The 107,391-nt window shown below is 68.4% G+C and carries 108 protein-coding genes, 1 tRNA gene, 3 pseudogenes and 1 riboswitch; of the genes and pseudogenes, 52 read left to right on the top strand and 60 right to left on the bottom strand.

All coding sequences use genetic code 11. The features are described from left to right. The first annotated feature begins 29 nt into the window (after positions 1-29). Entirely contained in the window at positions 30-1,355 is a 1,326-nt protein-coding gene (locus tag GLP40_RS12925; protein WP_407671584.1) for an MFS transporter, read from the top strand. Here GLP40_RS12925 and GLP40_RS12930 read toward each other — a convergent pair. Beyond that, entirely contained in the window at positions 1,326-1,766 is a 441-nt protein-coding gene (locus GLP40_RS12930; RefSeq protein WP_154788096.1) for a DUF3099 domain-containing protein, read from the bottom strand. The genes GLP40_RS12925 and GLP40_RS12930 overlap by 30 nt on opposite strands. A 48-nt stretch (positions 1,767-1,814) precedes the next feature. Here GLP40_RS12930 and GLP40_RS12935 point away from each other — a divergent pair, with 48 nt between their 5' ends. Then, complete coding sequence (locus GLP40_RS12935) at positions 1,815-2,057, top strand: DUF3039 domain-containing protein (protein WP_154788097.1); 243 nt, start codon at positions 1,815-1,817, stop codon at positions 2,055-2,057. A 352-nt stretch (positions 2,058-2,409) separates the two neighbouring features. Here GLP40_RS12935 and GLP40_RS12940 read toward each other — a convergent pair whose 3' ends face one another. After that, positions 2,410-2,904, bottom strand: coding sequence for a hypothetical protein (locus GLP40_RS12940; RefSeq protein ID WP_154788098.1), 495 nt, complete (start codon positions 2,902-2,904; stop codon positions 2,410-2,412). 136 nt (positions 2,905-3,040) lie between these two features. Between GLP40_RS12940 and GLP40_RS12945 the strand changes: the two genes are divergently transcribed. The 4 genes from GLP40_RS12945 to GLP40_RS12960 are packed head-to-tail and all read left to right on the top strand — an operon-like array spanning position 3,041 to position 7,804. Next, positions 3,041-4,093: a 5'-methylthioadenosine/S-adenosylhomocysteine nucleosidase family protein gene (locus GLP40_RS12945; RefSeq protein ID WP_154788099.1), complete on the top strand. Its 1,053-nt coding sequence runs from the start codon at positions 3,041-3,043 to the stop codon at positions 4,091-4,093. Beyond that, entirely contained in the window at positions 4,090-5,592 is a 1,503-nt protein-coding gene (locus GLP40_RS12950; RefSeq protein WP_154788100.1) for an NB-ARC domain-containing protein, read from the top strand. The genes GLP40_RS12945 and GLP40_RS12950 overlap by 4 nt, the downstream gene beginning before the upstream one ends. Beyond that, complete coding sequence (locus tag GLP40_RS12955; RefSeq protein ID WP_196054643.1) at positions 5,589-6,839, top strand: tetratricopeptide repeat protein; 1,251 nt, start codon at positions 5,589-5,591, stop codon at positions 6,837-6,839. Before GLP40_RS12950 ends, GLP40_RS12955 begins: the two co-directional genes overlap by 4 nt. Further along, positions 6,836-7,804, top strand: a complete 969-nt coding sequence (locus GLP40_RS12960; RefSeq protein ID WP_154788102.1) for a tetratricopeptide repeat protein — start codon at positions 6,836-6,838, stop codon at positions 7,802-7,804. Before GLP40_RS12955 ends, GLP40_RS12960 begins: the two co-directional genes overlap by 4 nt. 708 nt (positions 7,805-8,512) lie before the next feature. On the opposite strand, the gene lysS is transcribed toward GLP40_RS12960, so the two are convergent. From lysS to GLP40_RS12980, 4 genes are all read right to left on the bottom strand, one after another. Then, the gene (lysS, locus tag GLP40_RS12965; protein ID WP_328290069.1) at positions 8,513-10,210 is read right to left on the bottom strand and encodes a lysine--tRNA ligase; all 1,698 of its coding nucleotides are present in this window, start codon (positions 10,208-10,210) and stop codon (positions 8,513-8,515) included. Between the two features lie 93 nt (positions 10,211-10,303). Continuing rightward, the gene (locus GLP40_RS12970) at positions 10,304-11,170 is read right to left on the bottom strand and encodes a universal stress protein (RefSeq protein ID WP_154788103.1); all 867 of its coding nucleotides are present in this window, start codon (positions 11,168-11,170) and stop codon (positions 10,304-10,306) included. Between the two features lie 186 nt (positions 11,171-11,356). Then, positions 11,357-11,509, bottom strand: coding sequence for a hypothetical protein (locus tag GLP40_RS12975; RefSeq protein ID WP_154788104.1), 153 nt, complete (start codon positions 11,507-11,509; stop codon positions 11,357-11,359). A gap of 209 nt (positions 11,510-11,718) precedes the next feature. Then, entirely contained in the window at positions 11,719-12,282 is a 564-nt protein-coding gene (locus tag GLP40_RS12980; protein WP_154788105.1) for a PadR family transcriptional regulator, read from the bottom strand. 111 nt (positions 12,283-12,393) lie between these two features. On the opposite strand from GLP40_RS12980, the gene GLP40_RS12985 reads away from it, so the two are divergent. Together GLP40_RS12985 and GLP40_RS12990 are read left to right on the top strand one after the other, a co-directional pair. Further along, a complete protein-coding gene (locus GLP40_RS12985; RefSeq protein ID WP_154788106.1) occupies positions 12,394-12,720 on the top strand; it encodes an NAD(P)-binding protein in 327 nt (108 codons plus the stop codon). A 54-nt stretch (positions 12,721-12,774) separates the two neighbouring features. Continuing rightward, positions 12,775-13,296, top strand: a complete 522-nt coding sequence (locus GLP40_RS12990) for a hypothetical protein (protein ID WP_154788107.1) — start codon at positions 12,775-12,777, stop codon at positions 13,294-13,296. On the opposite strand, the gene GLP40_RS12995 is transcribed toward GLP40_RS12990, so the two are convergent. After that, complete coding sequence (locus tag GLP40_RS12995) at positions 13,269-14,336, bottom strand: YihY/virulence factor BrkB family protein (RefSeq protein WP_154788108.1); 1,068 nt, start codon at positions 14,334-14,336, stop codon at positions 13,269-13,271. The genes GLP40_RS12990 and GLP40_RS12995 overlap by 28 nt on opposite strands. 122 nt (positions 14,337-14,458) lie before the next feature. On the opposite strand from GLP40_RS12995, the gene GLP40_RS13000 reads away from it, so the two are divergent. Then, positions 14,459-16,171, top strand: coding sequence for a DEAD/DEAH box helicase (locus GLP40_RS13000; protein ID WP_328290070.1), 1,713 nt, complete (start codon positions 14,459-14,461; stop codon positions 16,169-16,171). 158 nt (positions 16,172-16,329) lie between these two features. On the opposite strand, the gene GLP40_RS13005 is transcribed toward GLP40_RS13000, so the two are convergent. The 5 genes and pseudogenes from GLP40_RS13005 to GLP40_RS13025 all read right to left on the bottom strand — a co-directional run. Further along, positions 16,330-16,878 carry an SWIM zinc finger family protein gene (locus tag GLP40_RS13005; protein WP_154788110.1) on the bottom strand — a complete coding sequence of 183 codons (549 nt, stop codon included), beginning with the start codon at positions 16,876-16,878 and terminating at the stop codon, positions 16,330-16,332. Position 16,879: 1 nt separating this feature from the next. Further along, complete coding sequence (locus GLP40_RS13010) at positions 16,880-18,613, bottom strand: DEAD/DEAH box helicase (RefSeq protein WP_154788256.1); 1,734 nt, start codon at positions 18,611-18,613, stop codon at positions 16,880-16,882. A 287-nt stretch (positions 18,614-18,900) separates the two neighbouring features. Further along, a complete protein-coding gene (locus GLP40_RS13015) occupies positions 18,901-19,095 on the bottom strand; it encodes a DUF7455 domain-containing protein (RefSeq protein ID WP_033087939.1) in 195 nt (64 codons plus the stop codon). 460 nt (positions 19,096-19,555) lie between these two features. After that, positions 19,556-21,382 carry an acyl-CoA dehydrogenase gene (locus GLP40_RS13020; protein WP_154788111.1) on the bottom strand — a complete coding sequence of 609 codons (1,827 nt, stop codon included), beginning with the start codon at positions 21,380-21,382 and terminating at the stop codon, positions 19,556-19,558. A 95-nt stretch (positions 21,383-21,477) separates the two neighbouring features. After that, positions 21,478-21,717: pseudogene (locus GLP40_RS13025) on the bottom strand (IS701 family transposase); the annotation flags it as partial. Between the two features lie 346 nt (positions 21,718-22,063). On the opposite strand from GLP40_RS13025, the gene GLP40_RS13030 reads away from it, so the two are divergent. The 4 genes from GLP40_RS13030 (at position 22,064) to GLP40_RS13045 (ending at position 25,208) form a co-directional block, all read left to right on the top strand. Further along, positions 22,064-22,447: a DoxX family protein gene (locus GLP40_RS13030; RefSeq protein WP_154788113.1), complete on the top strand. Its 384-nt coding sequence runs from the start codon at positions 22,064-22,066 to the stop codon at positions 22,445-22,447. 459 nt (positions 22,448-22,906) lie between these two features. Next, on the top strand, positions 22,907-23,281 hold the full coding sequence (locus GLP40_RS13035; protein ID WP_328290071.1) for a DUF952 domain-containing protein: 375 nt from the start codon (positions 22,907-22,909) through the stop codon (positions 23,279-23,281). A gap of 258 nt (positions 23,282-23,539) precedes the next feature. Next, positions 23,540-24,022: a cation:proton antiporter regulatory subunit gene (locus GLP40_RS13040; RefSeq protein ID WP_328290072.1), complete on the top strand. Its 483-nt coding sequence runs from the start codon at positions 23,540-23,542 to the stop codon at positions 24,020-24,022. A 61-nt stretch (positions 24,023-24,083) separates the two neighbouring features. Continuing rightward, a complete protein-coding gene (locus tag GLP40_RS13045) occupies positions 24,084-25,208 on the top strand; it encodes a cation:proton antiporter (protein ID WP_196054652.1) in 1,125 nt (374 codons plus the stop codon). Here GLP40_RS13045 and GLP40_RS13050 read toward each other — a convergent pair. Beyond that, entirely contained in the window at positions 25,113-25,985 is an 873-nt protein-coding gene (locus GLP40_RS13050; protein ID WP_154788115.1) for a rhomboid-like protein, read from the bottom strand. The two genes, GLP40_RS13045 and GLP40_RS13050, sit on opposite strands and share 96 nt — an antisense overlap. Positions 25,986-26,138: 153 nt before the next feature. Here GLP40_RS13050 and GLP40_RS13055 point away from each other — a divergent pair, with 153 nt between their 5' ends. The 3 genes from GLP40_RS13055 (at position 26,139) to GLP40_RS13065 (ending at position 29,345) form a co-directional block, all read left to right on the top strand. Beyond that, positions 26,139-27,557, top strand: a complete 1,419-nt coding sequence (locus GLP40_RS13055) for an ethanolamine ammonia-lyase subunit EutB (protein ID WP_154788259.1) — start codon at positions 26,139-26,141, stop codon at positions 27,555-27,557. Further along, positions 27,554-28,471 (top strand): ethanolamine ammonia-lyase subunit EutC, encoded by a 918-nt coding sequence (locus GLP40_RS13060; protein WP_328290074.1) that lies wholly within the window; start codon positions 27,554-27,556, stop codon positions 28,469-28,471. Before GLP40_RS13055 ends, GLP40_RS13060 begins: the two co-directional genes overlap by 4 nt. A gap of 256 nt (positions 28,472-28,727) precedes the next feature. Next, positions 28,728-29,345: a YdcF family protein gene (locus GLP40_RS13065; RefSeq protein ID WP_154788116.1), complete on the top strand. Its 618-nt coding sequence runs from the start codon at positions 28,728-28,730 to the stop codon at positions 29,343-29,345. A 127-nt stretch (positions 29,346-29,472) separates the two neighbouring features. On the opposite strand, the gene GLP40_RS34810 is transcribed toward GLP40_RS13065, so the two are convergent. The 4 genes from GLP40_RS34810 to GLP40_RS33230 form a co-directional block, all read right to left on the bottom strand. Next, positions 29,473-30,507 (bottom strand): MHYT domain-containing protein, encoded by a 1,035-nt coding sequence (locus tag GLP40_RS34810; protein WP_328290075.1) that lies wholly within the window; start codon positions 30,505-30,507, stop codon positions 29,473-29,475. A gap of 249 nt (positions 30,508-30,756) precedes the next feature. Further along, complete coding sequence (locus GLP40_RS13075; protein WP_154788117.1) at positions 30,757-32,055, bottom strand: FAD-dependent oxidoreductase; 1,299 nt, start codon at positions 32,053-32,055, stop codon at positions 30,757-30,759. A 21-nt stretch (positions 32,056-32,076) separates the two neighbouring features. Further along, positions 32,077-32,499 (bottom strand): MarR family winged helix-turn-helix transcriptional regulator, encoded by a 423-nt coding sequence (locus GLP40_RS13080; RefSeq protein WP_196054644.1) that lies wholly within the window; start codon positions 32,497-32,499, stop codon positions 32,077-32,079. 147 nt (positions 32,500-32,646) lie between these two features. Next, positions 32,647-33,450, bottom strand: coding sequence for an alpha/beta fold hydrolase (locus tag GLP40_RS33230; RefSeq protein WP_196054645.1), 804 nt, complete (start codon positions 33,448-33,450; stop codon positions 32,647-32,649). An 857-nt stretch (positions 33,451-34,307) separates the two neighbouring features. Here GLP40_RS33230 and GLP40_RS13090 point away from each other — a divergent pair. After that, complete coding sequence (locus GLP40_RS13090) at positions 34,308-34,661, top strand: VOC family protein (protein ID WP_154788120.1); 354 nt, start codon at positions 34,308-34,310, stop codon at positions 34,659-34,661. Then, entirely contained in the window at positions 34,658-34,939 is a 282-nt protein-coding gene (locus tag GLP40_RS13095) for a hypothetical protein (protein ID WP_154788121.1), read from the top strand. Before GLP40_RS13090 ends, GLP40_RS13095 begins: the two co-directional genes overlap by 4 nt. A gap of 19 nt (positions 34,940-34,958) precedes the next feature. Here the strand turns inward: GLP40_RS13095 and GLP40_RS13100 are convergent, their stop codons facing one another. Then, the gene (locus GLP40_RS13100; RefSeq protein WP_154788122.1) at positions 34,959-35,738 is read right to left on the bottom strand and encodes a lysophospholipid acyltransferase family protein; all 780 of its coding nucleotides are present in this window, start codon (positions 35,736-35,738) and stop codon (positions 34,959-34,961) included. A gap of 193 nt (positions 35,739-35,931) precedes the next feature. On the opposite strand from GLP40_RS13100, the gene GLP40_RS13105 reads away from it, so the two are divergent. After that, positions 35,932-36,612: a maleylpyruvate isomerase family mycothiol-dependent enzyme gene (locus GLP40_RS13105; protein ID WP_328290076.1), complete on the top strand. Its 681-nt coding sequence runs from the start codon at positions 35,932-35,934 to the stop codon at positions 36,610-36,612. Between the two features lie 28 nt (positions 36,613-36,640). Here GLP40_RS13105 and GLP40_RS13110 read toward each other — a convergent pair whose 3' ends face one another. Beyond that, positions 36,641-37,156, bottom strand: coding sequence for a TetR/AcrR family transcriptional regulator (locus GLP40_RS13110; protein ID WP_154788123.1), 516 nt, complete (start codon positions 37,154-37,156; stop codon positions 36,641-36,643). Between the two features lie 98 nt (positions 37,157-37,254). On the opposite strand from GLP40_RS13110, the gene GLP40_RS13115 reads away from it, so the two are divergent. The 5 genes from GLP40_RS13115 (at position 37,255) to GLP40_RS13135 (ending at position 41,377) form a co-directional block, all read left to right on the top strand. After that, positions 37,255-37,662: a hypothetical protein gene (locus tag GLP40_RS13115; RefSeq protein ID WP_154788124.1), complete on the top strand. Its 408-nt coding sequence runs from the start codon at positions 37,255-37,257 to the stop codon at positions 37,660-37,662. Between the two features lie 119 nt (positions 37,663-37,781). Continuing rightward, the gene (locus tag GLP40_RS13120) at positions 37,782-38,432 is read left to right on the top strand and encodes an ABC transporter permease (RefSeq protein ID WP_154788125.1); all 651 of its coding nucleotides are present in this window, start codon (positions 37,782-37,784) and stop codon (positions 38,430-38,432) included. Continuing rightward, positions 38,425-39,660 (top strand): ABC transporter ATP-binding protein, encoded by a 1,236-nt coding sequence (locus GLP40_RS13125; RefSeq protein WP_328290077.1) that lies wholly within the window; start codon positions 38,425-38,427, stop codon positions 39,658-39,660. The genes GLP40_RS13120 and GLP40_RS13125 overlap by 8 nt, the downstream gene beginning before the upstream one ends. Continuing rightward, positions 39,657-40,409 carry an ABC transporter permease gene (locus GLP40_RS13130; protein WP_154788126.1) on the top strand — a complete coding sequence of 251 codons (753 nt, stop codon included), beginning with the start codon at positions 39,657-39,659 and terminating at the stop codon, positions 40,407-40,409. The genes GLP40_RS13125 and GLP40_RS13130 overlap by 4 nt, the downstream gene beginning before the upstream one ends. Then, complete coding sequence (locus GLP40_RS13135; protein ID WP_154788127.1) at positions 40,406-41,377, top strand: glycine betaine ABC transporter substrate-binding protein; 972 nt, start codon at positions 40,406-40,408, stop codon at positions 41,375-41,377. Before GLP40_RS13130 ends, GLP40_RS13135 begins: the two co-directional genes overlap by 4 nt. Positions 41,378-41,524: 147 nt before the next feature. On the opposite strand, the pseudogene GLP40_RS13140 reads toward GLP40_RS13135, so the two are convergent. Continuing rightward, positions 41,525-42,991: pseudogene (locus GLP40_RS13140) on the bottom strand (RNA polymerase sigma factor); the annotation flags it as partial. Between the two features lie 120 nt (positions 42,992-43,111). Next, positions 43,112-43,870 (bottom strand): polyphosphate--glucose phosphotransferase, encoded by a 759-nt coding sequence (gene ppgK, locus GLP40_RS13145; protein WP_154788128.1) that lies wholly within the window; start codon positions 43,868-43,870, stop codon positions 43,112-43,114. A 127-nt stretch (positions 43,871-43,997) separates the two neighbouring features. Here ppgK and GLP40_RS13150 point away from each other — a divergent pair, with 127 nt between their 5' ends. Continuing rightward, complete coding sequence (locus tag GLP40_RS13150) at positions 43,998-44,936, top strand: inositol monophosphatase family protein (RefSeq protein WP_154788129.1); 939 nt, start codon at positions 43,998-44,000, stop codon at positions 44,934-44,936. Positions 44,937-45,100: 164 nt separating this feature from the next. On the opposite strand, the gene cei is transcribed toward GLP40_RS13150, so the two are convergent. After that, positions 45,101-45,778, bottom strand: a complete 678-nt coding sequence (cei, locus tag GLP40_RS13155; protein ID WP_328290079.1) for an envelope integrity protein Cei — start codon at positions 45,776-45,778, stop codon at positions 45,101-45,103. A gap of 435 nt (positions 45,779-46,213) precedes the next feature. On the opposite strand from cei, the gene GLP40_RS13160 reads away from it, so the two are divergent. Further along, a complete protein-coding gene (locus tag GLP40_RS13160) occupies positions 46,214-46,516 on the top strand; it encodes a DUF4193 domain-containing protein (protein WP_154788130.1) in 303 nt (100 codons plus the stop codon). A gap of 82 nt (positions 46,517-46,598) precedes the next feature. Here GLP40_RS13160 and GLP40_RS13165 read toward each other — a convergent pair whose 3' ends face one another. Further along, a complete protein-coding gene (locus GLP40_RS13165; protein ID WP_154788264.1) occupies positions 46,599-47,093 on the bottom strand; it encodes a DUF3093 domain-containing protein in 495 nt (164 codons plus the stop codon). Positions 47,094-47,172: 79 nt separating this feature from the next. On the opposite strand from GLP40_RS13165, the gene dut reads away from it, so the two are divergent. Next, positions 47,173-47,673, top strand: a complete 501-nt coding sequence (dut, locus tag GLP40_RS13170) for a dUTP diphosphatase (RefSeq protein WP_328290080.1) — start codon at positions 47,173-47,175, stop codon at positions 47,671-47,673. After that, positions 47,670-48,539, top strand: coding sequence for a DUF3710 domain-containing protein (locus GLP40_RS13175; protein WP_230329498.1), 870 nt, complete (start codon positions 47,670-47,672; stop codon positions 48,537-48,539). The genes dut and GLP40_RS13175 overlap by 4 nt, the downstream gene beginning before the upstream one ends. Positions 48,540-48,821: 282 nt before the next feature. On the opposite strand, the gene GLP40_RS13180 is transcribed toward GLP40_RS13175, so the two are convergent. Beyond that, the gene (locus tag GLP40_RS13180) at positions 48,822-49,559 is read right to left on the bottom strand and encodes an alpha/beta hydrolase (protein ID WP_328290081.1); all 738 of its coding nucleotides are present in this window, start codon (positions 49,557-49,559) and stop codon (positions 48,822-48,824) included. Between the two features lie 165 nt (positions 49,560-49,724). Here GLP40_RS13180 and GLP40_RS13185 point away from each other — a divergent pair, with 165 nt between their 5' ends. From GLP40_RS13185 to GLP40_RS13195, 3 genes are all read left to right on the top strand, one after another. After that, positions 49,725-50,117 carry an OB-fold nucleic acid binding domain-containing protein gene (locus GLP40_RS13185; RefSeq protein ID WP_154788131.1) on the top strand — a complete coding sequence of 131 codons (393 nt, stop codon included), beginning with the start codon at positions 49,725-49,727 and terminating at the stop codon, positions 50,115-50,117. 248 nt (positions 50,118-50,365) lie between these two features. Then, positions 50,366-50,962 (top strand): DUF3159 domain-containing protein, encoded by a 597-nt coding sequence (locus GLP40_RS13190; protein ID WP_154788268.1) that lies wholly within the window; start codon positions 50,366-50,368, stop codon positions 50,960-50,962. Positions 50,963-51,258: 296 nt separating this feature from the next. After that, complete coding sequence (locus tag GLP40_RS13195) at positions 51,259-51,840, top strand: sigma-70 family RNA polymerase sigma factor (protein ID WP_328290108.1); 582 nt, start codon at positions 51,259-51,261, stop codon at positions 51,838-51,840. Positions 51,841-51,927: 87 nt separating this feature from the next. Here GLP40_RS13195 and GLP40_RS13200 read toward each other — a convergent pair whose 3' ends face one another. Both GLP40_RS13200 and GLP40_RS13205 read right to left on the bottom strand, forming a co-directional pair. After that, positions 51,928-52,617, bottom strand: coding sequence for a potassium channel family protein (locus GLP40_RS13200; RefSeq protein WP_154788133.1), 690 nt, complete (start codon positions 52,615-52,617; stop codon positions 51,928-51,930). Positions 52,618-52,619: 2 nt separating this feature from the next. After that, a complete protein-coding gene (locus GLP40_RS13205) occupies positions 52,620-53,285 on the bottom strand; it encodes a potassium channel family protein (RefSeq protein ID WP_328290082.1) in 666 nt (221 codons plus the stop codon). 220 nt (positions 53,286-53,505) lie between these two features. On the opposite strand from GLP40_RS13205, the gene GLP40_RS13210 reads away from it, so the two are divergent. Further along, positions 53,506-55,494, top strand: a complete 1,989-nt coding sequence (locus GLP40_RS13210; protein ID WP_328290083.1) for an APC family permease — start codon at positions 53,506-53,508, stop codon at positions 55,492-55,494. Next, complete coding sequence (locus GLP40_RS13215; RefSeq protein WP_328290084.1) at positions 55,491-57,005, top strand: class I SAM-dependent RNA methyltransferase; 1,515 nt, start codon at positions 55,491-55,493, stop codon at positions 57,003-57,005. The genes GLP40_RS13210 and GLP40_RS13215 overlap by 4 nt, the downstream gene beginning before the upstream one ends. A 361-nt stretch (positions 57,006-57,366) precedes the next feature. On the opposite strand, the gene GLP40_RS13220 is transcribed toward GLP40_RS13215, so the two are convergent. After that, a complete protein-coding gene (locus GLP40_RS13220; protein ID WP_328290085.1) occupies positions 57,367-57,963 on the bottom strand; it encodes a winged helix-turn-helix transcriptional regulator in 597 nt (198 codons plus the stop codon). Between the two features lie 94 nt (positions 57,964-58,057). Between GLP40_RS13220 and GLP40_RS13225 the strand changes: the two genes are divergently transcribed. Then, the gene (locus GLP40_RS13225; RefSeq protein ID WP_154788136.1) at positions 58,058-59,269 is read left to right on the top strand and encodes a pyridoxal phosphate-dependent aminotransferase; all 1,212 of its coding nucleotides are present in this window, start codon (positions 58,058-58,060) and stop codon (positions 59,267-59,269) included. A 3-nt stretch (positions 59,270-59,272) separates the two neighbouring features. On the opposite strand, the gene GLP40_RS13230 is transcribed toward GLP40_RS13225, so the two are convergent. From GLP40_RS13230 to GLP40_RS13265, 8 genes are all read right to left on the bottom strand, one after another. Continuing rightward, positions 59,273-60,016: an SDR family oxidoreductase gene (locus tag GLP40_RS13230; RefSeq protein WP_154788137.1), complete on the bottom strand. Its 744-nt coding sequence runs from the start codon at positions 60,014-60,016 to the stop codon at positions 59,273-59,275. Further along, positions 60,013-61,212 carry an NADH:flavin oxidoreductase gene (locus tag GLP40_RS13235; protein ID WP_154788138.1) on the bottom strand — a complete coding sequence of 400 codons (1,200 nt, stop codon included), beginning with the start codon at positions 61,210-61,212 and terminating at the stop codon, positions 60,013-60,015. Before GLP40_RS13235 ends, GLP40_RS13230 begins: the two co-directional genes overlap by 4 nt. Next, positions 61,209-61,808, bottom strand: coding sequence for a TetR/AcrR family transcriptional regulator (locus GLP40_RS13240; protein ID WP_230329499.1), 600 nt, complete (start codon positions 61,806-61,808; stop codon positions 61,209-61,211). Before GLP40_RS13240 ends, GLP40_RS13235 begins: the two co-directional genes overlap by 4 nt. A 57-nt stretch (positions 61,809-61,865) precedes the next feature. Further along, complete coding sequence (locus GLP40_RS13245) at positions 61,866-62,213, bottom strand: hypothetical protein (RefSeq protein ID WP_154788139.1); 348 nt, start codon at positions 62,211-62,213, stop codon at positions 61,866-61,868. A 134-nt stretch (positions 62,214-62,347) separates the two neighbouring features. Further along, complete coding sequence (locus tag GLP40_RS13250; RefSeq protein ID WP_154788140.1) at positions 62,348-63,394, bottom strand: hypothetical protein; 1,047 nt, start codon at positions 63,392-63,394, stop codon at positions 62,348-62,350. 60 nt (positions 63,395-63,454) lie between these two features. Then, positions 63,455-63,640 (bottom strand): hypothetical protein, encoded by a 186-nt coding sequence (locus tag GLP40_RS13255; protein ID WP_154788141.1) that lies wholly within the window; start codon positions 63,638-63,640, stop codon positions 63,455-63,457. 16 nt (positions 63,641-63,656) lie between these two features. Beyond that, a complete protein-coding gene (locus GLP40_RS13260) occupies positions 63,657-64,085 on the bottom strand; it encodes a DUF1707 SHOCT-like domain-containing protein (RefSeq protein WP_154788142.1) in 429 nt (142 codons plus the stop codon). A 93-nt stretch (positions 64,086-64,178) separates the two neighbouring features. Continuing rightward, positions 64,179-65,105, bottom strand: a complete 927-nt coding sequence (locus GLP40_RS13265; RefSeq protein ID WP_154788143.1) for a LysR family transcriptional regulator — start codon at positions 65,103-65,105, stop codon at positions 64,179-64,181. 64 nt (positions 65,106-65,169) lie between these two features. On the opposite strand from GLP40_RS13265, the gene GLP40_RS13270 reads away from it, so the two are divergent. Continuing rightward, the gene (locus GLP40_RS13270; RefSeq protein WP_328290086.1) at positions 65,170-65,736 is read left to right on the top strand and encodes a UbiX family flavin prenyltransferase; all 567 of its coding nucleotides are present in this window, start codon (positions 65,170-65,172) and stop codon (positions 65,734-65,736) included. Between the two features lie 37 nt (positions 65,737-65,773). After that, positions 65,774-67,261: a UbiD family decarboxylase gene (locus GLP40_RS13275; protein ID WP_328290087.1), complete on the top strand. Its 1,488-nt coding sequence runs from the start codon at positions 65,774-65,776 to the stop codon at positions 67,259-67,261. Between the two features lie 286 nt (positions 67,262-67,547). On the opposite strand, the gene GLP40_RS33805 is transcribed toward GLP40_RS13275, so the two are convergent. Beyond that, complete coding sequence (locus tag GLP40_RS33805; RefSeq protein ID WP_328290088.1) at positions 67,548-68,057, bottom strand: glutaminase; 510 nt, start codon at positions 68,055-68,057, stop codon at positions 67,548-67,550. Between GLP40_RS33805 and dxs the strand changes: the two genes are divergently transcribed. After that, positions 67,942-69,888 carry a 1-deoxy-D-xylulose-5-phosphate synthase gene (gene dxs, locus GLP40_RS13285; RefSeq protein ID WP_328290089.1) on the top strand — a complete coding sequence of 649 codons (1,947 nt, stop codon included), beginning with the start codon at positions 67,942-67,944 and terminating at the stop codon, positions 69,886-69,888. The genes GLP40_RS33805 and dxs overlap by 116 nt on opposite strands. 118 nt (positions 69,889-70,006) lie before the next feature. Next, positions 70,007-70,810 carry an enoyl-CoA hydratase gene (locus tag GLP40_RS13290; protein WP_154788146.1) on the top strand — a complete coding sequence of 268 codons (804 nt, stop codon included), beginning with the start codon at positions 70,007-70,009 and terminating at the stop codon, positions 70,808-70,810. Between the two features lie 90 nt (positions 70,811-70,900). On the opposite strand, the gene GLP40_RS13295 is transcribed toward GLP40_RS13290, so the two are convergent. Continuing rightward, positions 70,901-72,145: an HRDC domain-containing protein gene (locus GLP40_RS13295; RefSeq protein ID WP_154788147.1), complete on the bottom strand. Its 1,245-nt coding sequence runs from the start codon at positions 72,143-72,145 to the stop codon at positions 70,901-70,903. A 202-nt stretch (positions 72,146-72,347) separates the two neighbouring features. Further along, complete coding sequence (locus GLP40_RS13300; protein WP_328290090.1) at positions 72,348-72,974, bottom strand: DUF3000 domain-containing protein; 627 nt, start codon at positions 72,972-72,974, stop codon at positions 72,348-72,350. A gap of 73 nt (positions 72,975-73,047) precedes the next feature. Between GLP40_RS13300 and hemE the strand changes: the two genes are divergently transcribed. Together hemE and GLP40_RS13310 are read left to right on the top strand one after the other, a co-directional pair. Continuing rightward, a complete protein-coding gene (gene hemE / locus GLP40_RS13305) occupies positions 73,048-74,115 on the top strand; it encodes a uroporphyrinogen decarboxylase (protein ID WP_154788148.1) in 1,068 nt (355 codons plus the stop codon). A 434-nt stretch (positions 74,116-74,549) separates the two neighbouring features. Beyond that, positions 74,550-75,896: a protoporphyrinogen oxidase gene (locus tag GLP40_RS13310; RefSeq protein ID WP_154788149.1), complete on the top strand. Its 1,347-nt coding sequence runs from the start codon at positions 74,550-74,552 to the stop codon at positions 75,894-75,896. 171 nt (positions 75,897-76,067) lie between these two features. On the opposite strand, the gene GLP40_RS13315 is transcribed toward GLP40_RS13310, so the two are convergent. Beyond that, entirely contained in the window at positions 76,068-77,018 is a 951-nt protein-coding gene (locus GLP40_RS13315; protein WP_328290091.1) for a serine/threonine dehydratase, read from the bottom strand. 232 nt (positions 77,019-77,250) lie between these two features. Here GLP40_RS13315 and hemQ point away from each other — a divergent pair, with 232 nt between their 5' ends. After that, positions 77,251-77,946, top strand: coding sequence for a hydrogen peroxide-dependent heme synthase (gene hemQ / locus GLP40_RS13320; RefSeq protein WP_154788150.1), 696 nt, complete (start codon positions 77,251-77,253; stop codon positions 77,944-77,946). A gap of 142 nt (positions 77,947-78,088) precedes the next feature. On the opposite strand, the gene msrB is transcribed toward hemQ, so the two are convergent. From msrB to GLP40_RS13340, 4 genes are all read right to left on the bottom strand, one after another. After that, entirely contained in the window at positions 78,089-78,550 is a 462-nt protein-coding gene (msrB, locus tag GLP40_RS13325) for a peptide-methionine (R)-S-oxide reductase MsrB (protein WP_154788151.1), read from the bottom strand. Positions 78,551-78,559: 9 nt separating this feature from the next. After that, entirely contained in the window at positions 78,560-79,846 is a 1,287-nt protein-coding gene (locus GLP40_RS13330; RefSeq protein ID WP_328290092.1) for a glycosyltransferase family 87 protein, read from the bottom strand. Between the two features lie 113 nt (positions 79,847-79,959). Beyond that, positions 79,960-81,525 carry an alpha/beta fold hydrolase gene (locus GLP40_RS13335; RefSeq protein WP_154788152.1) on the bottom strand — a complete coding sequence of 522 codons (1,566 nt, stop codon included), beginning with the start codon at positions 81,523-81,525 and terminating at the stop codon, positions 79,960-79,962. 32 nt (positions 81,526-81,557) lie between these two features. Continuing rightward, entirely contained in the window at positions 81,558-82,328 is a 771-nt protein-coding gene (locus GLP40_RS13340) for a pyrimidine reductase family protein (RefSeq protein WP_154788153.1), read from the bottom strand. A 35-nt stretch (positions 82,329-82,363) separates the two neighbouring features. Here GLP40_RS13340 and zapE point away from each other — a divergent pair, with 35 nt between their 5' ends. Together zapE and GLP40_RS13350 are read left to right on the top strand one after the other, a co-directional pair. Beyond that, positions 82,364-83,386: a cell division protein ZapE gene (zapE, locus tag GLP40_RS13345; protein WP_328290093.1), complete on the top strand. Its 1,023-nt coding sequence runs from the start codon at positions 82,364-82,366 to the stop codon at positions 83,384-83,386. Positions 83,387-83,578: 192 nt separating this feature from the next. Further along, on the top strand, positions 83,579-84,385 hold the full coding sequence (locus tag GLP40_RS13350) for a tyrosine-protein phosphatase (protein ID WP_154788154.1): 807 nt from the start codon (positions 83,579-83,581) through the stop codon (positions 84,383-84,385). Positions 84,386-84,449: 64 nt separating this feature from the next. Here the strand turns inward: GLP40_RS13350 and GLP40_RS13355 are convergent, their stop codons facing one another. Then, a complete protein-coding gene (locus GLP40_RS13355) occupies positions 84,450-84,809 on the bottom strand; it encodes an Rv2640c family ArsR-like transcriptional regulator (protein WP_154788155.1) in 360 nt (119 codons plus the stop codon). A gap of 98 nt (positions 84,810-84,907) precedes the next feature. Between GLP40_RS13355 and GLP40_RS13360 the strand changes: the two genes are divergently transcribed. The 5 genes from GLP40_RS13360 to GLP40_RS13385 all read left to right on the top strand — a co-directional run bounded on the left by GLP40_RS13360 (position 84,908) and on the right by GLP40_RS13385 (position 88,124). Next, positions 84,908-85,432: an ArsI/CadI family heavy metal resistance metalloenzyme gene (locus GLP40_RS13360; RefSeq protein ID WP_154788156.1), complete on the top strand. Its 525-nt coding sequence runs from the start codon at positions 84,908-84,910 to the stop codon at positions 85,430-85,432. Between the two features lie 250 nt (positions 85,433-85,682). After that, positions 85,683-86,054, top strand: coding sequence for an ArsR/SmtB family transcription factor (locus GLP40_RS13365; protein ID WP_154788157.1), 372 nt, complete (start codon positions 85,683-85,685; stop codon positions 86,052-86,054). Continuing rightward, positions 86,051-87,142, top strand: coding sequence for an ACR3 family arsenite efflux transporter (gene arsB / locus GLP40_RS13370; protein WP_328290094.1), 1,092 nt, complete (start codon positions 86,051-86,053; stop codon positions 87,140-87,142). Before GLP40_RS13365 ends, arsB begins: the two co-directional genes overlap by 4 nt. Continuing rightward, positions 87,139-87,576 carry an arsenate-mycothiol transferase ArsC gene (locus GLP40_RS13375; RefSeq protein WP_328290095.1) on the top strand — a complete coding sequence of 146 codons (438 nt, stop codon included), beginning with the start codon at positions 87,139-87,141 and terminating at the stop codon, positions 87,574-87,576. The genes arsB and GLP40_RS13375 overlap by 4 nt, the downstream gene beginning before the upstream one ends. A gap of 137 nt (positions 87,577-87,713) precedes the next feature. Beyond that, a complete protein-coding gene (locus GLP40_RS13385) occupies positions 87,714-88,124 on the top strand; it encodes an arsenate reductase ArsC (protein WP_154788159.1) in 411 nt (136 codons plus the stop codon). Positions 88,125-88,295: 171 nt separating this feature from the next. Here the strand turns inward: GLP40_RS13385 and GLP40_RS13390 are convergent, their stop codons facing one another. Then, entirely contained in the window at positions 88,296-89,537 is a 1,242-nt protein-coding gene (locus GLP40_RS13390) for an MFS transporter (protein WP_154788160.1), read from the bottom strand. A gap of 300 nt (positions 89,538-89,837) precedes the next feature. Here GLP40_RS13390 and GLP40_RS13395 point away from each other — a divergent pair, with 300 nt between their 5' ends. Both GLP40_RS13395 and rox read left to right on the top strand, forming a co-directional pair. Beyond that, positions 89,838-90,719, top strand: coding sequence for a hypothetical protein (locus tag GLP40_RS13395; RefSeq protein WP_230329501.1), 882 nt, complete (start codon positions 89,838-89,840; stop codon positions 90,717-90,719). A 213-nt stretch (positions 90,720-90,932) separates the two neighbouring features. After that, complete coding sequence (rox, locus tag GLP40_RS13400) at positions 90,933-92,414, top strand: rifampin monooxygenase (RefSeq protein WP_154788161.1); 1,482 nt, start codon at positions 90,933-90,935, stop codon at positions 92,412-92,414. 640 nt (positions 92,415-93,054) lie between these two features. Here the strand turns inward: rox and GLP40_RS13405 are convergent. From GLP40_RS13405 to GLP40_RS13450, 10 genes are all read right to left on the bottom strand, one after another. Next, complete coding sequence (locus GLP40_RS13405) at positions 93,055-93,411, bottom strand: cold-shock protein (protein ID WP_154788162.1); 357 nt, start codon at positions 93,409-93,411, stop codon at positions 93,055-93,057. Continuing rightward, positions 93,386-93,604 carry a hypothetical protein gene (locus GLP40_RS13410; RefSeq protein ID WP_154788163.1) on the bottom strand — a complete coding sequence of 73 codons (219 nt, stop codon included), beginning with the start codon at positions 93,602-93,604 and terminating at the stop codon, positions 93,386-93,388. The genes GLP40_RS13405 and GLP40_RS13410 overlap by 26 nt, the downstream gene beginning before the upstream one ends. Before the next feature lie 654 nt (positions 93,605-94,258). After that, positions 94,259-94,696: an Hsp20/alpha crystallin family protein gene (locus GLP40_RS13415; RefSeq protein WP_154788164.1), complete on the bottom strand. Its 438-nt coding sequence runs from the start codon at positions 94,694-94,696 to the stop codon at positions 94,259-94,261. A 582-nt stretch (positions 94,697-95,278) separates the two neighbouring features. After that, positions 95,279-96,460 (bottom strand): hypothetical protein, encoded by a 1,182-nt coding sequence (locus tag GLP40_RS13420; RefSeq protein ID WP_154788165.1) that lies wholly within the window; start codon positions 96,458-96,460, stop codon positions 95,279-95,281. An 82-nt stretch (positions 96,461-96,542) separates the two neighbouring features. After that, a complete protein-coding gene (locus GLP40_RS13425) occupies positions 96,543-96,848 on the bottom strand; it encodes a hypothetical protein (protein ID WP_040858953.1) in 306 nt (101 codons plus the stop codon). A gap of 85 nt (positions 96,849-96,933) precedes the next feature. Continuing rightward, a tRNA-Gly gene (locus GLP40_RS13430) sits at positions 96,934-97,009 on the bottom strand. 137 nt (positions 97,010-97,146) lie between these two features. Continuing rightward, a complete protein-coding gene (locus GLP40_RS13435; RefSeq protein ID WP_154788166.1) occupies positions 97,147-98,205 on the bottom strand; it encodes a hypothetical protein in 1,059 nt (352 codons plus the stop codon). After that, positions 98,202-99,815: a cutinase family protein gene (locus tag GLP40_RS13440; RefSeq protein ID WP_230329502.1), complete on the bottom strand. Its 1,614-nt coding sequence runs from the start codon at positions 99,813-99,815 to the stop codon at positions 98,202-98,204. The genes GLP40_RS13435 and GLP40_RS13440 overlap by 4 nt, the downstream gene beginning before the upstream one ends. A gap of 65 nt (positions 99,816-99,880) precedes the next feature. Beyond that, positions 99,881-100,423, bottom strand: coding sequence for a hypothetical protein (locus GLP40_RS13445; protein ID WP_154788167.1), 543 nt, complete (start codon positions 100,421-100,423; stop codon positions 99,881-99,883). Positions 100,424-100,815: 392 nt separating this feature from the next. Then, on the bottom strand, positions 100,816-101,619 hold the full coding sequence (locus tag GLP40_RS13450; protein WP_154788168.1) for a MinD/ParA family ATP-binding protein: 804 nt from the start codon (positions 101,617-101,619) through the stop codon (positions 100,816-100,818). A 99-nt stretch (positions 101,620-101,718) separates the two neighbouring features. Between GLP40_RS13450 and GLP40_RS13455 the strand changes: the two genes are divergently transcribed. Continuing rightward, positions 101,719-101,877: a hypothetical protein gene (locus tag GLP40_RS13455; RefSeq protein ID WP_154788169.1), complete on the top strand. Its 159-nt coding sequence runs from the start codon at positions 101,719-101,721 to the stop codon at positions 101,875-101,877. A gap of 130 nt (positions 101,878-102,007) precedes the next feature. Here GLP40_RS13455 and GLP40_RS13460 read toward each other — a convergent pair whose 3' ends face one another. Beyond that, a complete protein-coding gene (locus tag GLP40_RS13460) occupies positions 102,008-103,537 on the bottom strand; it encodes a hypothetical protein (RefSeq protein WP_154788170.1) in 1,530 nt (509 codons plus the stop codon). Between the two features lie 21 nt (positions 103,538-103,558). Continuing rightward, a complete protein-coding gene (locus tag GLP40_RS13465) occupies positions 103,559-104,779 on the bottom strand; it encodes a hypothetical protein (protein WP_154788171.1) in 1,221 nt (406 codons plus the stop codon). A gap of 345 nt (positions 104,780-105,124) precedes the next feature. Between GLP40_RS13465 and GLP40_RS13470 the strand changes: the two genes are divergently transcribed. Then, positions 105,125-105,781: a hypothetical protein gene (locus GLP40_RS13470; protein WP_154788172.1), complete on the top strand. Its 657-nt coding sequence runs from the start codon at positions 105,125-105,127 to the stop codon at positions 105,779-105,781. A gap of 25 nt (positions 105,782-105,806) precedes the next feature. Here the strand turns inward: GLP40_RS13470 and GLP40_RS13475 are convergent. From GLP40_RS13475 to GLP40_RS33245, 3 genes and pseudogenes are all read right to left on the bottom strand, one after another. Further along, a pseudogene (locus GLP40_RS13475) lies at positions 105,807-106,089 on the bottom strand (QacE family quaternary ammonium compound efflux SMR transporter). A gap of 10 nt (positions 106,090-106,099) precedes the next feature. After that, a riboswitch (guanidine-III (ykkC-III) riboswitch) is annotated at positions 106,100-106,162 on the bottom strand. An 80-nt stretch (positions 106,163-106,242) separates the two neighbouring features. Then, entirely contained in the window at positions 106,243-106,440 is a 198-nt protein-coding gene (locus GLP40_RS13480; protein ID WP_328290096.1) for a DUF397 domain-containing protein, read from the bottom strand. Beyond that, a partial coding sequence (locus tag GLP40_RS33245) for a DUF5753 domain-containing protein (RefSeq protein ID WP_196054648.1) occupies positions 106,437-107,391 on the bottom strand: 955 nt, incomplete at its 5' end. The genes GLP40_RS33245 and GLP40_RS13480, both read right to left, overlap by 4 nt.

Here is a 107,391-nt window from a genome sequence, read left to right on the forward strand (position 1 = left end):
ACCGGGAATCACCGCGCGGCACAACCCCGTTGGACGCCGGGTCGGGCGGTTCGAGCGCGAGTGGCATACCCACGGCGCCGCCGGCGGTCGCGCGGCCGGGACTGCACCCGGCGTGGATCGTGGCCGTGGTGGGCTTCATCGCGCTGCTGGGCGCGGCCGGCTTCCGCTCGGTGCCAGGCGTGCTCATGGACCCGCTGCATGAGGAGTTCGGCTGGTCGCATGGCACCATCGGCGCGGCGGTGTCGGTGAATGTGCTGCTGTACGGCCTGATCTCGCCGTTCGCGGCGGCGCTCATGGATCGCTTCGGCATTCGCCGAGTGGTGGCTTGCGCGCTGGTGCTGATCGCGGCGGGCAGCGGGCTCACGGTGTTCATGACGCGGCCGTGGCAGCTCATGGCCACCTGGGGTCTGCTGGTCGGTGTCGGTGTGGGCTCGATGTCCATGCCGTTCGTCGCCACCATCACCGGGCGCTGGTTCGTGAAGCACCGGGGCCTGGTGACCGGTGTCCTCACCGCCGCGGGCGCGACCGGGCAGCTGGTCTTCCTGCCGCTGATCGCGAGCCTGGCCCGCGATCACGGTTGGCGTACTCCGTCGCTCGTGGTGTCGGCGACGGCCTTGGCGGTGGTGCCGCTGGTGCTGCTGTTCATTCGCGACTTCCCGAGCGATGCCGGGGTGCGGGCCTATGGAGCCGAACCCGGCAGCGACGCCGGGGTGCGCACCGCGGCCCCCGGCGGCGCGGCCCGCGCCGTCACGGTGTTGGCAGCCATCGTCCGCAAGCCCGTGTTCTGGCTGCTGGCAGGCGGTTTCGCCATCTGCGGCGCGTCGACCAACGGCCTGATCGGCACCCATTTCGTCAGCGCCGCCCACGACCACGGCATGCCCGCCACTACCGCGGCCGGACTGCTTGCGCTGGTGGGCATTTTCGACGTCGCCGGCACCATCGCCTCGGGCTGGCTCACCGACCGCCTGGATTCCCGGTACCTGCTGGTCGCCTACTACTCCCTGCGCGGCGTCTCGCTGCTGTTCCTGCCGGTTCTCTTCGGACCCGACGTGCACCCCAGCATGTGGGCCTTCATCATCTTCTATGGTCTGGACTGGATCGCCACCGTCCCGCCCACCGTCACCCTCTGCCGCACCCACTTCGGCGCCGACGGCCCGGTCGCTTTCGGCTGGGTCTTCGCCTCACACCAGATCGGCGCGGCCCTGGCCGCCTTCGGCGCGGGCGTCATCCGCGATATCCAGGGGACTTACACCACCGCCTGGTTCATCGCGGGCGGACTGTGCGGCCTGGCCGCCCTGCTGTCGGCGGGCATCCGCCGCGCGCCGTCAGCTGTCGATGGCCTTGTGCGGGTGTGATTCGAGCGCTGCCCGGTTGCTCCGTCCGTCCCAGCGACTGGGCTCGTCCTTGGTGCGGGGCGGGCGGTCGTTGGCGATGAGGACCGCGATCCACGGGAGCGGGATGGAGACGCCGATGATGAGCAGCGACAACCACCAGCTGTGCCAGGCGCTGTAGGCGACGGCCGCGCCGATCAGGCACGGGATGCGGAACGACATGATGGTGATGTACCGCCGCACCCGATCACGATGCTGCTGCTCGAGCGAGGGCGCGGCCACGGTGATCAGCGCCGGATGCTGTTTCTCCTCGCCCGGGAAGTAGCCCTGCGACGGGCGCGGTGGTTTCGGGATGGAACCGGCCGGATGGAACTCGACGTCCGGGCGATCCTCACCGCTCATGCCGTCGGCTTGGGATTCGCCGTCACGCTGCATACCCCCGAGTCTTCCACTACCGCGCGTCGGATGCACACGCCGCCTGGCATGATTGAACCCGTGAGCGCAGACACCCTGGTACGTCCGGACGAGACCACCGACGAGTCGACCGACAACGACACTCCCAAGGTCTTCCACTACGTCAAGAAGGACAAGATCGCCGAGTCCGCCGTCATGGGCACCCACGTGGTGGCCCTGTGCGGCGAGGTCTTTCCGGTCACCCGTTCCCCCAAGCCCGGCTCCCCGGTCTGCCCGGACTGCAAGCGAATCTACGAGATGATGAAGAAGTGATGCGCTAGCAGGTATTTCGGCAGTTCAGCTGGCTGTTTTTGGCTGAGGAGTGCCATTTTGAATCGGTTCAGGAGCTGTCTGCTGCAGTCGAGTCCTTGCTCATCGAGGGGATGAGGAAGGACTAGCTGTTTCTGCTGGTCAGCGGGCTGTGAACTGCTGAATTGGGCCAGAGAGTGTCATTTTGAATGGATTCAGCAGTTCCGGATTTCCTCGCTGTCGACGGCCGCCATCGGGAGCAAGCAGTTCGCGAGAGACCTTTCCGGTCCCCCAGAAACAGGCTCGCGGGCGAAGCACAGGCAGATGTCGGCCCGGGAGACTTTCGGTTGCCGTCGGATGTGCCGCCAAGCGGATCTCATGCGCGCCGCCGCTGCAGTGCAGAGGCAACGAAGAAGCCAGCCAGGGTGGAGGTCACTGCCGATTCCACGGCCATGATCACATAGCCCACGGTCCGGGGTGACCCGGGCGTCGACACGACAAACAGCGCCAAGGCCACCGGCGTGGGAACGATGTAGGAGAGCAAGAATGTCGCTACATCCGCGATCCAGCGGATTCGCGGCCGCAGCAGTCCCTTGTTGCTGGTTTCCCACGCGCTCGCCACGTCGGCGGGTCTCACCTGCAGCCGAAGATGACGCGCAATGGCGGATACCTTGTCGTCGTTGGACAGGTAGGCCCACCCCAGAATGGCGGTGATCCAGGGCACGACCAGCCATATGCCAGCGGGCCGCTGTCCCGGCAGTGCCACGGCCATCACCACGCCCAGCGCGACGATGTTCAGGTTGAGAAAGGTGTCGCGCTGTTTGATTCGTTCCAGCTGTTCACTCTTGAGTGCGGCACGCTCGTCTGTCACCGCCGACCACTCTCTTCGCGCATACGATCGACTCACAGCTAGGCGCTGTCATCCCTGACAACTATAACCAGTGCGGCGCAATCGATCTCGAAGAAGCAAGGACGGTCGCCCCCGCGTGCCGGGTAAGCTCTGCGCCATGCCGCTGCCTTTCCCCTCGGAATCGGCACCCATCATCGACACCGTCATCCTGGCAGCGCTCGAACTCGAACGTGCCGCTGTCGTTCGCGCATTGGGCGAGTACGTCGAATATCCCTGGCGCGGACGCAAACTCCAGATGGGTACGATAGGCGACCGAAGGATACTGGTCGTCCCGTTGGATGGTATGGGGAATGTGAATTCCGCATACGTCGCTCAGCGCGCGATCGGTATCTGGAACCCTGCCCAGGTTTTGCTGGTCGGCATTGCGGGCGGAGCCCGCGCCGGCGCCGGCGATTTGGCGCTCGGTGATGTGCTGGTCCCCGAACAGGTGGTCGGCTACGAGTTGGCCAAGGTGACCCCGACCGGTGCTGTTCCTCGTTACGAGGTGTACCGGCCGGATCAGGAGTTGCTCGCCGTGGCGCGCGGCGTGGCTGCCGACGACTGGACTACCGGTATCCGCATCGCCCGCCCGGACGATTCACTGGCCGTTCCGTGTGCCCGGTTCGGGCCCGTGCTGTGCGGCGAGAAGGTGGTGGCGGACGAGACGTTCCTCGCGTCGCTGCAGACTTCGTGGCCCAAGGCGATCGGCATCGAAATGGAAGCCTTGGGTGTCGCATTGGCCGCCTATCGCGGTGGTCCGGGGTTCCTCATGGTCAAAGCGGTCTGCGACTTCGCAGGTGAGGACAAAGACGATCTGTGGCAACGGTACGCCGCCGATGCTGCGGCGCGTTTTGCCGTCGCAGTGTTACACGCGTTCTCGGCGCCTGGTGCGGCAGGGCAGCGCGTGCAGGCCAAGCCGCTGGGAGCGGTGAATACCTTCCCGGGAACCGTGAAACTCGTGGTATGCCAACGGCTGCTCGATGACTGGGAGAAGGTCGCCGACTATTTCGACGTCCCTCCCCATAACCGTGCACCGTTTCGGCACGGCAGACAAGCGCGAGACCTGTGGGTATGGCTGGAAATTCGGGACAAGCTGCATGAGCTACCGGATGCACTGACCGTGATCGGGCGTGCTGACTTGGCCGAGATCCTGCGGGATTCCCAGGCATGACCAACCTCGCCAGAGCCCGATTGGAGTTCCAGTGTCGTCTCGGCGCTAGTTGGGAGGACCTGGCTGTCCTCCTCGGCATCAAACCCTACGTATCCGATGGGTTCGCACAGGGCCGTGAAGCCTCCGGCATCTGGCGATGGCTCGAAGAACGTCAGCGCCTGGCCGAACTGCCGGATGCGCTGATTCACATCGACAGAACCGATCTCGCTGCTCTGTTCGCCGAGATGAACCTCGCGGCGGCGACCGACAGCATGGAATCGTCGGTGAGCGTAACCGCCTTCGATCTCGATCCCGACCTCGATCATCCGGTCGTCGAGCCTCGGTCTTCTGTGCCCGCGGCGTTGCTGTCGGATCAGATCGTGGTGGGCGAGATCCCTGGTGCGCCCATGGCATTCGTCGAGCGGGAGACGTTGGACCAGCTGGCACGGGCTCTGGATCGTAATCGGGTTGCGGTGGTGGTCTGCACGCTGACCGGTATGCGTGGCGTGGGCAAGACACAGCTCGCCGCAGCCTATGCTCGATCGAGGATCGCAGACGGCTGCGGCGTCGTCGGGTGGGTCAACGCCGAGACTTCCAGCGAGTTGATCGCTGGACTGACCCGCATCGCCGAGCGGCTGAATGTCGCAGATCCGCAAGGAGATTCGGCTGAGTCGGCGCGGCGGTTGACCGAGCATCTTGCGACGAGGCGCGGTGACGCGGTGATCGTCTTTGACAACGCGACCGATCCCGATGCGTTGAACCAGTACGTCCCCGCATCGGGCGCCAGGGTGATCATCACCAGTACCAACCGTTCCTTCACCGAGCTCGGCACACCGATCGATGTCGGAACCTACACCCGGCAGGAATCCCTCGGCTATCTGGCCGAGCGCACCGGACGCGACGAGGACCCCGGCGCATCCACCATCGCCGAAGAGCTCGGTGATCTACCGCTTGCACTTGCCTCGGCCGCCGCAACGATCAAGGCGCGCCGCCTCGACTACGACGCATACTGCACGCTGTTGCGCGATCAACCTGTCGTCGAGACCATGCGCCGCCGTAAGGGCGACAGCTATCCGGGATCGACGGCCGGTGCGTTGCTGCTGAACGTCGAAACCGTCGCCGCCGGTGACGCTACCGGCCTGTGCGCAACGCTGATCGGCATCATTGCATTGTTGTCACCCGAGGGTGTGCCTCGCGAGCTGCTGCACGGTGTCGCGACGGCTCGCCAGGTCACGACCGAGGCCATCGAGAGCGCGCTGGAGCAGTGTGTCGACGGGTCCGTGTTGACGTGGTCGTTCAGCGGCGACGCGGTGATAATGCATCGGCTGATGGCGCGCGTGCTGTGGGAAAAGTACCGGGCGGACGGGGATTTCGTCGCGATCGCCACCGAGGTGCTCGACCTCATCGAGCCCAGAATGTTCGATTCCTCGCAGGCATGGGACCGCCGGCACGAGGGGTCCTGGCTCATCTCGCACGCCGAAGCCTTGTGGGAGGCGCTGCAGGAAGAAGGGCTCACGTGACCGCGATCGTCGAGCGGGCCCTCGCGACGCGGCAGTGGGCACTACGCCAGCTCATCGGAGCCGTGGACTTGGCGCGCGCCATCGAACTCGGCGAGCATGTCGTCGCCGATGCCGTGCGTATCCTCGGTGCCGATCACCCCGACGCTCTTGCTTCCCGGGGCGATCTCGCCCGCGCTTACGAGTCGGCCGGGCGAGTCGACGAAGCGATCGCCCAGTACGAAGCGGTGCTGCGCGACTACCAACGGACACTGGGCCACGAACATCCCGACACGCTGTCCACCCGTAACAATCTCGCTGATGCTCTGGAGGCTGCCGGGCGGGTCGACGAAGCCATCGAGGTCTATGAAAGTGTTGTCGCCCAACGTGCTCGCATTCTCGGTCCCGAGCATCCCGACACGCTCTCCTCCCTTAACAATCTCGCTGATGCTCTGGAATCCGCCGGGTGCGTCGAGGAGGCGATCGAGATGTACGAAGGTGTTGTCGCCCGACGTGTTCGCGTGTTGGGTGCTGACCATCCCGACACGCTGATCTCTCGCAACAACCTCGCCAGTGCCCACGACACGGCGGGGCGAGTCGAGGAGGCGATGGCGCAGTTCGAAGCGGTTCTCGCCGACCAGCAACGGGTTCTGGGCAGCGATCATCCCGACACGCTCGCCACCCGAAACAATCTCGCCTACGTCTACGAATCCGCCCAGCGCATCGAGGAGGCCGTCGCACTGTATGAGCACGTATTCGCCGATCGCGTCCGAATCCTGGGCGCCGATCATCCCGACACGCTGATCTCTCGAAACAATGTCGCGTTCGGTTATTTGTCGGCGGGACGGCTACCCGAGGCGATCGCTGAACACGAAGCCCTCCTCGACGACCGCATTCGCATTCTCGGGGCCAACCACCCCGATACCTTGACCTCGCGCAACAACCTCGCCATCGCCTACCAGTCGGCCAGACGAATCGACGACGCCATCACGATTCTCGAAGCAGTTGTTCCACTGCGCACCCAAGTCTTGGGCGCGGATCACCCGCACACCCTGCGCAGCCGACACAACATCGCCAACGCCTATCGCTTGGCCGGGCGCACCACCGAAGCCGTCGCATTGTTTGCCTCCGTGCTCGCCGACACAGAGCGAGCACTCGGCACCGAATCCCCGTTGACCCAACTGATCCGCGAAAACCTCGCCGCGGCGCAAACCGCGCCGGTCGAGGAGTCGATGGACGATCCTGGTGGTGATCGGGGCAGGACGGTGTGAGCCTCCGCGACGTCATCGAGCGGGCACTGGCGGCGCGGCAATGGGCGATGCGGCAATTGCTCGAAGTCGAAGACCTCACGCGCGCCATCGAACTCGGCGAACGAGTCGTCGCTGATGCCGAGCGGATGCTCGGTTCACGCCATCCCAACACCCTCGCTTCCCGCAACAGCCTTGCCTACGCCTACGAATCGGCAGGGCGACTCGTCGAGGCGATCCCGCTATTCGAGGCCAACGTCGCCGACCACGTCACCATCTTCGGCGAGAACCATGCCCGGACGTTTGCGGCCCGCAACAACCTGGCCTACGCCTACCAATCGGCCGGTCGAATCGAGGCGGCCATCGGCCTGTTCACTGCGGTTGCCGCGGACCGCGCACAGATCCTCGGTACCGATCACCCCGCCACACTGCGCAGCCGAAACAACCTTGCCGGCGCCTACATGGCAGCCGGTCGCCCCGAGCAGGCGATCCCGCTGCTCAGGGAAATTGCTTCCGACCGCGCGCGAGTCCTTGGCGCGGACGACCCGGCCACTCTGCGTAGTCGTAACAATCTCGCGGGTGCGCTGAGAGAGACCGGGCAATTCGACGACGCGTTGGCACTGATCGAAGCTGTCGTTGTCGATACCGAGCGGGTGCGCGACATCGACCACCCTGATGTCTTCACCGCGCGCAGCAACGTAGCCGCCGTTCACCGCGCGGCAGGCCGCGGCGCCGTGGCAATTCCACTGTTCGAATCGGTTCTTGCCGACCGCACTCGCGTGCTGGGCGCTGATCACCCCGACACCCTCGCGACTCGCCGCAATCTCGCGGACGCCTTCTGCTCGGTGGGACAACTTGAGGAGGCCGTCGAATTGTTCGAAGCTGTTGTGGCAGATCACGTCCGCGTGCTGGGCGAGGACCACCCAGAGACCGCTGCCGCCCGTGACGGCCTTGCCGAGGCACTCACACGGGTGGCCGAACAGATCTAGCCGAGCCGACGGAACGGTGTCGCCGCCTTACTTCGTGCATGCGGTGTCGACTAACGGATTACGAGGCTCGATGGTGTGGGTCGAGGCATCGGCGCCAACGCCGCGATGGAGTCGCCGAGGACTATGCCCGAGCCGGTCTGCCCGGGTGGTGCCCAGAACTCGGCGAGCCGATCGTCCCATACAGACGTCATCGAGTGTGCCTCCAATGCCGGAATCGCCTACATCGGACAGGGTTACAAGAATCGCACTCGGTACTCGGTCTGGTCGCCCACTGGCCTCGTGCCGAAGGGATCGTGGAAATTGTGCGCCTGGATCAGATAGCTGGCCAGAAGGACGTGACATTCTGGCTACTCGTCCCGACCGTCCAGCGCGGCTGCGAGCGATGGCCCGGGTGACTCAACCCAGTGGAGTGCATTCGATGAACATACCTGTTCGCACTCGAGGCATCGATTTCTGCCCGCAGGCCGAATCCTGTTGAGCAACTGCGCAACCCGATTCACCGGTGGTCCGCCTCCATGGATCCGCCGCGGTGGGGCCGCGCACGGTGCGGCGGCGAACCGACCATTGTGCCGCCCGCCGTCGTCGACGCCATGCACACCTTGCGGATCATCGTCGATACGCAGACCTGGAAGGTCGTGGAGCCGCTCGCGTGTGCCGGCAAGTCCGGGGGGTCAGTACAGATGGCCAGGCGTTACGGCTGTTCTCGGGTCAGCTGGGTGTGAGCAAGGTACGGGCGCGGTCGGTGCCGAGCGACAGCAGCAACGTCGGCAGTCGGGGGCCGGTGTCGCGCGATACCAGCAGCTGATAGAGAGCCTTGAAGAAGGCGCGCTGCTGCTTCTTCAGCTCGGGCGTCGGGTCGGCGTCTGCGGGGAGTCCGGCCATCAGCTTGGGCACCGCGTACACGGTGGTCGTCAGGCCGGGCAGTGTCCAGTCGTCGCCCATCCGGTCCACGAGCAGCGCGATACCGTTACGGGTCTCGGCGTCGAGCCCGTTCCACGCTTGCGCGTTGAATTCGGTCCGGACGATCGTGCGGTCGCTCTCCGGCAAGGACTCGGTGTACCGGATTGCGTTGCTCAGGCGGGGCTCCAACTCTGCCAGCAGCGCCTCGTCGGTCTCGGGCAGAGCGCGATCGGTGCCCTCTGCGGCGAGTTGTTCGCGCAGCAGTCGTGCGATCTGGGCGGTGTTTCCGGCGGTGAGGTCGACGAGCGCGGACAACAGGCGGAACGACACGGGGCGGGCGGATTGCTCGACCGCGCCGACATGAGTCCGTACGCACAACTCGTGCAAATGTGCTTCCACCGCAGACGCGTGTCCCCCAGCAACTTTCGCGCTGTAGCGGTCCCACTCGTCATAGAGTCGGACGATGGCCGAGGGGGACAGGTCGATGGTGAATCCGTTGGACGGGAGCCGACGCGCGTACAGCCACCGCACCATCGGAGGTTCGAGAATCTCGAGGATGGCGTCCGGCGTGGCCGCCCCGCCCGCGCTGCTCGACAGCTTCCCCCCGCCTCCGGCGGGCCGAACGAACGAATACACCACGGTCGACGGCGCTTGCGCGTCGTAGAGCGCGCGGATCAGAACCCGACCGGACGCGAATGAGCTGTTCGGTGCGTGGTGGTCCTCGCCCGCCGGCTCGAACTGGACGCCCTCGAACGCCCACCGCATCGGCCAGTCCACCTTCCACACCAGCTTCCCGGAGGGTCGGCTGCCGTCGGCGAGGCTGTGACCGCCTGCGTGCCCGCAGCGGCACGTGTAGGTGATGGTGGTGCCGTCCCACCCGGTCACCTCGGTCGAGTCCTTCCCGCACACCTCGCAGTAGGGCTTGTACGGGTAATAGGCCGCACGTCGTTCCTCGACCGGGGTTTCGTGGCGGCCCTCGGTTTGGAAGGTCTCCAGAATGTCGAAAATCTCGCCGCGCCGATCCAATGCCACTCGGATCTGGGAGTTGTAGGTCCCCGCGGGATAGGCGACGGACTGCCGTACCTCTCGCATGCGGACGCCCAGACGAGCCAGTGCATCGACGAAGCGCGTCATATGCCGCACCGCGTACGACTCGTACTCCCCGCCTGGATCGGGGACGACGGCGAGCGGCTTGCCGACGTGCTCGGCCCACTGTTTCGGCACTCCGGCCGGCACCTTCCGGAACCGGTCATAGTCGTCCCACGAGTGGTGGTGGATCGCGTCGAGGCCCCGGGCGAGGAGCTCCTCAGCGACGAGATGTGCCGTCATCGCCTCACGCAGATTGCCGAGGTGGATGTCGCCGGAGGGACTGATACCCGACGCGCACACCAGCGTGGTCGCGCCCGTCTGTCTCGCGTGCTCGATCACGGCGTCGGCGGTACGGGCGATCCACGATGCCTCATTGGTGGCGTCGGATGTGTTCGAGGGAGCGGGACTGGACAGCACCGGTACACGCTACCAGCGGTGACCAGCCGATATTCGGTGGCGTCCTACTTTGTCCCCACGTCGCTGCGGGCGGCCGAGGCACCGCGCTACCGGTCAGCCGGCTTCCCGCGGTCGAATGATCGCCACCGGGCAGTCGGCGGCGTGCATGACCGCCTCCCCGGTCGATCCGAGTGTCATGCCCGGAAATCCGCCCCTGCCGTGACTGCCGATCACGATGAGCTGTGCCCGGCGCGACTCTTCCAGCAGCTGTCGCAGCGGGCGCCCCTCGGCGACGACGGACCACACCTTCACATTCGGGTACTCGGCGATCGGGGCGGAGAGGCTGCGAGCCAGCAGATCGTGCGCGTCCGATGCCGAGTACACCGGATCCCGGGTGCGATCGCCCCAGGCGTGCACCGCGACCACTTCGACCCCACGCCGCGAGGCCTCATCGAAGGCGACCTCGATGGCATGGGTGCTGAGCGGCGAGCCGTCCACACCGACGACCACGGGTAGGCTCGCGTCGGGCAGTTCTTCCGGAACGATCACGACCGGCCCCAGCGCGTGTCGCGCCAACGCCGTACTGACCGAGCCCAACAGGCTGCGGTGATAGGACGTCAACCCCCGTGCCCCGACCACCACGTATCGCGCGGTCTGCGCGAGTTCACACAGCACCGGAATGGGTTCGGCGTCGACGATGAGGGTCGACACGTCGAGCGATCCGAGGTCCGCGGTGCTCGACTTCGCCAGGTCGGCGGCATCCTCGAGTGTCGTCTGCACGGTGTCGCGGTAGTCGCTGTGGAACAGCTCGACCGGACTGTCGTCGAGGGGCCGGTCCGCGAGCCGCGGTGTGGCACAGACCAATTGCAGCGGCGCGCCCCGTAGTACGGCATCGTGGGCTGCCCAGCGCACCGCCCGTAGCGCGGCCGCGGACATGTCCATACCCACGATGATCGGCTGATCGACATCGTTCGTCGGCATGATCACCTTCCTTCCGCCTCCTACGGTCCCAGGCGCGCACGGGCTGGACAACGGGCCAATGAACGATTCGCGCGGGGCCGAAGGTCCCACCCCGCGGAGAAACCGGCCATCGACAGCGACGCTGTGTGGTGGTCGGTGGCGTCGGCGGCGCGGTCGCCACCGACCGGCGGAAATGATGAAGCGCGACTAGGGGTTTCCGCTGGTCGTCCCCCCGGTTCGCCGACTCTGCTCGGGCCGGTCGGGTTCTTCGCTGCCCAGCAGCTCATCCTGGATCACCTCGAGCATGCAGGTGTTGTTGTCCATCAGCCCGAGGAGTTCGTCCAACCGGTCGTACTTCACACACCGATGGTCGCCCCGTGCCGCCCATGAGGCAAGGTCGGTTCGTCGGCCGGCATCGGTTCTCGCCGAAATAGTTCATTGGACAGGGAATTTCCCGGTATTGGTGCCCCGGGCGCGCGCCATCCACGACGACGCGGCGGGACGGATTCCTCGACGCGTTGCCGAATCGGTGATCGGCGAGATCCTGGACCGGCCGGAGCAGTCCGCTGTCAGACGCCCGCGGCGATGCGGCGATCGATGACCGTGAGGGCGAACTCCGCCCAGCGCTGATTCTCCTGCTCGAACGAGATGCCTCGCAGCAGGGTCAGATAGGGGCCGACCCGTTCGGCCTCTTCCAGGTAGGCCGGCTCGCTGCGACCGGCGAGCAGCCGGGTGCGCAGACGTTCGTAGCGGGCGAGCTTGGCCCTGGACCATTCGAGATGCTCGGCCACCGCGGCGCGTACGGCCGGGGCATCGGCGTCGGTCATGGCCTGGACCTTCACCATCATCTCGTCGCGAATGGCGGTGGGCTTGGCCGGTGCGTCGATGAATTCGTGCAGGGCGGCGCGACCGGCGGGAGTGATGGCGTGCAGGCGCTTGTTGGGTCGGCGCTCCTGCTGCACCACCCGCGTCTGGATGAGGCCCTCGGCGGCCATGCGGTCGAGTTCCTTGTACAGCTGCTGCGGTGTGGCCATCCAGAAGTTGGCCACCGACGCGTCGAATCCCTTCGCCAGGTCGTAGCCCGAGGCCTCACCTTCCAGCAGTGCGGCCAGGACCGCGTTACGAAGCGCCATCGGGCCAGCGTATCACCGGTAGAGATTATTCAATTTATTGTCTGTTTTGATCTGAACAGGAATCGTCATAACGCAAGATGCCTATTCAAATAATTGAGGGGGGTGTAGCCCTTGCGCGCCGCCGGCGGCCGTTCGAGGCGGTGCGCGCGACGGGCCGACATCCTCGGCGCCGGCAACGCCGGGCTGACCGCCGCGGCCGCCCTTGCCACGCTCGGTGCGCGAACCCTGTTGCTGGAGCGGCGAAATCTCCCCGGCGGCTGCCGAAGCTCCTTCCGCCGTGGACCTTTCGATTTCGAGGTGGCGGTGCGCCGGCTGGCTGTCGTCGGAGGCTCGGCTCGGACCTCCCGGTGCGATGCCGTGCTCGGCTCGTCACTCGATGTCGGGTCGGCGCCGGTAAACCCGCACGCGTACCGGACTACTCGTTTCCGCATTTATTGAGTTACAACTCAGTAAACGGCTATCCTGAGTCGGAACTCAGGAAAGGTTGTCCCGATGGCGAATCCGCTACTGCTGGCCACTCACATCACCATTGCGCTCGCGCTGACCATCCTGGTCGGCGTCCAGAGCACCGAACTGGCACGAATCCGACTGCTTCCCAACGAAACTCCCACCGCTGAGGGAGTCGTCCGCACGGTCCGTCTCACCCTGCTGTCGATCCCGGTGTTCACCCTGCTCACCGCGGTCACCGGCGTCGCCGTTCTGGCCGACGGAGCCAAGGGCGGACCGTGGATCGGCGCGGGACTGCTCTCCACCGCTGTCATCGGCGCGAGCTCGGGCTGGACCCGCCGACGTCTGAACAAGCCCGAAGCGCACCGCACGGGCGTTCTGGCCGCCGTCCAATGGGGCGTCCCCGCACAAACATTGGTCGCCGCGTTCCTCATGGCCGACCGCCCGGACAATCCCGCCCTCGCCTTCGCCCCCGTGCTGCTGGCGCTGGCGGTCACCGTGACCGCCTACCTCTCGGCCCGCCGTGTCGCGTCCGGCGTCTACGGCATGGTTCGCACGGACCGCTGATCGGTGGCGGGCGGCGGCGGAGGATCCTCCGGTTTCGGTGACGGGGCTGCCGCGGCCGCCGCCCGGCGGTGCTCGCGGCTACTCCACCACATTCGGAGTTGCTCGAATCGGGTGGCCCGGGAAGGCCAGAATTCCTCGACGCTGGCATTGAATTCGGCGCCGAGGATGATGGCGAAGCCGAGGAAGAAGGTGAACAGGAGAAAGGCGATGGGGGTGGCGAGCGCGCCGTAGGAGATGCCGGTTCTGGTCACCCAGGCCAGATAGCGGCGCAGGCCTTCGCTGGCGGCCATGAAGAAGACGCCGGCGACCAGCGCACCGCCGAACAGTCGGTGCCAGGGCAGGGTGCGGTGCAGAGCCGTCTTGTAGAGGAAGGTCAGGCCGACGATCAAGACGAGGCCGGTGCCCGGGTAATAGAAGGCGTCGATCAGGCGCAGGCCGGGTTCGCGCCAGGCGTGGGGGAGGACCCGGCCGATGAGGGTGGGGCCCAGGGCGATCAGGGGGAGGATCAGAACGGCGACCATGAGGAAGCCGACATAGAGCAGCAGCGCGAAGATGCGTTGCCAGACGGGGTGGCGGGCGGCGGCCTGGCCGTGCGCGGCGGTGATGGCGTCGACGAAGGTGGCCATGGCCGAGGAGCCGGCCCACAGGGACAGCACGAAGCCGCCCGAGACCACTCCGCCGTGGCCGCGTTGCAGGACATCATTGACCGTGGGCTGGACCAGACTGTCGACCACACTGGGGCTGAACGCCTTCCGCGCGAAGCTGACGATCTTCGATTGCACGATGTTCAGCGTGTTCGGCCCGAACCAGTGACCGACGTACCCGAGGCTGCCGAGCAGTCCCAGCAGCAGCGGGGCCAGCGAGAGCGTCTGCCAGAAGGCCGCCGCCGCGGATTTGGCGAAGATGGAGTCGCTCCACGCCTTGGCCGCGACGTGGACGACGAGCTGGCGGACGCGGCCCCAGCGGGTGGCGGCGAGCACAACGGGTGTCGTCGGCGCGGACGCGTCGGCGTGTTGCTGGGATTCGTCGTGCGCGTTCATCGTGGCCTAAGCATCGCCTACCAGCGCTTCGAATGGGACCGGACCCGCAATGTGTCGTGCGGCACTCCACGGGGCTGTGTCGGATTGGAAAGCTGTCGGGATCGATCGCTACTCTCTACCGAGTGACTTCGGGTGGTGGCGGTTCGTTACGTGCATGGCAGCGCAGGGCACTCACCAAATATCTGACGACCAAGCCACGCGACTTCCTTGCCGTCGCCACTCCCGGCGCGGGTAAGACCACGTTCGCGCTGCGCGTGGCCGCTGAGCTGCTCAACGACCGAACGGTCGACCAGGTGACGGTGGTGGCCCCCACCGAGCACCTCAAGCATCAGTGGGCGGCGTCCGCTGCGCGCAACGGGATTGCGCTGGATTCGAACTTCTCCAACTCGACCGGCTCCACGTCGTCGGACTACCACGGTGTGGTCGTCACCTACGCGCAGATCGCGTCGCACCCGTTCAAGCACCGGGTGCGCACCGAGAATCGACGCACGCTGGTGATCATGGATGAGATCCATCACGCCGGTGACGCCAAGAGCTGGGGTGAGGCGGTCGAGGAGGCGTTCGGCGACGCCACCCGCCGGCTGGCGCTGACCGGTACCCCGTTCCGCAGCGACGACTCCAAGATCCCGTTCATCACCTACGAGGCCGATGAGTCCGGTTTCGAGAAGTCGCGCGCCGACCACACCTACGGCTACTCCGAGGCGCTCGCCGACGGCGTCGTCAGACCCGTGGTCTTCCTCGCCTACTCCGGCGAGGCGCATTGGCGCGACAGCGCGGGCGAGGAGTACTCGGCCCGCCTGGGTGAGCCCCTCAATGCCGAGCAGACCGCCCGCGCCTGGCGCACGGCCCTCGACCCGGCGGGCGACTGGATGTCGAAGGTGCTCACCGCCGCCGACACCCGCCTGCGCCAGCTGCGCGCCACCGGCATGCCCGACGCCGGCGGCCTGGTGATCGCCACCGACCAGGAGAAGGCGCGCGACTACGCCGAACTGCTGGAACACATTTCGGGCACCAAACCGACCGTCGTCCTGTCCGACGATCCGGACTCCTCCGACCGCATCGGCCAGTTCAGCGAGAACAACGACCCGTGGATGGTCGCGGTGCGCATGGTGTCCGAGGGCGTCGACGTCCCGCGCCTGGCGGTCGGCGTATACGCCACCAGCGCATCGACCCCGCTGTACTTCGCGCAGGCCATCGGCCGTTTCGTGCGCGCCCGCAAGGCCGGTGAGACCGCCAGCGTCTTCCTGCCCTCGGTGCCGGTGCTGCTGGATCTGGCCGCCCAGCTGGAATTGCAGCGCGACCATGTCATCGGCAAGCCGCACCGCGAGGCGAATTCGCTCGAGGACGAACTGCTCATCGACGCCAATCGGCAGAAGGACGAGCCGGGCGAGGAGGAGAAGAAGTTCATCGCCCTTGCCGCCGACGCCGAGCTCGACCAGGTCATCTACGATGGCGACTCCTTCGGCACCGCGACCTTCTCCGGCAGTGACGAGGAGGCCGACTACCTCGGCATACCCGGCCTGCTCGATGCCGACCAGATGCGCGCCCTCCTGCGCGAACGCCAGTCACGTCAGCTTCAGGAGCGCAGCGCCGCCGCCGAGGCCCGACCATCCGGTCCGTCCGTCGAGGCCGCCGCGGAACGCGCCGCCACCGCGGACCGTCTCTCCGAGCTGCGCCGCGAACTCAACAGCCTGGTCGCCATGCACCACCACCGCACGGGCAGACCGCACGGCGTCATCCACGGCGATCTGCGCCGCGAATGCGGCGGCCCCCCAACCGCTCTCGCCACCGCCGACCAGCTCTCCCAGCGGATCGCGGCGCTGCGTCGCCTCTGACCAGCGCGTCGCGCCGGTTCCGGCCATGCGGTCACACGACGTGTAGCTCGACGTCGACCGGGTCGCCCGGAGGGGGCCAGCCCGCCCCGCTTGCGGGGGCGGTCGCTCGCGTCGACTCGATTGCCGCGCCGGCGAGCGACCGTTCCCGCGTCGTGCCCTCAGCCGAAGTACACCGCGGGATCGAGCGCGTCGATCGGCGTCCAGTGCGGGATCGATACCGGGGCGTCGGTGCGCGTGTCGGGTGGCGCGCTGCGGTAGCCCTGGAGATCCAAGGCCAGCCAGGGGTTTTCGTCGATCAGCCGGACCACCGCGTAGCAGGTGGCCAGCATGTGGAGGCAGCGGGCGCCGCGGGCCCGGCAGGAGCAGTCGGTGCCGGCGAGCACCGGGGTGACCGAGATCCCCGCCCCGATGACCGCGGCGTGCAGTTCATCGCTGAGCGTGAGGGTGTCCGCGGGCACCACCGCGGCGATGGCCTCGATGGTCGCGCGCGGGAGGGACGTCAGCTCCAGATGCGTCACCGAGGCCTCGGACCCGCGATGAATGTGCGCCCGCACCATGGTGCCCTCGATCTCGGTCCGGACCGCGTTGTTGCGGGCGATGCTGCGCGCTCGGGGGAGCAGTGGCTCGGGTTTGATGAGGCTGAGCGGTTCCGCGAGCCGCACCCAGTCCCTGCCCCAGGCCGTGTACCCGAATTCGTCGTCCGCCATGTCAGTTCCCACGCTTCCGGCGCAGCAGTTCCAGCAGTCGTTCGTCGTCGAGCCGAGCGAGCTCCGCGACGCCCGCCGCGTCCGTGAGATCGGAGAGGGCCGACTTGCGGTCGTGCATGCCCGCGATGTGTTCCTCGATGGTCGTGCTCGAGGTCAGCGTGGTGACGGTGACGGTGCGGGTCTGTCCGATGCGGTGCACGCGGTCGGTGGCCTGGGCCTCCACGGCCGGATTCCACCAGCGGTCGAAGTGGATGACGTCGGCGGCCCGGGTCAGCGTCAGTCCGGTGCCGGCCGCCCGGAGGCTCAGTACCACAACCGGTGGGCCGTCCGGGGATTGGAAGTCCGCGACGATTTCCCCGCGCTGCTCGGAGTCGAGTCCGCCGTGGAAGAACGGCACCCGCACTCCGAACTGCTCGGCGCAGTGCCGAACGAGCAGTTCGCCGGTCTTGCGGTACTGGGTGAACACCAGTGTGGGTGCACGCACGTCGAGATTGTTGGCCAGAATATCGGAGCAGACGTCGAATTTCCCGGAGCGCCCGGTCAATTCGTCCAGGTCGCCAGTGATCAGTCCGGGGTGATTGCACACCTGCTTGAGCTCGGTCAGCACCGTCAGCACCCGCGTGTGCCGCTGAGCCCCGGTCCCGAAGCCTTCCGCCTCGGCCTTGTCGAGCAGCCGGTCGTACAGCTGTTCCTGCTCGGAGGTCAGGTCGCACACCACATCGCAGTGGATCTTGGCGGGCAGCGCCGCGGCCACCTGGGACTTGCGGCGGCCCAGCACAATCGGCTCGATCGCATCCCGCAACCGCAGCACCGCGCCGGCCGACCCTTCGCTGATCGGCCGCACGAATCGCCGCCGGAACTGTGCCTTGTGCGTGAACTCCTGCGGCACGACCAGATTCAGCAGTGCCCACAGCTCATCGAGGTGGTTCTCCACCGGCGTACCGGTCAGGGCGATCCGCGCGTTCGCAGAAATCGCCCGCGCCGCCTGGGCGACCTGGGTGCGGGGATTCTTCAGCACCTGCGCCTCATCGAAAACCGCACTGGCCCACCGCTGTCCGGCCAGCGCGGAGCCGTGCCCGCGCAGCGTCGGATACCCCGTCACCACAATGGTCCCCGCCTCTGCCGTCGGCGGCTGCCCGCCCCGCCAGGCCACCGCCCGCAGTCCTGGCGCGAACCGTTCGATCTCATGCGCCCAGTTGCCCACCAGTGAGGTCGGGCATACCACGAGTTGTGGTCCGTCTCCGGCCTTCCCGAGCAGATACCCGATGGCCTGCAGGGTCTTGCCCAGACCCATCTCATCGGCCAGCACCGCACCGCCGTGCGCCGCGGTGGTCTCCCGCAGCCAGGTGATGCCCCGCGCCTGATACGGCCGCAGTTCGGCCTTCAACCCCGAACGCAGCTCGGCGCTGAGCGCGACGGTGTCCCGCAGCGCGCGCACTGCGCGGCCCGCCGATACGACGGCGGTCCCGGTGGCATTCGGTACGGCATGCGCGGCCGCGGGCACACGCCGCACCTCGATGTCCGTCTCGAGCGCCTCGCGCAGTGTGTGCACCGACTCCCCCGGATTGACGATAGCGAGAGTGCATAACCGTTCCGGTTCCACGAGAGCGCATTCCACGTCCGTGACGCCGATGCCGTCACGGCCCGGAATCGCGAGGGCGAGAGTCTCCATCTCGCCCAGGTCTCGAGGTGCGCGCCCGGGGGCGTGGCCGGTCCACGTCCAGAGCGCGACCATATGTCGATCCTGCAGGTAGGTGGCTTGCGAGGTCTGCGGCACCCATCCGTTCTACCCGGCGGATCTCGCCGTGCGTACATGACGATTCTCGCCTTGCGCGCAGTGTGATTCGTGTGTCCTCGACCACATCTGTGACCGTGGCCACAATGGGGAGTCCGAAATGGCAACAGCGGGCGACCGAATGGTCGCCCGCTGTCGGGTTTTCTGTTGGGAAGATTCAATTGTCGAGCGGGCTCCTCGGAGAACGGCGACTCCTGATCGAGTCCCCCTCCGAGGTGGAGGAGCTGTTACAGCGCCGGCGCCGACTCCGTGTCGATCACGGCCTCGAGCTCACGAAGACGGTCCATGTGCTCATTGGCGTGATGCTGGCAGAAGAGCAACTCTCCACCGGCGGGAAGGGTTGCGCGCACGCGCGCAGCCGCTCCGCAGCGGTCGCAACGATCGACCGCGGTCAGTGGGGTGCTTGTCAGGGTTCCTGGCATGACTCCTCCGTCCTGGCTCCGGGCGCTCATGCGCCGTTCGCCTGGTGTGGGGGCCCGCGGTCCATTCCGCGAACCTCGCTACCGCTACTTCCCAGCAGTGGCTGTTGACTACTCTGTCAGACGTTCGGCGCGAGGACTTTGTTCCCGTGCAGTTTCCCGTGTGTTTTCTGTAACACGACCTGGGATTTCGCTCAAAGCGAACAGGTCCCGATGACCACCCGCGGAGACGTCGATACCTCCCGTTCGAACACGCTGATCGAGTTGTCTATCGGGAGACTACCCGGGCGCACTGACACTCACACCACGATTGGTCTCTGTGGCCGGGACGCCAGCAAACCGTCATCGAGGCGGGTGGATCGGAGATCTGATCCCGACCCGTGCGACCTCGATCCATGGTCCCGCGCCGATACTGTCGGGGCGCGGCGTGCCGGACGTTCGCGCAGCGCGATGGACAAACCGCTCAGAACCAGGACTCGTCGAACTCCGAGGTGGTGCGGTCGCCGGAATCGAGCAGGTCGAATTGCGGTGCGGTGCGGGGGAGTTCCCAGCGGAAGAAATACCGGGCGGCCAGTCGCTTGCCCTGGCGGAAAGCCTCCCACTCGGCCGCGTGCGGACGGTCCTGCGCGGGCAGGGCATTCGCGGTGACGGCCTGCGCGAGCCAGATCCAGGCCAGCACCACATGGCCGAATGCCTCCAGGTACACCGCCGAATTGGCCAGGGCCGCCTCGGGATCGCCCGTGCGCCACAGGCCCGCCGTGGTCGCGGCCAGGCGGCCGGTGGCGGCCTCGAGGGCGGCGGCGAACTCGGCCAGCTCGGCGTCGCCGCCGTCGCGGGCGTCGGCGATGGTGGCGGCCATGGTCTCCAGCAGGGCCGCCAGCGCCGCGCCATTGTCGAGGGTGACCTGGCGGCCGAGCAGGTCCATGCTCTGAATGCCGTGGGTGCCTTCGTGAATGGGGTTGAGGCGGTTGTCGCGGTAATGCTGCTCGACGTCGTAGTCGCGGGTGTAGCCGGCGCCGCCGTGGATCTGGATGGCCAGATCGTTGGCGGCCAGGCACCACTGGCTGGGCCAGGACTTGGCGATGGGGGTCAGGATGCGCAGCAGGGTGGCCGCCCGGTCCCGGCCGGGTTCGGTTGTCGCGGTGCGGTGTTCGTCGACCAGCTTGCCGCAGTAGAGCTGCAGCGCCAGCGCGCCTTCGGCGTAGGACTTCTGGGCCAGCAGCATGCGGCGCACGTCGGGGTGTTCGATGATCGGCACCTGCGCGCCGCCGCGAGCGCTGACCGGGCGGCCCTGCGGGCGGGAGCGGGCATACTCCAGCGACTTGAGGTAGCCGGTGTAGCCGAGTGCCGTGGAGGCCAGTCCGACGCCGATACGGGCCTCGTTCATCATCGTGAACATCTGGGCCAGACCGTGATTCGGTTCGCCCACCAGATACCCGATCGCACCGGGCTCCCCGCCGGGGATGAAGTTGCCGCCGCCGAAGACGGGCGCGGTGTTGACGGTGCCGCGCCAGCCCATCTTGTGGTTGATGCCCGACAGCGCGACGTCATTGTGGACGGTCGCGTTGCCGTCCGCGTCGGGCAGGAACTTGGGGACGACGAACAGCGAGATGCCGCGGGTGCCTTCCGGCGCACCCGGGATGCGGGCCAGCACCAGATGCACGATGTTGTCCGAGAGCTCGTGATCGCCGCCGGAGATCCACATCTTGTGCCCGAACACTCGGTAGGAGCCGTCTGCGGCGGGGACGGCGCGGGTGGTGATGTCGGCCAGACTGGAACCCGCCTGCGGCTCCGACAGCGCCATGGTGCCGAAGCTGCGGCCCTCCAGCATGGGCCGCACGTAGGCGTCGATCTGCTCCGGACTACCGTGCGCGGCAAGCAGATTCGCATTGCCGGTGGTGAGCAGAACGTAGGCTGCCGTGCCGACGTTGGCGGCGTGGAACCACGACATGCACGCGGTGTAGACCGCGTGCGGCAGCTGCATGCCGCCGATCTCGTAATCCATTGCCGCGCCGATCATTCCGGCATCGGCGAAGGCACGAAGCGCCTTGCCGACCGCGGGGATGATGTGCACGCGCTCGCCGTCGAAGGTGGGCTCGTGCAGATCGTTCTCGCGATTGTGCGGTGCGAAGTAGGTGGTGGCCAGGTCCTGGCACAGCCGCAGCACTTGGTCGAAGGTGTCGCGGGAGTGGTCGGCGAAGCGGTCCCGGCTCGTCAGCGACACCACGTCCAGCCAGTCGTAGAGCAGGAACTCGAGGTCACGGGCGGACATGATGCTGGACGGATTCATGGTTCCTCGGACGGTCGGGTACGGGGTCGTACCTGCCGGTCTACCAGATGGCGCGCCGCCGTCCGAAGGGGTGGGTGGCGATAGCCCGGTCGAGGCGCGATCTCGGTGGGTTTGGCGATGCTGCGCCGGGCCAGCAGCCAGTGCCCGCGCCCGCTTTTCGAGGTGTCCTCGATCTGGCGGCGCGCCCAGTCGTATTCGAGGGGACCGTGCGCGCCCGCGCCGACCGAGAGCCGCTGCCAGGCGCAGTCGGCGAACTCGGCGACCAGTTCGTCGGCGCGGGCGATGCGGTCGGCGCGGGTGGACACCTGCTGGTCGCAGCGGGTGGCCAGCACATAGTCGTCACACCTCTGTCGAGTCGGACCGTGAACGGAGACCAGGCGGTGGACATATCGCGAGCAAGTCAGCCGCACCGGCGACAGACAGTTGACGAGTCACCCCGCCCGGCCACCTGCGGGACTTAACGGGGTAGCGAACCCCGACCACGAACCGCTGCGAATGGATAAGTCGACAGTTGAATACGCGATCTCACCGGTCGGCGACCCCGAGGAGGCCCGGCAGCGCGAACCTGTCCGTTGCGATGACCTGGCTCACGCGATGTCACAGCCTGTGACCGCGCGGCGTCTCGATGCCGCATGGCCTTCGGAGACGCCGGGGCCACCTGGACGACGCACGGAGCACCCCATGAACATCGCTCTCCGGATCGCCGCAGGACTGCTGGCTCTGGTCGCTTTCGGCAGTGGCATCAGCAAGACCTTCCTACCCAAGGAAAAGCTCGCCGCGCAGCCGGGCGGCGAATGGACCCACAGCGTCAGCGGCGGGTTCCTCGAGGCCCTCGGTTGCCTGGAACTGCTCTCCGTCGTCGGCCTGATCCTGCCCGCAGTGCTCGACATCGCACCGGTCATGGTGCCGGTCACCTCCGTGTGCTGGGTCCTGCTCTTGACCGGCGCGATGATCACACGCGGCCGGCTCGGCCAGGTCAAGCTCATGGCGGGCGATGCCGCGTACTTCGCGATCGCCGTCTTCGTCGCCTACGGCCGCTTCGTCCTCGAGCCGTTCTCCAGCTGACCAGAATGTCCCGCATTCCCGATCAAATCCTCGAAAGGGTCATCCATCATGATCGGCGATACCAGCGTGGTCGTCATCGGCATCGACGACGCCCGCGCCATCGCCGCCGGTGACTGCGTCGCTCCGTCTGACCTGCCGCTCCGGATGTGCAGGGTCCAAGTGAACAACGTTGTCCGCCAACACCGGATGCGCCGAACCACGAGGTAACCGACTCGAGCGTCAACTCAACCCGCGCCATCGGGCCCGCGTGGTTACAGTGAGGATCGACGTTCGGGCGGGGTGGCCGTCTGGTCTGCAGACCGCCCCTGTGGTTTTGGGTTGCCGCTGGCCTGCTCCACGCCTCGCCGTCGGTGGTGGTCGAATGCCGCTGCAGCAGTTGCTCATACAGGGCGACATCGGGCAGTGGCCGGCGGTCGGCAGGTACCTCGAACCGGGCCCGCGCTCAGCTAAATTGGACGGGTGGGAACCGATCAGGACACGACGCCGCCGACCCTGCTGCACATCTGCTCCCGGGACGAATGGGAAACCGCCCGCGCCGCAGGCGAATACCGCGCCCCGTCTCTGGCCGAGGTCGGCTTCATCCACCTCTCCGCCCCCTACCAGGCCCACCTCCCCGCCAACCGCCTCTTCACGGGCCGCACCGATCTCGTGCTGCTGCATCTGGACCCCGCCCGCCTCGGCGCACCGGTACGGTGGGAGCCGGGCGTCCGCACCGACCCCGAATCCATGCTCTTCCCACACCTGTACGGTCCGCTGCCGCTCGGGGCGGTCGTCGAGGTCACCGATTTCCGGCCCGGCTCCGACGGATCGTTCGCGCCGCTCGCGCGCGGGTGACCCGACGCCCGCCGGCGTCCTTCGAATTGCGCTGCCGCACGAGGCTCCTTGCGCCGCAGGTCCCGCGCGATTCCGCGGTCGGCCGTGGCGGACACGGGTATTCGGAATGGTGGATCGGAGGCGGCTCTGTGCCGTCCGGTGTGAACGGTCCTGTCGGCAGATCGGGACAGTGCCGGTGACCGCGACCGCCGCGCTCGGCGCGGATGCGCTCGACCGTAGCTCCGCGGGATTCGGGCGGGTTGTCCTAGTCTGGACGGCGTGAACGTCGATGTGACAGCGCTGCCCGGTATCGGTGTGCGGAAGGATTTCGAGGTCAGATCGGGGCGGCGGATCGGGGTGGTGGCGCACCGGGACGGCGGGATCGATCTCATCGTGTCGCAGCGAGACGATCCGGACGCGTGCCTGGCGCAGGTGCCGTTGACCACCGATGAGGCGGCGGTGCTGGCCAATCTGCTGGGTGCGCCGCAGCTGGTGCAACAGTTGAAGGAAGAGCACTCGGACCTGCCCGGGATCACCACCAGACAGCTCACCATCGGCGGGGATTCGCCGTATCGGGGTCGCATGCTCGGCGAGACCGGCATGCGGACCCGGACCAAGTCCTCCATCGTCGCCATCATGCGGGCGGGGCAACTGCATCCCTCGCCGGGACCCGATCAAGTTCTCGACTCCGGGGACGTGCTCGTCGTCGTCGGCACGCCGCACGGGCTGGACGCAGCCGCCCGCATTCTGGCCGACGGCTGAACCGGTGGACGCCCCCGGCCTAGCCCTGGTCGAACTCGGCGCGATCTTGTTCGCGCTCGGCATGCTGGGGCGACTGGCCGCCCGCTTCGGCATGTCGCCGATCCCCCTCTATCTCCTGGGCGGCCTGGCCTTCGGTGAGGGCGGCATCGTGAAGATGCACGCCGCCACCGAATTCGGGCGGATGGGCGGCGAGATCGGCGTGGTGCTGCTGCTCCTGCTGCTCGGATTGGAGTACACCGCCGCCGAATTGATGACCGGACTGCGGCGGTCGTGGCTGGCAGGGCTGCTCGACATCGTCGCCAATGCCACGCCCGGCGTTGTGGTGGCGCTGATCCTGGACTGGGGTGTGGTCGGCGCGGTCACCATGGGCGGCATCACCTATATCTCGTCCTCCGGCATCGTCGCCAAGGTGCTCAACGACCTGGGCCGACTCGGTAACCGCGAGACACCGGTGGTGCTGTCCATCCTGGTGTTCGAGGACCTGGCCATGGCGGTGTATCTGCCGATCCTCACCATGATGCTGGCAGGGCTGAGCGTCGCCAGCGGGCTGCGGTCGCTGGCCATCGCGCTGGTGGCGATCGCCGTGGTGCTCATCGTGGCGTTGCGCCACGGCCGCTACGTGTCGGCCATCGTGGACAGCAACGACCGGGAAGTGTTCCTGCTGCAGCTGCTCGGCGCGGCGCTGCTGGTGTCGGGCGCGGCCTCGGCGCTGAATGTGTCGGCGGCGGTCGGCGCGTTCCTGCTCGGCATCGCCATCTCCGGGTCGACCGCGCAGGAGGCGGCGAAGCTCCTGGAGCCGCTGCGGGATCTGTTCGCCGCCATCTTCTTCGTGGCCTTCGGGCTCGGCACCGATCCGCGGGCCATCCCGCCGGTAGTGGGCTGGGCGCTGCTGCTGGCGGTCGTGACCACGCTGACCAAACTCTGCACCGGCTGGTGGGCGGCGTCACGGCAGGGCATTCGCCGGATGGGCCGGGCGCGCGCGGGCGCGGCGCTGGTGGCACACGGTGAATTCTCCATCGTCATTGCCGGACTGGCGGTTTCGCTGGGCGGGGTGAGCGGTCGGCTGGCCGCGCTGGCCTCCGCCTATGTGCTAATGATGGCCGTGCTCGGCCCGATCGCGGCGCGCGTGGTGGAGCCGGCCATCCGGTTCCTCCAGCGCGACCGCATCGACCCCGTCCCGGGCTGAACCCGGCCTCGACATCGGATTCGGCTCCGCTCGGACCGGTTTCGCCGCGGTCTTGCGCGCTCGCACCGCGACCAAGCGGTGTGAGAGAGCCACCGCGATCGCGCCCACCGTGAACCCGATGAGCAGCGCGAAGAAATGGCCGTAATCGGTGAAGGTGCGCCCGTGCCAGACCCCGTACGCGTAATAGACCAGCATGCTGAGCGCCCACAACCAGCGGGCCGGGCCGCGCAGTCGGAAGGTCAGGGCGGCCATCATGGCCGAGATGCCGTAGCTGGGGCCGACATCCGAGGCGAACGCCACGCGGGTGGGGATCAGCTGTTTGTCCAGCTTGTGCGCGATCCCGATCACCGTGATCAGGGTCGCCCCGACATGGCCGGTGGCCACCACCAGGATCCAGCGCAGTGACCCCAGCCAGCGTTCGGCCAGCGCCATGAGGGTGATCAGGATGAGGATGTCGGGCCACGGGAAGCCGCCATCGGTCCAGAAGGCCGACGCCACCAGCACCTGGATCGGATCCTTCTGCATGTTCCGCAGATTCGTGGAGGCGGAGAAGATCAGCCGCCGGCCCACGATGTCACTGGCCCCGCGCAGGGTCCACCAGGTGATGAACAGGGTGAAGGCGTAGGCGATGCACGCCGGGGTGACAGCCAGCAGATCGCGGTACGCCTGGACCGCACGCCGCAACCGGTGCGGACACCGCCACCAGCCGCCGAGGGCGCGGATTTGCTCGCCGAGATCGACGGTGCGCAGCCAGGGCGGCTGATAGGTGCCTGCCATTTCGCCATGGTAGCCCGGGTCCAGGGTCGCCCCCGCGCATCACCGCGTGCGTTCGGGCGCGCACCGGTTCGGGCGGTTCGGCACGCGTTACGCGCATTAATGCCGGGGGAAAGCGGCGGTTACGTGCCGGCAACATGGGGCCGGACCATCGGGATGGTGATCTTCCATCAACGCCTGGGCGGCAGCACCTACACCTTCGACGGGCTGGTCGAGTTGCTGGCCAAGGCCACGCCGCGGCGCAGCGGGGACGAACTGGCCGGATGCGCGGCGCATTCCGATGCCGAGCGGGCGGCGGCGCAGTGGGCACTGGCCGAGGTGCCGCTGACCACCTTCCTGCAGGAAATGGTGGTGCCCTACGAGACCGACGAGGTCACCCGACTGATCATCGACGGGCACGATCGCGGTGCGTTCCAGGCGATTTCGCATCTCACCGTGGGCGGGCTGCGGGACTGGCTGCTCACCGTGGCCGCCACGCCCGGGTCCGCGGCCACGCTGGCGGCGGTCGCGCCCGGCCTCACGCCCGAAATGGTCGCGGCCGTCAGCAAACTCATGCGCAATCAGGATCTGATCGCGGTGGCGCGGGCGGCGGAGGTGCGCTCCGGATTTCGCACCAGTATCGGGGTGCCGGGCACGCTGGCCACCCGGTTGCAGCCCAACCATCCCACCGACAATCCGCGGGGGATCGCGGCGGCGGTGCTCGACGGGCTGCTGCTGGGCTGCGGGGACGCGGTCATCGGCATCAATCCGGCCACTGATTCGCCGCGGGCCACGGCGGATCTGCTGTCCCTGCTCGACGAGGTGCGGCAGCGGTTCGAGATTCCGGCGCAGTCGTGTGTGCTCTCGCACGTCACCACCACGCTCGGGCTGATCGAGGCGGGTGCGCCGGTGGATCTGGTGTTCCAGTCCATCGCGGGCACCGAGGGCGCGAATTCCGGTTTCGGCGTGGACATCTCGCTTCTGCGCGAGGCCAACGAGGCGGGCCGGTCGCTGCGCCGGGGCACCGTCGGCGACAATGTCATGTATCTGGAAACCGGTCAGGGCTCGGCACTTTCGGCCGGGGCGCACCTCGGCACCGGCGACAGGCCGGTGGATCAGCAGACTCTCGAGGCCCGCGCCTACGCCATCGCCCGCGACCTGGATCCGCTCCTGATCAACACCGTGGTCGGCTTCATCGGCCCCGAGTACCTCTACGACGGCAAACAGATCATCCGCGCGGGCCTCGAAGACCATTTCTGCGGCAAACTCCTCGGCCTCCCCATGGGCGTCGACGTCTGCTACACCAATCACGCCGAAGCCGACCAGGACGATATGGATACCCTCCTCACCCTGCTCGCCGCGGCGGGCTGCGCCTTCGTCATCGCGGTCCCCGGCGCCGACGACGTCATGCTCGGCTATCAGAGCCTCGCCTACCACGACGCCCTCTACGCCCGCCGAACCCTGAACCTCGGCCCGGCCCCCGAATTCGCCGCCTGGCTCGACGGCCTCGGCATGATCGACCCCCACGGGCGCATCCTCCCCGTCGAACCCCTGTCCTCCCCGCTGCGCGCCCTCGCCGCCAAGGGGGCGGCGTGAGCACCGGCATCACCCGCCGCACCGAGGACGCTGCCGCGCGAGCGTTCTGGGACGGGTTGCGGCGGAGCACGCAGGCGCGCATCGGGCTCGGGCGGACCGGGGACACGCTGTCCATCGCGGAGGTGCTGGAGTTTCGGGCGGCGCATGCGGCGGCCCGAGACGCGGTGCACAGTCCACTCCATGTCGCGGGACTGGCCGCCGAGGTGGCGGCGCTCGGGCTGGGGGAGGCGGTGCATGTGCGCAGTCTGGCGCGCGACCGGTCCGAATATCTGCGCCGACCGGACCTGGGACGTCTACCGGGAAGTGCCGTGGCCGCCCGGGAGGAGGGAATCGGCGCGGCGAATTCAGCTGGGGGACATACTATCTGGTCGGGCGCGGGTGCCCGGGGCGCGATGTCCGCGGTGCCGCACAGCGGAGCCGATGTGGGTTTCGTCCTGGCCGACGGACTTTCGCCGCGGGCACTCGCCGATCACGGCGTTCCCATGCTCGCCGCGCTGATCGAGGCGCTCGGTGATCGGTATACCGTGGCCCCGCCGGTGATCGCCACCCAGGCGCGCGTAGCCCTGGGCGATCACATCGGCGCGGCGCTCGGCGTCGGCATGGTGCTGGTGCTCATCGGTGAGCGGCCCGGCCTTTCCGTGGCCGACAGCCTCGGCATCTACCTGACCCATCGGCCGCGTCCGGGGCGCGCCGACTCCGAGCGCAATTGCGTCTCCAACATCCATCCGCCCGAGGGACTTTCGTACGCGCGTGCGGCGCGGGTCGCCACCGGCCTGGTCGACGGCGCTCGCCGCCTCGGCCGCTCGGGCGTGGACCTGAAGGACACCTCCGGCGGGAAGACGCTCGTGAGCGAGGCTTCGCCGGAGGCGCCCGGCCTCGGGCACGCGCTGGTCTCGGACGCGAAAGGCGACTAGGCGTCTGCCGGTATCGCCGGCCCGGCGTTGGCGCTCGACGCGGTGGATCCCGTGTAACGCGTTGCCGACGTCTCGCCTTGGGGATGAAGACCTCCAGGCGTTCCCGGCCGATGAGCTGCCCTCTGCCGCGGGGTACGTTCACCCCCGTAGGTGCCGGGACGAGTACCGGTGCGACTACGGTCGAGTCCGGGAGCGCTGAAAGCGGTCAGTGCCGAATCCGTGTCCGGGAGGTGCGGCAGAGGTGAGGGTGTCGGGTGTGGCAGTCGTGCCGGCCGGAATGGTCCTGGTGCCGTTGCTGAGTTTCGCCGGGTACACGGTGGGCCGCGCGCGCCGGCCCGCGCGGCCGGGCGCGGACGTGGTGGTCGTTCTCGGTTGCCGACTGCGCCATGATCGGGTCGCTCCGATGCTCGCCAGGCGGCTCGATCGGGCGCTCGAGGTGGTGGCGGACGAACACCGCCGGGGGCGCAGACCGCTGCTGGTGGTCTCCGGCGGGCAGAGCGGTCGTGAGACGGTGACCGAAGCCGAGGCGATGGCGGACTATCTGCTGGCGGAAGGATTTCCGGCCGAATCGATCATCCGGGAGACCCGGTCGCGCAATACCGAGGAGAACCTGCGCTGCACCGAGGAGGTGTTGCGGCGGCGCGGGATCGATCCGGATACGGTGCGGATGACAGTGGTCACCAGTGACTTTCACGTGCTTCGCACGATCCGGCTGACCCGGCGTCTGGGGTTGCGGGCTGAGGTCGCCGGTGCGCGGACCTCCCGCTTGTTGACGCGTAAATCCTTCCTGCGGGAATTCGCCGCCGTGCTGGTGTCAGTCGGCAGGGCCCGACACCGGCGGCCGGTCATCTGCGCAGGTCCGGGCGGCGCATGACACGGCGGTCAGTTTGCGGGCGATGTGCTCGAATGTCGAACACCGAGCGTGGATTCTCAGTGAACCGAGTCGGCGATTTCAGCTGATCCGGCGCGCACCGGAATTACTCACAGCCGGGCGGCCGCGGCTATGAATAGCGGGGACCGCGCTGCGGCGGAACCGGGTTCCGGTCGGGGTAGCTCCCCGGGCTCGCCGTCGCCGGGAAGTATTGGTCGGAGCGTCGGCCGCCGGGCGCGGCCAGCTCGTGGCGGCCGGGCGCCTGATAGTCGGCGGCGGGCGGATACAGGCCCGCCGTCCGGTAGTCCTTGGGGCCGGGTTCGTCCTGGCCCGAGCCGTGCTCGGCGGCCGTGGACGCGACCACGGCGGCTGCCGCGGCCGAGGACGACCGCAGCGACCAGCCCGCGCGCGCCGGTTCGGTCCGCTGCGGTTCGGGCACCATGGCGCGCTCGTCCACCTCGGTGAGGCCGACGTGGATGAGCAGGATCAGCGTCACCATGCTGACGCTGATCATCAACGGCGCCAGCAATTCCATCGGGCCCGCACCGCTCGGGGAGCTCGGGTGATCCATGTGGTGCGCGCTCATCGACGCCATACCGGTGTAGTGCATGCCGGACACCGCCACACCCATGATCAGGGCCGCGCCGATGGTGGCCCAGATGCCGGTGATGATCAGCGTGAACCACAGCGCCACCGTGGCCGCGACCACCGCGATCACCATGGACAGCGTGACCATCGCGGCGTTGTAGCTGATTCCGGCGTCGGACCTCATGGCGTACATGCCCGAGTAGTGCATGGCGCCGACGCCCAGCCCGGTGACCGCGCCGCCGGCGAACAGCGACCAGCGGCCGAAGGGCTCGCGTGCCACCACGAACAGGCCGATCCACACCACGCTGACCGAGATCACGGCGCTGAGCAGGGTGAGCGGCACGTTGTATTTGATCACCGCGCCGCGAATGGTGAAGCCCAGCATGGCGACGAAGTGCATGACCCAGATCCCGGTGCCGCCGATGGCGACCGCCGCCGAGATCAGCCAGCTACTGCCGCCGTCCCCTGTCCGGGCGCGCGCCGTGCATCGCAGACCGAGCAGTGACCCGATGACGGACATGACATAGGCCAGCACGGGGGTGATCCAACCGTAGCTGAAGTGGTGAATTTCCAGCACTCGAACTCCATTGCCAGAACAGGGGTTTCGCAATCGCAGACGCGATGTGGGCACACTACCGGGCAAGGTTCGAATTGGGAAATTGAAAGGGGAAGCTTCATTCAAATTACTTCCGGCTGGGAAGTTTTGACCGGGTCGGCAATCCGCGCGCCTTCTGAATATCATGTCTCCGTTGGAGTTTGGACATCCGAGCATGCCGTTCGCATGTGCCGACCGCTCGCGGCGGCGGTGGCACATGCGCGGCGGCTATCACGCGGCACCCAAGTCGGCGAACATCTTTCGCTTCATGGTCGGAATCGCGTTGGCGGTGCGGAAGAAGAGTCTGCCGGCACTGCGCGCGAACCGGTTGTCGGAGACCGACTGATCGGCCGCGGCCAGTGAGGTGCGTACAGCCGCGAAGCCGTAGTCGATCATGTCGGCCTCGTATGACCGGATGCCCTCGAGCAGGCCGTGTTCCCGGCGGTCGGCGGCCACCAGCGCGCGGCACAGCCCCTGGGCGTCGCGCAGTGCGGTGTTCGCGCCGATGCCGGCGAACGGGGTCATGCTGTGGATGGCATCGCCGAGCAAGGTGACATTGGTGGTCTCCCAGGCGGGGAGCGGCACCGAGGTCTTGATCGGCAGCAGGGTGGCGGTCTCCGGGTCGGAATCGGCGACCAGCGTGCGCAATTCGGGAGCCCACCCCGCGGTCATGCGCACCGCGAGCTCGTGGAGATCCGCGGCCGGCAGCGCTTCGAGTTCGGCGCCGTAGCGTTCGCGCTTGGCGGCGAATGCCCAGAAGACGTAGGGCTGGGTGTTGTCGAGCAGCAGCCCGGCGGGCCGCCCGGGGGAGTTCTCGACGATCTGCTCGGCCCCCGCGGGGATGTCGAATTCGTGCGGGGCGAGGAACATTCCGCAGCCGCTGGGCGGGATGACGCTGAGCGGGTTGCGCAGCAGCCGCGCGTCCAGGCGGGCCCGGGACCGCGGAGTCAGTCCGTATTTGCCGGCGATGGTGACGATTCCGGTGTCCACGCGCTCTGCGTGCGGCAGGTGCTGCGCCCGGACCCGCGAGCTGCCGCCGTCCGCGCCGACCAGTACATCACCGATTTCCGAGGCGCCGTCGGCGAAGTACGCCCGGATCCGGCCGTCGGGCAGGCGCTCATAGCGGTCGAACATGCTGCCATAGCGGACGATATCGCCCAGATCGGCGAGCAGGAGCCGCCGCAGCGTGATCCGGCTGATGCCGAAGTGCCCGCCGGCGGTGTGCTCGCCCTCCTCCGGATCGATCTGGAGGAGCTCGCGCAATTGTTCCGTGACGAAACCGAATCCGTTGCCGCCCTTGCCCGCGCACGCGACGAAGGTCGAATACATCTCGGGTGCGAGCAGTTCGGCGAGAGCATTGCTGCCGTGCGGGTTGATGTGGATGCGGAAACCCTGCAGCCGGTCGGTGCGCTGGGTCTCGCGTTCATGCACGCTCACGCTCACGCCTGCGCGGCGCAGTCCGTTGGCGAGCGCCAGCCCGCCGATGCCGCCGCCGGCGATGATCACGTGCAGAGGTGTGTTGGTGGCCATGGCAATTGTCCTCTCCTGCCGTCAGATCCGGCTCCAGCCGAACCTGCCGGGGCGTTTGCGGTTCGCCCGTTGCTGTTGGTGTGCTCCCGCCGCGGCCCATGCCTCGATCATGCGATCGAGGAGCCGGGTGAGAGTTTCGACATCGTCGGCGGACCAGTCGGCGATCACCTCGCCGAAGACCTGATCGCCGATCTCCAGGAACTGCGCGAGCTCCGTCCGCCCCGCCTCGGTGGCCTCCACCAGCACGGCCCGCCGATCTGCGGGATCGGGGGAGGTGCTGACCAGGCCGGAGTCGATCAGTGCCTGAACATGACGGGTGATGGAAGAGGGCAGCGCGTCGAGGCACTCGGCGATCTCCCCGGCCCGCAGCGGCCCCGACTCGACCGCGCACTGCAGCACGCCGACTCGGACCGGGTCGTAGGCACGAGAGGTGCCCTGCCGCATGGCTTCTGTGAACCGTGCGGTGGCGCGAGCCAGTCGCGATACCTGGTCTTTGTTTGCTTCAATGAAGCAACTATAAAGATTGATTCCATGAAACAAAAGAATGTCGCAAACGGACATCCGGCCGCGGCGGCGCCACGCCCGAGTTGTTCAGCTTTTCAGGAAGTTCCGTACGCTGCTGAGCACATAGGCGGGGTTCTCCTCGAGTACCCAGTGGTTGGCGCCGGGTACTACGTCGGTGGTGACGTGTTCGGCGACGCGGGCGGTGAGGGTGCCGATGGCGGGGCCCATGCTGTGTTCGCCGCCGATGCCCAGTACCGGGATGGTGAGTTTGCCGTCCTTGGCGATGAGCGCGTCGACGGCCTTGTTGCCGGTGTCCTGCTCGCGGAAGTACTCCAGGCCGGCATGAGTGTGGCCGGGTTTGCTGAAAACGGCGATCAGGCCGTCGCTTTCGGCCTTGTCGATGGCGCCGTCGGCCTCCTTGTAGAAGGACCCGTAGAAGGCGGATTCCTTGCCGTCGATGAGCTGTTCGGCCAGGTCATCTTTCGGGCCGTTGGCCAGCCAATCCCACCAGAACGTCCCTGGCCTGGTCTGTACCAGGTTGAGGTAGTCGGTGGTCGGCGGGGCTTCGAGGATCGCCAGATGTCCTAGGTCGGAACGATATTCGGCGGCGTACGCCAGGGCGATCGCCCCGCCCCAGTCGTGGCCGAGGAGATCGAAGCGGCCCAGGTTCAGGCTTCGGGTGACCGCGTGCACATCGGCCGCGACAGCCAGCGCCTGATAGCCATCATCGGTCTTGGGGAAGCCGGAGTCGCCGAAGCCGGGAAGGTCGATGGCGACCACGGTGTGGTCCTTCGCCAGATCGGGGGCGATCTTCTGAAACGCTTGCAGGTCTTCGGGCCAGCCGTGCAGCAGCACGATCGCCGGGCCCTGCCCGCCCTTGACGTAGTGCATTGTCGTCCCGTCCGCGTCGACGGTTCCGTCCTGAAATCCGGGGAATGCCGCGGGTTTCGGTACCGCGGTGTCATGTGATGAGGAGCAGGAGACCGCGATGAGGGCGGCTGTGGCCAGTAGCGCGGCAAACGGGGCGCCCCGCCTTACTGATAGTGCGAATCGCATCGGAGTATCGGAACCTAACGTGTGTGGGAGGGAATTGTTCTGCTGACCCGCGGCAGTCTCGTGGGTCCCGGGCGATGCTCGCGTCATCGGCTTCGCCTCGCGCGAATTTATCAGGGGCACAGTCTGTTTGCCGAGCGCATTGTCGTGGAACCCGGTGTCGAACCCGGATCGGCGACCTCCGTTCGCGCGGCGGTGACGCCGAATCCTCCGAGCCGCCGGTCTTGGACGAGGAGATCCCCGACCCGCCGGCGGCTCCGAACCCACCGGCATCCTGATCGCTCTGCGCGAACACGTCGTAGCCGGTGATGACGGTCTCGAAGGGCCGGCGGTTGGCCGGCATCGCGGCGGTCGAGATGAAGGTGGCGTTCGCGACCTACCGGACGTACCCGAGCTCGCCGGCCCCGAGGAACGTCCCGCCGACTCGCAGCGATCATCCAGCCGCGAACGCCTCGGCCTGACGCGTCCGCTCAGCGGTCATTGCCCGCCTCTTCTGGCAATGGATGTATGACGTCTCGTGCGCTCACCGGACGGGTGGCGGTCGCGCCTACAAATGGACGCGTGACATGTCGCGCGCGGTCAGTGGGCTGTGGCGTGTCGCAGGGGTTGCCCGACGGCGAGGAAGGGCCATCATGGTGAGCGAGTGAAACCCGGTGCATTCCGGCTGTGGAAGCACCCCGGCCAAGGAGTCGACCATGAGCGACCACGAAGTGAAGATGATCATCCTGTCCACCGACGACCTCGATGAGTCCATCAAGTTCTACAGCGAAACCCTCGGCATGCCCCTCAAGTTCCGCGACGGTACCCATTTCGCCGCCCTCGACGGCGGCCCCATCACCCTCGCCCTCGCCACCGCCGTCGACCACCCCATCCACGGCCAGGTAGTCGTAGGCATCAAAACCGCCGACGTAGACGCCGCCGCCAAAGCGATCGAGGCCAGCGGCGGCGGCATCGTGAAGGGCCCCTACGACGACGCCCACGAACGCCGAGCCGTCGTCTACGACAACAAGGGCAACGGCCTCGTCTTCTACAGCCCCCTGTCGCGGTGACCAATCCCCGCATCACCGTCGAGCCCGTCGTCGACCACGAATACCACGTCCAGGTCGACGACGGCACCGACTCCGCCGAATCCCAATTCGTCGTCGCCCCGGACGTTTTGGCGGACCTGGGATTCACCGCCGCCGATGAGCAACGCGTCGTAGAACTCACCGCCGCATTCCTGATCGACCACCAGCCGATCATCGACTATCCCCAGCTCGTCTACCTCGACGAGGTCGCCGCCGCCTACGCCGACTACCGCATCCAGCTCCGCCGCTGGCTCGGCTGACCGCAGCCCCGCACGTCGCTCAGTGGGTGCGATTCGATCGGCGCTGGGCCGCTGCGCGACGGCGCGCCATTTCCTCGCGGTCCAGTACCGCGGCCCGCTCGGGATCGGGTGCGGCGCCGCCGAATCGTGCGGGCACCCAGCGAGCGCCAGCGGGCATGTCGTAGTCCTGCTGTGCCTGTGCCAGTAGATCCGCCATGCGCGAACGCAATTCGGCGGTGAGCGCCTCGGCTGCCGCGGTGGTGACTGCGCCGGCGGGTGCGGCGATGGGCTCGCCGATCCGGATATGGATCGGAAAATGGTGGCGTCCCAGTCGTTTCGGGATGTCCTTGGTCCAGATGCGCTGGGCTCCCCAGATTGTCATGGGCACGATCGGAACCCCGGCCTCGATCGCCATCCGCGCCGCCCCGGACTTGAATTCCTTCAGTTCGAAACTACGGCTGATGGTGGCCTCCGGATACACGACCACGATCTCGCCCGCGCGCAGCGCCGCCACCGCCCGCCCATAGGATTCCGCACCGTGACCGCGGTCCACCCCGATCGCCTTGCAGTGCTTCATCAACCACCCCACGACGCCGTGCTCGAGCTCGGCCTTCATCATGAACCGCACATTCCGCTTCGAGTTCCGTCCGACCACTCCGACCTCCATGAAGTCGAGATATGCGGTGTGATTCACGGCCAGCACCGCCCCTCCGCGCCGCGGAACATTCGCCTGCCCATGGATGTCGACCCGCAGCCCCTGTGCCCAGAGCACCCCGCGGGCCAGCCCGGCCAGCACATCGAATACCGGTTCGCGCACCATTCCCACATCATTCCCCGTGCAGGCCGATGCTCGGATGCCGACAGCGCTGTCGGGCCGATGAATATGGGCGAGCCCCGTCGTCAGTAGAGGGAAACAACGAACTGCGGCCGTGCCGCGGCGATGTGACGGATGGATGGTCGGGCCATCGCCGCGCTCGCCCCGGCAAGCTGCCTATAGCTGGGAGGTTTCTCGCGTGTCGAACGCTGTTTCTCGTGCGCGGCTGTGGGCGATGGCTCACGCCGAACGCGCGGCGTTGGCCGATGATCTCGCCGATCTGAACGACAGCCGGTGGGCTCGCCAGTCGCTGTGCGGGCACTGGACAATAGAGGAGGTCGTCGCTCATCTCACCGCGGCGGCAAGCACCGGTCGGCTCCGCTGGCTGATCAGCGTCCTGGGGGCCCGCTTCGACTTCGACGAACACAATGCTCGACAGCTGGCCGAACACCGTGGCGCGACTCCCGCGCAAACCCTGGACCGGTTCCGGGCGATCATCTCCAACACCACCTCGCCGTCCGGCCACACGGCGGCCTGGCTCGGCGAGGTGATCGTCCATGGCCAGGACATCCGACGCCCACTGGGTCTATCGCGCGAACCCGCGGTCGAGGCCGCCACCGAGGTCGCCCGCTTCTACGCACGCCGGAACTTCACCGTTTCCAGCCGCAGTTCGATCGAGAACCTGCGCTTGGAAGCAACCGACGGACCCTTCGCCACCGGAACAGGCCCGCTCGTCAGCGGAACGACGATCGCCCTGACCATGGCGATGGCGGGTCGGGCCGCCTACTGTGACGACCTCACCGGACCAGGCTTGCCAACCCTGCGCAGCCGCCTGTGGGTCTCCCCCGAATCGGGTGCTCGGGGCGGACTCGGCGAGTAGCTCGCGAACCGGTGTCGAGCATGCGAGGCTAGGCGCTGTCAGCGTGTTGGCCGAGCGCGGTGACGATGGGCGCGATGACGGTGCGGGCGATAGTGCGGACCGTGTGTGGGTCGGACAGATCGAAGCGGCGGTCGGGGGTGGCGAGGTAGCCGAGGGTGATGCGGATGAGGGCGTCGGCCTTCATGTCCGGGTCGACGGAGGGGATGCGACCGTCCTCTTGGCCGTCGGCTATTTGCCCGGCGACGAATTGGTGGGCGAGGTCCATCACGGAGGGGGTGCCGCGGGTGAGCACCTCGAGCATGTCGGCGGTGTGGTGGGGATCGGCGTCGGCGGGCACGACCGTGGACCCGAAACGCATGCAGGCGGCGAAGGTCTCCACGATGCGCTCGGTGGAGTCGGGGACGGCGACGAAGATTCGACCGACTTTCGACAGCATCGAGTGGACGGCGAAACGTAGTGCGCGCTCGAACAATTCGTCCTTGTTGCCGTAACGCCGGAACAGCGTCGCGCGGCTGACCGAGGAGGCGGCGGCGATGTCGTCCATGGTCGCCGCGTGGGTGAGTCAGTTCCACCGGCCCCTTGGGGCTACGTGCTGTCATATCTCGAATCACTGCCGTGCCGCGCCGGGAGCATGATGAGTCCATGACGAAGCCGGCACAGTCCCCGGTCGGGGTGAATGGCCGAAGGCCGACAAGTCGACTGTTCCTCGGACTGATCGCCGGTTCGGTTGGGGGCGCGATCGTTACGACCGTGGCGGCGATCGGTCTGTTCATGCATCGCACCGATACGATTCAGACGTATCCGGCGTCATCGGCCGGCAACTACGCCGCTGCGGTGAAGAGAGTGCACAGCCCGATGGATATCGACCGCTACGAAGTCTGGCTCGGACGGTTGGTTGACGGTGGGGTACCACGCGGTCACGTCGTGACGGTACCGCTCGCCTGGAGCACCGAGCCGCGCATCGACTGGAACCAGGACATGGTTGTCCTGCACTTCCAGCCTGGCGGCGAGATCCGTGTTCCCATGACGATGGTGCTGGATGACCGGTAGCCGGGAATTGGCCGAGCGCGATCGGGGTTCAGCGCCCGCGGCCGCAGCCAGTCGAAAAGGCTCGAGGCAGGGTTCGCGTCAATACACTGTGCGATGAACTCCTAGGCAGGAGGGGGCTTTTGGGCACGCTCTGGAATTTCGTCGTCGATCATCGCAGGCAGCTGCTCACCGACTCGTACCTGCATGTATCCGCGGTGGTGCAGTCGATGCTGATCGCGACCGCGTTGGCGGTGTTGATCGGGATCGCGGTGCACCGCAGCCCGTGGGGGTCGGCGCTGGCGACTGCGCTGGCCAGCATCATTCTCACCGTGCCGTCATTCGCGTTGCTGGGCTTGCTGATTCCGGTACTGGGACTGGGCGTGCGGCCGACGGTGGTCGCGCTGGTGCTGTACGCGCTGCTGCCGATCCTGCGCAATACGATCATCGGGCTGGGCGGGGTCGATCCGGCGGTGTCGAACGCGGCCCGCGGGGTCGGAATGAACCCGCTGCGGGTACTGGTCGGCATCGAACTGCCGCTGGCGTGGCCGTCCATCCTCACCGGGATGCGGGTCAGCACCCAGATGATCATGGGGATTCTGGCCATGGCCGCCTACGCGAAAGGGCCCGGACTGGGGAACCTGATCTTCTCCGGGCTGGCCCGGCTGGGCAGCCCGACCGCGGTGCCGCAGGCCCTCACCGGCACGGTGCTGATCATCGTGCTGGCGTTGCTGCTCGACGCCCTGCTGGCCGGCGTCGGCCGGTTCACTACCCCGAGGGGGATTCGTGACTGAAACCGTCACCGCGGCGAACGATGCCGCGCACGCGCCACGTGGCGCGCGGATCGTGCTCGACAAGATAACCAAACGCTATCCGGGGCAACGGGATCCGGCGGTCGACGAATTCTCGATCACCATTCCGGCCGGGGAGATCGTGGTGTTCGTCGGCCCGTCGGGGTGCGGCAAGACCACCATCATGCGCATGATCAACCGGCTCATCGAGCCGAGTTCGGGCACCATCACCATCGACGGGCGTGATATCGGTCGTCAGGATCCGGACCAGCTGCGCAGACAGATCGGGTACTCGATCCAGCAGGCCGGGCTGTTCCCGCATCAGACGGTGGCGCGCAACGTGGCGACGGTGCCCGCGCTACTCGGCTGGAATCGCGCGAAGATCAACGCCCGCGTCGACGAGATGCTCGACCTGGTCGGCCTGGATCCGGGCACCTTCCGCCGCCGCTACCCGCGCCAGCTGTCCGGCGGTCAGCAGCAGCGCGTCGGCGTCGCGCGCGCACTCGCCGCGGACCCGCCCGTCCTGCTGATGGACGAGCCGTTCGGCGCGGTCGACCCGATCACCCGCGGGCTCCTCCAGGACGAACTGCTGCGCCTACAGGCCGAACTGCGCAAGACGATCGTCTTCGTCACCCATGATTTCAACGAAGCCGTCAAACTCGGCGATCGAATCGCTGTGCTGGGCAACGGCTCCCGACTGCTGCAATACGACACCCCGGCCGCCATCCTGGCCGCACCCGCCGACGACACCGTCGCCGGATTCATCGGAGCGGACGCCCGGCTCAAACAGCTCACGCTCACCCGCGTCGGGGACGTCGCACTCGGGCAGTGCCCGACGGCCGCCGAAACCGATGAGATACAACCCCTGCGCAACGCCCTCGCCGAGTGTGACTGGCACTGGGGCCTTGTGCTGGACGCGGAACACCGCCCCCTGCGCTGGGTTTCGGCCGAAGAGCTGGCCCACGCCCCCTCACTGCGCGAGGCCGGACGCCCGGTCGCCGGCACGGTCGCCCTGCGCTCGTCCCTGCAGGAGGCGCTGGAAATGCTGCTCACCGAGAGCACCGCCCACGCCGTGGTCACTGGCGATCACGGCGAATACGCGGGCTTGATCGCGATCGACACCCTCGTCGCCCACCTCGCCACCACCCGCGCCGAGAGCGGCCGAGCCACCACCGAACCCGCCGATGTGGTCGAGGATTCCAGCGCGGCGGAAGCGGGCGAGCGGGCATGAGGGGGCGGAGTACCGAGCGGCGGTCGGAGCTGATTCGGCTGGTGGCGCAGCCGGTGTTGGCAGTCGGGCTGGGGGCGGCGGTGCTGGTGTGGGCATTCGATCGAGATCTGACAGCCACACAGCAGGCGAGTATGAATGCGACGAATATCGTGACCGTCACCCGACAGCATGTGGTGATCACGGCGACGGTGGCGGCCATCGTCGCCGCTATCGCGGTTCCATTGGGGACCTTGCTCACCCGGCCCGGATTCCGCAGGCTGGCACCGCTTTTCGTGGGGCTGGCCAATACCGGTGCGGCCGCGCCGGCGATCGGGCTCATCGTGCTGTATTACCTGGTGACCGAGCGGACGGGGTTCTGGGTCGGGGTGGCGCCGATCGCGTTCTACGGGTTGTTGCCGGTGCTGCGGAACACCATTCTCGGGTATCAGCAGGTTGATCCGACGCTGGTGGATGCTGGACGGGGGCAGGGGATGTCCGAGGCAATGGTGTTGCGGCGCATCGAGTTTCCGCTTGCCGTGCCGTACATTCTCGCGGGTCTGCGGACCTCGCTGGTGCTGGCGGTGGGTACGGCGACGCTGTCGTTCCTGGTCAGCGCGGGTGGACTGGGAATTCTCATCGATACCGGATACAAGTTGCGCGACAACGTGACGCTGTGGGTGGGGGCGATTCTGGCGGTGGCGCTCGCGCTGCTGGTGGATTGGCTGGGAGCGCTCGCCGAACAGTTCCTCGGCCCACGGGGCCTGCGATGAGGAGGCGATGGACGGCGGTGCTGGCCGCGCTCGGGCTGATGCTGGTGGCGGGATGCGGGCTCGAGTCCGGCGGGGCGGTGCCGTTACAGGTCGGAGCGGGCAGCATCCGGCCGGATCCGGGATTGCAGGACGTGGCGATCACGGTGGGGTCCAAGGATTTCACCGAGCAGAACATTCTCGGCTATGTCATCGAATTCGCCCTCACCGCGGCAGGCGCTCGAGTGCGCGATCTCACCAATATCACCGGGTCCAACAGTTTGCGCGATGCCCAGTTGCACGGACAGGTCGACATCGCCTACGACTACACCGGCACCGGCTGGATCAACTATCTGGGCAACGAGAAGCCGATTCCGGACTCGCGGCAGCAGTTCGAAGCGGTACGCGACGCCGACCTGGCCGCGCACGGCATGCTGTGGGCGGACGTCGCCCCGATGAACAACACCTACGCGCTGGTCACCAATGCGGCAAGCGCACAGCGGACCGGGACGAAGACGCTCTCCGACTACGCGCGGGCCGTGAACACCGAACCCGGTACCGGACCCACCTGCCTGGGCACCGAATTCAGTGTCCGCCAGGACGGATTCCCGGGCATGGCCCGCACGTACGGCGTCGACACCGGCAAGGTGCACAAGCAGATCATGCAGGACGCGCTGGTCTACACCTCCACCGCGAACGGCGGTTGCCAGTTCGGTTCGGTCGCCACCACCGACGGCCGCATCAAAGCCCTCGACCTGCGCGTTCTGGACGACGATCTCGGATTCTTCCCGAAATACAATGCGGCACTGGTGATGCGGAAATCCTTCGCCGACGCCCACCCCCAGGTGGCCACGGTGATGGAGCCGATCTCACGGTTGCTGACCAACGAGACGATCACCGAACTCAACCGCAAGGTCGACCTCGAAGGCGCCGAACCCGCTACCGTCGCGCGCGACTGGCTGATTTCCCAGGGGTTCGTCACGGCCCGATGAGCCCGCTGCCCCACCCGCCGTCCCCGCATCGCGAAGAGCTCGACGCATACGGTTCTGCTGTTGCACACCCCTCGGAGATCGTGCGCGGGTCTTGATACGAGATCGGGCCGCTGAGCTGCAGCTCAGCGGCCCGAACTCGGGTGATCGCTAGTCGAGGTAATCGCGCAGGACCTGGCTGCGGCTGGGGTGGCGCAGTTTGCTCATGGTCTTGGACTCGATTTGGCGGATGCGTTCGCGGGTGACGCCGTAGACCTGGCCGATTTCGTCCAGGGTTCGGGGTTGGCCGTCGGTGAGGCCGAAGCGGAGGCGCACGACGCCCGCCTCACGCTCGGATAGTGTCTCGAGGACCGACTGGAGTTGGTCCTGGAGGAGGGTGAAGGAGACCGCGTCGACGGCCACCACGGCTTCGGAGTCTTCGATGAAGTCGCCGAGTTGGGAATCGCCTTCGTCGCCGATGGTCTGGTCCAGGGAGATGGGTTCGCGCGCGTACTGCTGGATTTCCAGCACCTTTTCGGGCGTGATGTCCATTTCCTTGGCGAGCTCTTCGGGGGTGGGCTCGCGGCCCAGGTCCTGGAGGAGTTCGCGCTGGATGCGGCCGAGCTTGTTGATGACCTCGACCATGTGCACGGGGATGCGGATGGTGCGGGCCTGGTCGGCCATGGCGCGGGTGATGGCCTGGCGGATCCACCACGTCGCGTAGGTCGAGAACTTGTAACCCTTGGTGTAGTCGAACTTCTCGACCGCACGGATCAGACCGAGGTTGCCTTCCTGGATCAGGTCCAGGAACGCCATGCCGCGTCCGGTGTAGCGCTTGGCCAGCGAAACCACCAGTCGCAGGTTGGCTTCCAGCAGGTGGTTCTTGGCGCGGTTGCCGTCGCGCATGATCCACTGCAGGTCGCGGCGCGACTGCACGGGCAGCTTCTCGCCCTTCTCGGCGAACTCGCGCAGCTTCTCCGTGGCGTAGAGGCCGGCCTCGATGCGCTTGGCGAGCTCGACCTCCTCCTCGGCATTGAGCAGCGCGACCTTGCCGATCTGCTTGAGGTAGGCGCGGACCGAGTCGGCGGAAGCGGTGAGCTCGGCATCCTTGCGGGCCTGGCGCAGCGCCTCGGATTCCTCTTCGTCCCAGACGAAATCGCCGGACGCCTTGTCCTTCTCCGACGGCTCGTCGGCCTCCTCGGCCTCCTCGCCCTCGGCGGCGGGAGTGGCCGCGGCGGTTTCCTCGTCCTCTTCGACCTCGTCGACGAGTTCCTCGTCCTCGTCGAGGTCGTCCTCGTCGATTTCGAGGTCACCCAGGTCGTCGAGCTCGATCGAGTCGTCGTCGAGGACCTCGTCGACCTCGCCGCCCTCGACGCCGGGCTCCGCGGCCTTCTTCGGCGAGGCCTTCTTCGCCCCCGCCTTCTTGGCGGTGGCCTTGGTGGCCTTCTTCGCCGCGGTCTTCTTGGCCGCGGTCTTCTTCGCCGCGACCTTCTTGGCCGGGGCCTTCTTCGCGGCAGCCTTCTTGACCGGCCGTGCTGCGGTGGTGTCTGCTGAGTCGGCGGCCTCGGCCGATTCGGCGGTCTCTCGGGTATTCGTGGCTACCACGTACGCCCTTTCGTGACGGTCTCGTGCGGCGTCACGCCAGAGTGGTGATCCGGCGGAGCGGTTCTGTCGGGGGGTAAACCGGCTCTCGTGCCGGTGTCGGTTTCCGGCTCACCGCCGGGCATGTGTTCCATTGTAACGATCGAACCAGCTTACTTACGGTGCGATGCCTGCCGACACCGCCATGGCTGCTCCGACGATGCCCGCGGTATTGCGCAGCGCGGCCGGCACCACGGGGGTTCTGTTGGTGAGCAACGGAATCCACTCCTGATAGTCACGGCTGATGCCGCCGCCCGCCACGAACACGTTCGGCCAGAACAGGTTTTCCAGGGTAACCAGCACCTTGCTGACCTCCCACGCCCACTCCGGGTAGCTCATGCCGACCCGGTCCTTGACCGAGGCGGCGGCCCGGTGCTCGGCCTCGCGGCCGTCCACCTCGATATGCCCGAGCTCGCTGTTGGGCACGAGCACGCCGTTGTACAACACGGCCGATCCGATACCGGTGCCGAAGGTGAGCAGCATTACCAAGCCGTCGAGATCCTTTGCCGCGCCGTATCGGTCCTCGGCCATGCCCGCCGCGTCGGCGTCGTTGAGGACGGTCACCTCGCGGCCGCCGAGCGCCACCGAGAACAGGTGCCGGGCGTCGATGCCGATCCAGGTCTTGTCGATATTGGCGGCCGTGCGGACCAGGCCGCGCAGCACCACGCTCGGCATGGTGATGCCGACCGGGCCCGACCAACCCGATTGAGCGACCAGTTTGGCCACCGCCTCGGCGATCGCGTTCGGAGTGGCCGGGTGCGGCGTCGCGATCTTGATGCGCTCGTAGATCAGTTCACCGGTCGCGAGATCGACCTCGGCACCCTTCACACCGCTGCCACCGATGTCGATGCCGAACGCGTGCCCAGGATCGGACATGGACCACTCCTCGTTCTCCAGTGATTGCCGGCGAATCGCAGCTACCGGCCGATGACGGCTCCATGGGCCTGCGGCCCTGTGTCGTGCACGACAAGCCTAATGCGCGGAATGCCGGATCTGTGCTGCGATGGTCCTCGTGCCGGAATCGAATTTCACGTCCACCGTCCCCGCCGCCGCGTTCACCGACACCTCCGACATCGCCGAACTCCGCCGGGTCGCGGTGTTTCTGGCCGAGACCGCCGCCGCGCACGTGCGCGAACGCAGACCACAGGTCTTCGGACCGGGCGCGCACGAGCAGGACGCCGTGCAGTCCAAGAGCACCCCCACCGACCCGGTCACCATCGTCGACACCGAGACCGAGCAGCTGGTCCGCAAGCTGGTCGCCGAACTGCGTCCCGGCGACCGCGTGGTCGGCGAGGAGGACGGCGGCGTTCTGTCCGACGACCCGGACCTGGCGAACTGGGTCGTCGATCCCATCGACGGCACCGTCAACTTCGTCTACGGCATCCCGTCCTACTCGGTGTCGGTGGCCGTAGTGCGCGGCGGCCGTCCGGTCGCGGGCGCGGTCGCCGATGTCGCGCACGCGGTCACGTTCAGTGCCGGGCTGGGTCTGGGCGCGCACCGCGCCGAGTCGAGCGTGGATGGCACCGCCCCGGGCGGTACTCCGATTCTCTTGCGTGCCAACCCGGTCGACACGATGTCCATGGCGCTGGTCGCGACCGGTTTCGCTTATGCGACCGAGCGCCGCAGCCGTCAGGGCGAGCTGGTGGCGCAGGTGCTGCCGCACATCCGTGACATCCGCCGCTTCGGTTCGGCGGCGCTGGACCTGTGCGCGGTGGCCGAGGGTCGTGCCGACGCCTACTACGAGCATGGCCTCAACCTGTGGGACTGGGCCGCGGGCGCGCTCATCGCCACCGAGGCGGGCGCACGTCTGATCCTGCCACCCGGACCCGACTCGCCGGGCGCCGCAGGCGATTTGGTGTCGGCGGCCGCCCCGGGCATCGCTGACGAACTGTTCGGTCTGTTCGATCGTCTGGATGTCACCATCCCTATCCCGGTTCCCTGACAGAGGGCTGGACAGGTCCGGACACCGGACGAGCCATACACAACGAAATCGCCGCGACCTGCCGATCGCGGCGATTCCTTTGTCCGTATTCATCTATTCAGTTGCACCGGTGGGGGTTTCGCGGCGGCTCGCGAATCAGAGCCGCGCTCTCGCGAAAGAGACTTTCAGCACTTGGCGTGCCGTGCGGCCTCCAGCAGCTTCGGGTCGATGGCGGGCGCGGTGCCGGGCGTCGGGTTCTTCAGCGACTTCAGCACCTCCTCGGCGTCCGTGCTGGGGCGGATATCGCGGAACAGCGAGCCCAGCACCATGTCCACGGTGTCGTCCTGGCGCTGATCCTCGATGAGCTCAGCGCACGGCGCCACCAGTTGCACGGACGCGGCCGCGGGCCGGCCCTTCACGCCGAATCGGATCTGCCCGGTGCACTCCAGGTCACCGTTCACATAGACCGCGTCATTGCCGATCTGCACATCCGGCGCGCTGGCGAAACCGAGGTCGCCCAGCTCGGAGGCCACGTGCGCGGCCTGACCGCGCTGGCCGTTGGCATTGAGGACGCGTACCTTCGATTGGGCGAGGGCGGCGGGCTCGACATCCCGCAACCGCGAGGCCGATACCCGCTCACCCAGTGGGGCGGGCTTGGCGGCGGACGTACTCGAGGCGGGGCTGGGGGAGTTGCAGGACATCGCACCCTGGTCACCCTCGCTGGTGGTCAGCGCCTTGAACCACACGCCGACGCAGATCAGAGCGATGACGCCCACCATGGCCGCCCAGGGTTCCCAGCGCCGGCGAATGAAGGGCCGTCCGTTCGGATCGGTCGAGTTACCTTGGGTGATCAGTGAAACCACGCCCACACTCTACGAAAACGTCGGGATTGTCGCGTGAACGGCCACGGCAAGTCGGGCATCGGGTGTGGCGGGCGGGTCTCGAAGGATCCCAGAAAGATCTCAGCGAGTATCCGTATCGGTGACGATTGTCCCTCAGTTTCGACTCGCAGGGGTTTTGATTGCGACTTTTGACCCGGGGTCCGCTATTGTCTGGCGGCCCAGATCGTACAAGCCAGGTGAAACTGGGGTTCGGTTTCGGGAACAACAAGGGCATGTCCTGCGTTGACCGAGCGCGATCCGGTGCGGATGAGCAGTATCCGGCTCGGATCTGTGACCGGTGTACGCGTGACGTACACCACGGGCGGGGCGGCATCCCCACCCGATCCGGCTCCGCGAGGAGCCGGTCAGGCGGGTGCCGGTCCGGGATATACGGAGTAAGGACGAGGGGAAGACGACATGGCAACCGACTATGACGCACCGAGGCGCAGTGAAACCGACGAGGTTTCGGAGGACTCGCTGGAGGAGCTGAAGGCTCGCCGCAACGAAGCCGCGTCCGCCGTCGTGGATATCGACGAATCCGATACCGCGGAGTCGTTCGAGCTTCCCGGCGCGGACCTTTCCGAGGAGGTGCTCTCGGTTCGGGTCATCCCGAAGCAGGCCGACGAGTTCACGTGTTCGAGCTGCTTCCTGGTGCACCACCGCAGCCGACTCGCCAGCGAGTCCGGCGGTCAGATGATCTGCATGGACTGCGCCGCGTAAGGCACGGTCCCGGATTGCATTCCGTCAGCCCGCGCTCGGTCCGCCGAGCGCGGTCCGGGCGGTTTGCGCGGAAATCGAATAATCAGGATGGCTCGGCCGCGTTCTTCAGGCCGAGCGCGGCGATGATCCGTTCCGGATGACGCGTACTGACCAGCCAGTACGGCGTCGGATCGTCCGGATCGTCGAGCACGAGCAACACCATGGGCCCAACCCAGGCCCGATGCTGGACGAAGGCGGCGGGGTCGAGCTGGCGGCCCAGCGCCGCGCTCTTCGCGCTGGTCGGCACCGGCGCGGCACGCTTGACGAAGGTCGCGGGCAGGTGGGCGCGATCGGTCCGCAGTTCCGGGACGCCGCCGGCGTCGAGGGTCACTTCCACGCGATGGCGTGAGAACCACAGCAACAGCCAGACCGGGACCGGGAACAGCAGCACGTATGGCAGCCAGGCCCGCAGTCCCGGTGCGCCCATGTGGATCTCGGCGGCGAGCAGCCCCGTCACGACGAGCGCGGCGGGCCACCACCACAGCGGCACCCAGAGGCGCTCGGTGTAGAGGGGCTCGGTTCGCTGCTGAGGTTCCATGGTCACCTGAGGGGGCTGGTCGGACACGACATCAGACTAGGTCAAGCTCCGGGGACGGGAACGCGTAGGCTCGGCCTACGTGACCGGTATTCCACCTATTCCCCTGCTGCGGCTCGATCCCGGCATCCCCGTACCGACGCGTGCCCATGAGGGCGATGCCGGCGTGGACCTGTGCACCACCGAGGACGTCATCATCGAACCGGGGGAGCGGGTACTCGTGGGCACCGGCATCGCGGTGGCGCTCCCGATCGGTACGGTCGGGTTGATCCATCCGAGGTCGGGCCTGGCGGCGAAGGCGGGGCTGTCCGTTGTCAATACCCCCGGCACGGTGGACGCGGGTTACCGCGGTGAGATCAAGGTGTGCCTGATCAATCACGATCCGCGCACGGCCATCGAGCTCCGGCGGGGTGACCGCATCGCCCAGCTGCTGGTGCAGAAGGTCGAACTGGTGGATTTCGTGGAGGTCGAGGCACTCGACGACACCGCGCGCGGCGCAGGAGGATACGGATCCAGCGGTGGGCACGCCAGCCTGTCCGCGCGGTCCGGCGGGGCGGGTCAGGCGACCGGCAAGGAGGCATGACGATGGTTTTCGGACGCAAGAAGAGCAAGGGCGGCGACACAGACGACGCGTCGCGGTACGAGGACGAGTACATCGAATACGACGAGTACGGGGACTCGGACGAATACGACGAGACCGATTACGCGGCAGACGAATACGACGCGCAGTTCGGTGAACCGGCTGCCCGCGGCCCGGAGACCGGCCCCTTCGACTTCGCGGACGTGGCCGACCGGCTCGAGTCCATCGCCGAGCAACGCCTGGATCTGGGCTCGGTCATCGTGCCGGTGCCGCCGGGCGGGCAATTGCAGGTCGAGATGACCCCCGACGGCGCCCCGCAGGCGGTGCACCTGGCCACGCAGCACGGCCGGATCACGGTGGCGGCCTACGCCGCGCCCAAGTCGGCGGGCCAATGGCGTTCGGTGGCAGCCGATCTGGCCGAGACGCTGCGCAAGGACGGCGCGCAGGTGTCGGTGGTGCAGGGCCCGTGGGGTCGGGAGCTGCACGCCGTCACCCAGGGCGCGGATCTGCGTTTCATCGGCGTGGACGGCTACCGCTGGATGGTGCGCCTGGTCGCGGCCGGCCCGTCCGGCGCTGCCGACGAGAACACCCCGCTGGTGGCCGCCGCCCGCGCGGTCATGAGTGAGACCGTGGTCCGCCGCGGTGACGAGCCGCTGCCGGTGCGCGAACCGCTGCCGGTGGTCCTGCCCCAGGAGCTGGCCGACCAGCTCGCCGCTGCCCATCAGCAGCAGTTGGCCGCCCAGCAGCAGGCCATGCAGGCCCAGATGGCCGCCATGCAGGGCGGGCCGGCCTACCAGCCGGAGCAGGCGCCCGCCGAACCGCGCCGCGGTGCGGAGGGCTCGGCCATGCAGCAGCTCGGCCTGAGCTGACCGGACGGTCCGGACCGAATCCGGCTGTCGGACAAGACAAACGGGGCATCGCCGCAGTGACGGTGCCCCGTTTCGTTATGCGGGCGCGGCCACCGTCGGCGCTGTGCCCGGCGAGCCGCGGCGACCGTCGGCGTGGCCGGTGGTTGTCAGACATCCGAGCCGGGCTACGGCCAGCGGTGCTGGGGCCGCGACAAATCCGAGGTCCCGGAGACCGGCGGGCGGAGCCGGGGGCCGCCCGCCCCCAGCAGCCATGAGGTGCGCTGTGGCGGAAGCGGATTCGGGTCAGGGGGCGGGAATGCGGCGGGGCAGGAGGGCGTTGATGCCGAGGGCGCCGAGGACGGACGGGTCGGCGCCCAATTCGTCGAGCGTGATGGCGTGCAAGGTGGCGTGAGGGAGTGCGGCGGTCCAGCGTTCGGCGACGGCGAAGGGATGGACGGGGTCGTCGATCGCGCCGATGATCTCGACCGGGGCGGTGACGGCGGCCAGCACCTCAGGTTCGGGCCAGCGATAGGCGGCGGCTTCCTCCAGGGCGGCGGGCAGGTCGGGCCACTGGGAGGTCCAGGAGCGGGTGAGGGCATCGGCGAGCCAGGCGGGGCTGGATTCGCGCATGCGGGCGATGACGGCGTCGAGGCCGTCGGCGCGCAGCTGGGCCGCGGTGGCGGCGGCGCTCAGGGCCGCGGGGCAGCCGGTGGTGTCGGCGCCGGTCCAGGCGGGCAGCGCGGCGACCACGCCGTACACCGAGTCCGGGTGGTGGGCGGCCCAGTCGAGGGCCACCGCCGCGCCCAATGAGATGCCCGCGATGAGCACCGCCCCCGAGCGGGCGGCGGCGTCCAGGGCGCTGCGGTAGCTGTCGATCACACCGCGCGGGTCCGGTTCCACCGCCAGGAACGGCAGATCCAGTGCGGCGCAGGCGGATCCGAAGGCGCGGCTGGCGAAATGGGCGTCGGAGCCGGTTCCGGGCAGGGCGACGGCCACCGCCGGACCTGCCGGGGCGACCGCCGGACGTGAGAGATCGGGCACCGGCCGAGCGTAGCGGCGACGGGCACGCGTGGCGGGTGCAGGCCGGTCCATCTACAGTGGCCCTTGTACGGCCACGGGCCGCCGGGTGGCAAACCACCGGGCGTCGTGGAAGGAAACGAACGACGTGAGACCCACGCCGTCGAGCTCTACAGGAGAGCGTGCGAGATGCGATCCGCGGGTGGGAAAGACACCCCGTCAGGCTATTTCCGGCGGCTCGGCCGGCGCCTGACCGAGGACCTGGATCGTTTGGATGCCGAGGAACTCGCCGAGACATCGGAGGCGTCGGGTGCGTGCCGGGCATCGGAGTGCCGGCGCGGTGAAGAGGTCACGATGGTGGGTCGGCTCCGCAGTGTCGAGGCCTGTCCCAAGTCCGGGGGCGCCGAAGTGGAAGCCGAGTTCTTCGACGGCACCGACAGCGTCGCGCTGGTGTTCATCGGTCGGCGTCGCATTCCGGGAATCGAACCCGGGCGTCGTATCCTGGTCCGCGGCCGGGTCGGCGAACGCGACGGCGGCAAGGTCATCTTCAACCCCTACTACGAACTCCGCGGGAATTCCTGACACTTATGCCTAACCCCACCAGCAGCAGCGACGAGGGCCACACCACCGAGGCCTTCGGCGCGCCGGTTCCGTTCGATCCGCCCACGGTCCAGCTCAATGCGGTACCGAGCGCCGACGAGCCGCCACTGCGCCTGGACAATGCGCTGCTGGACGAGGACATGCAGGCCCTTGTCGACGCGGAACGGGCCGCGCTCGACGCCGAGGAGGGCGAGGAGGAGGGTCTGCCCGAGCCCACGCTGCTCGAGCAGATGGGCGGCCTCAGCGGCCTGATCTACTCTTCGCTGCCGGTGCTGGTGTTCGTGCCGGTGAATTCGCTGCGCGGGCTCACCGCGGCCATCTGGGCGTCGCTGGGGGTGGCCGCGGTGATCCTGATATGGCGTTTGGTGCGTCGTGGTCCGATCCAGCCCGCCATCTCGGGCTTCCTGGGCGTGGGCGTGTGCGCGTTCATCGCCTACCGGATGGGGGAGGCCAAGGGCTTCTTCCTGTTCGGCATCTACGCCAGCCTGATCTACGGCGGCGCGTTCCTGCTCTCGCTGGTGGTGCGCTGGCCGCTGGCGGGCGTGATCTGGGGTGCGCTCAACGGGCACGGCACAGAGTGGCGTTCGGACAAGCGCGCGATGCGGCTCTACGACATCGCGACCGCGGTGTGGGCGATGGTGTTCGTGGCCCGCTATCTGGTTCAGAACCATCTCTACGACGCCAACAGCACCGGTCTGCTGGCCATTGCGCGCATCGCCATGGGTTGGCCGCTGACCGCTGTCGCGGCCCTGGTGACATTCTGGGCGGTCCGCAAGGCGGGGCATCTGCCCTCCTCGTCGGCCAAGGCCCCCGAGTCTGCCGTCTAGACACGCGCCCGATCGGCCCCTTATCGCGCGAAACGACCACCGCGCAACACCTTCGGGGCCATGGGGGGACAAAAGGGGGTGACCAACCCACCCCTGGGGTGCCTATTTCGGCGGCCCTCAGGCGAGCACGATCTTTCTCAGAGGCTCTCAGCAGCTCATTCGGAGAAAGGAACGCGGAGTTGGTTACCGACGGCAAGGCAGTGGCAGCGCAGGACCGGGGCGAGGGGCTCGGAACCGCGGTGCAGACGGCAGCCTCGCGCCGGCACCCGGCGGGGCGGGGAGGCAAGACGGGCAGCGTGGCGACTTCGGAGTCCCGGCGCGCCGCAGCGGAATTGGAGAAGCTGATCGGCCCGGCCGCCGCCGGTGACCGGGAGGCGGTCTCGGAGATTCTCAAGATCGTGTACCCGCTGGTGCGGCGCTACTGCGCGGCACGCATGGGCGGGGCTGGTCACCTGCACGTGACCGCGGACGATGTGGCGCAGGAGATCTGCCTGGCGACGGTGCAGGCCATCCCGCGCTATCGGGACCAGGGCAAGTCGTTCCTGGCCTTCGTCTACGGCATCTCGGCGAACAAGGTGGCCGACGCGTTCCGGCGGGCGCAGCTGCATCCGGCCTACCCGGTCGCGGAGTTCCCGGACGCGCCGATGAATGAGGCGGGCCCGGAGGAGCGGGCGCTGGCGATGGAGACCCGTCGGGCGGCGCGCGATCTCATGCAGGTGCTGTCCTCGACCCACCGCGAGGTGCTGGTCATGCGGATCGTGCTGGGGTGGACGGCGGCGCAGACCGCCGAGGCCATCGGCACCAGCCCGGGTGTGGTGCGGGTCATGCAGCACCGCGCGCTGAACCGGCTGCGGGCCGAACTGCGGGCGGCGTCCTGACGGTTCGATGATCACGATGGCGAGTGGGCCGGACGCAGGGGGTGCGCCCGGCCCACTGTCGTGTCCGGATCGGTCGTCGGGTCCCGGTCAGGCGGGGGCGTCGACCGGGCTGTCGAAGCCGTTGACGCCGAGCGCCTTCCGCAGGTCGTCCTCGGCCTCGACGGAGGCGACGAACAGCAGCTCGTCCTCGCCCTCCAGCGGATCGTCGGCCTGCGGGACGATGACGCGGCCGCCGCGCAGGATGGTGACCAGGGCGGCGTCGCGGGGCAGGGTGAGGGTGCGAACGGCCTTGCCCGCCAAGGGGGTATCGGTGGGCAGGGTGATCTCGACCAGGTTGGCCTGACCCTGCCGCAGCGTCATGAGCCGGACCAGGTCGCCGACCGACACCGCTTCCTCGACCAGCGAGGCCAGCAGGCGCGGGGTGGACACGGCGACGTCCACGCCCCATGAGGAGTCGAACAGCCATTCGTTGCGCGGGTCGTTGACGCGGGCCACCACCCGCCCCACGCCGAATTCGGTCTTGGCAAGCAGGCTGAACACCAGGTTCACCTTGTCGTCGCCGGTGGCGGCGATGACCACGTCGTAGGTCTCCAGCCCGGCCTCTTCGAGGGTTTCGAGTTCGCAGGCGTCGGCGTGGGTCCAGACCGCGCTGGGCGCGACGGTGGGGTCGATGTGGTCGAGGCGGCGTTCCAGCAGCATGACCTGGTGGCCGCCGCGCAGCAGTTCCTGGGCGATGGAGCGTCCGACGGCTCCGGCGCCGGCGATGGCTACCTTCATGATCAGTCCTCGCTAGCGGGGGGATTGGCGGCCAGCGCGACGGCCTCGCCGACCGTGCCGGAGGTGGCGGCGACATACACCAGGTCGTCGGCCTGAAGCATGGACTTGCCATTGGGCAGCACGCCCTGCCCGAACCGGATGATGAAGGCGACTCGCGCGCCGATGGCGTCCTCGAGCGCGTGCACCGAACGCCCGTACCAGTTCTCGTGCAGCACGAGTTCGGTGACCGCGACGGTGCCGGTGGGATCGCGCCAGGTGGTGGTGGACTGATCGGCGACCAGGCTGCGCAGGAAGCGGTCGGTGGTCCAGGGCACGGTGGCGATGGTGGGGATGCCCAGGCGCTCGTATACCGCGGCGCGCTTGGCGTCGTAGATGCGCGCCACCACGCGCTCGACGCCGAAGGTCTCGCGCGCGACGCGGGCGGAGATGATGTTGGAGTTGTCGCCGGAGGACACTGCGGCGAAGGCCCCGGCGCGTTCGATTCCGGCGCGGGTCAAGACATCTCGATCGAAGCCGACGCCGGTGATGCACAAGCCCGGGAAGTCGCGGCCCAGGCGAAGGAAGGCGCTCGAGTTCTGATCGATCACCGCGACCTCATGGCCGATGCGGACGAGGGCGCGGGCGAGCGAGGAGCCGACCCGCCCGCAACCCATGATCACGACGTACACCGTACGAACCCCATTCCCGAAAACCGTGGTGTGCGGTCTGGTTGCTTGCTCGGGTCGCAACCGTACCGCTCGAGTTTCACTGCGGGCACTTTCCCCCTCTGAATGGAGTTCAAACCGGAACCGGAAAAACCTCACAGCCCTCGCTCCCACCCTACGACCGTCAGGTGTCCCGGTCGCGCCGCGAACGCGGCCATCCGCGCACTGCCTTATGCTGCGTGGAGTGTCGAAGTTGACGACGGCCGCCAAGCGCATGCTGGTCGGCCGCCCATTCCGCAGCGACTCTCTCGGGCATACGCTGCTGCCCAAGCGGATCGCGCTCCCGGTCTTCGCCTCGGACGCCCTGTCATCGGTGGCATACGCGCCCGAGGAGATCTTTCTGGTGTTGTCGGTCGCCGGTCTCTCGGCCTACGCTTACGCGCCCTGGATCGGGCTGGCGGTCGCGTTGGTGATGGCCGTGGTGGTTGCCAGCTACCGCCAGAACGTGCACGCCTACCCGTCCGGCGGCGGCGATTACGAGGTCGCCACCAAGAATCTCGGCCCCACCGCGGGCTTGACCGTCGGCAGCGCGCTGCTGGTCGACTACGTGCTGACGGTGGCGGTGTCGATCTCGTCGGCGGCCTCCAATATCGGCTCGGCCGTGCCGTTCGTCGCGACGCACAAGGTGCTGTTCGCGGTGAGCGCGATCGTGATCCTCACCGCCGTGAATCTGCGCGGCGTGCGCGAATCCGGCACGGCCTTCGCGATTCCCACCTACGCCTTCATGATCGGCATGTTCGTCATGCTGGTGTGGGGGTTTGCCCGCATCGGGCTGGGCCAGACCGTGCACGCCGAGTCCTATGGGTTCGGGTTGAAGGCCGAGGACGAGCATCTGTTCGGGCTGGCGTTCGTGTTCCTCATCGCGCGCGCCTTCTCCTCCGGCTGTGCGGCGCTGACCGGTGTCGAGGCGATCAGCAATGGCGTGCCCGCCTTCCGCAAACCCAAGTCCCGCAATGCCGCGACCACGCTGCTGCTGCTCGGCTGCATCGCGGTGACGCTGTTCATGGGGATGATCGTGCTCACCCAGAAGGTGGGCATCGTGTACGCGCACAATGCCGACGACCTGATCGGCGCGCCCGCCGGATACGTGCAGAAAACCCTGGTGGCGCAGCTGGCGGGCGCGGTGTTCTCCGGGTTCCCGGCCGGGTTCTACTTCATCACCATCGTCACCGCGCTGATCCTGGTGCTGGCCGCGAACACGGCCTTCAACGGCTTCCCGGTGCTGGGTTCGATTCTGGCGCAGGACCGCTTCCTGCCACGCCAGTTGCACACCCGCGGTGATCGGCTGGCGTTCAGCAACGGCATCCTGTTCCTGGCGAGCGCGGCCGTCGCCTTCGTGGTGCTCTTCGGCGCCGAGGTGACCCGCCTGATCCAGCTCTACATCGTCGGCGTGTTCGTGTCGTTCGTGCTGAGCCAGACCGGCATGCTGCGGCACTGGACGCGGCTGCTGCGCACCGAGACCGATCCGGCGCAGCGGGCGCGGATGAAGCGGTCGCGGGTGATCAACGCGATCGGCCTGACCATGACCGCGACCGTGCTGCTCATCGTGCTGGTCACCAAGTTCCTGGCGGGCGCGTGGATCGCCATCGTCACCATGGCGGCGATCTTCGGGTTGATGAAGCTCATTCGCCGCCATTACGACACGGTGTCGCGGGAGCTGGACGAGAGCGAGTGGGACAGCGTGCTGCCCAGCCGCACCCATTCCATCGTGCTGGTGTCGAGACTGCATCTGCCCACCAAGCGCGCGCTGGCCTATGCCCGCGCCACCCGGCCCGACACTCTCGAGGCCATCACCGTGAACGTCGACGAGCCCGACACCCGGGCGCTGGTGCGGGAGTGGGAGCGCAGCGATATCGCGGTGCCGCTCAAGGTGATCGAATCGCCGTACCGCGAGATCACCAAACCGGTGGTGGACTACGTGAAGCGGGTGCGCAAGGACTCCCCGCGCGACGTGGTGACCGTGTTCATTCCCGAATACGTGGTCGGCCACTGGTGGGAACAGCTGTTGCACAACCAGAGCGCACTGCGCTTGAAGGGCCGCCTGCTGTTCGAGCCCGGCGTCATGGTGACCAGCGTGCCCTGGCAGCTGTCCTCCTCAGCCGGCAAGGCTCGCCCGGGCCGCGTGGTCAATGCCCCCGGTTCGGTGCGGCGCGGCTTCGGGGACAACGCGTGAGCGCCGGTTCCGATTGGTACGGCGAGGTCTTCGAGGTTCGCCTCGGCCCGCCCGGCCACGGTGGCTTCTGTGTGGCCCGCCATGAGGGCCGCGTCCTGTTCGTCCGGCACGGTCTGCCCGGCGAACTGGTCCGCGCCCTCGTCACCGAGGACCGCGGCGGCTCCTTCTGCCGCGCCGACGCCATCGAGATTCTCACTCCCTCGCCCGACCGCATCCCGGCCACTTGCCCGGTCTCCGGTCCCGGCGGCGCGGGCTGCTGCGATTTCACCTTCGCGACCCCCGACGCCCAGCGCGCGCTCAAACACCAGGTCGTCGCCGACCAGCTCCGCCGGCTCGCCGGCTGGGAGCCGGACTTCACCGTCGAGGTGATCCCCGCACCCCCGGGCCTGCCGAGTGGCGTGGTGGCGCATCGGGTCTCACCCGCCGGCCTGACCGCGCATGCGGACGGCGCCGGGCGGCTCGGCCGCGTCGCTCCGGGTCGGATCGGCGCAGTGGCGACCCCTTTCGCGCGCGGCCTGATCACCCGCCCCGACGCGAGCGACGGATCGGGCGTCGCCGGACCGAGCGGCAGCGCCGTGCCGCGCGAGGGTGTGCCGTCGTCGGCGGCGTACACGGCCGGGTGGCGTAGCCGGGTGCGGTTGGTGGTGGACGCGCACGGACGGGCCGGGGTGCACCGGTATCGGAGCACCGAGGTGATCGCGGATCTGCGGTGCCCGCAGCCGATGGCCGGGGCCATGGCGGGAATCGCCGAGCGGCGGTGGACGCCCGGGGCGGATCTTGTGGTGGCCGTGGATGGGGACGGCATGCGGCATGTCGTCGAGCTGGCTCCGGCCGAAGCGGAACACGTTGACCGGGGCGGACGGCGCGAGCGGGGTGATCGGCGCAGTACCGCCGCGCGGCGCTCGGCGGCGCACAGTGCGCGGACCGAGCGCGTGGTGGATGGCACGGGGCGGGCGGTGCAGTATGTGGGGGAGCGGCGCTGGGAACTGTCGGCGACCGGCTTCTGGCAGCCGCATTACGGTGCGGCGCAGTGCTATTCGGATGTGGTTGGGGAGTGGGCGGATGCCGCGCCCGGGTCGCTGGTGTGGGATCTGTACTGCGGTGTGGGTGTGTTCGCGGCGCGGCTGGCGGAGCGGGTCGGGCGGACCGGGGCGGTGCACGGCGTGGAGTCGGCGCGCGGTGCGGTCATCGAAGGGCGTGCCGCACTGCGGGATATGCCGTGGGTGGAGCTGAGTGCCGAGCGGGTCGAGCGGTGGATTCACCAGCAGCCGAGTGCCGTACCGGATGTCGTCGTCCTCGATCCGCCGCGAGCCGGCGCGGGCAAGGACGTGATCAACGCGCTGAGTGAGCGCTCTCCGCGCCGTATCATCCACATCGGTTGCGACCCCGCCGCTTTCGCGCGAGATATCGGCCTCTACGGTGCTGCCGGCTACGAGCCCGCGGGCCTGCGCGTCTTCGACGCGTTCCCGGGCACCCACCACGTCGAGTGCATCGCGGTGCTGGAACGTTGACGGAAGTTTCGAGATCAGGGAACGCTCACCGCGGAGTGTGACCGGTGAGCGCTCCCCGATCTATTGTGCCGCTGGGGCGGTTGACCTCCGTGGGATGGGTTGGGGCGGTGGGGGTTTGCGGGCGCACCGAGATGTCGCCCGTGGCTATGTTGTCCGATCCGACGCCGGCGTCGGTCGTCGAGCTGCCCGATGGGGCCTCGGTTCCGCTGTCAGGGGACCCGGACGCTGGTGAACGGTTCGCTCTCGCGGAGCTCCACCGGCACTCGGGTCCGGCCGGGGCGGCTATGTCGGCGGCGAACGCGACCCTCGGTGGGCGTCGGCCCGGAGAGGGTCCGGCCGCCACCCCGCTCCGGGAGGCGGTTCAGGCGACCGGTTGCCCGGTTCCGGCCGCCTCGAGGGCTGTGGCGAGTGAGGTTGTCCCCGTGGCGATCTCGCGCGCCGTGGCGAGGTCGAGGCGGATGTCGAGGTCCGGTGCGGCGGCCGGGCCGTCGTGGTGGGTGAGCCCGGTTTCGGTGATCACATAGTGGAGGGCGGTGTCGCCGATGCGGACGGTCACGGTGCCGGTGGACACGAGTTCGGCGACGGCGTGGCCCAACGGCAGGGCAAACCAGTGCGCCCGCACGGCGTCGGTGGCGCGCTGTTCGCCGAGCTGTCCCGCGCCCCAGACCGACAGCGAGTCCAGCACCGGCCGCAGCGCGGCGCCGGAGTCGGTGAGCTCGTAGACGGCGGTGCCCGCGCGCGGCCCGACGCGGCGCTTGGTGAGAATCCCGTCACGCTCGAGGTCCTTGAGCCGGGCGGCCAGCACGTCGGTGCTGATGCCGGGCAGGTCGGCGAACAGGTCGCTGTATCGGCGCGGGCCCGAACACAATTCGCGGACCACCAGCAGGTTCCACCGGTCGCCGACGATATCGAGGGCGCGGCTCACAGTGCAGTAGTGGTCGTAGCTTCGGCGTGGCACGATCCCACTGTAACCAATAACTTGGAAATACCAAGTGCAAACTTGGAAATTCCAAGTAGAGTGTGCGGCAACCACACCGAGAAGGGGTCGTTTCATGCAGGTGAAGCAGTCGAGCAAGCTGGCGGGCGTGTCCTATGAGATCCGCGGACCGGTCGCCGAGCATGCCGCACGGCTGGAGGCCGAGGGGCATCATGTCGTGAAGCTCAACACCGGCAACCCGCTCCCGTTCGGCTTCGAAGCGCCTGCGGAACTGCTCCAGGACATGGTGCGCAACCTGCCGCAGTCGAGCGGCTACTCCACCTCCAAGGGCCTGCTCTCGGCGCGGCGCGCGGTGGTGCAGTACTACCAGACGCTCGGGCTGTCCGAGATCGACGTCGAGCAGGTCTTCCTGGGCAACGGCGTCTCCGAGCTCATCATGATGGCCATGACCGCGCTGCTGGAGAACGGCGACGAAGTCCTCGTTCCCGCACCGGATTTCCCGCTCTGGACCGCCGCCACCGCCCTCAACGGCGGTCGGCCCGTGCACTACATCTGTGATGAGGCCTCGGACTGGATGCCGGATCTGGCCGATATCGAGTCCAAGATCACCGACCGCACCCGGGCCCTGGTGATCATCAACCCGAACAACCCCACGGGCGCGGTGTATTCACCCGAGGTGGTGCGCCAGATGCTCGAGATCGCCCGCCGCCACAACCTGGTGGTGTTCTCCGACGAGATCTACGACAAGATCCTCTACGACGGCCTGACCCACACCGCGACCGCGTCCCTGGCCCCGGATCTGCTGTGCCTCACCTTCTCCGGGCTCTCCAAGTCCTACCGGGCCGCGGGATTCCGCGGTGGCTGGATGGTGGTGTCGGGCCCGATCGAGCACGCCGAGAACTATCTGGAGGGCCTGACCATGCTGGCGGGTCTGCGGTTGTGCGCGAATGTCCCCGCGCAGCAGGCGATTCAGGCCGCGCTCGGCGGGCGTCAGAGCATCTACGACCTCACCCTGCCCGGCGGCCGCCTGCGCGAGCAGCGCGACCGGGCGTGGGAGGCGCTCAATGCCATCCCGGGCGTCTCGTGCGTGAAGCCCAAGGGCGCGCTGTACGCCTTCCCGCGCATCGACCTCGACATGTACCGGATCCACGACGACGAGCGGTTGGTGCTGGATCTGCTGCTGCGCGAGAAGATCCACATCGTGCAGGGCACCGGCTTCAATTGGCCGCGCCCCGACCACTTCCGGATCGTGACGCTGCCGCACGCCGATGAGCTCGAGGCGATCATCGAGCGCATCGGACGCTTTCTGGCGACCTACCGGCAGTAGGGGTCAGCCGGCACGACCCGCGGTCATGCCGCCGTCGACGACGTACTCGCCGCCATTGCAGTAACTGGATTCGTGGCTGGCGAGGAACACGACGAGCGGCGTCACCTCCTCGGGCAGCCCGAGTCGGGTCAGCGTGTTCTCACCGCGGTCCAGGGTAATGCCCGCCGGCGCACCCAGCATCGGGGTCAGAATGCCGCCCGGGTGCACGGAATTCACCCGCACCCCGTGCGGGGCGAGCTCGAGCGCCGCGGACTTGGTGAGCCCGCGCAACCCGAATTTCGAGGCGGTGTAGGCGTGTGCGCCCGCCACACCCTGGATCCCGGCGGCGGAGGAGATGTTCACCACCGCCGCCGGCCGGGCCGCCACCAGGGCGTCGCGGGCCGCGGTCAGGCCCAGGAACGGGCCGGTGAGATTGACGGAAAGCGTGCGCTGCCACTGCTCTTCGGTGTAGGTGCCCAGCGGGCCGCCGTCCAGGATGCCCGCGTTGTTGACCAGCACGTCGAGCTTGCCGAAGCGCTCGACGGCGGTGTCCACGGCCGCCCGCCAGTCCTCGGCGCGGGTGACGTCGAGGTGGATGAACGCCGCGGCGTCACCGAGCTCGGCCGCCAGTTTCGCGCCCGCCTCGTCGGAGATGTCGCCGATGAGCACCGAGGCGCCCTCGGCTACGAACGCGCGGGCGTGCGAGGCCCCCATTCCCGAAGCGCCGCCGCTGATCAGCGCCACGCGCCCGTCGAGTCGTCCACTCATGCTCGCTGCCTTCCGTCCAGGTCGATAATGGTCCGCTCCGGCCGGTACACGCAGCGGGTGGTGGTGTAGATGGTGGGCATGCACTTGTTGCAGTGCACGCACGCCGAGCGGGTGGCCGCGTCGGATTGGATGCGGCGCAACAGGTTCGGCTCGCGCAACAGCGCCCGGCCCATGGCCACGAAGTCGAAGCCCTCGGTCAGGGCCAGGTTCATGGTGTCCAGATTGGTGATGCCGCCCAGCAGGATCAGCGGCATGGACAGTTCGCGGCGGAACTGGCGGGCCTGCTCCAGCAGGTAGGCCTCCTGATACGGGTACTCCTTCAGGAAGGCGCGTCCGACCAGGCGGAAACCCAGCCGGGCCGGACCGGGCAGCACTTTCGCGAATTCGCGGCGCGGCGCGTCGCCGTGGAAGAGCAGCATGGGGTTGAGCAGTGAGCTGCCCGCGGTCAATTCGAGGGCGTCGAGTGCGCCGTCGGCCTCCAGCCAGGCGGCCACCTGCAGGCTCTCCGGCACGGTGAGGCCGCCGCGGCGGCCGTCCTCCATGTTCAGTTTGGCGGTCACCGCGAGCCGGTCGCCCACGGCATCCCGTACGGCGCAGGCGATTTCGCGGGCCAGCCGGGCGCGATTGGTGAGCGTGCCGCCCCATTTGTCGCGGCGGTGGTTGAGCAGCGGGCTCAGGAACGAGCTCACCAGATAGTTGTGGCCGAAATGGATTTCGACCGCATCGAATCCGGCTTGCTCGGCCAGCAGCGCCGCGTTCGCATGGGCCGCGATGAGTTCCCGGATCTCGGCCTCGCCGGGCACCTTCATGGCTTTCATGCTCAGCGGACTGAACATGCGGCTCGGCGAGAGCGCGGGCGCCCGATTGGAGGCGGCATTGGCCACCGGCCCGGCATGCCCGATCTGAGCGCTGGCGGCCGCGCCCTCGGCGTGCACGGCGTCGGTCAATTCGCGCAGTCCCGCAACGGCTTCCGGCCGCATCCAGATCTGGTGCCGGTCGGTGCGCCCGCCCGGGGCGACCGCGCAGTAGGCAACGGTGGTCATGCCCACCCCGCCCGCGGCGACCTCGCGGTGGAAGTCGATGAGTTGGGGGGTGACCAGCGCGTCGGGGGTGCGTCCCTCGAAGGTAGCGGCCTTGATCACCCGGTTGCGCAGGGTGATCGGGCCGAGCTTCGCCGGTGCGAAGATCTCGTTCATGATTGTTCTCCCGGTGCGGTGAGTCCGGCCACCACGAAGTTCCGCAGGGCCGCGTACGCCGGTTCGGGCATCCCGTGATCGTCGATCTCGGGACTGCCGAATCGCATGATGATCAGGTCGAAGGCCAGCATCCAGCGCCGCCGCGCCACATTGGCCGGCAGTTCGGGCAGCAGTCCGGTCCACGAATCCATTCGGAACCACGGCCCCTGCCATGAGGTCAGATGCCGGCCCAGCACGAACCGCGCCAGCAACCGAAGATGCAATCGCCCCAAGGGATCCGCGGCCAGCTTCTGGAACGGGGCGAGGATGGTGTCCACCACCGCGGGCGCCGAATCCCGCCCGCCCGTGGCCTGGGCCAGCCCCTCCGCCCACAGCGGCCCGAGCCGGGCCTCGAGGAGCGCGCCGACCAGCGCCTCCTTGGACCCGAAGTGGTAATGCACCGCCGCGGGGTTGGCCCCCGCGGCCGCGCAGACCGCCCGAACCGACACCTCGTCATAGGGTTCGGTCAGCAACAGTTGCTCGGCCGCGGCCAGGAGCCGTTCGCGAGTCCCCGCGGACGCCTTTTCGACCATGCCCAGTAGTGAAACACGTTTCAAACATTAATTCAATCATTGATTGAAAGTGACCGTGGGCACCCGCGGTCCCGTCGGCGGCTATTCGCTCTGCGACCAGGCGGCGATCGGGAGGGTCAGGTAGACGCCGATATTCCCGTCGACGAACTTCTCGATATCGGCGAGCAGCCGATCGCAGCGCTCCTGCCGGTTCTCGGCGCGGCTGCCGAAATACTTCGAGCGCACCTCGATGACCAGGTCCATGCCGGAGCGGTCGAACTTGCCCAGCGGGTGGAAGCGGATCTCCACATCACCGGGCTGAAGGTCGCCGTCGTAGGGCTCTTCGGGGCATTCGACGGCGGTGGAGACCAGGTGAGGCAACCATTCGCCCAGCTCACGCAGCACTGTCTCGGGTAGCTTCGGGTTGTAGGTCACCTCGACGAGGGGCATTCGACGAGTCTATTGCCGGGCGTGTGATCGATCATCGATCCCGGCGGCACACATGTCCGCTGTCGTTGCGTCGGTTCGCCGACGCGTGGGCGATCTCGTTCATGGCGGCCGCGGCCCTGGTCGCCCCGGCGGGGTCAGGATTTGCGGATGCTGGCGATGATCTGTTCGGCCTGGCCGGCGGCGAGTTCGCCCTGAGTGCCGCGGTCGGCCAGGATGGCCAGGACCAGCAGGGCGTTGTTGGGGCCGGAGAAGGCGAAGGCGTAGACCGAGTAGGCGGTTGTGGTGCAGCCGGGGGCGGAGGGTTTCCAGTCGCCGGACGCTTCGACCCGCTGGCCGGTGAGGCCGCTCGTGGTGGTGACCGCGATCGGCGCGCCCGGGTTGCCGCCGGTCGCGTCCGAATAGCCGCCCTCCGCGGAGATTTTCGCCACCTTGGTTGCCGCGGCGGCGGGATCGCTGCCGTCGGCGCGGGTGACGAAGGCGAGGGTCCGGTACGCCGAACCCGCACAGTAGTCGTCGCCCTCGGTGGCTTTGCCGTGTCCGATGACGGAGCCGTCCGCGCCGGTCTGAACGGTGATGTCGGTCGGATCGGCGATCGTCCACCCGGTGGGCACGTCGTAGCTGATGCCCAGCGTGGGCGCGACCACGGTGGTGCCGCCGGGTTCGGGGGAGCCCGACTTCGACGGCCCGGTGGCGGACGGGTGGCCCGGGGCGGAGTCCGCGGTGGTACTGGGCACGGCGGTCGCGCTGTCGGAGGAGCCGCGGGTCAGCGCGTAGGCCGCGATACCGCCGCCGACCAGCACGATCACCGCCGCCACGGCGGCGAGGATCAGCGAGATGCGAGTGGGGCCGCCGCCGCCCGGCGCGGGCGGCTGTCCGTACCCCGGAATCGGTTGCTGCCCTGTGTAATTCGGCATCGGCTGCTGGCCGGTGACATACTGCGCGGGAGTGGGCTGGTATCCGAAGGGCTGCTGCGGTGCGTACGGCGGGTACTCGGTCGGCTGCTGCGCGTCACCCGCGGAGTGACCCCAGCCCTGGTGTTCCACATCCGGATAGCCCCAGCCCTGCTGCGCGGGCTCGCTGTACGCGGGCTGCTGATACGGGGCCCGCGGCGAATACCCGCCCGGCGCACCGGGTGTCGCGGGACCGTAGAGGTTCGCCCAGTGATCGTTGTCGTCGGTCACGCGTTGTCACCCCTCCGGCCGCGCCGAGCACGTGTCGGGGCATACCCTATCGGGTGCGTCCTAGCCGTGTGCGGCGGCCGCGTCGGGGTCGGAGTGCGGCTGGGCGGGGCTCGCGGCCGGGGACACCCGGATCACTCCGGCGTCCAGATCGAGGCTGACCCGCGGCCGGTGCCCCTCGCCGCCGCTGTCCTCGCTGCCCTCGTCTTCCAGCTTCTTGCCGGGGAACAGTTCGCCTATGACACCCACGAATCCACCCTAGCCCTCACATCCGGTGGTAATGCGGACCGCGATAGCCGCCGCGGTACCCGTAGCCGCGCCGCCCCCGCGCGAACACGAAGAACAGCACCGGGAACAGGAAGAACGGGAAGAAGTGGGTGGCCACCGCGAACACGATCGCGAAGACCAGCACGATGCCCACGCCGAACGGGACCAGCGTCAGCGTGCGCTGCGGGCCGGTCGCCGGGGTGAGCTGCGGCGCCGGCGGCTGCGGCCGGGGCAGGTCGCCGAAGAGGGCGGCCAGTTCGCCCGCGGTTTTGGCGGCATAGGCGCGGCCCACCCGGTCGTCGTATTCGGCGACGTCGAGGCGGCCGGCCGCGAAATGCTCGCCCAGCGCCGCGGCCGCCTGCTCGCGTTCCGCGGTGCCGACGCGGACGGTGGGCGGTCCGTAGACCGCCGGGTCGAAATCGGTCATGACATCCGCCTCATGGGAGGGAAGGAATCTCGTTGTCCGCCAGCGTAGGCGCGTTCGCGGCGACGCGCCTGCACACGATGGCGTAATCCGGGGCTACGCCTGCTCACGTACGTCCGCCGCGCGCTGTTCGACGGCCAGCCCGGCGAATTCGGCGACCTTGGGATGATCGGTGTCGGCCCGCCACACCAGCCGGATCCGTGCCTCGGGCAGTCCGGTGAGCGGGACGAACGCCACCTCAGGATGGGTGAAGTAGGTGGGCATGGCGGTGGTGGTCGCGAAGACCGCGTCGTTGTGGGCTACCGCGGTGAGCATCTCGGGTTCGGTGCGTGCGGGCGCGACCCGCGCAATCGGGCGTCCCGCCGGGGTGGTGGCGGGCGGCCAGAAGCTGCGCGCGAATTCGGGCGCGACATCCGGATGCGGTCCGATCACGCGCAGGTCGGCCAAATCCTCGACATCGATGTGCTCGCGGGTGGACCACGGATGGCTGCGGGCGATGGCCAGCAACCGCGGGAACACGCCCACCTCGGGGCCGACGGTCAGGCCGAGTTGCTCGATCGGGGCCAGGCAGATCTGGATGTCCACCTCTCCGCGCCGCAGCGGTCCGAAGATGTCGGTCCACGCGAGCTGCGTCAGCGTGATTGGACATTCCGGATGCCGCGCCCGGAACCCGGCCAGCGCCCCATCCAGGGTGGAAGCGTAGGGCCCGAGGAAGCCGATGCGCAGTCCCCGTGCGGCGGTGCGGGTTTCGGCGAAGGCGCGCTGCAGATCCTGGAAGGCGGGTCGCGCGCGGGCCAGCAGATGCTCGCCCAGCGGATTGAGGGTGACCCGGCGGCTGGTGCGCTCCACCAGGCGTCGGCCGATGCGGCGCTCCAGGCTGCGGATCAGCTGGCTCACCCGGGGCTGGGACAGTCCGAGGCGGTCGGCGGTCCGGCCGAAGTGCAGCTCTTCGGCGAGGACGACGAAGGCTTCCAGTTCGGCCGGGTCGACGCGGTTTTCGCGGGGCGAGTCTTCGATCAGCATTTCTTATCAATCTTCGCGGATTTCGGCGTTGATGGCCATCCGATGGCTGACCGATGCTGGTGCGGTGAGCGGAACACGGCGACTTGTAGTGGGGATCAGCGGGGCAACCGGAATCGCGTACGGGATCCGGGTGCTGGAGCTGGCCCGCAAGGCCGGCGTGGAAACGCATCTGGTGGTGACCCCGGCCGGGCAGCAGACCCGGGCCTTTGAAACAGCGCTGAGCGCAGCCGATCTGGCGGCCACGGCCGATGTCGTCTACCGGCCCGCCGATATCGGCGCGGCCATCGCGTCGGGTTCGTTCCGGACCATCGGAATGATCGTGGCCCCCTGCTCGATTCGCACCCTGTCCGCGGTCGCCTACGCCAATAACGACAATCTGCTCACCCGTGCGGCGGATGTGACGCTGAAGGAGCGTCGCCGCCTGGTGCTGATGGTGCGTGAGACCCCGCTCACCCTGGCGCATCTGCGCGCCATGACGGCGGTCACCGAGATGGGCGGCATCGTCATGCCGCCGGTGCCCGCCTTCTACCTGAATCCGGAATCGGTCGCCGACATCGTCGACCACACCGCCGGACGCGCCCTGGACCTGTTGGGCATCGACGTGCCCGACCTGCCCCGCTGGGGCGAATAGCCGACAACGCCGAACAACCACGCGAAGGAAAACCCCTGTGCCGCATTTGAAGAGCCTGCGCGAGTTCATCGAGGCGCTCGACGCCCTCGGCGAAGTCCAACACATCGACACCGAGGTCGATTGGAATCTGGAGATCGGCGCGATCATTCGTCGCTCCTACGATCTGAAGGCCCCCGCGCCGCTGTTCAGCAGGATCACCGGTTACGCGGACAGCGGATTCCGTGTGCTCGGCGCGCCCGGCGGACTGTCCGGGCCCGCGCACCCGCTGGCGCGAATCGCCTTGGCGCTCGGCCTGTCCGCGGGCGCGCCCGGGCAGGAGATCGTCGAGACCATCGTCGCGGCCCGCCGCAAGCCCGGCATTCCGCCGGTGCAGGTGGACGCGGAGACCGCGCCGTGCAAGCAGAACATCGTGCGCGGTGACGACATCGATCTGCTGGCCTTCCCGACGCCGCTGATCCACGGCAACGACGGCGGCCGCTACATCCAGACCTACGGCATGAACATCGCCAGGACCCCCGACGGCTCGTGGACCAACTGGTCGATCAATCGCATGATGATCGCGAGCCGGAACACCTTGGCCTGCCTCATTCCCGGGCCGCAGCACCTGGGCATCATCCGCGCGAAGTGGGCCGAGGAGGGCAAGCCCATGCCCATCGCGCTCGCGCTGGGCGTCGAACCCGGCCTGCCGTTCGTGGGCGCCATGCCGCTGCCCGAGGGCGCGGACGAATCCCATTTCCTGGGCGCGCTGTATGGCGAGGGCATCGAGGTGGTGCCCGCCGAGACCGTCGACATCATGGTTCCCGCCACCGCCGAGATCGTGATCGAGGGTCACATCGCCTTCGACGAGACGGTGATGGAGGGCCCGATGAACGAATACCCGGGCTACAAGGCGGTCGAAGCCTCGGCCAAACCGGTCTTCCACGTCTCCGCCATCACCTACCGCGACGGCGCGATCCTGCCCGTGGTGGCCGCGGGCCCGCCGGTGGAGGAGGACCACACCGCGACCGGCACCATGCACGCCGCCGAAATCCTGTACCAGCTGCGCGAATCCGGGCTGCCGGTCGCCTCGGCCTGGTTCTCCTACGAGTCGGCGCTGCACTGGCTGATCGTGGCGGCCGACTCCGACTGGCACGACAAGCTGCCGGTGTCCTCGGGAGAGTTCGCCGGGCGCGTCGGCGAAGTGGTCTTCGCGGGCAAGGCCGGTTTCGGCGTTCCCAAGGTGCTGCTGGTCGAGAACGACATCGACATCACCAATGTGAACGAGGTGGTGTGGGCGTTCGCGACCCGGGCCCATCCCGAGCATGGTGAGGTTCATTTCCCGGCCGAGTTGACCGCGGCGCTGTCGGTGTATCTGTCCGAGGTGGAACAGCACTCGTATCGGGCGGGCAAGGTCATCTACAACTGCCTGCTGGCCGACCTGTTCGACGAGACCCAGCGTCCGATCAAGGGCAGCTTCGAGAACGGCTGGCCCGCCGAGGTCCAGCAGCGCGTTCTCGACCGCTGGCACGACTACGGCTACCGCTGAGCCGCACCGGAGGACTCGCGGCGGGGCACTCCCGGACTTCCCGCCGCGCTGTCCAGCGGCCGGCAGCCTACACCGCCTCGTTCCTGGCCGGCTCACGCCTGGCGAATCGGCTGCAACTCCGGCGGATTCGGGCAAATCGGTCAGCCGCGTCGGTGCCCTCGACCAGCGAGTCCGCCGCGATGGCTCCGCATTGATCATCGGATCGCGCGGCCGGTGTGTCGTGGGGGTCCGGGCTGATTCGAAGAACGGCCCCCGGAGGGCCCCGCATCGATGCGCGCCGCCACCTTCACCCGGCCGCGATCGCCAGGGTCGGCGCATACGTGAACGGTGTGGAGATCGACTGAATCGTGAAGGCGGCGTCCAGGTCTTCGCCGCCGTAGCTCCGCTCGTCCGCGGTTGCCGGGCAGATGCCGACCGAATCGGGTTGCACCGCCGCCAGTTCCGGAATGCGGCCGCCGCGTTCCCGACGCGTCGGCCCGGCACAGCTCGTACACTTCGTCGATGATGCGGGCCACGACGTCGCGGAGGTGACCACCGGGCCACTGTAACCGGCGTACTGTGTGTGGAGCCTCACATCTGTTGCGGATGTCGCAGGTGGCGTTTCGTTCCTGGCATCGGGGGCCGGAAAGGGCTCCGTAGACTGTTGCAAACACAGGAGACATCCGGAGGGAGCAATAGCCGTGGGAGTGCTTTCCCGGGTCGACACGCCCGAGGACCTGCGCCGGCTGTCGGTACCGGAGCTGCATGAGCTGGCCGAGGAGATTCGCGAGTTCCTGGTGCGGAAGGTCGCCGTCACCGGCGGGCACCTGGGGCCGAATCTCGGCGTCGTGGAGCTGACCATCGCGTTGCACCGGGTCTTCGACTCGCCGGCCGACCCGATCATCTTCGATACCGGGCATCAGGCCTACGTGCACAAGATCCTCACCGGCCGCAAGGACGGGTTCGACAGGCTGCGCAAAGAGGGTGGCCTGTCGGGATATCCGTCGCGGGCCGAGAGCGCCCACGACTGGGTGGAGTCCTCGCACGCCTCGGCGTCGCTGTCCTACGCCGACGGGCTCGCCAAGGCGTTCGCGCTGACGCGGCAGAAGCGGCACGTGATCGCGGTCGTCGGCGACGGCGCGTTGACCGGCGGCATGTGCTGGGAGGCGTTGAACAATATCGCCGCCGGGCCGGATCGCTCGGTCATCGTGGTGGTCAATGACAATGGACGCTCCTACGCGCCGACCATCGGCGGCCTGGCCGAGCGGCTCGCCGGACTGCGCACCCAGCCCGCCTACGAGCACGCGCTCGACGCCACCAAGCGGATCGTCCAGAGCATTCCGCGTGTGGGGGATTCGGCGTATTCGATGCTGCACGCCATCAAGACCGGGATCAAGGACGCGGTCGCACCGCAGGAACTGTTCAGCGATCTCGGCCTGAAGTACGTGGGCCCGGTCGACGGGCACGATCAGGTGCAGCTCGAGGCCGCGCTCAAGCGGGCCAAGGACTTCGGCGGCCCGGTCATCGTGCACGCGGTGACGCAGAAGGGGCGCGGCTACAAACCGGCCGTGGATCATGAAGCCGACCAGATGCATTCGATCGGCGTGATCGATCCCGAGACCGGCGAACCGCTGGCCGGATCCTCCGGAGTCAGCTGGACCTCGGTATTCTCCAAGGAACTCATCGCCCAGGCCGAGCAGCGCGACGACATTGTGGCGATCACCGCCGCGATGCCCGGGCCGACCGGTCTGACGCCGTTCGGCAATCGCTTCCCGGACCGCATGTTCGATGTCGGCATCGCCGAACAGCACGCCATGACCTCCGCCGCCGGCATGGCCCTGGGCGGCCTGCACCCAGTGGTCGCCATCTACTCCACCTTCCTCAACCGGGCCTTCGACCAGCTGCTCATGGACGTGGCGCTGCTCGAGCTCCCGGTGACGCTGGTGCTCGACCGCGCGGGCATCACCGGCGATGACGGCGCCTCGCACAACGGCATGTGGGACCTGTCGGTGCTCGGCATCGTCCCCGGCATTCGGGTCGCCGCCCCCCGCGATGCCGCCCGTCTGCGGGAGGAATTGGGGGAGGCCCTGCAGATCAGCGACGGCCCCACCGCCATTCGCTTCCCCAAGGGTCCTGCCATCGAGGAGATTCCGGCGGTGGAACGCTTCGAGGGCGTGGACGTGCTGCGCCTGCCCGATGTGAAAGACGCTGCCGCGTACTCGGTGCGCGCCGATGTGCTGCTGGTCGCGGTCGGGCCCTTCGCCGAACTGGCCCTCAAGGTCGCGGATCTGCTGGACGCCGAAGGCGTGTCGGTGACCGTGGTCGACCCGCGCTGGGTGCTTCCGGTGTCCGACACCGTCGTGAAGCTGGCCGAGAACCACCGTTTGGTGGTCACCCTCGAGGACAGCGGCCTGCACGGCGGCATCGGTTCCACCGTCTCCGCCCGGCTCCGCAGCTCGGGCGTCGACGTCCCCACCCGTGATCTCGGCGTCCCGCAGCACTTCCTGGACCATTCCAGTCGCGCGAAGATCCACCAGGACCTCGGCCTCACCCCGGGCGAGGTGGCCCAGCGCGTCCACGTCTGGCTCGGCGCCGCGGACACGTCCGGCAGCGAGATCGAGCAGGCTCTGCTCCCGGCGGCCGAGTAGCGCCCCTCGAGCCCGGAACGGGCCCGCGATCATCCGATCGTGGGCCCGTTTTTCTGTGCGGAGCTGGGGTTCTCGCGTAGATTCTGAAACAGGTTACAGTTTCGGGACGGGAGTTCGGATGTCGTTTGTGCTTGTCGAGAAGCCGCGGCCGGGGATCGCGCTGGTGACGTTGAACCGGCCGGACCGGATGAACGCCATGGCGTTCGACGTGATGGTGCCACTGCGGGAGACCCTCGAAGGCGTGGCGGCCGACAATGAGGTGCGGGTGGTGGTGCTCACCGGGGCCGGGCACGGGTTCTGCTCGGGCGCGGATCTGCAGCATGCCGGCAAGGTGCCCGGGGTAGAGGGGTTGACGCGCACCAGCATCGCGCGCCGCTCCATGGAGCTGCTGAACAATGTGATGCTCACGATCAAGCGGATGCATCAGCCGGTGATCAGCGCCATCAACGGCGCGGCCATCGGCGGCGGGTTCTGCCTGGCCATGGGGACCGATATCCGAATCGCCTCGGAGGACGCGTATTTCCGCGCCGCGGGCATCAATAACGGCCTGACCTCGGCCGAACTCGGGATCAGCTACACGCTGCCCCGGGCCATCGGCTCCACCCGAGCGTTCGAGATCATGCTCACCGGCCGTGACGTCGACGCCGCGGAAGCCGAGCGCATCGGCATCGTCTCCCGCGTCGTCCCCGGCGACAAGCTTCTCGAGGCCGCCTACGACACCGCCGACCAGATCATCCGCTGGAGCCGGGTCGGCGGCGAGCTCACCAAGCGCCTGCTGTGGGCCGGCCTGGAGGCGGGCAGTTTCGAGTCCCACATGCAGAACGAGGGCATGGCCCAGCTCTACGTCCGCCTCACCACCGAGAACTTCGATGAGGCCATCCGTGCCCGCCGCGACCGCCGTCCACCCGAATTCCAGGACTGAGCAGCGCTCACGCCCGCCTCGCCAACTGTGAAATGGGTCCCACTTCAGAAAGCTGGTGTGGCCCAACGTCCTAGGGCGATACTCCTCGGGTCAGGCCTTCGGGTAGAGGGCTTCACTCAGGCGTGGGACCGTCAGGGTGCGCTGCCACGGTCGTGCGCCGCCCGCCGCGAGGTAGCCCTCGATGAGGGTCGGGGCCTCGCCATTGGCGACCGACTTGGGCAGCCCGTCCCAGCACATGCGGCGCAGTAGGTCCGGGGTGAGCAGGTTCTCGACCGGGATCGACACCTCGGTGGACAGGTCGGTCATGGCCGCGCGGGCGAGCTGGAGACGCTCGGCGGCGGCCGGGTCGCGGCGCTCCCAGCGGTTGACCGGAGGCGGGCCGTCGAAGGGCTGGGTCAGCGGCGGGAGCTCGTTGTCGGGGAGGGCGCGGGCGCGCTCCACGGCGCCGAGCCATTCGCGGGAGTAGCGCCGCTGGCGGGGGCCGCCGAAGATCGGCAGGGTGCGCAGCTGGGCGATGGACCTGGGCTCGTTGGTGGCGGCGGCCACGATGGCCGAATCCGGGAGGATGCGGGCGGGGGCCACGTCGCGCAGGCGGGCCAGGCGGTCGCGGGTGATCCATAGTTCGCGGACGATCGCGAGTTGGCGGGTGCGGCGCAGGGTGTGGATGCCGGAGGTCCGCCGCCATCGGTCGGCCTTGGGCGCGGCCGGCTCGGCGGTGCGGACGTGCTCGAATTCCTCTGCGGCCCATTCGGATTTGCCCTGGTCGGCCAGATCCGCGGCGACCGCATCGCGCAGCTCGACGAGTAGCTCGACATCGAGGGCCGCGTAGTTGAGCCAGTCGTCGGGCAGCGGCCGGGTGGACCAGTCGGCCGCGCCGTGGCCCTTGCGGAGCTCACGTCCGAGCAGCTTCTCCACCATGGCGGCCAGGCCCACCCGCTCGTAGCCCGCGAGGCGGCCGCCGAGTTCGGTGTCGAAGAGCTTGGCCGGATACAGCCCCAGTTCGGCCAGCCCGGGCAGGTCCTGATCGGCGGAGTGCAGCACCCATTCCAGGCCATTGATCGCCTCGGCGAGCGGGGAGAGGTCCCCGTCCACGGGAATCGGATCGATGAGGAAGCTGCCCGAACCCGCGCGCCGCAGCTGGATCAGGTAGGCGCGATTGGAGTAGCGGAAGCCGGAGGCGCGCTCGGCGTCCACCGCGAGCGGACCGGTGCCGGCGGCGAGCCGGCGGGCGGCCGCGGCCACTTCGGCGGCAGAGTCCAGTACCGGCGGTACACCGTCCACTGGCGCGAGCAACGGTACCGCGGCAGTGGCTTCGTGTTCATCTGGTACGGACATGGTCTTGAACTCTACGGGTAGGACAATGGCGAGCCGCGTCACGTCGGTGAAACGACCGGCCGTGACACTGCGTCGGGCCATGGGGAATCGTACGCGGCGACCGTCGATTTCGTTGCAGTACAGATGTTCTCGCAGGCGAGAGGGGATTTCCCGGCAGCGGGGGCGGGAATTCGGGGCTCGGCCGCCCCGATTTCGCACGCAATTACTCGGTGCTCTCGTCCCGGCGCACGTCCAGCCGGGTGACCCCGGCGGGCGGCAGTCCGGCCGCGTACGCGAGCACCTCGCAGAAGGCCTCCACGTGCGGTCGCATGGCGGTGTCGGCGACGGTCCAGGAGGCGCGCAGTTCGAGCTGATGCGCGCGCGGCGGACCGGCGATATCGCCGTAGCGCACCGAGCTGGTGGCGGTGACCGTGCCGCCCAGGGCGGTGAACGGGGTGCGCGAGTCCAGGGCGTCCACCAGCCAGCTCCAGGCCACCTCGGGCAGCAGCGGGTCGGCGGCGAGGGCCGAGTCGATGTCGGCCTGGATGTAGGCGACCAAGCGGAACACTCCATGCCAGGCCTCCTGCCCGGCCGGGTCGTGCAGCAGGATCAGCCGGCCGAACGCGTCGCCCTCGGAGTCGACGGGCACCACATTCGTGTCAGGTCGCGTGACTTCCGCGCCGAGAGCGTAGGAATACGGGGCGAGGCGCTGCGGCGGGCGGATCGGTGCCAGCTCGATTCGAGGATGCACAGATGCGGTTCCCATGGCCTCGACCGCGGCGCGGAACCGGGCTGGTTCTTCGGGCTCCGGGGTCGGGGCAGCGCCGTCGCGAAAGTCGAGCGGTGTCACGAATGGCACCGTAGACCTCTCGGGTGCCCAGTAGTGCGAGGCGCGCCGCCGGGCCCCTTTACGATGGGCGGTGATGAGTACTCATACCCGCCGCCCGCTGACCGATGCCCCGTTCCTCGCCGCCGCCACCGGTGGCGTGCCGCATCGGCGTCCGGTGTGGTTCATGAGGCAGGCGGGTCGGTCCCTTCCGGAGTATCGGGAGGTGCGCGCCGGAATCGGCATGCTGGAGTCGTGCTTCGATCCGGAGCTGGTGTGTGAGATCACCATGCAGCCCGTCCGCCGCCACCGGGTGGACGCGGCAATCCTGTTCTCGGACATCGTGGTTCCGCTCAAGGCCGCCGGGATCGATCTCGATATCGTGGCGGGTGTCGGCCCGGTGGTCACGAATCCCGTGCGCACGGTCGCCGATGTGCGCGCGCTGCCGCGCCTGCGCGCCGAGGAGGTGGGCGCGGTCACCGCGGGTGTGAAGCTGCTGCTCGACGCGCTCGGCGACACCCCGCTCATCGGATTCGCCGGTGCCCCATTCACTTTGGCGTCCTACCTGGTCGAGGGCGGTCCGAGCAAGAATCACGAGCGCACCAAGGCGATGATGCTCGCCGATCCCGAGACCTGGCACCAGTTGCTGGGCGTGCTCACCGACATCACCATCGAGTTCTTGTGCGCGCAGATCGACGCGGGCGTGGACGCGGTCCAGGTGTTCGACTCCTGGGCGGGCGCGCTGAGCCTGGCGCAATACCGGAAATACGTTCTGCCGCACTCGGAACGGGTCTTCGCCGAGATCGCCTCGGCGGGCATTCCGCGCATCCACTTCGGTGTCGGCACCGGAGAACTGTTGGGCGCCATGGGCGAAGCCGGCGCGGATGTCGTCGGCGTGGACTGGCGGATTCCGCTGACCGAGGCAGCGCGCCGCGTCGGCCCCGGAAAAGCGTTGCAGGGCAACCTCGATCCGGCCGTGCTCTTCGCAGGTTCCGCGGCCATCGAATCCGAGGTGCGCCGCATCGCCCGCGAGGCCGACGAGGCGATCGCCTTGGGCGCCAAGGGCCATATTTTCAACCTCGGCCACGGCGTGCTCCCCAACACCGACCCGGGCGTCATCACCGAAACCGTCGCCCTGATCCACAGCCTCCCCGCCCCGCTCTGAGCCAGGCCCTCGTCCCGCGCGGGAACGAAAACCATGCGGGAGCGACAACTCGTCGGCGTCGTCTCGCCGCGGGGGCGCAAGAGCAGGGCGCGTCGCCGAGAATCGCGGATCGAGTTCGGACCTGAAGAGTCGGATGAGATCAGACGGGCCGTCCCGAGGGCGCGGTGATGATTTTGCGCGGCGTCGGTCACGTTTCGGCGGGGTCCTGTCCGCGCGGGGAGATGCCCGGCTGTCACCTCGGCCTGCGAAAGGCCAGGTGAGAGTGGATTGCCGGGTGGCTGGACGGGGGTCCTTGGCGGCCGGGCCGGGCGCGGGTGGCCCTGGGCCGCGGGAGTAGGTTGGCGGGAGCGACTCGTCGTCGAGGTGCGGGTCGCGGGCCGCGGATACGCGGATGGTGTGACCGCGGCCGATCACGAGGTGACGAGGAGTGGTCGATGCGGGTCGCGGTTGTCGGTGGTGGCATCAGTGGGCTGGTGGCGGCGTATCGGCTGCGGAAGGCGTTGGGGGAGTCGGCGGAGCTGGTTCTGGTGGAGCGCCGGGATCGGGTCGGGGGGATCCTGCGGACCGTCGAGATCGAGGGCGATCCGGTCGATCTGGGGGCCGAGGCTTTTGTAGGGCGGCGGCCCGAGATTCCGGAATTGATGCGGGAGCTCGGGATCGACGAGCAGTTGGTGTATCCGGCGGGGAAGCGGCCGCTGGTGTGGTCGGAGGGGGCCGGGCATCGGTTGCCGGAGCGGACGCTGATGGGGATTCCCGCCGCCGCGGAATCGGTGGCGGGACTGGTGGATGCGCGGACCTTGGCCGCCATCGAGGAGGAGCCGTCCCGGCCGCTGCACTGGGAAGTCGGCGCGGATGTGTCGGTGGGGGAGCTGGTGCGGGATCGGTTCGGGGAGCAGGTTGTTCGCCGCAGTGTCGACCCGCTTCTCGGCGGAGTCTATGCCGGACTTGCGGATTCGATCGGGGTGCGCGCCGCGCTGCCGACCTTGGCCGCCGCGCTGGATCAGGGCGCGGCCAGTCTCACCCGGGCGGTGTCCGATGCCTTGCCGCCGCCGAGTGCGACCCCGGTCTTCGGCGGCCTCCGCGACGGCTACCGGGTCCTGCTGGACGCTCTGCGCGCGGCCGCCGATGTGAAGTCCGAAATCGGCACGGCCGCAACCGGTCTCACTCGCACGGCGAATGGCTGGCGTCTGGATCCGGTCGGCGAGGTGGACGCCGTGATTCTCGCGACCCCCGCCCCGGTGACCGCCGAACTGCTGCGCGCGGTGGCCCCGCGAGCCTCGGAACTCGCCGCCGGCATCGAGCTGGCCTCCTCGGCCGTCGTGGCCCTGGCCCTCCCGGCCGAGACGGCCCTGCCCGATAATTCGGGCATCCTGGTGGCCACCGGTGAACCGTTGCGCGCCAAGGCTTTCACTCTCTCGAGCCGCAAATGGCCCCACCTCGCCGCCCGCGGGGTCGCCCTGGTCCGCGCCTCGTTCGGCCGCTTCGGCGACGACTCGCCGCTGTCCTGGCCCGACGCCGATCTCGTCACCGCCGCCGTCGAGGACCTCGCCACCGTCACCGGTGCGGAGATCCGGCCGCTGCGCACGGTGGTCCAGCGCTGGCCCGGCGGCCTCCCGCAGTACGCGCCCGGCCACACCACCCGCATCGCCGAGCTGCGTTCGGCCACAGCCGATCTCCCCGGTCTGGCCCTGGCCGGCGCCTACCTCGACGGCGTCGGCGTCCCCGCCTGCGCCGCCACCGGCACCGACGCCGCCGCCCACATCATCGACCACTTCGGCTGACCACGTCGACGGTCATCGACCGGCTTCGGCCGGACCGTGTGACGCCGCGCCGTGGGCCTTCGACCGCCTTCGGCCAGATGGCGTGGCGCTCTGCCGGGGGGCCTTCGACTACCGGGATGCTGTGCGACGGTGCGTTGTTCGCGTCGTCCGGCCCGCGCATCGGGACGTCGATCAGCGGGCTACCAGGTCGATCGGGTCGGTGTTGGCGCCGCAGATGATCACGGCGACGCGTTCGCCGGGGGCTGGGACGTAGGCGCCGGACAGCAGGGCGGCCAGCGCGGCGGCGGCGGCGTGCTCCACGGCGAGCCGGCGGCAGTCCCACAGGGTTCGGCGAGCGGCGATGATCTGCTTGTCGGTGACGAGGACCGAGCGGACATCGCCCTCCGCCGCGGCGGACAGCGCCATGGGGGTGACTCGGCGCGCGCCGAGGGAATCGGCTGCGACGGAGTCGATCTCGACGTCGACAGTTTCACCGGCCTCGAGGGCGGCGTTGAAGGCGCGGCAGCGCTCGGGCTCGACCGCCACCACTCGCACGCCATGATGGTTGGCGGACACCGTGATTCCGGTGAGCAGCCCGCCACCGCCGACCGCGACCACCACGGTGTCGAGACCGGGCAACTGCGCGACGATTTCGTCCAGCAGGGTGCCCGCGCCCGCCGCGATATAGGGGTCGTTGTAGGCGTGTGAGCGCAGCGCGCCGCTGGTCGCGGCATAGCGCTCGCATTCGGCGGCCGCGTCGGCGTAGGCGTCGCCGCCGCACAGCACCTGCGCCCCCAGCGCCCGCAGCCGTGACACCTTCACCGCGGGCGCGGAGTCGGGCAGGAAGACGGTGGCTGTCGAGTCCACCAGTCGCGCCGCCCACGCGCACGCCACGCCCGCGTTCCCGCCGGAGGCGATGGTGATCCCCACCTTCGGCAGCAGCCCCTGTTCCCGCTGTGCCAGTGCGAAATTCGCCGCGCCGCGCGCCTTGAAGCTGCCGGTGTGCTGCATGTGCTCCAGCGCGAGCCAGACCTCCCCCGCGATCGGGACGGTGTCGGCGTCCGCCCGGGCCGCCACCACCGGCCGGGTATAGCCGGAGATACGTTCCGCTGCCGCTGTCACCTCGGCATATGTCGGATGCACGTGTGCTTCTTTCGTTCCCGTGGCTGATTGGCGTCCGGCCGAGTGGCCCTCCGTCACGGCCTGCGGGACACGCCCGGGCCGATCGACCCCCTTGGCAGCCTAACGGCCGACGCCGTTTTCCACGCCGGATCGTGTCGGCTCAGCGCCTCCCGGGCAGTCGCTGTGAGCTGAATCACCATGTCCGCCGTGCCCCATTTCGGGCGCGCTTCGGCGCAGTGGCACGATGGGGGCCATGGCGCGACTCGACTATAAGGCCCTCAACGACACCATCCGCTACCTCATGTTCTCGGTGTTCCAGGTGGAGCCCGGCGTGCTCGGCGAGGATCGCCAGGCGGCGATCAAGCAGGCGCGGGCCTTCTTCGATTCGCTCGAGGAGCGCGGCGTGGTGGTGCGCGGCATCTACGACGTCGCCGGCCTGCGCGCCGACGCCGACTTCATGATCTGGTGGCACGCGGAGAAGATCGAGGATCTGCAGGCCGCCTACGCCGACTTCCGCCGCACCACCGAGCTGGGCGAGGCCTCCACTCCGGTCTGGAGCAATGCCGCCCTGCACCGACCGGCCGAGTTCAACAAGTCCCACATCCCCGCCTTCCTCGCGGGTGAGGAGCCGGGCAACTACATCTGCGTCTACCCGTTCGTGCGCTCCTACGACTGGTACCTGCTGCCCGACGAAGAGCGCCGCAAGATGCTGGCCGATCACGGCAAGGAGGCCCGCGACTATCCGGACGTGCGCGCCAACACCGTGGCGTCCTTCGCCCTGGGCGATTACGAGTGGATCCTCGCCTTCGAGGCCCCCGAGCTGCACCGCATCGTGGACCTCATGCGCGATCTGCGCGCTACCGAGGCGCGTCGCCATGTGCGCGAGGAGGTTCCGTTCTTCACCGGCCCGCGGGTGGAGCTCGAGCAGCTCATGGCCGCACTGCCGTAAGGCGATCCGACCTGGAATGCGATCGGGTCCGGGCGCATACCGCGGCCGGGCCCGATATCGTTCGCCGGATGGTAGCTGGCGTTCTGCCCGCATAATTCGGGGCATGCGCGAATTCGCGCATGCCCCTTAGTGTTTCTGCGACTCACTCAGCTGCGCTGTCCGAGGGGTGCAATCGGAGCGAGATCGAGTTGATGCAGTAGCGCTTGTCCGTGGGCGTGGGATATCCCTCGCCCTCGAACACGTGCCCCAGATGACTGTGGCAGTTGGCGCACAGCACCTCGACGCGCCGCATGCCCAGTGAGTTGTCCTCCCGCAGCAGCACCGCCTCCGATCCGGCCGGATCGAAGAACGATGGCCAGCCGCAGTGCGAGTGGAATTTCTCGGTGCTGCGGAACAATTCGGCCCCGCAGGCCCGGCAGGAGTAGACGCCCTCGGTCTCGGTGTCGGTGTATTCGCCCGTGAACGCCCGCTCGGTGCCGGCTTCGCGCAGCACCCGGTACTCGTCCGGGGTCAGCTTGGCCCGCCACTGCTGCGGGGTCAGCTGGATGCGCGGGGCGGGCAGCTTCTCGGTCCCCGTTGTCGATGTATCAGCATCGGAACTCATGGTTCCACGCTAGTACGCGGCACCGGCCTTGGTGCGCGCGGCGACGGCGGGCTCGGAGTCCTCGGGGGACCATTCCGGGTGCATCCACGCCGGATCCAGCGACGTGCCGGGCTGCAGCCGGCCCTCGCGCTTGGCGGCCAGGTAGCGGTCGCCGAGCACGCAGAACGCCACGATGAGCAGCAGCGCCCAGCCGAAGGTGGTGCGCAGGTACTCGAGTTCGCGGCCGATGTGCTGCCAGCGGTCCGACAGCCACTTGTCGTAGGACATGAATCCGAACACCGCCACCCAGGCGGGCCAGTTGCGCATCACCGAGTTGCGCAGCACCACGGTCATCAGCAGCGGGAAGAGGAACATCGAGTAGTACATCTGGCCCAGCGGGCCGAGCAGCAGCACCGTGGTGATCATGATGCCGGCGGAGGTGCAGACGAAGAACACTTCGTCGTCGCGGTAGTACCGGTACAGCAGCCACAGCGTGATCGCCACCATGGCGGCCAGGGTGAGGCGGATGGTCCAGACCAGCCAGTCGGCCACACCGTAGTACGCGCCGTTGCCGACGATGGCGCTGTTGAAGTAGTCGCGCGACTCCGATAGGTACGGCAGCGTGTGCGTCCAGAACTGCTTGTAGTCGACGATGAACGGCCAGGCGAGGAGGTTGAGCGCCACCGGGATTCCGAGTGCGGTGATGAACACCTTCCATTGCCCGCGGACCAGCGGGATCAACAGCAGTGGCGCCAGCAGGGGTCCCTTGACGGCGATGGTCAGACCCAGTGCCGCACCGGCCCAGAGGTCCTTGCGCTGCAGGATGAGGTGCAGGAACGCGACCATCATCAGGAACAGGCAGCCGTTGATGTTGGTGAAGACCAGCGTGTTGGTCACCGTCTCCGAGCTGAACATCGCGAGCAGCAGCGCCGGTGCGGCCACGGTGTCGAGCGTGAAGTTGAACAGCTTCAGCAGCAGGTACCAGGCCAGCAGGATGGCGAGGGCGTTGACGATGATGAAGCACCATCGCGACTTCTCGGGGTCGATGACGGCCAGCGGTGAGATCAGCAGTGTTCCGCCGGGCGGGTACAGGTAGTGCGGGTCGGTCGTATTGTAGTTCTCGCCGTAGACGGCCCGATGGTTCAGAAACGCCAGCGAGGCGTTGTACACCGGCCGGAAGTCGTCGGTGATGTACCCGTTGACAGCCTTGATGAACACCCGGTTGAGCACGGTGAGTATCGCGATCGGCCACAGGGCGAAGTTCGCTACTTCGGCGGTGGTGCGAGCAGTGCGGGGCTCGAGCTGGCGAAGGAACACTCGGGCACGGTACACCGAAAGCCCCCGTCACACATGCGCCGACCCGTCTTTCGCGTCGTGTGGCGCACAGGAGACCAACTGGTCGGATCATCCCCCTAACCTGCCCCGAACGATCAGGCGGGGCAGGCGGTGCCGTCCGCGGGGAGCTTGGCGTCCTTCAGATAATCGGCCAGGGACTGCTGGGCGCAGCCGGAGTGGGCGAAGCTCGGGTGACCCCAGCCCTGCCAGACCACGGTGGCGGTGCGCGCACCGGCGGCGCCCAGCGCGCCGGTGACGGTGGGGCGGCCGTCCTGGCCGGTCACCGGGTCGGCGCTGCCGCCCAGCACCAGCACCGGCAGGTCGAGCTTGTCGGGCAGGCTCATGGGAGTGGCCGCGGGCCAGGCCGAGCAGGCCATCAGCTCGATGGCCGCGACCTTGCCGAACACCGGATACTGTGTGCCCCAGGTGGTTTCGAGCTCCTTGGCCTTGTCGGGCGTGGAAGGTTCGTGATTGTCGCTGCAACGGTTGACGAATTCGCCGTCATTGGCGACCCCGGCGGCGGCCCGCAGCACGAACGGGGTGATCGGACCGTGGTCGCCCTTGCCGAGCGCGGTGAGGGCGTCGGCGAATTCGGTGATCTGCGGATTACCCATGGACCGCGAGTCGCCGAGGAACCCGCTCAGCGTGGTCACCAGCGCCGCGGCCGACAGATCCGCGAGCTGCCCGGCTCCGGCCCGGCGGACCAGGTCGATGACCGCCGCTCGCGGATCGGCCCCGAGCGAGCAGCTCAGCGAGGCGCAGCGCTGCCCGAAGGCGGTGAGCGCGGCCTCCTGCCCCTTGACCCGCTGCTCGGCGCGACCGTTGGCGTCCAGTCCGACGGCCTGCGGCGAGTCCAGCACCAGTCGTCCCAGGTGCTGGCCGTACTTGCGCGCGTAATTCAGGGCCATGTTCGCGCCGGTGCCGGTGCCCAGCAGGGCGAGGTGGTCGACCTGCAACTGCTTGCGCAACTGTTCGATGTCGTCGGCGGCGTGCGGGGCGTCGAAGGTGGCCTGGGCGGGGGCGAGGAAGTCCAGGCAGGCCACGGTGGCATCGCGTCCGGCGGTGCTCATGGCATCCACGGCATCGGTTGCGCCGCGGGTGAATTGGCCCTGGTCGGCGATGGCCTTTCGCTGCGGGTCGGTCATGCAGGTCACCGGCTGGGAGCTGCCGATGCCGCGCCGGTCCACCGCGATGACGGGCCGCGCGGCCAGCAGCGCGCTACCGGGTCCGGCGGCGAGCCCGGCCAGGGTGGCCGTCGATGACCGGTCCGAGCCGGAGGTGAGGATCAGCGGCGCGGCGTCCTTCGGGGTCCGGTCGTATCGGGCCCGCATGGCGGCGTTCTTGAAGTTGCCGGCCACATTGCCCGCCACATCCACCTGGGTGACGTACTCCGCGCACTCGAGGATCAGACCCTGCGGCGGCGCGCCCAGCGTGAGCAGGTTGAAAGTCGGTGCGGTGCAGTCCTTCCAGGCCAGATCGGCCTTGGGCGTCTCGGGCGCGGGCGGCGTGGAGTCGGTGGGCGCGGTGGAGGTGACCGCGGCTCCGGCCTGGTGAGGCTTCTCCACGGCGACGGCGGGCCGGTCGGACGGCCCGGCACCGCAGGCGGTGGTCACCAATACCGACAGTGTCGACGCCAGCAGAGCGGCCCGAGTCCAGCGCATGCGGTACAGCCTGCCAGGTCCGGCACGCGGTTTCAGCCTCGGGTGTGCGCGCGTTCCCATCTGGTCAAGATCGTGCCGTCGTGGTCGAGCAGCAGGTGGCACGGGTTCATCGGGGTGGGCAGTGCCTCGGGGGACACCGCGATTCGGCCCGCGGTCCCGCCCACCAGCTGCGGGGATATGGTGAGGCAGAGTTCGTCCACGGCTCCGGCGGTGAGGAATTGCCCGAACAGTGAGGGGCCGCCCTCGCAGAGCACGCGCCGCAGTCCCAGGCCGTCCAGAGCCTCGAGTATGCCGGTGGTGGCTGCGTTCTCGTCGTACCCGATCACGTCGGCGCCCGCGTCGATGAGCCGCTTCTTGCGGTCGTCGGGCGCGGCGGTGGTGGTGAAAATGATCGGCCGCGCCCCGGTGTCGGTGAACAGCTTGCTCGCCGGATCCAGGTACGCGGACGCGGTGACGATCGCGATGCGTGGGGGTGTCCCGTCGGGATCGCCGCCGAACCCCTCCCGGTGCAGTCGCTTGCGCAGCTCCGAATCGGTGTGCGCGGCTCCGTAGTTCTCCGCCCGCGCGGTGCCCGCCCCGACCAGCACCACGTCGGCCAGATCCCGCAGCAGACCGAACACCCGCTTGTCGGCGGGCGTACCCAGCCGACCCGAGCGCCCGTCCACGCTGGCCGCGCCATCGATGCTGGTGATGAAGTTGACCCGGACATACGGTGCGGATGGCTCGACCGGATACGCGTACAACTCCACCAGGTCGTCGCGGGTGAGATCTGTGAGCTGAATCGCATTCGGCATACGCTGCATAAGACCCCATCCCACCACGCATCTACGCTGACGTAGTGCAACAACGCCTCGTCCATCGCCACCCGGAGGTTCCGGCAGACCAGCTCGTGGCCCAGATGGTTCCCCCGCCCACCTTCGACGAGGTGAGCTTCGGTTCCTATATCCCGGATCCGAAGGAACCGTCCCAGTCCGCGGCCGTGCTGAAGGCCGAGCTGTTCGCGGATCAGGTGACCAAGCTGCGCAAGGCCGCGGACAAGAAGAGCCTGTTCGGCAAGAAGAAGCCGGTGCGCGGCATCGGCCTGTACCTGGACGGCGGCTTCGGTGTGGGCAAGACCCACCTGCTGGCCTCGATCTTCCACAGTGTGCCGGGCCCCAAATCGTTCGGCACCTTCGGCGAGGTCACCAATCTGGTGGGCGCGCTGGGTTTCAACAATGCCGTCGAGCGGCTTTCGGGCAACAGCGTGCTGTGCATCGACGAGTTCGAGCTCGACGATCCGGGCGACACCATGCTGGTCTCGCGCCTGCTGACCGAGCTGACCGACCGCAGCGTGTCCGTGGTCGCCACCTCCAACACGCTGCCGGGTCAGCTGGGTGAGGGCCGTTTCGCCGCACAGGACTTCCTGCGCGAGATCAAGAAGCTGGGCGCGCTGTTCGAGGCGGTCCGGGTCGACGGTCCCGACTACCGTCACCGCGACCTCCCGCCCGCCCCCGAACCCACCGCGTCCGATCTGCTGGTCGAGCAGGCCGCCGCCACAACGGGTTCCACGCTCGACGACTTCGACGAGCTGGTCGAGCACCTGAGCACGCTGCACCCGTCCCGCTACGGCGCCCTCATCCACGACGTTTCGGCGGTGTACATCTCCGGCGTCCATCCGGTCACCGATCAGGCGGTCGCCCTGCGCATCGTGGTTCTCGCGGACCGTCTCTACGACGCGGGCATCCCGGTCACCATCTCGGGCGCGAGGCTGGACCAGATCTTCACCCAGGAGATGCTCGACGGCGGCTACCGCAAGAAGTATCTCCGCGCCATTTCCCGCCTCCTGGCTCTCTCGCGCTTCGAGGTCCCTGCCCACGTCTGACCTCACGCCCGAGCGCCACCGCGATCGGTGGGCTCGGGCGTCGCCTTTTTGCGGCCCGCCCCGCGTTCGAAGCTTCGGGCTCTGCGGGTTTCGGGCGGCCCGGCGGTTCTCATCGTTGCCTTAGGTAATAAATTCCGGAGGTCAGCGAAAGCCGGGCTGGATTCGGTTTTCAGCCCCGGAAGGAGAATTACCTTGCGTAACCGTGCTGTCCAAGCCGCCGCGGTGGTCGCCATCGCGCTCTCCGCCGGCCTCGGACCGGTGGCGATCGCCTTCGCCGTCGATCCGCCCGCCGCGACCAGCAGTGTTCTGGTCGACACCGACAGCCGCGTCCTCGGCCTGACCGGCGTGCTCAACGCCCGTGACGCGGGCGGCTACCGGACCGTCGACGGCCACACCGTGCGCACCGGGCTGGTCCTGCGCACCGGCGACCTGAGCAAGGCCACCGACGCCGACCTGGCCAAGCTGGCCGCCCTGAACGTGACGTCTGTCCATGACCTGCGCACCGGCTACGAGCAGCGGCTCATGGGCGTGGACAAGGTCCCGGCCGGAGCCACCGAGCACCACGACGACATCATCGGCCAGGCCCCGCCGCAGGTGATGGCCTCCACCCTGTCCGCGGGCACCGACCTGTACCGTGCCTTCATCACGGCGCCCGGCGCCGGCGAGGGCTTCGCGAACGTGCTGCGTGACATCGCCGACAACCCGGGCGGCGTGCTGTTCCACTGCACCGCGGGCAAGGATCGCACCGGTTGGACCTCGGCGGTGCTGCTGACCATCCTCGGCGTCGACAAGGACACGGTCTACTACGACTACCTGCTGTCGAACTACTACCGGGGCGCCGGGGACGGCGACATGATGAACGGCGTCACCGCCGCGGCCCTGGACTCGGCCTTCGACCAGGTGACCAAGAGCTACGGCAGCTTCGACGACTACGTCCGTGACGGCCTGAAGCTCACCGACGCCGATGTGGCCGCGCTGAAGGCGAAACTACTGTCCTGAGAACCACTTTCGCAGCCGGTTCTTGTTCGCCGGGGTCGCCGGCACGGACCCGATCAACATGCGGTCAGCTGCAGCAGTTCGGGTCGAGGACCAGGCACAGTGCGGCGAGGGCGTCGCGGCGGGCGCGGTGGACGACGTTCATGCCGCGCCGCTCGGACTCGACGAGACCGGCCTTGCGCAGCTGTGAAAGGTGATGGCTGACCGTGGATTCCGACAGGGCGACCGCGGCGGCGAGTTCGCCGCCGTTCTCTTGTCCGGCCACGCTGGTCAGCAGCAGCGACATCAGCTTGACGCGGACCGGATCGGCGAGCGCCTTGAGCCGCAGCGCCACTTCCAGGGCCGCGGTGTCGTCCACGGGACCGGCCGCGACCGGTGCGCAGCAGACGGGGGCGGACATATCGATCACGGGCAACGCCTTGGGCATGGCGCCGAGAATACCCGGAATGTTGACATATGTCGAAAAGGTGGCACACTCGGCATCGTCAGCTTTTCGATATATGTCTCACGCATGGAGGTTGTGTCATGTCCCGTGTCCAGCTCGCCCTCAACGTCGACGACCTCGATCAGGCCGTCACCTTCTATTCGACCCTGTTCAACGCCGAGCCGGCCAAGCGCAAGCCGGGCTATGCCAACTTCGCGATCGCCGAGCCGCCGCTGAAGCTGGTGCTGATCGAGAACCCCGGCCACGGCGGCAGTGTCAATCACCTCGGGGTCGAGGTCGAGTCCTCCGAGCAGGTGCACGCCGAGATCGCACGGCTTTCGGAGGCGGGTTTGTTCACCGAGGAGCAGATCGCGACGACGTGTTGTTTCGCGACTCAGGACAAGGTGTGGGTGACCGCGCCCGATGCCGAGCGGTGGGAGGTGTACACGGTGCTGGCCGACAGTGAAACCTTCGGTACCGCACCGGAACTCGCCGCCACCTCTGGCGATGCGGAGGCGGTGGCCGTGTGTTGCGGTACCGCCGAGGAGGCTGCCGCCGAGGGTGCGTGCTGTGGATCGGCCGCGAAGGAGCAGGCGGTCGCCTCGGGCGCTGGCTGCTGCGGCTGAGGCGACCGGACCGGGCGCGACCGCATGCAACGGTCGCGCACGCCGGGGGTTCTCCTCGGCGGTGTGGCCCCACGCAAGCCGCCGCCGGCCATCTGCCCGAACCTGTGTGCCTCATTCGATCGCACTCTCGCCGGGCGCGGCAGGGCCGAGCGGTCCGCGGGTGGGGGGTCGAGACCGCCTCGGCTGGGTTGTCGGGACCGTCACCGGACGTTCATTTGCCTAGAGGTTCGACAATCGTCAATATCAATGCATGTCGAAATCAGAGTTGGTGGTGACGCCGGTGTCGCAGTGCGCCGCGGCGCCGCTGATGCGTGAACCGCTGTCGGCGCGGTCCGCGGCCGAGCTGGCGGCGGCGTTCAAGGCGCTGGCCGATCCGGCGCGGCTGCGGGTGTTGTCCGCGATCGCCAGCCGCGCGGGCGGCGAGGCGTGCGTGTGCGACGTGTCCGAGGGCATCGACCTGAGCCAGCCCACCATCTCCCACCATTTGAAGGTGCTGCGCGAAGCGGGCCTGTTGACCAGTGAACGTCGCGCTTCCTGGGTGTACTACCGGGTGGTTCCCGATGCGCTGCAACGACTCTCGGCCGTGCTGGCAGTCGAAAGCGGGCCGGAGGTGACCGCGTGAGCGCCACCGTCGAACACCCTGCCGTGGTGGGCAAGCTGTCGACACTGGATCGGTTGCTGCCGGTATGGATCGGCGCGGCCATGGCCGTCGGCCTGGTGCTGGGCCGGGTCGTCCCGGGCCTGGGCGACGCGTTGTCGGCGGTCGAGATCGACGGGATCTCGCTGCCGATCGCGCTCGGGCTGCTGATCATGATGTATCCGGTGCTGGCCAAGGTGCGCTACGACAGCCTCGACGCGGTCACCGGCGACCGCCGTCTGATGGCCGGGTCGCTGGTGTTGAACTGGGTGATCGGCCCGGCGCTGATGTTCGCCCTGGCCTGGCTGCTGCTGCCGGATCTGCCCGAGTACCGGACCGGTCTGATCATCGTCGGACTCGCGCGGTGTATCGCGATGGTGATCATCTGGAACGACCTCGCGTGCGGCGACCGTGAAGCCGCCGCCGTGCTGGTCGCGCTGAACTCGATCTTTCAGGTCGTGATGTTCGCGGTGCTGGGCTGGTTCTATCTGTCGGTGCTGCCCGGCTGGCTCGGCCTCGAGCAGACCAGCATCCATACCTCGCCGTGGCAGATCGCGAAGTCGGTGCTGATCTTCCTCGGCATCCCCCTCGTGGCCGGATTCCTCACCCGCCGGTTGGGTGAGAAAGCCCGTGGCCGTGACTGGTACGAGTCGAGGCTGCTGCCTCGGGTCGGGCCGTGGGCGCTGTACGGGCTGCTGTTCACGATCGTGATCCTGTTCGCCCTGCAGGGCCACCAGATCACCTCCCGCCCTTGGGATGTCGTGCGGATCGCGGTCCCGCTGCTGGCGTACTTCGCGATCATGTGGGGCGGTGGCTACCTCTACGGCCGTCTGGTCGGCCTGGGCTACGAGCGCACCACCACCCTGGCATTCACCGCGGCAGGCAACAACTTCGAACTCGCCATCGCCGTCGCGATCGCCACCTACGGCGCGACCTCGGGCCAAGCTCTCGCCGGAGTCGTCGGCCCGCTCATCGAAGTGCCCGTCCTCGTCGGCCTGGTCTATGTTTCCCTCGCTCTGCGCAAACGCTTCACCCCCATCGACACTGCCGCTTCAGCGGGGGTGGGCCGGTGACCGCGACACCGTCGGTGTTGTTCGTGTGCGTGAAGAACAGCGGCAAGTCGCAGATGGCGGCCGCGCTGATGCGCCACCGGGCCGGGGACGGTCTGCGGGTGTATTCGGCCGGTACCCACCCCGGCCAGACCCTGAACGCGCTGTCGGTGCAGACGTTGACAGAGGTCGGCGTCGACGTCGGTGACGAGTACCCCAAACCCATCGATCCCGCCCTCGCCGCCGGGGTGGACGCGATCGTGGTCATCGGGCGTCAGGCCCGCCTCGACCCGCCGCCCGGGCCGCGAATGCTGGTGTGGGACACCGACGAACCCTCCGAACGCGGCATCGACGGCATCGAGCGTATGCGCCTGATCCGCGACGACCTCACCGCCCGCGTCGGCACCCTGTGCCTCGAACTCACCACACCCCGCCGGCCCGTTCGGAGCACCCCATGACCAACACAGACCCCGCCGGAGCCGACCCCGCCACCCTGCGCGGCATCCGCGACGACATCGAGACCCGGGTCCGTGCCCTGGTCGCCGAATAGACCCTGCTGTTCCCTGTGGAATAATCGCGAAAGGTATTGCCCCTCATGGCATCCAAGCCCAGTGTCCTGTTCGTGTGCGTCCACAACGCCGGACGCTCCCAGATGGCCCAAGGCTTCCTCGCTCACCTCGCCGGCGACGCCATCGAGGTCCGCTCCGCCGGCACCGCACCCGCCGAGGCGATCAATCCCGCCGCCGTCGAGGCCATGGCCGAACTCGGCATCGACATCACCGCCCAGACCCCGAAGATCCTGACTCCCGACACCGTGGCGACCTCCGATGTGGTGATCACCATGGGCTGCGGGGACAACTGCCCCTTTTTCCCGGGTGTCGACTATCGGGACTGGAAACTCGACGACCCCGCCGGGAAAGGCGTCGACGCGGTGCGCCCGATCCGCGACCAGATTCGCACGCTGGTCGAAGAGCTCGTCGCCGAACTGCTGCCCGCTCGCGCCTGACCGCCCCCGGGTATCGCGAAACCGTTCCGGGGACAGGATTTCCGCGATGAAGGCCGCCATGTCCGCGGGTGCGGATCGGGGCGGGCGGGCCAGAGGGAAGGTCGCGGCGGCGAGTTCGTCGGCGTCGGCCGTGACCGCCGTCGCGGGCTACGGTGCCGCTCACCGTTGCGGTCAAGCAGGCTCCGCGGCGGACTCCGCGGACGCGGCGGGGGAGGGGGTGGCGGTGGTGCGGGTGTGGAAGACTCCCGCGAAGCCGATCAGCGCCACCGCGAAGGCGAGCGGAATCGCGAATCCGGCGCGCAGATTGGCGGCGTCGGCCACCGTGCCCACCACCGCGCCGCCGACCAGTGTGCCCGCGTAGTTGAACAGGTTGAGGCGGGCGATGAGCGCGTCGAGGTTGCGGCCGCTGGTGAGTTGCCCGGCCTCGCTGAAGCACAGCGGCGCGATCACCGGCAATCCGATTCCGGCGACCAGGAATCCGAGAATGGCGATCACCGGCCCCGGTGCGACGACCACGATCACCAGGCCGACCGAGCCGACTGCGGCGGCCACCCGCACCACCGCGCGCGGCCCGAGCCGCCGCACCCACAGGTCGCCGGTGAGGCGTCCGACCAGCGACGCGCCCTGGTAGGCGGCCAGCGCCAGCGCTGCGGTTGCGGAGGAGGACAGCAGTTCGTCTTTGAGGTACAGCGCCGACCAGTTGCCGACCGCGAGGTCGATGGCGAAGGCCAGCGCGATCACCGCGCCGAAGATCCAGAAGATGCGCATCGGCACCGAGTCGGCCGGTTCGTGTTCGGCCGGACCGGCTTCCGCCTCGTCGGTGCCCAGCAGTCGCGGTCCCGCGGCCAGGCAACCCGCCAGCACCACGGCCGCGGCGGTCGCGATCGAGGCCCACAGCGGCACGTGCAGCGCCTCGAAGGCCGAGACGAACAACGCGCCGGTGATCGAGCCCGCGCTCCACGCCGCGTAGAAGGACACCAGAATGAATCGGCCGTAACCGTGTTGAATGAATACCGCCTGCATATTGGTACCGGCGTCCACGATGCCCACCGCCACGCCGTACGCGCCCAATGCGAGGAAGGCCGTGATCGTGTTCGGCGACACCGCGATCGCGACGCCGGATACCGCGATGAGCGCCAGTCCGACCCGCAGGGCCGTCCGGCTGGACCAGCGCAGCGCGATCTGTTCGGCCGTTATGCTGCCGACGCCCGCGAGGAGCGAGATCAGTGCGACGATCGCGACGATCAGGCCGTCGGAGAGCGCGAATTTGTCCTTCAGCTGCGGGAGTTCGGTGAGAATCACGGCCAGGAAGAATCCCTGGAGCGCGAACGCCATCGAGTTCGCGCCGCGGGCCGCCCTCAGCGTCGGGTGGAGAGCGCTGAGCTGCGTATTCCGGGACTGAGGCGGAAGCATTTCGAAAGAGTAGCGGCGCCGGGCAGGTCCGGCATCCCGAGCATGGTCACGATCCGCGCCGCGCTTGATCACATGCGGCTCGCGGTTGGGTAACGAATCTGGTCGCTTCCGTATCTGTGGGTGCATGCCCTGCGGCACTCTGGATTGTGACGGCCCGGGCTGATGGTTTCCGATACGGCGGAAGCGGCCCGTGCGGTGTGTGTTGGTGGTTGGGGTGATCTTGTGAGCACGAGGCGAGTGGAAGTTCCGCGGGAGCGGTCGGTGGCACTTGCCGATCCGGATCCGCGCTTGAATCCGACGATGGCAGTGGGGGATTCGACCCTCGGCCATGCGGCGGGGGAGCGCTGCCGGGAAGCCGAGTGCGCGGACTGCCGCTGGGATGTGCAGCGGCTCAAATTCTGGCTGCGTGGGAGACTGCTCGCGGCCGGTGCCGAGGACGTTCAGGTGGACGTGGTCATCGGCGCGCAGACCTCGGACGTGCTGTGGCGCAAGGGGGATCGCACCGGTGCCATCGAGGTGTCAAGCGCCCCACCCGAATTGGCCCGCGCCCGGCGGATCACCGCTGAGCTCCGGGCCGCGGGATGCGGCGAAGTGCTGTGGATCTGCCCGCCCGGTTTCTGGACCGGGCAGCTGCCCGCCCTGGGCATCGACGACTTCGCGGCCGACGGTTGCGAGTACCGGGTGGTCGGCGGGCTGCTGGCCTCCGGCCCGGGCGGTGTGGTGGCGGCCCGCCAGTCCGCCGGTGAACTGCGTGAATTCATGACGGGCTGGGTGGCCGGGGAGATAGCGTTCGGCTGCCGCGACGAGCACACGGGAGGATGGGCGATGGTGACCGACTGGGAACGCCACACCCGGACACAGGCGGCCGTCATCGCACGGCAGCGCCAGGAACTCACCAACCAGCGAGCCGCACTGGCCTTGGCCCGCAAGGCCACCCGGGACAAGACCAAACAGCTCATGCGACTGACGCACCGGCTCGAACGCGCCGAGGTCGCCGCCCAGCAGCAGGCCGATGATCTGGCCCAGACCCGACGCCAGATCGCCGACCACAACCGTGTCGACGCCACCCTGCGATTGACGGTGGCGAGCCAGAAGTCCGCGATTCTGCACTGGCAGTTGATCACCTGGTTCGCGGTCATGGTGATCATCACGTTCATCGCCGCGGGCCTGGTCCTGAGATAACCGCCGCTTCCGGCATGTGCTCGGGCCGGGATTCGCGCGTATTCCGGGGTTTTCCGCGGATCGATTGTCCCGATCGGATGCGTGGGGCGAATGCTGATTTCCCGCCCCTTTCAACGTATATCGGAGTGGGGGGCTTGTGGCAAGGCCCGGGGCGTGCCGCAGAATCGTCGGCCGAAAGGCGATTACCTGCGGAAATCAAGGGATGGGCGATTCATGGTCGACGTCATCATTGCTGGGGCCGGGCCGACGGGGTTGATGCTCGCCGCGGAGTTGCGGCTGCACGGGGTCGCGGTGCTGGTGCTGGATCGGGATCCGGAGCCGACCAAGGTGGTGCGCGCGATGGGGTTGCACGCGCGCAGCATCGAGGTGCTGGATCAGCGCGGAGTGGCGGACCGGTTCCTGGCGCTGGGCAAGCGGCACGACCCGAGTGCGTTCTTCGCCGGGATCCGCCCGCCGCGTCCGGTGCGGCTGGATACGACGTTTCCGTTCGTGCTGGGTCTTCCCCAGCCCGTCACGGATCGTCTGCTGGCCGAGCGTGCCGTGGAGCTGGGCGCCGAGTTCCGGCGCGGCTGCGAGGTGACCGGGTTGAGCCAGGACGCGGACGGGGTGGTGGTCGAGCTGGCCGGCGACGGCCGGCTGCGCTCACGGTATCTGGTCGGCTGCGACGGCGGCCGCTCCACGGTGCGCAATCTGCTCGGCATCGGTTTTCCGGGCGAGCCCTCCCGCATCGAGACGCTGCTGGGCGAGGTGGAGCTCACCACACCGCAGGAGGAGGTGATCGCACTGGTCACCGAACTCCACAAGACGCACAGGCGTTTCGGCGCGGTGCCCCTCGGCAACGGTGTGTACCGGCTGATTGCCCCGGCGGACGGGTTGGCCGGGGATCGCGATACCCCACCCACCCTGGACGAGCTCAAACGTCAGGTGCGGGCCGTGGCGGGCACCGACTTCGGGGCCCACTCACCCCGCTGGCTCTCCCGCTTCGGCGACGCCACCCGCCTCGCCGACCGCTACCGCGTCGACCGCGTCTTCCTGGCGGGCGACGCGGCGCACATCCATCCGCCGATCGGCGGCCAGGGCCTGAACCTGGGTCTTCAGGACGCCTTCAACCTCGGCTGGAAACTGGCCGCCGCGGTGCACGGCTGGGCCCCGGCCGATCTGCTCGACACCTACGAGACCGAACGTCGGCCGGTGGCCGCCGACGTCCTCGACAACACCCGGGCCCTAACCGAGCTCTCCTCCCGCGAACCCGGTCCCGAGTCCCTGCGCCGGCTGCTCACGGATCTGATGGATTTCGAAGAGGTCCACCGGTTCCTGATCGAGAGGATCACCGCCCTCGGCGTCCGCTACGACTTCGGCCCATCTCCGGAACTCGACTCCACGGCAGGTCATGTCCTACTCGGCCGTCGCCAACGGGATGTGACCCTGAAACGCGGCCGCCTCTATGAGCTCATGCACGAGGGCCGCGGCCTGCTCCTCGATCAGACCGGCCGGCTCTCGGTCGAGGGCTGGTCGGACCGCGTCGACCACGTCGTCGACGTCAGCGAGGAACTCACGGCCCCCGCGGTCCTGCTGCGCCCGGACGGCCACGTGGCCTGGGCCGGCGCCGATCAACGGGAGCTCCTCACGGTACTGCCACGCTGGTTCGGCTCCGCCCACTATTCCGCTCTGCCCCAGGCTGATTCGGTGCGGTAGGCCGCCGAGAGACTCCGGCCACGGTTGGCGCGGGGTCCGCGCTCTCGGCGGCTTGTGATGCGCGCGTGCCGATTTCGTGCAGTGGCGGTGCGAGGATCGAGCAGGGTGTGGGGCATGGGCAGCGACGGTGCGGCGGCGTACCTGGCCGTCGCGCTGCACCCGCACCAACCCTTCCCTTGGGGCGCTCTTCACACGGTCGAGGTCTGGGTCGGTTATGGGCGCGACTGGCGTGGATTCGGGCAGGGCGTGGCGGGCGGTGTCGGAACTCCGGGATCGCGGGCCCGATACGCACGCCCGCGTGGTGCGAACCCACGGGCCGAAACCTTCACCGCGCGAGGGCGGTGGGGCCGCCGCCACGTGCCCGCCCTCGTCGCCGTGGCTGGGTCAGCGGTGGGCAGCGCTTCTGGCCGGCCGGGATCGGCGCGGGTAGGGGTTTCGGGCCCGCGGGTGGCGGGGGTCGGGTGATCTGGGGACGGCCGGGTCGGCCGGCATGGCGGGTTGCATGATCGCGTCCCACCACGGGCGTAGGTGGCTGGGTTCGGGCCAGTGCACTACCGGCGTGTCCGGTTCGCTGGTGTGGTCGGTGTCCGGGGTTGCGGTGGTCATGGAGGATTTCCGATCTGGGTGTGATGTCCACGTGTCAGGCTGCGCGGGTCAGGCAGCGGGGTCTGCGTGTTGCCGCGCCCCGCCTGCTCTGGCGCCGGCGGCCCGGGTCACGGTCGGCGGTGATGTGGGGGTAGGGGATGACGCGGGTGGCTTCGGGTCCGCGTCCGGTGTCGGTGGCGGTGTAGATGACCGGTTGCCCAGCGATGAGGGTCTTGTAGCCGGGGATCTCGATCACGCTGTAGTCGACGAACACGGGAGGGCCGGTGACGGGGGTGAGGAATCCGAAGCCCTTCTCGGTGTCGAACCAGGCCACGCGTGCCGGGCGCCAGTGCGGCAGTTCGGTTTCCGGGCCGGTGTGGGCGGGGTCAACAGGCGAGGCAGTCGTAGTCATCGTCATGGTGTGGAGCGATCCAGGCTTGCTCGATACGGTCGGCGAGGTCGGCGCTGTCCAACACCCTCCGCGCGTGTTCGACCGGCGGGCGCAGAACACCGGTGTCCAGGCCGATGTCGTCGTCGCGGCGGTCGGCGAGGATGTGCTGCTCCGCGTGGTCGAGGTCGCTACCGGCGGGAAAGTTGGTGGTCATGGCGGTTGTCCTTCCTCGAACGTGACGGATGCGTGTGCATCGGCGTGAAAGATCGGGAAAGGGCCGGGTGGGCCCGCAAGTTCACTGCTGAACGGGCCCACCCGTCGACGGAAGGGATCGAAAATGATCTTTGCGGTGTCTGCTCGCGAGGGTGGGAACCGCACCCGGCCCGCGGCTGCCATGCGTGGTGGCCGGGCACCCGCCGGAGAAATGTTCCGGACGCTGCGGTGCTGAGATTCAGGCTCGGGGTCGATGCGCCCCGCCCGACGCGAGAACCGTCGTGGTGTTTTCCGACAGGCATCACCTCGCTCTCCTATGTCCGTGGTTACCGGCACGGCGTCGGCGCGGGCGGACCGCGCTGGCACGCCGATGCGGGACGTGGTCGGCGTCCGCGGCGACGTATGGCCCATCCTCGTCGCCGGCGACTGTCCGGACGCGACCGTGGAATGGGCACCCCGCGCCGTCGCCCCGGCCGCTGCCGACGCCTTGCCGCACAGAGGACCTCGTCGATCTCGGCGAACAACTCCTCCAGGTCGGGATCCGACGCCGACAACCGGGCGGCCGGCCATGACAGACCTTCAGCAGTGATCTGCGCCGCGGCGGCGGGACCGGTCGAACTCCTCATCACAGGACCTCCCGTGATGCCGACTCGGCTCAGGCGTTGATGGCCTGACGCTGCCCGTCGTGGCGGGCGATCTCGATCTTGCGGGGTTTGGCCTTCTCGGCGACCGGGATCGTCAACCGCAGCACCCCGTCGCGGTAGTCGGCCCGGATCTGATCGGTGTCGAGGTTCTCGCCCAGGAACAGCTGGCGGCTGAAGACCCCGCGGGTGCGTTCCGCGGCGATCATCGACCGCCCCGGATCGAGTTCCGGGCGCGAGGCTCGCACGGTCACCACATTGCGTTCGACGTCCAGGTCGAGAGAGTCCGGGTCGATCCCGGGCAGGTCGAATTCGACGAAGAACTCGTCGCCGTCGCGCCAGGCGTCCATCGGCATCACGGCCGGGCGGGCCGGAGTGCCGAAGACCTGCTGCGTCAATCGATCCAAGTCGCGGAAGGGATCCGTGCGCATCAGCATGGTCGCCACCTCCAACTCACTCCATTCTCGATCGAAGGGAACTCAGATAACCTATGCCATCTGACATAGATATTATTTAGCACTCATCCTAGGAGAGTGCAAGACGTTGGGAAAGGTGCCGCCCGCGGCCGCATCGTGAACACCGTCGCGATCAGCATCGCCGGCAGATGCTCCCGCCACCTGCGCCGCAGCTGGCCACCCGCCTCGACAACCCGAGCGTGGCCAACCCCAACAGTCGCCGTGGAGAGGCATGGCCGACGTGTCCACGGCCTCCGGAAGCGGCTATCCGGCCGCGTCTCATCGCCCACAGCGGTACACGAAACCGCCAGCGCCACAACCACGCTCACGGCTTTCGAACCAAACCAAGCCGTCCGTCGAGGCTTACCGCCGGATCCCAAATGATCAGCGCCGGATCCCGTTCGGTTACCCGGTGCGGCTGGGCGTGTGGTGAACAGGCAGGTGTCGGCGTCGAGTTCCTCGGAAACGCCCTGCCAGGTGGCGCCTGCTCGATCGGCGCGTGTATCCAGGCACGCCCGCACCGTCCCGGCGCGGTGCGGGAAGCGGTTGCGGCAGGTGGCGGACGGCGGCCCCCGGCGTTCAGGAAGTGAGGCGGAAGGGGCCTCGATGCCAGTGCCAGTGATGGCGGAGGACCAGGGCGGCGAGGTCCAGGAGCTCGAGGCCCGTCTCGGTGCGGTAGGCGTCGAGGGCGGGCCAGGTCATGGGGCCGGAGGACAGGCGGCTCGTGAGGGTGGATTCGTAGTAAGGATTCACCTTGCGGGACAGGAGTTCTGGGATGCCGTCGTGGCTGCCGGTCCAGGTGAGCCAGCCCCAGCCTCGGGAGAAGGCGTGGGCGCGGCCGGCGGCGGCGCGGGCGCGCTGGGGGTGCAGGGCGGCATGGGCGAGGGGGAGGACGTCGATGAGTGCGATGCGGCCATCGGTGAATTGGGCTGCGGCGGTGGGGTAGTGGACGCGGTCGGTGCCGTCGAGTTCATAGGTGACGGCGGCGGGCAGTTCGCGGAAGGAGGCCACGCGGGGGCTGGCGTCGAGGAGTCGGAGCAGCCGGGCCTGCAACGCGGTGTCGAAAGTGACTTCGCGGCCGAGTTTTTCCGAGTGCATGCGGCCGCGACTGTCGTCGTCGTAGTCGAGGCGTCCGGCGGGGAGGACCGGGAGTTCCTCGGGGGCGCCGTCGGCCCATTCGACGCGGCGCAGCCACGTGTTCCACATGTCGTCGGGTGCGTCGGCCTCGGGCGCGGGCAGCGGATGCCAGCGCCCCTTCTGCTGCCAGCCCGCGATGCGCTGAAAGACGAAGCCCGCCAGTCGTTTCGAGCCTTGCAGATCGTGCCCTGCGAGACGGAGCTTCAGATACGCCCAGTCCTGTGCGGCGATATCGCCGTCTGTGGCGTAGGTTTCCGCGAGCAGGGTGCGCACCAGCCGCTCGTCGCCCCACCCCACCGGATATCGCTCGGCGAACACCCCCAGATCATGGTGCCCGGTCGCCGACTGCTGGCGCAGCATGGTGCCCACGGCCCGCGTGTACAGCTGCCGCGCCCGATCTCGGGACACCCCGAATCGCGCTCCCAGCAGTGTCAACGTCTCGGGACTCTCCCCGTCCAGCCCCAGCCGGCAGGTGATCAGCTCCGCATCCCGCGGCCGATCCGCCACCACCTCGCCGACCATTCCGGCCAGCACCTCATTGACGTGCTCCAGCCCGAAGCCGACCCCCTCGGCCGGGTCGTCGCGCAGTATGGTGCGCGCGGTGCGTGCATCGCTCGTCGTCAAGGCGGCCCCTACCCATCTTCGCCAGTCTGTTCGACGAGCCTAACTGCGCCCACCGACAGTCGACGCACCACGCGCGCGACGGTCAGGATCCGATGACTGCATTCATGATGGTGCCCGCGCTGGTGGCGACGATCCCGCCGATCATCGCTCCCGCCACCATCTTCGGTGAGGCGAGGCCGCCGCCGGACCACTTCTCCCACGCGAAGCGGCCACCGGCGTAGGTAATGCCCAGGACACCCGACAGCAACACGAACCAGGTGAAGTACCGGACCAGCTTCATGAGCTTGTCGGCCACCGGCGGTGTCTCGGGTGTCGGATTGCCGAGCTGGGCGAGCACGGCGTGTTGGGAAAGCACAGTGTCGTGGAAGGCGCTGAGCAACATGGTCACCCTGAAAAGGTACCGCGAAATCATCGCGACATGCCCGGGATTGTGTGCGAGATCAATTGCGCGGGAACGACTTTCGAAGGTCGTGTGGAGCGGATGACGGGATTCGAACCCGCGACCCTCACCTTGGCAAGGTGATGCGCTACCAGCTGCGCTACATCCGCATCGCATCCGTTCCGGCCTGGTCGGCCGTCCGGCTGCGAGAGAGAACACTAGCCCACCCACTCCGCATTTCCAAAACGCCTGGCAAACCCCGAGTTCTCCCGCCGCGCCGCCGGAGCGGGGTGTCGTGGTGGGGCGGCTATTTGGGCGTGTCCTCGTTCATGGGGACGATGGCGGAGATGAGGGTGGCGTCGCCGATTCTGGTGGTGATCACCAGCTGGGGGGACCAGGTGCGTTTGGTGGCGTCGGGGTGTTGTTCGGTGACGACCATGATGTGCTGGCCGTCGAAGGGGCCGGGCATGATCTGGACGCAGTAGGTGGTGCCCACCGGGATGCTGTCGATGCCCGCTTGGATCTGTTCGATGCTCGGGGCGGGCGCGTCGGGGGCGAACATCTCGCGCACGGCCTTGCCGGAGCGGTCGACGTAGTAGCGGCTCTGCAGGGCGAGGATGGCATCCGGCCCGGTCTTGGTGCTGCCGGGACCGTTACCGCGGACATTGCCGCCCTTCGCCTCGTTGGGGCAGAGGTTGGCGGGCAGGCCCGCGGCCGGTTGGTCGGTGGTCGAGGGCGAGGCGGGTGCGGTCGCGGCCGGAGCGGCCTGGGGCGTGGCGACGTGGGGTTTCGCTGGTGGGTGGCCGCCGGTGACCTTGGCGATCTGCACCGCGACCGCCGCCGTCACCGCGAGCACGGCGAGCAGGCCGAGCAGGGGAACGGCCCACTGCCGTCCGCCGCGCTCGGCGGAGAGGCCGAATCGCGGCCGCGTCGAGCTCGGACGCGTTCGTTTCAGGGGACGTCGGACGGTCGATCCCGGCCCATGGTCGTTCACGGACCGCCAGGCGGCGTCGTAGGCCGCCCGAGGCGTGGCCTGCTCCGTGCGCGCTCGGCCGGGGTACTCGTCCTCGTCGTCGAATTCGTCGTACTCGTCGTCGAATTCACCGGCCTCGTACTCGTCGTCGTATCCCTCGCGGTATCTGTCGTCGTATCCTTCGCGGTATCTGTCGTCGTATCCTTCGCGGTATTTGTCGTCGTATCCGGCTCCGGCGGTGCCGTGGTGCTCTCGACCGCCTGTGCGGCCCGGGCCGGCCGCGCCGCTGATCCAGTCCGACCACCGCCCGGTGTACGCGTCCGTGCCCTCGTGCGCCGGCGCGAGCGGTTCGGATTCCGATGCTGTTGTCCGAGATCCTGATTCGGTGCTCATGGCGTCGCCCGCGGGCTGGGGTTGGGGATCAGCGGGGTCCCGCTGACAGTGGGTGTGGTCGGCGCGGGGGAGAAGGACAGCGCCGGGACGCCGCTGGTGGGCGAGGTGGTGCCGGAGCCGCCGCCGAGCGGGAACTGGCCGTTGGGCGGGACGCTGGTGGGCGTGGTGGAGGTGGCCGCGAAATCCATTCCCAGTGTGGGTTTGTCGCTGCCGCCGCTCGGGACCGCGCCGGGCGTGCCGGCGGCGGACAGGTCGTGGGCGAGGGCCGCGAACCACTGGCCGACCCAGTCGGTCGGGCTCTCCCCGAATCCGGCGCCCTGCGCGTGGGTGTAATCGTGCTTCTGGGCGGTGTCCCAGTACCGCACCCAGGTGGTGATGTCGAGCAGATCCTTGTTGTCGGTGACGTTCTGGGTGACGGCCGTGAACGCCTGCGTGGTGAGCCGGCTGATGGTGGTGGGCGGCACCAGGTTGGTGACCGCGCCGACCAGTTTGGCACCGAATACCGTCAGCCCGGCGAGCGGATTGGCGAGTCCGGCGGTGGCGATCTCGGTGATATTGGTCGGGGTCAGGATGTCCTTCACCACGGCCACAATGGAATTGATGGCGATGGTCCCGACCTTGAGCAGCGCCTGGAACGCGCCGGGGAGGTCGAGCTGATTGTTCGGGTTGGAGGCTTCGGCGATGCGCTGCGAGATGGATTTCTGCGGCTGGTACGACAGATCCGTGAGCGAGTTGCCGGACAGGTCGTTGTTCACCACCGAGGTGACCGTCTTGATCGAGGTGAAGGCCAGCGCCTCGGCGATGGACTTCAGCGACCCGATCGGGTCGCCGGCCGAAAGCTCCACCTGCCCGGCGATATTGGCGACGGTCCGCACCAGCGGCGCGCCCACCGGGGTATCGCAGGCCAGATCGCCCTCGGTGCAGAATTCGGCGACCCGCCCGACCAGGGTTCCGAAGTTCTCGAGCGTGGCGCTGTCGGGTGCGATGCCCGCGCCGGAGGCGGTCTTGGTGGCGGGCGGATCCCCCAGCGCCGCCACCGATTTGCCGTTCGTGCCGGGTGCGGCGGTGGGCAGCTTCTGATCCGGCTTGCCCGGGAACAGCGGCGCGTTGGCGTTGCGGTTGGGGTCGCCGAACAGCGCCACGGCCGCGATCTTCTCGGCGGGCACGGCGCCCTTGCCGGTGCCGACCTCCTGTGCGAACTGTGAAGCCACGTGCGCGCCTTGCGAATACCCCGCGATGGCGAGCTGGGTGGTGGGGCAGCGGTCGACGATTTGTTTGGCCATGGAGCGCAGCCGGTCCAGGCCGCCGCTCACCGACTGGCTGTAGGTGGTGGTGGAGATCGACACCGCGCCGCCGAAGGATGCCTCGTAGGGCACGTAGGCGCGGTCCACCAGACCGGCGTCGCTGGCGTCGGCCATCATGGGCCGGAAGACTTCCGACAGCATGCCCGTGTCGGTGGTGACGGCCGCGTCGGGGGAGGATTCGCCGGTGCCCTGGATGCCGAGCGCGAACAGCGCCGGGCATGTGTCGATGGGCACCGTGGTGTCCGGCGGCCCGCCGCGGGCCGGCCCGATGGCTGCCGTCGCCACGATGCAGACGGCCGCGGTCAAGAGTGCTGAACTTCGAAACCTCAGGATGGGCAGCAGTTTTCGATGCACGTCGCACCTCGTTCAGGTCATGGACTGGGTTCCGCGCCGTGCTGCGCGCGTTCGGTGATCCGCGCCCCGGCGGTCCTCGCCGCGGTGAGGATCTGCTCGGCGAGAAGCCGAACCGGTTGCGGGGGCGTACGAGTGGGATCTCCGTCCGCCACCGGCGAGACACCGGCGCTGGGATCCCATTCCGCCATTTCGTAGGGTTCGAGGGCACGCCACTGTTCGAGCCAGCCCAGCCGCCAGGTGCGGGCGCCCAGTGCGACGGCCAGGCCTTCCATCTCCTCGCGCCGCTGCGCGACCGGAATCGGCAGCGGCCGAGCCGAATCCGCCACGGTCAGCACCCCGACCACCTGGCTGCCGACCGGCGTGGCGCGGGCCTGATGCGCCAGCAGCGCGCGATGCAGCGCGTTCACCCCGCGCAGATGACTGCGCCCGACCAGCACCACGAGCGGCGAATCCATGTCCGCGGTCAGCCCGATTCGCGCGGGCCAGCGCTGCCCCGCATCCCCGGCCCAGCTCAAACTGGCCGCGAGACTGCTGACACCCGCACCCCCGTGGACGCCCACCAGCCACACCAGCGGTGGTCGCGGTGGCCGATTGGGAACGGCCCGATGCCACATCGGCACGGGAGGAACGGCGAGCGCGGGCGCACTCGCGGCTTCCGCCTGGAAAGGCCCTGTGCCGTTGGGAGATCGCCGAGCGCCGCTGTCCTCCGGTTCCTCCGGGGACCGGGTGAACGGTCTCGCGATCTCCCCTGATCCCTGTGTGTCGCCGCCGGTCCGCCACGCGCCACGGCCCAGCGGCTGCCACGGGGTGCGCGGTGCGGAGTGCGGCTGAGACGCGATGTCGCCGTTGTCCGGCGGTGGTCGTCGTGCGTCTTGTGCCACCGAGGGAGTTGAGGCCGACATGGGGGATTCAGGGGCGGTAGCCCCTGAGAGTCCGGAAAGTGGGGTGGTCCTCATCGGAGCGCTCCCACGAGAGTCAAGTAGGCGTCGCGGGTTTCGGCGGTGAGGTGGTGCCAGGTAATGGGCCCGCCGGTGGCGAGGTGGATGTCGAAGGGAATGCGGACGATGGCGCGAACCCACGAGCCGAGGTGGGTGCGGACGTGGTCCAGGACCGCCGCGGCGGAGCCGGGCACCTGTTCGGTGAGGACGATGACGGCATCGCCGACGACGAATTCGCTGAAGTTCTCGTCCAGCCAGGTGAGGGCGGGCTGGAGGCGGTTGATGGCATCGGGGCGGGCGGCGACGGTGATGACCAGGCCGACTCGCGGGTCGGCCAGCAGCGGGGCGGCCAGGCGGCTGGTGACCGGTGCGCCGGCGTCGAAAACGCCCAGCAGTCCGGCGGTTTCGAGATGGCGCGCGACCGACACCAGGGATTCCCTGCGCGGCAGGGGGTCCGGGGTTCGCGACAATACCCGCACCCCGGTGGACGTCTGGCCCGAGCACGCGCCCACACTGGAGGCCAGCCCCGGATACGGTGTGCCGAGCCATTTCTGGAGGGTGCTCACCGGCGCGGCCGCATCGCAGCCGCGCAATGCCACGTCTCCGCCGCCGAGCGTGGCGTCCACCACGACCGGCCACAATTCGCCGTCACTGTCGACGGCCGCCGCCGCGGCCAGCCCCAGCGCCGTCGTGGTCGCTCCCGAGGCCCCGGACCCGCCCAGTACCAGCACCGGCGGCACCGCCGCCCGCACCAGCCGTCCCTGACCGCCCCGCAACGGCACCCCATCGGTGGGCGACCCCGCGGGGGCCGGCTGCATCAGGTCGATGAAGTCTGAATCTCCATCGCCCCCGGCCTCACTCGCCCGTACCGCCTCCACGAGCCGCGCCGCCACTTCGGTCTGCCGCCCCGTTTCGGCGTGCTGTCGCGCTTGGGTGTGCTGTCGCGTTTCGACATGCTGTCGCGTTTCGGTGTGCTGTCGCGCTTCGGCATGCTGCCGTACTTCGGCGTGCTGTCGCGAATCGGCGTGCTGTTGCGAATCACGTTGGTGGCGTTCCGGATCGAGGTTGCGTGTTGAATCTGTCCGGGGCGCGGTGTCATGCACCGTTTCGGGGTCGTTTCGGGGTGTCGCTCCCGCGTGGGCCGGATTCTCCGGGTGGCCGGGAAGCGGCGCGGCGCGGAGCCGGTCGTCGATGTCGACCATGGGCTCACCGGCTTCCGGCGACGATGGAGGTGATGCGGACCTGGCCATCGCGATCGGCGGTGGTGATGACCTGCTGCCAGGAGCTCTGGGTGCCGTCGGGGTGCTTCTCGTCGACGGTGACGTTCCAGCGGTCCGGATCGGCGTTGGTGATGGTAACGCAGTGCTGGGTGCCGGACGGGGTGGCCGAAATCGCGTCGCGGGTGGCCTGTTCCGGGGCGACCCGGGCGTCGGGGGAGAGCAGGGCACGCACGGCGGCCGCGTCGCGCTGCACGTACCAGGCGTATTCGAGGCGCATGATCACGCCGGGGCCACTGGAGAGGTCACCCGCGCTGGCGCCGCTCACCCGCTGCGGTGTGCTGAGTTCCTGACACCAGGTGACCAGCCCCGGCTGATTCGCGGCGGTCGTGCTCGTGGCCGCGGTGGTCTCCGGAACGGCCTGCGGCCCCTGCGAATCGCCCGGTGCGAGCGCCAGCCATGCCACCGCCGCCACGATCACGAGCGCCAGCGAAACCCCGGCTATCGCTAGTGCCCGGTTGCGTATCCGCAGCCGACGCTGTGTCCGCGCCGCCCGCCGCCGTGCCTCGAACACCAGCGCGGCCATCGGATCCTCGGCCATCAGGTCGCGCGCGCGGACCGGCCCGCGCGCCGCGCCAACCGGTTCCGCCACCGACCCTTCGGTCAACCAGGAAGCCCATCCAGGCGCCTCGGCCATCGCCTCTTCCGCCACGCGCACGGGCTCCCCGCCGGAGGGAGTGAGCACAGGGATGGGTGGTCGCACCGGACCTTTGGCGAGTCCATCCCGTCCTTCGTCATCGGAACCGCCGACCGCGCCGGACCCATTCCGATCGGCCCCGGTCCGCTCGGATCCGGTCCGACCCGCCGCGAGGCCACCTTGGTCGCTGTCGGCCCGATGCCGTCCCGTCACCGCTCCGCCACGTTCCCCATCGTTTCCGAGTCGACCAGTGTCCGCCTCGTCCTGCCCGCCTTCGACGGCATCGGGCCCCAGCCGGGTGGTCCCGCCGCTCGGAGCGAAATCGAATCCGTGCGTGGTGGATTCGAGCCGCGTCCGGGTACCGTCCCGCTCGACCGCAGCCGGCTCGCGTTCATGCCCTGCCGCCGTGGACCCGTGCCCACCAGTCCGGCGCTCGGCCCGCGCCGTGCCGGACAGTCGCGGCGATACCGGTGGCTTGTGTCGTGCGGAGTTGCGTTCCGCCCGGGTGTCGTCGGGTTCCGGGCGGGGGGAGGTGGGTTCGGGCTGAGTGGTGCTGGATTCGGCCCGGGTGGCGTCGGGTTCCCGGCTGGCAGAGGTGGGTTCGGGTCGAGTGGTGCTGGATTCGGCCCGGGTCGCGTCGGGTTCCCAGCGGGCGGAGGTGGGTTCGGGTCGAGTGGTGCTGGATTCGGGCCGAATCGCGCTGGGCTCGAGGCGGATGAAATCGTGCTCGGCCCGAGTTGTGCCGGATTCGTGTCCGGCGGGGCGCGGGTCCGCGGGGGTGGTGGGGGAGAGGTCGGAGGAGGCGCTGTCGTCTGCGGTCACGGCGTCACCGTGTCGTTCCGGTCACGCACCCGGCGGGGCGGGTTGGAGGGCGGCCATGAACGCTTCGGGGGTGAGCGCGGGCATCTGCGCCACCGCGGTGCGGAACGAGTCGACCTGGGCGTTCACCCCGTCCACCACCTGCTCGACTACGGGCGCGGCCTGCGGCGCCACCGCGGCCGCCTGCTGGCCGACACTGGCGGCGACCTGTTCCACCATTGGCGTCGCGGCCTCCGCCACCGGCGCGACCTGCTGCTGGACGGTGGCGGCGACCTGCTGCACAATGGGCGCGGCCACCTGCGCGATCGGCGCGGGCAGACCAGCGATCGACGAAACCGGCTGCACCCCGGGCGAACCCGTCGCCGGATCCGAAACCGGCACCTGCGCAGCGGTATCGATCAGGGGCGGCACAGACGCGGGAGGCTGGGCATCGTTCTGCGGCGAGGCAAATCCGCCCCACGCGCCTCCGAAGATCGTGCCTGCTGTCGCGCCGACCAACACACCAGGAACGCCTAGTGCCGCAGCACCGAGAGCGCATCCGGCCACGCCGCCGACGACTGCGCCGACGGGAGCGCCCACGCCGCCGGTGGGAACACCGCCGACCAGCGCACCTGCAAGGGCTCCCATCGCCGCGCCAGTGGCGCATCCACCGGCCACGCCGATTGCAGCGACAGCCGGTGCGCCCGTGACGCCGCCGAGGATGCCACCGGCGAGTGTCGAGGCAGCTCGACGATCGGATTCATCTCGCGGCAAACCGAGACCGTCGTATGCCGCTGCCAGTTGCCACTCGGCCATGTCTACATAGGCCTGAGCTTTGTTGCGCGTCTTCGTATCAACCCAGTCGGGAAGCGCGACCGTATTGCTGCCCAACCGAAGCTGGTGTGGGTCACTGGGCATTACTTCAGGCGCATTGGCTGCGGGCTGATCAGTCTGCGGTTCTGTGGTCTGCGGCGCATCTGCCTGCGGTTGGGTCACCTGCGGCTGAATGATGGTGTCCTGCTGCGGCGTTGTCTGCTGCTTCGGACGGGGCCGGTTCGGGGGAGCGACGGGAGGATCAGGGATGTAATCCGCCGGACTCGGCGCGGAATTCGCGGGCGGCTGTTGTGGCTGGGTGCTCAATCCCGGTTGCCCGTCGCCGGGTACGGCGAGCCCGGGCTGTCCCGGGGCCGCGGCGGCCACGCCCTGGCCCGCCACCAGCGCGATGGGCAGCATGGACAACAGGATGGAAGTTCGTTTGGTCTTCATGTCCCCAGTTCCCCTTCCCCGAACGGACAACAGCGGGCGCGCGGCCCGAATCCCCCGGATGCCATGGCATTCCGCACCACCGGCCGACTACACAGGTGTCCCACCGGAACCAGGTTCCGATGATCCATCATGGCACCCCACCACCTGCGATGATCATGTTGCGGCCCTGATCTTACTCGGATCGTCAGCGCCCACAACCGGATCCGTGACAGGAGTGATCAATTGTTAAACCGAGCCGGTCGACATCTTGAGGATCATTCGCGTTCGCCTGCCCGCGCTTGTACCCGAACCCGCGTCATCGCAACATTTCTCGACGGTTCGAACGGTCTACCTGAAGGAATTCTCATGCGCGCCAAGCCAGCACACTACGCGCAAACTTTCGTCTCCGCAGTCGCGGTCTTACTCGTCTCCTCAGCCGTCCTCGCCGTCTCTGCCTGCGGTGTCAGTGATGACAGCGTCCCGAAAGCGACTACCACACCGGTCGACCCGGGCCGTACCCCCGCCGATGTGCACTGGGAGAACTACCAGGGTGTGCAGCTGCCCGTCGGAAGCCATGACGGCCCCAGCAAACTCGGTACCACGGCCGCGGGCTTTTCCCGCACTCCGCAGGGCGCCGCCCTGGCCGCCATCAATCACAGCACGCGGCTGTCACTGGCCCCCGACGGCGCATGGCCGCAGGTGGCGGCCATTTCGCTGATTTCCGGTCCCGCCAAGGACTCCTGGGTGCTGGCTCGCGCGCAGGTCTCCATCACCGCCCCCGCCAATCCGGCCGTCGCCCCGCGCATCACCGCCTACAAGATCACCGCCTACACCCCCGATCGCACCGACCTCACCGTCTATGCCACTTACTCCGATGCCAGCATCACCGCGACCTCGGAAACGGTGCTGTGGGTCTCGGAGGATTGGCGACTCCTCCTCCCGGACCCCGCCGCCAAAACCCAGACCGTGCAATCGGTTCCCAGCGTCCCCGCGGACGCGGTGAAACTGGAACCGCCGAAATAGCGGTTACGCGACCAGCTTCACCCGATCACGCAGGCACGATGCCGCCGAGCAGCAGCAGTCTGATCACACTGATGGCGGCCCAGCCGGTGGCCATGGAATGGACGACGGTCAACACCGCCGTGATCCCGACCCACACCGCGTGCGCCGTCCGATGGGCACCCCCGCGCATGGCATAGGTCGGCCCCGCCATGCTCGCCACGAGCGCCAGCCCGAACACCAACCGTCGGCCCGGACCCCTCCGACTTCCCGACCGCGCTGGCCCACACGGCGTCGAAAACGCGGGACACGACCAACACCGGCCGCGACATGACAACCCTCCGAAGGCCGCCTTGCCGCACGCCAGGTACGGCTCCCTCGTCCGGGCCTCCGATTGGGGACTACCCGCACAATGGCGAATACTCAGCGACCAGAGCGAAATTCTCAGCCTGGTGTATCGGCTGACCCCATGCCACCGCTCAGGGTCACCCCCGCCAGATCCCGCTGCCCAGGAATCGATCCCACTGCTCGCCGGAGAAGACGAGCACCGGACCCGCCGGATCCTTGGAATCGCGCACGCCGACGAACCCGGCGTCCTCGGCGAAGGCGACCTCGACGCACTCCGAAGCGTTTGGAGACTTGCTGGACTTGAACCACGTGGCATTGGAAAGGTCGAAGCTCACGCTGTGCACTCCTTTGCGATGCGCCATACCAGCTCGCGGCTGGCGTCCTCACTCAACGCTACCCGCCGGAGGCCGGCGATAGCTCGCCGATGCCGTGCGATGACCTCACGCTGTTCTAGATAGATCGCACCTTCATAGCCTTCGACGTAGACGATGGGTGGTTCGACCAATTTGTTTGCGAGCGGTGGGAATTCGAGCAGGGTGAAGGATCGCACCACGAGACCGCAGTTCGTCTCCGTGGCGCACGGCACGACTCGAATCGAAACATTCTCGCGTTCACCGGCCTCGTTGAGCCGCCGCAGCTGACAGGCCATGACCGCTGGTCCGCCGGGGCGATGTCGCAGCACCGCTTCCGACAGCAGTGCATCGAGTCGGAAGTCGTATTGCTCGAGCCGCGCCTGCCGCCTGACGGAGAACTCGAGCCGACGCTCGATATCGACGGCGGACAGCCCCAGGTCGGCGAAGCCGATCAGGGTTCGACGGTAGTCGTCGGTTTGCAGCAGGCCTGGTATCAGTGAAAGTTGATGTGTCGTCAGATGGTCGGCGGCTTCCTCCAGCCGCAGGTAGTGATCGAAGTGCGCATCGAACTGATCGCTGTAGGCCCGCCACCAACCTGCGGTCCCTCCTTGCGCTTTCATGATGAGGTCCTGCTGTTTGACCTCCTCCCACAGCCCGAGCACCTCGTCCCGTTCCGGGCTCGGATCTGGGACGCCGTAGAACTGGAGCAGGTCCCTGATTTGCGCCGTGCAAATCTTGACCCGCTGTCCATCTTCCAGACGGCCCACGCTCTGTGGCGACATCTCGATATGTCGGCCTGCTGCTAACCTCGGCCAATCATGGCGGTTGAGCTGGTCGTCGCGTAGAAATGGCGAAAGGTGCTCTGAACTGCGATAATTCGATTTGCTGAAGATCGAAGTACGCAGTGTGAGGAGCACCTTTCTGGTGCGAGAG

Origin of the sequence: Nocardia aurantiaca, from assembly GCF_009708175.1 — a bacterium.
Lineage (GTDB): Bacteria > Actinomycetota > Actinomycetes > Mycobacteriales > Mycobacteriaceae > Nocardia > Nocardia aurantiaca.

Bases quoted from the DNA above. Each gene is read 5' to 3' on its own strand.
- GLP40_RS13395 (WP_230329501.1), top strand. From the start codon at position 89,838: ATGGCAGTGGGGGATTCGACCCTCGGCCATGCGGCGGGGGAGCGCTGC.
- GLP40_RS13015 (WP_033087939.1), bottom strand. From the start codon at position 19,095: ATGCCAGGAACCCTGACAAGCACCCCACTGACCGCGGTCGATCGTTGC.
- GLP40_RS12970 (WP_154788103.1), bottom strand. From the start codon at position 11,170: ATGCCGACGAACGATGTCGATCAGCCGATCATCGTGGGTATGGACATG.
- GLP40_RS13365 (WP_154788157.1), top strand. From the start codon at position 85,683: ATGTCGAAATCAGAGTTGGTGGTGACGCCGGTGTCGCAGTGCGCCGCG.
- GLP40_RS12995 (WP_154788108.1), bottom strand. From the start codon at position 14,336: ATGAACGCGCACGACGAATCCCAGCAACACGCCGACGCGTCCGCGCCG.
- GLP40_RS13115 (WP_154788124.1), top strand. From the start codon at position 37,255: ATGACGAAGCCGGCACAGTCCCCGGTCGGGGTGAATGGCCGAAGGCCG.
- GLP40_RS13465 (WP_154788171.1), bottom strand. From the start codon at position 104,779: ATGAAGACCAAACGAACTTCCATCCTGTTGTCCATGCTGCCCATCGCG.
- GLP40_RS13100 (WP_154788122.1), bottom strand. From the start codon at position 35,738: ATGGTGCGCGAACCGGTATTCGATGTGCTGGCCGGGCTGGCCCGCGGG.
- GLP40_RS33230 (WP_196054645.1), bottom strand. From the start codon at position 33,450: ATGCACTACGTCAAGGGCGGGCAGGGCCCGGCGATCGTGCTGCTGCAC.
- GLP40_RS13185 (WP_154788131.1), top strand. From the start codon at position 49,725: ATGCGATCCGCGGGTGGGAAAGACACCCCGTCAGGCTATTTCCGGCGG.
- GLP40_RS13435 (WP_154788166.1), bottom strand. From the start codon at position 98,205: ATGAGCACCGAATCAGGATCTCGGACAACAGCATCGGAATCCGAACCG.
- GLP40_RS13150 (WP_154788129.1), top strand. From the start codon at position 43,998: ATGGTCCTCGTGCCGGAATCGAATTTCACGTCCACCGTCCCCGCCGCC.
- GLP40_RS13175 (WP_230329498.1), top strand. From the start codon at position 47,670: ATGACGATGGTTTTCGGACGCAAGAAGAGCAAGGGCGGCGACACAGAC.
- GLP40_RS13090 (WP_154788120.1), top strand. From the start codon at position 34,308: ATGAGCGACCACGAAGTGAAGATGATCATCCTGTCCACCGACGACCTC.
- GLP40_RS13080 (WP_196054644.1), bottom strand. From the start codon at position 32,499: ATGCGGCAGGGCACCTCTCGTGCCTACGACCCGGTCCGAGTCGGCGTG.
- GLP40_RS13260 (WP_154788142.1), bottom strand. From the start codon at position 64,085: ATGACCGATTTCGACCCGGCGGTCTACGGACCGCCCACCGTCCGCGTC.
- GLP40_RS13200 (WP_154788133.1), bottom strand. From the start codon at position 52,617: ATGAAGGTAGCCATCGCCGGCGCCGGAGCCGTCGGACGCTCCATCGCC.
- GLP40_RS13335 (WP_154788152.1), bottom strand. From the start codon at position 81,525: ATGCGCTGGACTCGGGCCGCTCTGCTGGCGTCGACACTGTCGGTATTG.
- GLP40_RS12950 (WP_154788100.1), top strand. From the start codon at position 4,090: ATGACCAACCTCGCCAGAGCCCGATTGGAGTTCCAGTGTCGTCTCGGC.
- hemQ (WP_154788150.1), top strand. From the start codon at position 77,251: ATGGCGCGACTCGACTATAAGGCCCTCAACGACACCATCCGCTACCTC.
- GLP40_RS13075 (WP_154788117.1), bottom strand. From the start codon at position 32,055: ATGGCCACCAACACACCTCTGCACGTGATCATCGCCGGCGGCGGCATC.
- GLP40_RS13405 (WP_154788162.1), bottom strand. From the start codon at position 93,411: ATGACTACGACTGCCTCGCCTGTTGACCCCGCCCACACCGGCCCGGAA.
- GLP40_RS12990 (WP_154788107.1), top strand. From the start codon at position 12,775: ATGGCGAATCCGCTACTGCTGGCCACTCACATCACCATTGCGCTCGCG.
- GLP40_RS13190 (WP_154788268.1), top strand. From the start codon at position 50,366: ATGGGCGGCCTCAGCGGCCTGATCTACTCTTCGCTGCCGGTGCTGGTG.
- GLP40_RS13110 (WP_154788123.1), bottom strand. From the start codon at position 37,156: ATGGACGACATCGCCGCCGCCTCCTCGGTCAGCCGCGCGACGCTGTTC.
- GLP40_RS12930 (WP_154788096.1), bottom strand. From the start codon at position 1,766: ATGCAGCGTGACGGCGAATCCCAAGCCGACGGCATGAGCGGTGAGGAT.
- GLP40_RS13245 (WP_154788139.1), bottom strand. From the start codon at position 62,213: ATGCCCCTCGTCGAGGTGACCTACAACCCGAAGCTACCCGAGACAGTG.
- GLP40_RS12935 (WP_154788097.1), top strand. From the start codon at position 1,815: ATGATTGAACCCGTGAGCGCAGACACCCTGGTACGTCCGGACGAGACC.
- GLP40_RS13230 (WP_154788137.1), bottom strand. From the start codon at position 60,016: ATGAGTGGACGACTCGACGGGCGCGTGGCGCTGATCAGCGGCGGCGCT.
- GLP40_RS13045 (WP_196054652.1), top strand. From the start codon at position 24,084: ATGCTGGGGCGACTGGCCGCCCGCTTCGGCATGTCGCCGATCCCCCTC.
- GLP40_RS13130 (WP_154788126.1), top strand. From the start codon at position 39,657: ATGAGGGGGCGGAGTACCGAGCGGCGGTCGGAGCTGATTCGGCTGGTG.
- GLP40_RS13390 (WP_154788160.1), bottom strand. From the start codon at position 89,537: ATGCTTCCGCCTCAGTCCCGGAATACGCAGCTCAGCGCTCTCCACCCG.
- GLP40_RS13050 (WP_154788115.1), bottom strand. From the start codon at position 25,985: ATGGCAGGCACCTATCAGCCGCCCTGGCTGCGCACCGTCGATCTCGGC.
- GLP40_RS13010 (WP_154788256.1), bottom strand. From the start codon at position 18,613: ATGGTCGCGCTCTGGACGTGGACCGGCCACGCCCCCGGGCGCGCACCT.
- GLP40_RS13360 (WP_154788156.1), top strand. From the start codon at position 84,908: ATGTCCCGTGTCCAGCTCGCCCTCAACGTCGACGACCTCGATCAGGCC.
- GLP40_RS13310 (WP_154788149.1), top strand. From the start codon at position 74,550: ATGCGGGTCGCGGTTGTCGGTGGTGGCATCAGTGGGCTGGTGGCGGCG.
- GLP40_RS13225 (WP_154788136.1), top strand. From the start codon at position 58,058: ATGCAGGTGAAGCAGTCGAGCAAGCTGGCGGGCGTGTCCTATGAGATC.
- GLP40_RS13005 (WP_154788110.1), bottom strand. From the start codon at position 16,878: ATGGCGGACGACGAATTCGGGTACACGGCCTGGGGCAGGGACTGGGTG.
- GLP40_RS13340 (WP_154788153.1), bottom strand. From the start codon at position 82,328: ATGCAGCGTATGCCGAATGCGATTCAGCTCACAGATCTCACCCGCGAC.
- GLP40_RS13295 (WP_154788147.1), bottom strand. From the start codon at position 72,145: ATGTCCGTACCAGATGAACACGAAGCCACTGCCGCGGTACCGTTGCTC.
- GLP40_RS13385 (WP_154788159.1), top strand. From the start codon at position 87,714: ATGGCATCCAAGCCCAGTGTCCTGTTCGTGTGCGTCCACAACGCCGGA.
- GLP40_RS13450 (WP_154788168.1), bottom strand. From the start codon at position 101,619: ATGCAGCCGGCCCCCGCGGGGTCGCCCACCGATGGGGTGCCGTTGCGG.
- GLP40_RS13165 (WP_154788264.1), bottom strand. From the start codon at position 47,093: ATGGAACCTCAGCAGCGAACCGAGCCCCTCTACACCGAGCGCCTCTGG.
- GLP40_RS13290 (WP_154788146.1), top strand. From the start codon at position 70,007: ATGTCGTTTGTGCTTGTCGAGAAGCCGCGGCCGGGGATCGCGCTGGTG.
- GLP40_RS13410 (WP_154788163.1), bottom strand. From the start codon at position 93,604: ATGACCACCAACTTTCCCGCCGGTAGCGACCTCGACCACGCGGAGCAG.
- rox (WP_154788161.1), top strand. From the start codon at position 90,933: ATGGTCGACGTCATCATTGCTGGGGCCGGGCCGACGGGGTTGATGCTC.
- hemE (WP_154788148.1), top strand. From the start codon at position 73,048: ATGAGTACTCATACCCGCCGCCCGCTGACCGATGCCCCGTTCCTCGCC.
- GLP40_RS13160 (WP_154788130.1), top strand. From the start codon at position 46,214: ATGGCAACCGACTATGACGCACCGAGGCGCAGTGAAACCGACGAGGTT.
- GLP40_RS13470 (WP_154788172.1), top strand. From the start codon at position 105,125: ATGCGCGCCAAGCCAGCACACTACGCGCAAACTTTCGTCTCCGCAGTC.
- GLP40_RS13135 (WP_154788127.1), top strand. From the start codon at position 40,406: ATGAGGAGGCGATGGACGGCGGTGCTGGCCGCGCTCGGGCTGATGCTG.
- msrB (WP_154788151.1), bottom strand. From the start codon at position 78,550: ATGAGTTCCGATGCTGATACATCGACAACGGGGACCGAGAAGCTGCCC.
- GLP40_RS13055 (WP_154788259.1), top strand. From the start codon at position 26,139: ATGGTGATCTTCCATCAACGCCTGGGCGGCAGCACCTACACCTTCGAC.
- GLP40_RS13020 (WP_154788111.1), bottom strand. From the start codon at position 21,382: ATGAATCCGTCCAGCATCATGTCCGCCCGTGACCTCGAGTTCCTGCTC.
- GLP40_RS13030 (WP_154788113.1), top strand. From the start codon at position 22,064: ATGAACATCGCTCTCCGGATCGCCGCAGGACTGCTGGCTCTGGTCGCT.
- GLP40_RS13355 (WP_154788155.1), bottom strand. From the start codon at position 84,809: ATGCCCAAGGCGTTGCCCGTGATCGATATGTCCGCCCCCGTCTGCTGC.
- GLP40_RS13235 (WP_154788138.1), bottom strand. From the start codon at position 61,212: ATGAACGAGATCTTCGCACCGGCGAAGCTCGGCCCGATCACCCTGCGC.
- ppgK (WP_154788128.1), bottom strand. From the start codon at position 43,870: ATGTCCGATCCTGGGCACGCGTTCGGCATCGACATCGGTGGCAGCGGT.
- GLP40_RS13265 (WP_154788143.1), bottom strand. From the start codon at position 65,105: ATGCTGATCGAAGACTCGCCCCGCGAAAACCGCGTCGACCCGGCCGAA.
- GLP40_RS12980 (WP_154788105.1), bottom strand. From the start codon at position 12,282: ATGGCGCTTCGTAACGCGGTCCTGGCCGCACTGCTGGAAGGTGAGGCC.
- GLP40_RS12945 (WP_154788099.1), top strand. From the start codon at position 3,041: ATGCCGCTGCCTTTCCCCTCGGAATCGGCACCCATCATCGACACCGTC.